This is a genomic window from Marinimicrobium sp. C6131 (assembly GCF_026153455.1).
Taxonomy (GTDB): Bacteria; Pseudomonadota; Gammaproteobacteria; order Pseudomonadales; family Cellvibrionaceae; genus Marinimicrobium.
The window spans coordinates 57,672-173,014 of record NZ_CP110629.1; the positions used below are offsets into that span (position 1 = coordinate 57,672).

The following is a 115,343-nucleotide window of genomic DNA, read 5'->3' on the forward strand; positions in this document are numbered from 1 at the left end:
CTGGCGGTGGGCTATACCCTGGATGAGCTGCAGAATGAGATTACCGGCGGTGCGACCCCGGCCTCGTTCGAGCCGACCATCGACTATGTGGTCACCAAGATCCCGCGCTTCACCTTCGAGAAATTCGGTGATGCTGACGCCCGCCTGACCACTCAGATGAAGTCCGTGGGCGAGGTGATGGCCATTGGCCGTACCTTCCAGGAATCCCTGCAGAAGGCCCTGCGCGGTCTGGAAGTGGGTTCCGCCGGGTTTGAATCCAAGGTAGACCTGAAGGATAACGATACGCCGGCGCGCCTGCGTCGAGAGCTGAACACCCCCGGGGCCGAGCGCATCTGGTATCTCGGTGATGCCTTCCGCCTGGGGATGAGTGTCGAGGAAGCGTTCGAGGCCTCTAAGATCGACCCCTGGTTCCTGGTGCAGGTCAAGGATATCATCGACAGTGAGCAGGCGCTGAGTGGCAAGACCGTGCAGGATCTCAACGCCGAACTGCTGTTCCGCCTCAAGCGCAAAGGCTTCTCGGACAAGCGCCTGGCCAAACTGCTCGGCACCAGTGAGCAGGCCGTGCGCAACCACCGCCACCAGTTGAATATCCGCCCGGCATTCAAGCGGGTGGACACCTGTGCGGCGGAATTTGCCACCTCGACCGCCTACATGTACTCCACCTATGAAGAAGAGTGTGAGGCCAACCCCAGTGATAAAGACAAGATCCTGGTGATCGGTGGCGGCCCGAACCGCATCGGTCAGGGTATCGAATTCGATTACTGCTGCGTACACGCTGCCTTCGCCATGCGCGATGAGGGCTACGAGACCATCATGGTCAACTGTAATCCGGAAACCGTGTCCACCGACTATGACACCTCCGATCGTCTGTTCTTCGAGCCGGTGACCCTGGAAGACGTGCTGGAAATCGTGCACAAGGAAAAACCCAAAGGCGTGATTGTTCAGTTCGGTGGCCAGACGCCGTTGAAACTGGCCCGTGCCCTGGAGGCCGAAGGGGTGCCGATCATCGGTACCACCCCGGATGCCATCGACCGTGCCGAAGACCGTGAGCGCTTCCAGCAGATGATCAACAAGCTGGGCCTCAAGCAGCCACCCAACGCCATTGTGCGTTCTTTTGAAGAGGCGTTGCAGGCGGCCAAAGAAGTGGGTTACCCGCTGGTGGTGCGCCCCTCTTACGTGCTCGGTGGTCGGGCCATGGAAATTGTCTATAAGGAAGACGAGCTGCGCGGCTACATGAACACCGCCGTGGAAGTCTCTGAAGATGCGCCGGTCCTGTTGGACCACTTCCTGAGCGCTGCCATTGAAGTGGACGTGGATGCGGTCTGCGATGGTGAGCAGGTGGTGATCGGTGGGATCATGCAGCACATCGAGCAGTGTGGTGTTCACTCCGGTGACTCGGCCTGCTCCCTGCCGCCGTACTCTCTGCCCAAAGACGTGCAGAACCTGATGCGCGAGCAGATCAAGGCCATGGCGCTGGAGCTGGGCGTGATCGGCCTGATGAACACCCAGTTGGCCTATCAGGACGGCGAGATTTATGTGATTGAGGTGAACCCGAGGGCCTCGCGCACCGTGCCCTTTGTGTCCAAGTGCATTGGTGTGTCCCTGGCCAAGGTGGCGGCGCGCTGTCAGGCCGGCATCAGCCTGAAAGAACAGGGGTTCACCCAGGAAATCGTGCCGGATTACTACAGCGTGAAAGAGGCGGTGTTCCCCTTCAACAAATTCCCGGCCGTCGACCCGATCCTCGGCCCGGAAATGAAATCGACCGGTGAAGTGATGGGGGTAGGCGACACCTTCGGCGAAGCCTTTGCCAAGGCCCAACTGGGTGCCGGCAGCAAACTGCCCACCACCGGTACCGCCTTTATCAGTGTGCGTGATGTGGACAAGCCCGGCGTGGTGGTGGTCGGCAAGGAACTGAACAGCCTTGGCTTCAAGCTGGTGGCCACTCGGGGGACCGCCGAGGTTCTCAAGCAGGCCGGTCTTGAGGTTGAGGTTGTGAACAAGGTCGCGGAAGGTCGCCCCCACATTGTGGATATGATCAAGAACAGTCAGATCAACCTGATTGTGAATACCACAGAAGGGCGGCAGGCGACCCGCGATTCGGCCTCGATTCGTCGCAGTGCGGAAAACCATCGGGTGTACTACACCACCACCCTGGCCGCCGGCGAGGCGGTGTGTATGGCACTGCGTTTTGGTCAATTTACACAAGTGCGGCGCCTGCAGGAGCTGCACGGGAGGATCGGTGCATGAGCAAGGTACCCATGACAGTGGAAGGCGCAGAAGCCCTGCGCGAAGAGTTAAACGACCTGAAGAAAATCCAGCGCCCGCGCATCAGCCAGGCAATTGCCGAGGCGCGCGAGCACGGCGATCTGAAAGAGAACGCCGAATATCATGCGGCGCGTGAGCAACAGAGTTTCTGCGAAGGCCGGATCCAGGAAATCGAAGGCAAGCTGGCAAACGCTCAGGTCATTGATGTGAAAGCGATTCAGCCGACCGGAAAGGTGATTTTCGGCACCACCGTGACCATTATCAACTGCGAGACCGATAAGGAAGTGACCTATCGTATCGTGGGCGATGACGAGGCGGATGTGAAAGCGAACAAAATCTCCGTCAATTCACCGATTGCCCGGGCGCTGATCGGCAAGGAAGAGGGCGATGTGGTCGAGGTAAAAACCCCCGGCGGCGATGTCGAGTACGAAATCGACAAGGTGGAGCATATTTAGGTTGTGGTAACCGGCCGGGGAGCGGCGGATAAGGGCGCAGCCCGCATCCGCCGTAACCCAACCCCGACGAGGCCACCTCACCGCAACAAATTCGACAACTTCGGATTCGGCTTCGGATTGGCCCGGTACAACAACGCTATCTTGCCCACCTGCTGCACCAGCTCCACGCCAGGCATGGCCGCCAGCTCATCGAGCAACACCTTGCGGTCTTCCCGCTCGGCCACGGCAATCTTGACCTTGATCAGTTCATGGTCATCCAGCGCCCGGTTGAGCTCGGCGCGGACCCCGTCGCTCAGGCCATTGTCGCCCAGGGTGACAATCGGCTTCAGGTTATGCCCCAGGGCACGGAATTGTTTCTTGCGGTCGGCGCTTAGCGGCATGACAATACCTTCAAATCGTTTGGGTGAAAAAGCCTCTCATTGTAACGCATCTCCCCCGGAATCATCATGGCCAGATCCAAAAGCAGCAACCGTTGGCTGGACGAGCACTTCAGCGACCCTTACGTCAAGCAGTCCCAGAAGGATGGCTATCGCTCCCGCGCCAGCTATAAGCTGATCGAGCTGGATCAGAAAGACAGGCTGTTCAAGCCCGGTATGAGTGTGGTCGACCTGGGGTCGGCGCCGGGGGGCTGGTCCCAGGTGGCGGCCGACCGGGTGGGCGATCGGGGAAGGGTGCTGGCCTCGGACATTCTGCCCATGGACAGTATCGCCGGAGTCGAGTTTATCCAGGGGGATTTTACCGAGGACGCGGTGCTGGAGCAGCTGCTGGCCGCGCTCGGCGGGCAGAAAGCGGACCTTGTAATCTCCGATATGGCCCCCAACATGAGTGGTATGAATGCCGTGGACCAGCCCGCCGCGATCTATCTGGTGGAGTTGGCGCTGGATATGGCCCGACAGGTGTTGAAACCTGGCGGGCATTTTGTTGCCAAAGTGTTCCATGGCGAGGGCTTCGACCCCCTGCTGCAGGACACGCGCAACGCCTTTTCCAAAGTGGCAGTGCGCAAACCCGATGCCTCCCGGGCCCGCTCCCGCGAGGTGTATCTGGTCGCCCGGGGTTTCAAAGGTTGATCCAAGGGCTGATCTATTGCCTCATAGGGTGCGTTTATTGGTATTGACGCGCTTATGGGCTCTATACTGTCACTGATTTGCTGTACAAAACGAGGGTACCTCCTTGAACGACATGACCAAAAATCTCATCCTGTGGCTGATCATTGCCGCCGTGCTGTTCACGGTGTTTCAGGGTTTCAATCAGCCGACCAGTAGCGAGACCCTCAGCTACTCGGACTTCGTACGCTCGGTGAAGAACGAGCAGGTCCGGGAGGTCACTCTGCAGGGCCTGAAGGTCCAGGGCACCTACTCCGACGGCAGCACCTTCCAGACGACCCTGCCACAGATTGGCGACCCCAAGCTGATGGATGATCTGCTGAACTCCAACGTGACCGTGCGCAACAAGGAGCCGGAGCGGCCCAGCCTGTGGCATCAGCTGCTAGTGGCCAGTTTCCCGATTCTGATCATCATTGCCGTGTTCCTGTTCTTCATGCGTCAGATGCAGGGCGGCATGGGGGGCGGCAAAGGTGGCCCCATGAGCTTTGGCAAAAGCAAGGCCAAGCTGCTCGGTGAAGACCAGGTCAAAACCACCTTTGCCGACGTGGCCGGCGTGGATGAAGCCAAAGAAGAGGTCAGCGAGCTGGTGGAATACCTGCGCGACCCCTCCAAGTTCCAGCGACTGGGCGGCCAGATTCCCCGCGGTGTGCTGATGGCGGGCCCGCCGGGTACCGGTAAGACCCTGCTGGCCAAGGCCATTGCCGGCGAGGCGAAAGTCCCCTTCTTCTCTATTTCAGGTTCGGATTTCGTCGAAATGTTCGTCGGTGTGGGTGCCTCCCGTGTCCGGGACATGTTCGACCAGGCCAAGAAACAGGCGCCCTGCATCATCTTTATCGATGAAATTGATGCCGTGGGGCGTCACCGTGGCGGTGGTCACGGGGGTGGTCACGACGAGCGTGAACAGACCCTGAACCAGTTGCTGGTGGAAATGGACGGTTTTGAAGGTAATGAAGGCGTGATTGTCATCGCCGCCACCAACCGTCCGGACGTGCTCGACAAGGCACTGTTGCGCCCCGGTCGCTTTGACCGTCAGGTGGTGGTTGGCCTGCCGGACATCCGCGGCCGCGAACAGATTCTGAAAGTCCACATGCGCAAGGTGCCGATTGATGAGCGAGTGGAGGCATCGGTCATTGCTCGCGGTACCCCCGGCTTCTCCGGCGCGGACCTGGCCAACCTGGTGAATGAGGCGGCCCTGTTCGCCGCGCGCGGCAACAAGCGACTGGTCACCATGGAGGAGTTTGAGAAAGCGCGAGACAAGATCATGATGGGCGCCGAGCGCCGCTCCATGGTGATGAGTGAGAAGGAAAAGGAAAACACCGCCTATCACGAGGCCGGTCACGCCATTGTGGGTAAAATCGTGCCCGAGCACGACCCGATCCACAAGGTGACCATCATTCCCCGTGGCCGGGCGCTGGGTGTCACCCAGTTCCTGCCCGAGGGCGACAAATACAGCATGAGCCGCCGGGCTATCGAGTCCAGCATCTGCACCCTGTTTGGCGGGCGGATTGCAGAGCAGATGACCCTGGGGGCGGAAGGCATTACCACCGGTGCGTCCAACGATATTGAACGGGCCACCGAACTGGCACGCAACATGGTCACCAAGTGGGGGCTGTCGGAAAAACTCGGTCCGCTGCACTACGGTGAGGACGAAGGCATGATGCCCGGTACCGGCTCCGCCAACTACTCGGGCGAGACGTCCAAGCTGATCGATCAGGAAGTACGGCGGATCATCGATGAGTGCTACAAGCGTGCTGAGCAGATCCTGCACGACAATCGGGACATTCTCGAGGCGATGAAAGATGCCCTCATGGAGTACGAGACCATCGACGCCGAGCAGGTGGAAGACCTGATGGCGCGTCGCAAGGTACGCCCGCCCCGGGATTGGCACGACGATGACTTCAATGGCCATCTCAAAGGCAAGGGCGGCGAGGCCGACGGCAAGTCAGGCGGCAAGGGCGCCGAGGGTGAAGGCAAAGACAAGCCTATCGGCGGGCCTGCCGAGGACCACTGACCGCTCATCCGGCGGCATTGAGTCTCCATTCTGTTATAATCCCCGGCCATTGTGCCGGGGATTTGTTTTTTCCCGCCCGGTTAATGCCCGATATCGCCCAACCAGTTGGAACCACCGCCCATGCGTTTTGGCGCCCACAGTCTGGACCTGTCTCGCCCCCGTTTGATGGGGGTCCTCAACACCACGCCGGACTCCTTTTCTGATGGTGGGAGTTACTATCAGAGTGGCCGTCTATCCCTGGATTTGGCCCTGAGCCGCGCACAACAGATGCTGGATGAAGGTGCTGATATCATCGACATAGGCGGGGAGTCGACCCGCCCGGGTTCGACACCGGTGAGTGAACAGGAGGAGTTGGACCGGGTGGTGCCGGTCGTGGAGGCGGTGGCCGGTGAACTGGGCGCGTTGGTGTCGGTCGATACCAGTAGCCCCGCCGTCATTCGGGAGTCGGCCCGGGCGGGTGCCGGCCTGATCAACGATGTGCGCGCATTGCAGCGCGAGGGGGCATTGTCCGCCGCCGCCGACTCCGGGCTGCCAGTGTGTCTGATGCACATGCAGGGTACACCCGAGACCATGCAGGAGCGGCCCGAGTACCGGGACCCGGTAGAAGAGGTCAAAGCGTTTCTGCTCCAGCGAGTCGCCGCCTGTAAAGCCGCCGGCATCGGCGCGGACCGGATTCTGCTCGATCCCGGTTTCGGTTTCGGGAAAACCCTGGACCACAATCTGGACCTGCTGCGCCGTCTGGGCGAATTCGAGGCGCTCGGCTACCCGGTGCTGGTGGGCATGTCCCGCAAGTCCATGCTCGGGCATCTTCTGGGTCGGAAAGTGAGCGAGCGCTTACCCGGCAGTTTGGCCCTGGCGATGGTGGCCGCTCAGCGCGGTGCCCGTATTATCCGGGTGCACGATGTGGCGCCCACCCATGATGTTCTGGCGGTCCTGGCGGCGCTCTCGGCCGATGCGCCAACCGCCGATTCACCGTCTACCCATTAAACAGCAAAGCATTTGAACGGGAGCAAGGATCCTATGGCGCGACAGTATTTTGGTACCGACGGCATTCGTGGGCAGGTCGGCGAGCCTCCCATCACGCCCGACTTCATGCTCAAACTGGGTTGGGCCGCCGGTCGGGTACTGGTGGACCGCTTCTCCGGCCCCAATATGATTCTGATTGGCAAGGACACCCGGATCTCGGGCTATATGTTTGAGTCGGCCCTGCAGGCGGGCCTGATCAATGCCGGCGTGGATGTCGGATTGCTCGGTCCCATGCCCACTCCGGGTATTGCCTACCTGACCCGAACCTTCCAGGCTCAGGCCGGTATTGTCATCAGCGCCTCCCACAACGCCTATACCGACAATGGCATCAAATTCTTCAGTGGCAACGGCACCAAGTTGCCCGACGATGTCGAGCTGGCCATCGAGGCACAGCTGAACGAGCCCATGGTCACCGCCGAGCGCCTCGGGAAAGCGCGCCGGATCGAAGATGCCGCCGGGCGCTACATCGAGTTCTGCAAGGGCACCATGCCCTGGGGCTTCAGCCTGCAAGGGCTGCAGATTGCCGTGGACTGCGCCAATGGCGCCACCTACCACATTGCCCCGAGCGTGTTCAGCGAGCTGGGGGCCAAAGTGATTCCGGTCGCCACGGACCCCAATGGTACCAACATCAATCGCGGTTGCGGCTCCACCAAAACCGACCTGCTCAAAGAGAAAGTCATGGAGCTGGGAGCGGATCTCGGTATTGCCTTTGATGGCGATGGCGACCGGGTAATGTTCGTGGATCACCGGGGCGAGATCGTCGACGGCGACGAATTGCTCTACATCATCGCCGATTACCAGCACCGCTATAGCGGTGGCTGTGACGGTGTGGCGGGCACCCTGATGAGCAACTTCGGGCTCGAGTTGGGCCTGAAGAAAATTGGCGTGCCCTTTGAGCGGGCCAAAGTGGGGGACCGTTACGTTATCGAAAAAATGCGTCAGAACGGCTGGACACTCGGGGGGGAGTCCTCGGGGCATATCGTGTGCAGCAATGTCACCACCACCGGAGACGGGATCATTTCCGCTCTGCAAGTGTTGTTAGCGCTCACTACCATGGGCGAATCGCTGAACAAAATCAAAAAAGGCATGCATAAAATGCCTCAGACCATGATCAATGTGCACCGCTCCCGGCAGATCGACCTCGATCAGGACCCCACCATCCAGGCGGCGGTTGCCAGTGTCGAGGACAAACTGGCCGGCACCGGTCGGGTGCTGCTGCGTCCGTCCGGTACCGAGCCGGTGGTGCGGGTCATGGTAGAAGGGGAAGACAAAGCAAAGGTCAAGGAGCTGTGCCAGGAACTGGCCGCTACGGTGGAAAAAGCCCTCAACTAGAAGGGCGGTAGGAGTGCCCGACAGAGGTGCCCTATACTGAAATACGAGAGATAACCAAAGACCCATCAACCAACATGAGAGAAAAGCGGGACCAGAGCACGATTTGGGATTGTATGTTATGCCCAACTTCGCTAACATTGGCGCCCGCTTTAAGGGGGACCCCTTGAGCGAGAGACACAGCCGCCAACGTCTGGTCGTTGGCAACTGGAAAATGAACGGCAGTCTGGCCAAAAACGCCACACTGCTGAACGGTATCACCGCCCAGTGGCAGGGGGCGGACGGTGTCGAAACGGCCCTGTGCCCACCCTATGTTTACCTGAGCCAGGTGGCCGACGCGCTGTCCCACAGCCCGATTGAACTGGGTGCGCAAACGGTCAGCGAGTACTCGAACGGTGCACATACCGGGGAAGTGTCGGGTGCGATGCTGGCCGATCTCGGTTGCCGCTATGTGATCGTCGGTCATAATGAACGACGTCGGATGCAGGGTGAAACCAGCCACCAGGTGGCGGAGAAGTTTTACGCTGCGCAGCAGTCGGGCCTGATCCCCATCCTCTGTGTCGGCGAGTCCGAACAGGAACGGGATGCCGGCATGGCGCTGGAAACCATTGGTCATCAATTGCTGACCGTGGTCAAGCGCGTTGGACTTGAGGCATTTGCGCGTGCGGTGGTGGCTTACGAGCCCGTATGGGCCGTGGGTACCGGAAAAACCGCCAGCCCGGAACAGGCGGAAGAAGTACACCGCTTTATTCGCGCCGAGTTGGGCGAACTGGGGCCCAGGACTCAGATTTTGTACGGAGGCAGTGTCAAACCGGGTAATGCTGAACAACTGTTCGCACTACCGGACATTGACGGAGCCTTGCTCGGAGGCGCTTCCCTGAGCGCCGACGATTTTGTCGCCATTTGCAGAGCCGCCGCCTGAGGGTGCGGCTTTGAAGCAGCGTATCGACTACGCTAGGTTTTAAAGAGTAGAGACGAACACCATGGAAACACTCGTTCTCGTTGTACACATTCTGACGGCCCTGGCCATTATCGGCCTGATCCTGCTTCAGCAGGGCAAGGGCGCGGTTGCCGGTGCCTCCTTTGGCTCCGGGGCCTCCCAGACCGTGTTTGGCAGTCAGGGCAGCGGTGGCTTTTTCACCCGCATGACCGGCATCTGCGCCGTCGTGTTCTTCGCCACCAGCTTCGGTCTGGCGATCATTGCGAAGAACAAAGCCGGCGTTGGTATCGACAGCGACATTCCGTCCGCCGTTGAACAACGCGCTCCGGCCGCTGAAGACTCCGAAGTCCCGGCCGTGGAAGAAGAAAGCAGTGCCGACGAGGTTCCAGAGGTACCGGCCGAGTAATCAGCCGTTTGAAAAACAGTGAGTTTGACCCCTTATAGGCCCAAGTGGTGGAAGGGGTAGACGACGCACAGGGATGTGCTAGTGTCGCGGGAGGCAGGAAGCCGGGAGCGACCACGCGTAGCGTGTCGGGAATCTGGCACGGACTAGGCAGAGAAAGATGCAGTTAGTTTGACCCCTTATATGCCCAAGTGGTGGAATTGGTAGACACGCTATCTTGAGGGGGTAGTGGCGCAAGCCGTGCCGGTTCAAGTCCGGCCTTGGGCACCATTTCGACATCCGATGCCGTCCGGTATCGTCCTAAAAGCCCCGCCATGCGGGGCTTTTTTGTGTCTTTTCAGTCCGTTAGCGTCCGGCAAAATCCATTGCCATCCGAGACCTCTGACGCTACTGTTGACGGTATAATGTCTAGAATGCAGTCTATTGGGACTGATAAACGCGCCTCTCGTGGGATATCAACTATATGACCGATCAGGATTATTTGGAGCGCAAGCTTAAGTCTTACGGCACTCAACTAAATATGAGTGTCCTTGATGGCATTGAGACCTTGCAGGCAGTTGCGTCATTTGATCGCCCGGTAGGTTGCCGGGAGCTGGCTAGGTTCTTGGACTTGGATACTACAAGGGTAAATCGTTTGCTGAGAACCCTGGCGTATGCCGGATTTGTTCGTAAAACTCCAGACCGAAAGTACACTGTCGGGCCTGCTATGCATGTGCTTGCTGCGCAGAGTTTGTTTGCTTCTCACATGGTTTCCTATGCGGTAAAGCCTCTTGAAGAGTTACGAACCTACGATATGGTGGTGGCGATGGGGGTGCTTTGGAGAGACAAAGTGACTTATGTTTACCATGCACTCCCGGGGTTGAGCTCTGTAGAAGCTTTGGGACGCCTTGGTTACTTTCCTGCAACTGCTTCAGGGGTTGGACTCTCTTTGCTGTCCCAAAAGGAAGAGGATGAGGTGGCTCACCTATACCAAGGTAAAGAAATTCCGGGCTTTCCTGATGGTATAGATTCATTGCATGCGAAGCTTGAAGAAATCCGAGAGCGTGGTTACGTCAGGGTTAGGACAAGTTACCAGACCCACCTGCCTGAAGGCTCTGTAACATTGGCTTTGAATATCGGAGAGCCGGCTCATAGTGCTATTGCTTTATCAGGCGACATTCCCGAAGAAAGAACTGCGGAGTTGGTGGCAGCGCTCCGAGGAAAAGCGGCAGAAATTGAAAGTCATATACAATAACCTCCCAAGCTAGCCTCCCATACTTTCCCTCTAAATACCCATTTGTGACTCAGCATATGTTGAGCGATGTTGCTTTTCGTGTGCGATGATAGCGAAAAATTATCACCGGAACTATATTAATAAGAATTTAATCTATATCTAATATAGATCTTATAATTGACAGTGTATCTATTTTAGCTACATAATGGCTTCAAGCTGCAACAATCTGTGGCTGTTCTTCTTCCCGGTGTTTAGCATTAACGGAAGCGGCGGGACTCAATATACGAATAAAGATATGAATTAGGAGAGCCTGTTATGACGGTACAATTATTTCAAAAAACAGTTCTGGCCCGGGTAATGAGCACAGTGTTACTGGCGGGGTTCGCAAGCACTTCCTTTGGACAGCAGTCAAGCAGTACCCCTGATAACGAGAGTTCCTCTACATTGCTTGAAGAGGTCGTAGTTAGAGGGATTAGGGGTAGTTTGAGTGAGAATCTGGATCAAAAAAGGGAAGCTGACACGTTCATTGACGTCATTGTGGCTGAAGATGTCGGCAAATTGCCAGATGACAATTTGGCCGAAACTCTACAGCGCGTTCCCGGGATTCAGGTGGAGCGGGAAGATGGTGAGGGCGTCAATGTCACTATCCGAGGTATCCGAAACAACCGGGTGGAAGTGAATGGTCGCACCCTTCTGAGCCCGTTTGGTCGTGGAACCAATGCCGGTATTATGAACTATTTCCCCTCAGAGATTGTCGGCTCGGTCAGAACCACAAAAGTATTGACAGCCGATATGACTGACGGGGCGCTTGGCGGTACTATCGACATCAAGACCCGTAAGCCACTGGATCGAAAAGGGTTTTGGGGTGGTGCTTCAGTCGAAGGAACACACTCCAGTCTGAATGACGATCAAGGGGTCAAGCTCTCGGCGCAGGTCAGTAACTCGTTCGCAGATGACACCATGGGCTTAATGTTTGGCGTAGTACACGAAGATCGGCCGATAACAGAAGACCGCTTTTACAGCAATGGTGACTGGCGTCAGGGGACCCCATACTCGAACCCGGATAACAACGTGCTTGGCATTACCGACCCCTACTACTACCAGTACGATTTGCGCTATCAGCGCAAGGAGGAAGATCGAGAAAAATCCGCCGTAAACGGTTCTTTCCAGTGGCAGCCATCGGACAATCTCGACTTCAATGCCGACCTTCTTTATGCCGAGTACGATTACGCACGCTCACGCGCTTGGGCGGGCATTATTCTGGATAAGACGCTCGACAACTATGATCCGGACACCATTGTGGTGGACGAAAATGATGCTCGGGTAGCCGGTACCCTAAATACCAAAGTGGAGAGCAATCACGAACGGTATCAGGGAGCCGATAGCTTCCTGACTGGCGGTTTAAATGTGTCATGGGTGGGCGAAAGCGGCTTGGAAGTGTTTGCTGAATACGCTTTCGGTGAGTCCGAAACGACTCGGGATCAGCAGTTCATCCAGTTGTACACATACGGTGAAGACGGGTCTGGAGTTCCGATAAGCTTTGATATTCGAGGTACCGATATAGCCTCGGTGGAGATCCCGGATCTATCGAATCCCGATGATTTTACTGCGTCGACTTTCTATGACTCTCGAAACATTAATGAAGCATCCGAAGATTCCTTCCGGCTTGATGCAACCTATCCGATGGAAGGATTCTTTACTTCAATTAAGGCCGGCCTGCGCTACTCTTCCATTACTGCGGTTACTGCGGAGTATGGCAAGTATGGAGTCTCACCCTATGATAATGCTGAAGTTACGAGTCTTACACGCGCGGGGCTAGGCAATACGGCAGTGCCTGATGCCGAATGGCTCCAGAATGCGGCGGTGGTGGTAAACACATCCGATGTTTTGGCTGGCTCTGGTGCTAATGTACCGAACGAGATTGTAGTGGTGGATACCGACCTCATTGGAGGCGGAGGATTTGGCTTTTCCGATGTTTTCTACGAAGCTCCTGTTTCGCGCTTTCCGAACATGGACTCTGAGGTTGAGGATACTATCCTTTCCTATTACGCGCGCGCTGACTTCGAAGCGTGGGGTTGGACAGGTAACTTCGGGGTACGCTACTCGGATACTTCCACCTCGGTCAATAACTATGCCCTCGTGGGGGCTGAGTACGAGCCTTATGAAGAAGAGGGAAGCTATCAAGATGTGTTGCCAAGTTTGATAGCCAAAAGGGATCTGACAGAAGATCTTGTGCTCCGTTTAGGCGTAAGTGAATCTATTGCGCGCCCTGATACCCGAGTGCTGGGTGCCACAGGAAGGGTTAACCTGATTGAAGATGATCCCGAAACGCCCCAGGATGAATCGGAGGGATCCTCTGCCTCACTGCCAAATCCCGACCTCAAGCCTCAGCGTGGTACGAAATACGATGCCTCGCTGGAATGGTATTTTTCCGAGAACTCGGCGTTGGCTATGGCCCTTTTCTACAATTCCCTGGACCGCCAGATACTCAATGTCACAGAGCCTGGAACCATACCCGGCTATGGAGACCAGATCTTCGCAATCCGCACGCAAGTAAATGGTACAGGCGGAGAGATCAAGGGAATGGAGTTGGCCTTTCAGCATAACTTTCGGGATCTCCCTGGTTTTCTGGGGAATACGGGAGCGTCCATTAACTACACTTATCTTGAAAATACCACCGATGAAATTGACCCTCGCACAGGTGATCCGATTGGTCTACAGGGTGTGTCTGAGAATAGCGTTAACATTCAGCTGTATTACGAGGACGACAAGCTGAGTTCACGACTGCTGTACAACTGGCGAGATGATTATTTTGATCGTCTGGGTTTTGCAGGAGCTACAGCTATTCTTAATAAGGGTGAACCATCTCTGGACGCGTCGATCAAGTATTACCTGACAGACTCAATGTCCATGGAGTTCCAGGCGGTTAACCTACTGGATTCACCGAAGTCGGAATACGCGGGCTGGGAACAGTATGTGGCGACCTACGCCGAAACGGGTCGGCGCTATTCGCTGGGCATTAGCTTCAAGTTCTGACTCACATGAGGGGCTGTGCCGGCCTAGGGTGCCGCCCCTCAGTCAACTCCTAAACTGACTGGATCGTGACGTAATGACATAGTGCAACTATGTAAGTCAGTACTCAGAGGATCGATTATGTATTTACGACACTTTTTGCTGGGCGCTCTGGGCGTCTTTACTTTTTACGGTTGTCAACTTGGCTCGGGGGCGAGTTCCTCGGATGCGGAGACTAGCGTCCGAGCGACAGTTAGCCGTGACTCGGTGACGCTTTACGCCGATGACGGTCAGCCTCAACGGTATGGGCTGGATTTTTACGTATTGTATCGGGAAGATGATCCGAAGATGGAGCTCCGTCCCGCCAACCTTGATTACACTCCCTACAATGTACCCACTTGGCTGGCGGTGGATAGCTCCAAAGCCGACCTGGAAACCGTGGAGAGAGATGCCGCGACTGCAGGCGACGGCTTCGATGCGTCGATCCTGGAAGGCTCTTCCGAAGCGCGCACCGCCAACTATTTCGCCAGTGGTCGAGTGATCGCGGTCAAACCGGATTCCGTGGAGCGCGTGGGCAACACCTTGCATCTGAGCTTTGCGGACCGCGACGAGTTCTCTCTGAAAGCCGAATTGACACTGGAGGGTGCGTATACCTCATTGTCATTCACGCTGGAACCGAAAGAAGCCGGCTTCTTCTCTGTCGGTTTTATGGGGGCGCCCGCCTTTCCCTCCGAGCGTACCGAAGAAATCTGGCAGCCATTAATCTGGCAGGAAAAATCATTTCCGGATCGCTCCTATTTGACGCTTGCTTACCGGGCACCGCTCCCCACCACGCTGGTGCGTTCAGGTGGTATGAACTATGGTTTGGTAGCCGATCCGAAAGAATTCCCATTTAATCCTTTGCCTGTCGCCGATAACAGCCGCTTTGGCGTGGCGTTGAGGAACCCCGACGGCAACGCTCAACCAATGTTGTTTTCGCCGGTTATGGGTGGCTTTGAATCGGAAATGCAACCGGGGGAGCGTTACTCTTTTACGTCACACCTGGTCTCGGAAAAGGCGGATTCCATTACGAGCACTTACGAATCGATTGCTCGTCAACTGTATGGCTTTCGCGATCACAGGAAAAATGGCATTGCCTCGTTGAACACTACTTTCCAGAACATTGTCGATTACTCGCTGACCGAATACGGGTGGTTTGAAAAGGAACTGAAAGGTTCGGCGTACTCCACGGACGTTCCTGATTCCGTTAAAAACGTCAGTAGCTTGAACGCGCTGGGACTGGCGCTGGTTACCGATAGCCGGGAGCTGTTTGAAGATCGCGCCTATCCGACGCTGGAGTATATGCTCTCACGGGAAAAATTTCTCTTCAGTCTGGATCCCGAGCAAAGAATCCAGAATCCATCGCGCAACATGTTTGGCCCCATTGCGCCGATCTCCGAGTTGGGCGCGTTGCACAATATTCTGGGCGGGGCCAATGAATTTTTTACTAGGCTGGCCAGGGATGAGTACAACAGTACACGAATTCGAAACCTGGACGTTAAAGAGAGTGGCGATACCTGGTGGAATGCACTGTGGCTGTACAAAGCCAGTGGTGACGAAACGTACCTGAATCGTGCGGTGGAAGGGGCAGATGCCTACCTGATTTCACGCGTTGAAAAGGGGGCCGGCGAACCGGCCGGCTTCTTCTGGACCCAGTTCACTCCGCGCTTTATCGAGCTTTCAGAGCTTTATGAAATTACTGGTGAACAGCGCTACCTGTCTGCGGCCCGCGAAGTCGCCCGGCATTACACCATGTTTACCTGGATGGCACCGAAAATTCCGGATCAGAAGGTTATCGTGAATGAAGGTGGCAAGGCTCCGCTTTACTGGTACCTGGAGTCTAAGGGTCACAAGCAAATGTACATCGACGAAGAGGCTGTGGACGCTTGGCTGTTGTCGGAAATTGGTCTGACACCTGAGTCGTCCGGCACGTCATCGGGGCATCGCGCAATTTTTATGGCCAACTACGCCCCGTGGCTTTTGCGTATTGGCTACTACGCGGACGACACCTTTTTGCAGGAAGTGGCCAAAGCCGCCATCATCGGACGCTATGAAAACTTTCCGGGGTATCACATCAATACCGCCCGGACCAGCATCTATATGAAAGAGTCGTATCCTATGCATCCATTCAAGGATCTGAGTGTCAACTCGTTCCACTTCAACCATATTCTCCCGATGGCCTCGATGCTGCTGGATTATCTGGTTACTGATGTGTTTGTGCGTACCCACGGTCAGGTGAACTTTCCCTCCGAGTACATTGAGGGATACGCCTATTTGCAAAACAAATTTTACGGTCACGCACCGGGCGTATTCTACGGTGAAGGGGGAGTTAACCTCTGGATGCCGAAAGGACTGCTGGATATCGATGATATTGAACTCAATTACATCAGTGGCTTTAAAGACAACGCACTGTACCTCGCCTTTACCAACCAGTCCGACAAAACAGTCTCGGCGCGGGTGCAACTGAACGATGCACTGGTGGACATAGCAGATTCGCTCTCGGTGACCCGCTGGCGGGAGAACCGCCTGGTCGGCACCGATTCGGTCGTTGGTGATACGCTGAAGGTGCAAGTAGCGCCCGACGGAATCACGGTTGTTAAAGTGGAAGGAGCTGTAGCGAAAACCGCATTCCGTCATAACTTCACTGGCCAACCCGAGGTCGTGCACAACGATTATCAGGAGCTTGACGTGGGTAACGCTCGAGCGATGTTGATTCGTCTGGGAGGTTACGGTGAGCGCGCGTATATCTACCTGAGAGATGACGACAGCAAAGTCGCTTCCGCCACCTTGCACTATACCGATACACAGGGTCGTGCGCTGTCCATGACCGATGATGAATTCCCCTATGAGTTCACGGTGGACCTGCCGTCCGAAGCGTCCGGTTTAATGTTTGAGCTGGAGACACGTGGTGTGGACGGTCGCGTGCGACAAAGTGGCCCTATAACGCTGGGTCAATAAGAGCGAGAGCTTTCCCGGGGAGCTTTGAGCTCCCCTTTTTTTGTGCGCCCGGCACGGGCGCACTCCTGGAGGTGCAAGTCCTCCCGTGAGCTGGCCACAGCGAACGAAGTGAAGCGCAACTGCGGAAGGGCGACCGACCGTGGGGAGGAAGCGTGGATCGTAAACCGTGAGCCGATGAACAAGAATCGGATACGAGGCACCGCCAAGCAGGGCGAGCGGGCAAGAAGCCGCGAAGCTCTTGTGGCCAAGGCGAGGGGGTGTATATCCGGCGGTTGTGCGGTGAAGGAGTGTGTTCTTACCCGGGGAGATCTCGCCTTATGCCTGAAAGGGCGACGTGGCAACACGGAGCGAGAAGTCAGCAGAGGCCATAGTAGCTGCTAATACAGGGCGAAGGGCCAAACGAGAAGGAGCGTCAAACGCCTTGTCGATGAATACTGTACGGCATCAGATGCCCGCGCCAGCGGGGCGGGTCGCACAACGCGAAGGTGAAGCCTTGGCGAAGGCGACCAGCGATGAAACAGGACTCCCGCGACAAGAGTCGGAGGGCGCAGGGCGAGACCTGCTTGTGCAGGCACTCGCACGCGAGAATATGCAGCGGGCATGGAAGCGCGTGAAGGCCAACAAAGGATCGGCCGGGGTGGACGGTCTGGACATTGCCCAGAGCGCTGAACACCTGCGATGGGCATGGCCGGCGCTCAAACAGCAACTGCTGGAGGGCACCTATCGGCCACAGCCCGTTCGTCGGGTAGGCCTCCCGAAACCGGATGGCAGTGAACGGGAGTTGGGAATCCCCACCGTCACCGACCGTCTGATTCAACAGGCACTGTTGCAAGTGCTGCAACCGCTGATTGATCCCACCTTCAGCGAGCACAGTCATGGCTTCCGTCCGGGCCGCCGGGCCCACGACGCCGTGTTGGCGGCGCAACGCTACGCCCAGCAAGGTCGCCACATCGTGGTGGATGTCGACCTGTCGAAGTTCTTCGACCGGGTCAACCACGACATCCTGATTGACCGCCTGAAGAAACGCGTGAACGACCCCGGTGTCATCCGGCTGGTTCGTGCGTACCTGAACGCGGGCATCATGGACGGTGGTGTGGTGATGGAGCGGCACGAAGGCACGCCGCAGGGCGGGCCACTGTCGCCGCTACTGGCCAACGTCCTGCTGGACGAGGTGGACAAAGAGCTGGAACGCCGGGGGCACTGCTTCGCCCGCTATGCGGATGACTGCAACGTCTACGTCCGCAGTTACAAAGCGGGCGAGCGGGTCATGCGCCTGCTACGCCGGTGCTACAAGAAGCTGCGTCTGGTGATTAATGAAACCAAGAGCGCGGTGACCAGTGTGTTCGGTCGCAAGTTCCTCGGTTATGCCCTATGGCAAACGAGAGAAGGAGAAGTCCGGCGCGCGGTATCGGCCAAGGCGGTGCAGGCGTTCAAGCTCAGGGTCAGGCAACTGACCCGAGGGTCAGTGGGGCGCAGCATGGAGCAGGTGGTGGAAACGCTCTGTCGTTACTTGTTGGGGTGGAAGGGCTACTTCAGGCTGGCGCAAACACCGCGTATCTGGCGATCGCTGGATAAGTGGATACGCCGACGCTTGAGAGCCCTGCAACTGAGGCAGTGGCGTCGGGGCAAGACGATCTATCGGGAGCTTCTAAGGCTTGGGGCGAAACCCGAGGTGGCGCAATCGGTGGCGGCACTGAGCCGTCGCTGGTGGCACAACAGTCTATCCGCCATCCACACAGTGCAAACCGTTGCCTACTTCGATCGGTTGGGTGTGCCGCGACTCGCGTGAAACCTCAACTTCTTGAACCGCCCGGTGCGGACCCGCATGCCGGGTGGTGTGGGAGGGGCGGAACCTGATGGTTCCCCCCTATCCCGATGCTTTTTCCGGTCCCCTGGAGGGCGGGGAGGTAATATCTCGCTTTACAAATATCTTTTATAGATACATAATTGGTGAGTGGGTGGCGTCCTCTCCGAGTGCCATTCACGGGTAATTCCACAATAACGAGTTGCGGGAGACGCGAGGGTGAACAGCTTTGATTATGGTGTAGCGCTTCTATTTTCGCTTTTGGTGCTGGCTCTGGGGATGATGTTTTCCAGAAGTGGTAAGAGCATGAAGTCCTTTTTCGCGGCGGGTGGTGCCGTGCCCTGGTGGGTAAGTGGGCTCTCACTGTTCATGAGTTTCTTTTCGGTAGGAACCTTCGTGGTGTGGGGCTCCATCGCTTACGCCGATGGCTTCGTGTCAGTCATGATTCAAACCACCATGGCGATATCCGGCCTGGTCATCGCTCTGGTGATCGCGCCGGCCTGGAACAGAACCCGTGCCCTTACTGCAGCAGAATTTATCTCCCGCCGACTGGGCGATAGCGTACAGCGAAAATTCTCGGCCATGTTTTTACTGATTAATCTATTCACAGCGGGCGCGTTTCTGTACCCGGTGGGTAAAATTATTGAAGTGACGACAGGGCTGCCGTTGGAGGTCGCCATTCTCGCACTGGGCGTTTTTATCATTGCCTACACCGCCGTGGGCGGGCTTTGGGCGGTACTGGTGACGGATGTGCTTCAGTTCACTGTGCTCAGCGCGGCAGTAGTGATCGTCGTTCCGTTGTCTCTCGGGGCGGTCGGCGGTATGTCAGGATTTCTGGACAAGGTGCCAGAGGGCTTCATGGCACTGCACAACGACGAATACAACCTGATCTTTCTCGCGGCCTTTACGGTGTACAACATCGTGTTTATCGGTGGGAACTGGGCATACGTGCAGCGCTACACCAGTGTGTCCAGCCCACGCGATGCGCGCAAAGTGGGCTGGCTTTTCGGTGGGCTCTATTTACTGGCGCCCGTGGTCTGGATGATCCCGCCAATGGTGTATCGCGTTCTGGATCCTTCTCTGGCGGGCACCCAGGCGGAGGATGCGTATTTATTGATGAGCCAGAAAGTGGTTCCAGCCGGGTTATTGGGCCTGATTCTCGGTGCCATGATTTTCGCGACCGCCAGTTCGGTGAATACCACCATCAATATTGCGGCGGGCGTTTGGACGCACGATATTTATCGCCATTTCAAGAGGCAGACCAGTGAGCGGGAAGTCATGCTGATGGCCCGTTTCTCCACTCTGGTGTTCGGTTGCATGGCCATTACCGTCGCGTTGCTGGTTCAGACCATGGGAGGCATCGTGTCGGTTGTACTGACCGTGGCGGCCTTAACCGGGGCGGCGATTTATTTGCCGCCGATCTGGGCTATTTTTTCCCGACGGCAAACGGGAGTCAGCATTCTAACCACGACGATAGGCAGCCTGGCCACCAATATCTTTCTTAAATTTGGTTGGCCGTGGATCGGTGGTGACGCGTTGACCCGGTCGGCAGAAATGCTGGTGGGTGTATCCGTTCCGGTCGTGTTTCTTCTAGGGTTTGAGTTGTGGTACGCCTGGCGGAAAACCAGTAATCCGAACTATGAGGCGTACCTCGACTATCGCGCGACGCTAAACGCGACTGCTGATGGCGATGCGGCCTCGGCGGACGCCAACCGTTACGCCGTTCGCATATTGCTCGTGGGTGTTGCCATGATTGGAATGTTGATTGCGGTGCTCGGTGTGTTGGCGGAGTCCGCCAGGCTGGCTACGCTGTTGGTCGGTGTGGTGATTTTCATACCGGCGGTCTGGGGTCTTAAGCCGCTGCGGTGGTTCGCCAAGAAAAGTAGGGTGTAGTAAAGGCGGCGCCGCGTTTGCCAGCCAATATGCTGGTCAACGCGGTGCAGCATTATGGGTTCGATCTGACTTTGTTAGGAATACAATTATGTTGTTACACGATGCTTCGCCCGAGGGGCGCCAAAATACCATCAAGCGTATTGATGCAGAGCTGGTGGTTATCGGAGGAGGACTATCTGGCTGCTGTGCGGCCATATCGGCGGCACGAGCGGGAAAAAAGGTCTGTCTGATCCAGGACCGACCTGTGTTGGGGGGTAATGCTTCCAGCGAGGTTCGCCTCTGGAGCCTGGGCGCCACCTCCCACATGGGCAACAACAACCGCTGGTCCCGGGAAGGGGGCATTATCGATGAGTTGTTGCTGGAAAACCTCTATCGAAACCCGGAAGGAAACACCGTAATCTTCGATACCGTGTTGCTCGACAAAGTTCGTTCGGAGAGCAACATTACATTGCTACTAAACACCGCCGTGTACAACACGTTAAAAGACAGCGCGCGTCATATTACTTCCGTACAGGCGTTTTGTTCGCAGAACTCGATTACGTACGACGTCCATGGACACTATTTCTGCGACGCGTCCGGCGACGGTCTTGTGGCCTTTCAGGCGGGGGCGGCGTTTCGGATTGGCGCCGAGTCCCGCGAGGAGTTCGATGAAAAACTGGCTCCGGAAAAGGCAGATACGGAGCTGCTGGGACATTCTATCTACTTCTACAGCAAGGATGTTGGCCGTCCGGTGAATTTTGAGCCTCCTTCGTTTGCCAGTATTGACAAGGTGACACTGGATCGTATCAAACGCATTCGCCGGGACGATATAGGGCCACGCCTATGGTGGCTGGAATACGGTGGAAATTGCAACACAATCGAGGAGACCGAGGAAATCAAGTGGGAACTATGGAAAATTGTCTACGGCGTGTGGGATTACATCAAGAACAGCGGCAACTTCCATGGTGTGGAAAATCTTACTCTGGAATGGGTCGGCACTATTCCTGGGAAGAGGGAAAGTCGCCGTTTCGAAGGCCTTTACATGATGACCCAGAAAGACATAGTTGAGCAGAGCCATTTCCCCGACGCAGTATCCTACGGAGGATGGTCAATTGATCACCACCCTGGTGACGGAGTTTACAGTAACAAGGCGCCGTGCCGTCAGTTTCACTCGAAAGGGGTTTACCAGATACCTTTACGTTGCATGATAAGTAAGGATATCGACAACCTTTTCTTTGCTGGACGGATCATCAGCGCCAGTCATATCGCGTTTGGATCCACGCGTGTGATGTGTACCTGTGCGCACGGTGGTCAAGCTGTCGGCCAGGCCGTGGCGTTATGCGTGGATAATGGCTTACAACCGAAGGAGCTGCTCAAAGCCACGAATCTCGAGCTGCTGCATAGCAGGCTAAATGAGATGGGGCATTACATTCCCGGCGTTCCATACGTTCAGGACGATAATCTGGCTAGTAGTGCCAGGTTGGAGGCATCCAGTGAGCTAGTACTGGAAGAAATTCCCAAAGGTAGTTCATGGGTGTCACTGGGTGTCTCCGCCGCTCAGTGGCTACCGATGAATGGTGGCACGGTTTACGCTGTTCGGAGTTATATAAGATCTACAGGGGAGAATCGCCTAAAAGTTCAACTCAGAGTTAGTTCCAAACGAGAGAACTTTACCCCGGATGTGGTGCTTGAAGAGGCAGACGTAGTGGTAGAACCGGGGGAGCAGGAGATCTTGATTAAATTCTCAAAAGCGGTGCCCGAAGACCAATACGGATTAATCTGCTTTTTGGGTAACGAGAAACTGGAAGTCGCTTGCTCCGATTATAGAATTACTGGCTTGGTGTCTGTATTCAATGGAAAGAATGAAGCAGTTTCTAATACTGGGGTGCAGGTGGCGGGGCCTGATAGTGGTATCGACGAGTTCGAGTTCTGGATTCCTGAACGAAGGCCGGACGGACGAAATCTAGCATTGTCAATGTATCCGCCAGTATCTGATTTTTCCGTACGTAATCTAATCAGCGATTATACGCGCCCCTTTTTAAGGTCTAATGCGTGGGTTGCAGCACTAGATGACGATGAGCCGGAAGTGATTCTTCGCTGGGATGAAGCACAGCTTATAAGCCGGGTTACGATCTACTTTGATACAGACCTTGACCATGCCCTGGAATCGTCGCTTTACCATCATCCTGAGCGAACGATGCCGTTCTGTGTGAGCGATTACGAAATATACTCCGATGATGACTGCTTGCTAAGAACAGTTAGCAACAACTACCTGAGCCGCAACGAAATTGTACTGGATGAGCCGGTTAGGACTAGTACTTTGTGCCTTCGGTTGAAGCGAAAAAACAACAAAGTGCCGGTATCTATCTTCGGTCTAAGCGTGAAGTAAATGGAAGGTGCATGATGGAAGACACGATCCTAGTTACCGGCGGGGCAGGTTTTGTTGGCAGTCACGCCTGTATCGCGTTGCATGAAGCCGGGTTCCGGCCCGTGATCCTGGACAATTTTTCCAACGCCAGTGAGAAGGTGCTGGATCAGTTGGAACGCATAACCGGACAGCGTTTTCCACTGGTGCGTGGCGACATCCGCGATGCCGCCACATTGCGCGACGCTTTTCAGCGCTATCGCTTTGATGCGGTGTTTCACTTTGCGGCGCTCAAGGCAGTCGGAGAGTCCGTGCGGAACCCGCTGGCTTACTATGAAAACAACGTCAGTGGCACTGTAATACTGCTTCAGGTTATGCAGGAGTGGGGCGTGCGGAGTTTGGTTTTCAGTTCGTCCGCGACCGTCTACGGTGAGCCGCGCTATGTACCCATTGATGAAACGCACCCCATCGGCTCCACGAATCCCTATGGTTGGACCAAAGTGATAGTGGAGCAGCTACTGCGTGATGCAGCCAAGGCAAATCCGAAATTCCTCGCACTAGCACTACGGTACTTCAACCCGGTAGGCGCTCATGAAAGTGGCCTGTTGGGGGAGGATCCCTTGGGGACACCCAATAATCTGGTGCCATTTGTCGCTCAGACGGCCATTGGTCGCCGCGATCATGTACCGGTCTTTGGTACGGATTACCAGACTGCCGATGGCACAGGCGTGCGTGATTATATTCACGTCATGGATCTGGCCGAGGGGCATGTCGCCGCCTTTCGAACTCACCACGAGGACTCCGGATTCAAACCCTATAACCTGGGCACCGGGCGCGGCAGTTCCGTACTCGAAGTCATCAGCGCTTTTGAAAAAAGTTGTGGCGCACGCATCCCCTGGAAATCGGCTCCCCGCCGGCCGGGAGACGTCGCAGTGAACTGGGCCGACCCGGCCCTGGCCATCAAACGATTTAACTGGCGAGCCTGGCGGGACCTGCAAACCATGACAGACGATGTCTGGCGCTGGCAGTCCGCCTACCCCAACGGCCTTCAGGAGCGGACGTTATGAGCACGCTTTCCACCGGCGTACACCGCCGCAAGAATCTACTGACCGGTGATTGGGTACTCGTATCGCCGCACCGCAACGATCGTCCCTGGAAAGGCGCAACCGAATCGACTCTGACCACCGAGACGTCCGCTTACCAACCGGATTGTGCGCTCTGCGCGGGGAATGCGCGTGCTAATGGCGAGCATAACCCTCGGTACCTTGAGACCTTTGTCTTTACCAACGACTTTTCGGCCCTGTTAGGGCCGGCAGTGACGCGCGTGTTCGAGGGTGAAGACGCGCTGTGGGTGAGTGAGGAAGTGTCCGGCGAGTGCCGCGTTGTCATTTTTTCTCCTGATCATAGTCAATCACTGCCGCGGATGGCCGAGGCGGAGATAGTCAAGGTGGTCGACACCTGGGTGTCGGAATTCAAACGTCTGAAAACGACCTTTCGTTGGGTTCAGGTGTTCGAAAATAAAGGTGACGTGATGGGGTGCTCACAGCCGCACCCGCATGGGCAGATCTGGGCGCATGACTTTGTGCCCTCGCTGGTTATGCGGGAGGATGATTGTCAGATGAACTACCATCAGTGCCATCATTCACCGCTGTTACTTGATTACGCCATGCGCGAGTCCCGCAGTGGGGAGCGCACAGTGGTGGAAAACGATGACTGGATTGCGGTGGTTCCGTACTGGGCGGCCTGGCCGTTCGAAACCTTGTTGCTGCCCAAACACCGCATCGCACGCCTCGACGATATGTCCGAGTCGTTGCAGCACACGCTGGCCGGAGCGCTTAAGGAGTTGACCGTTCGCTATGATAATTTATTTCAGTGCAGCTTCCCCTATTCCATGGGGTGGCACGGTGCGCCGAACCAATTGATCGACACGGCACACTGGCAACTACACGCACATTTTTTTCCGCCTTTGTTGCGTTCCTCCACTATCAAAAAGCACATGGTGGGCTACGAAATGCTGGCGGAGGCGCAGCGCGATCTGACGCCCGAAGCAGCCGCCAGCGCGTTGCGCGATGCCGGTTCAGTCCATTATTCAGAAAGAGGTTGATGCTTTGCAATTGTCCGATGTGACCGGTACTTCCGGCAGTTTTGAACTGGATGATGCCTTCGATATGCGAGGCGCGTTCCAGAAGGTGTATGGCGTCGCCGCGACCGGTGTGGTTTCCGCGCCGGGCCGGGTGAACCTAATCGGTGAGCATACCGATTACAACCAGGGCTTCGTCCTGCCGTGCGCGCTGGAGTTTCACACGCGCGTTGCCTTCCGTCCCCGCGTAGACAGTCGGGTTCAGGTCACCTCGTTGAACTACGGGTTCGAGACGGTTCGGTTTGATTTTGCGCAGGGGCTGCATCGCGGAGCGTGCGACTGGGCCAATTATATTGTCGGTGTTTACGATGTGCTGCTTAAGCGTGGCCATCGCCTCAGAGGGGCCGATCTTCTGATCATGGGCAATGTGCCGCAAGGCGCGGGCCTGTCCTCATCGGCCGCGTTGGAAGTGGCCGTGGGCGGGGCGTTGAACGTGATGAACGAATGCGGGCTGTCACCACAGGACATAGCCCAGGTCGGGCAGCAGACCGAAAACGATTTTCTCGACTGCCAAACCGGTATTATGGATCAGATGGTATCAGCTTGCGCGCGTCAGGGGCACGCGTTGCTGTTGGACTGTGAAGACCTGTCGACGCAACAGATTCCCATGGTGGCCGGTTACGAATTGTTGATTATTAACTCCAACGTCAAACGCTCGTTGGTCGGCAGTGAGTACAATCAGCGACGTCTGGATTGTGAAGCCGCCGCACAAGCGTTGGGCGTTACCAGCCTGCGTTACGCATCGGTCGAACGGTTGCGAGACGTACACGCTGATATGAGCGAAAACGCCTATCGTCGCGCCCTGCATGTCATCACCGAAAATGAACGCACCTGCCAGGCGGCGCAGGCGCTGGCCCGGAACGATTTCGCGACGCTGCGGGAGTTGATGTACGCCTCCCACGATTCGCTGCGCGATTATTTTGAAGTCACCGTTCCCGAGACCGATTTTCTGGTGGATTTGATTCGCGCCCACTCAGGCGACGCGGGTGCGGCCCGCATGACCGGTGGCGGATTCGGTGGCGCGGTGGTGGCGATGGTGGAACCCGCTCTGGTGGAAACCGTCAGCCAGGCGCTGCGCGAAGCGTATCCGAGAACGTTCGGATTGCAACCGGATATCTATCGCTGTCGCACAGGGAATGGTATGCGACTGGAATAAATCAGAACCATAAAGTGGCGGGGCTCCTTTCCATGACTTTCATATCGATGACGTTCATAACAATAATTTCCACCGTCTTAAAGCCGTCGTTGCGATGGTTTGCGCTGCTGTTACCGTTTCTGATGTACGCTGCCCCGGTGCTCGTTGTAGCCCAACCTGTGACCAAAGCAGGTACGGAAACAGCATTGAGCCTGCCGCCGGTATTTACAGACCATATGGTCTTGCAGCGCGATCAGGACATACCCGTCTGGGGGAAAGGTCAGCCCGGCAGGGACGTTTCGGTCAGTCTGAATAATGAGTCGGCGGTGGACACCACAGTACAGGCGAATGGCCGCTGGCAGGTGATATTGCCGGCGAAAAAAGCGGGTGGACCTTATGTACTGACGGTACAAAGCGAGGCTGAGCGAATCGAGTTCAAGGATGTCTTTCTCGGTGATGTCTGGCTGATGGCCGGTCAGTCCAACATGGCATTTCGGTTCCGTCATTCCGCGTTGGCCGAGCAGCAGGCGGCGCTCGCCGCCCTGCCCAATCCCCGGATCCGCTTGTTTGAAGTGCCCAAGGTGGTATCTGGTGGTAAACGACAGGAGCGCTCGCCCAAACCCTGGCAGGTTGCCAGTGCATCTGTTGTCAGTAACTGGTCGGCGGTCGCCCTGCATTTTGCGCTGGGGTTGCAACCGACGCTCAAGGATGAGCGTTCCTCTCCGGTGGCGGTTGGCATGATCAATTGCAGCCAGGGGGCCTCCCTAGTGGAAGCCTGGATGACCCCGGAGTCGTTGGAGTTGGCCGGCGGTGAGCCACGGCAGGTGCTCACGGATATCCGGCGTTATTATCGCAACCCGTCGGTGCTGCAAAAGACCATGCTGGCGAGCGTTCAGCCCTACGCGGTGAAAGGCGTGGTGTGGTACCAGGGAGAATCGAATGCAGCGCGAGCCGGTGATTATGAAAAACGGTTGTCAGCCATGATGACAGGTTGGCGGTCGCTGTGGCAGACACCCGATCTTCCCTTCCTGGTGGTGCAACTGCCGGTCTATCAGCCGCCCAATGACAGCAGCGGTGTTCAATGGGCTGAATTGCGCTCTGCGCAGGCGGCAGCGGTCGCCAGCACGCCGAAGGCCTGGCTGGCGGTGACCATCGACACCGGTGACAAGAATGATATTCATCCGGTGGAGAAAAAAACCATCGGTGACCGGCTGATGCAACTGGCGCGAGCAATGGTGTATGGGCACGCGGTGCCTTATCGGGGACCCGAACCCTCCGTTATCAGTTATCGGGGCAGCCGTGCTGAAGTAAGCTTTCGTTACGCTGAGGGCGGGTTAAGTGTCGTTGGTAATGAACCGCCCGCCGCCCTCTCGGTGCTGGGTTCTGACGACCATTGGCAGCCTGCCGAAGCCAGCGTAGAAGGAAACATCGTGGTCGTTCAACATCCTCAAGGTCAACCGATTTCAGGCGTTCGCCACGCCTGGTCCAACGCGCCGACGGTAAATCTTTATAACGCCCAGGGTTTTCCCGTCGAACCCTTTGAAAACCGTCAGCCGCGTCCGAACCACTGAGCGGCAATTCAAACTGTACCAAACCCGTAAACGCCCCCCGTTTACGTTGGAGACTTCCATGATAAAAAAGCAATGGCTCTTCTTTCCTTTCCATCGTTCCGAGCGCATGACGATGGGGCTGTTTACGCTGGTATTTTTGCTATTGGGAGTGGGGGGCTGCGATTCGGAGCCGGGCACCGACACCCAAACGTTGGTGGGAAAGACCTTAACGCTGCAGTGGCAAAACAGTGAACAAGGATGGCAGCTGGATCAGCTGGACATTCACGCCGGTGATCAGCAAGTGTCGTTGGCGACAACCAGTGCCGAGTACACCCTGTTGTACTCGGCGATCCCACCCGACAGCACACCGATGGAAATATCGGAAAATGGGAAAGTGTTGGAATTTCCCGAACCGATTTACCGGTATAACACGGAAGAGTGGGGCCAGATTACCCAGCCGGTGGCGATGAACCAGGCGGGGGAGGCGTTGACATTTTTTCCGGCCTTTGTCGAACGGCACCCGCAAGATGAGCAGGGTGGAAAGGATAAAAAAGGTGCGCTGGTTTTCAAAGAACATACCGAGCGCGCCGACATTGAAGCGCAGTGGCGGATGGATGAGCAGTACGATTCCGACGTCAGGGTACGGTTGACGGTGACGGCCAGGACCGACGGTTATTTTTCCGTTGCCACGCCAACGCTGGCGACGGTAGCCAAATCGGAATTGGCCTGGGGTGCCATTCCGGGGCATTTCCAGGGCGCCAACATTAACGACAGCCTGGTGCACGCTCTCGCGTACGGCCAGGGCATTCCCGATCGGCCCGTGCTGGTGCGCGAGCGCACCGCCACCACGCTCGCGCCGATGCTTAGTACGCAATCCGGTGTCACCCTGGCGGTGATTCCCGAGCCGGGAACGGGCCGCGATCCCTGGGAGCACGATCACATGACCCAGCATTCGTGGCAATTGGGACTGTCGTTGATGAATCGACAATCGCAGCTCACACCGAAAGTCTGGCATCCCGTACTGGGGGAGAAAGGTTCATTCCTGAAAAAAGGCGAGAGTGTCCAGTTTGAGTTTCGCTACAGTGTCCAAATGGCTGACTGGTTTTCGGTGTATCGCCACGCCGTGGAAGATATATACCGGTTTGATGATTTTCTGGCGTTGAAACGAACCCGGCAGTCCCTTACCGATCGTATTCTGTCCATGCACGATTATTTGCGGGATGATACGCGTTCCAAATGGCGGACCGAAATTGTGGAGGGCGTCACGCTGGGGGCGCAGGCTTACCTGGGTGGCGTGCTTAACTCGGATCGCGACGCCATGAAAAACTCCGATTACGGCGCCATGTGGATGCTGGCCCGTATTATGGATGACCCGGTGCTGAAGGAAACCCGGCTGCCGTACGCGAGAAACTTCAAACTGTTGCAGCAGCAATCCGAGCCTGGGTTCTATCACGGCGCGGCCAAAGGTCAGTATTTTCTCTCGAAAAGCAAAACCTTCACCGAAGAGTGGGGCGACTACGTTGAGCCCATCGCCATTACCTATTACACACTCGTGGATGTTGGCAATATCTTGCTCTTTGAACCCGACGATGAGGCGCTAAAACAGCGTTTGCGCGATGGTGCCGAACGGCTGTTGGCCTGGCAAAAGCCTGCGGGAAACTGGGCGGTCGCTTATGATCATACCAGCGAAGAACCGCTGTTCACCGAACTGGAAGACTTGCGTCCGACCTTTTACGGACTGGTGGTAGCGTATCGGATTCTCGGCGATGAGCGTTATCTACGTGCGGCACAGAACGGGGCGGACTGGTACATCCAGAACGCGGTCAATACGGGACATTTTCTGGGTGTGTGTGGGGACAACCGGTTTGTGCCGGACTTCGCTACCGGTCAAAGTGCGCAGGCGTTACTGGACCTCTATGAGCTGACTGACGAGACGCGCTATTTGGACGCCGCCAAGCGCGCGACACAGTTGTATACCCAGTCTATTTATACGCACCCGGTTCCGGACACGACAGGAAAAAAAGTTCATGGCGTGGGTCGGGAGGATTGGGAGATCTCCCAGGTGGGGCTCAGCAACGAACATGGCGGGGGCATTGGCTCGGCCAATGACAACGGCCCCATTTTGTTGGCCAGCCACGCCGGAATGTTTGTACGGATGTACCAGCTCACTGGCGAAACATTGTACTTGCACATGGCGCGTGCCGCCGCGCTGGGCCGTGATGCCTTCGTCGACCCGGACACCAGCACCGCGTCGTACTACTGGCAGGCGATGGACGCGGGCCCCGGTGCTTTTCCGCATCACGCCTGGTGGCAGATTGGCTGGATCACCGACTACCTGCTCGCCGAAGCCGAGCTGCGCTCGGGCGGTCAAATACAGTTTCCCCGTGGCTTTGTGACACCGAAGGTCGGGCCGCACCAAAGTTACGGCTTTGCACCCGGTGACGTCTATGGCACTCAGGCGTCTCTGATGCTTCGGCACGATAGTGTGAACAGCGATAATCCCTACGTGGATTTTTATATGGCGCTGTCCAACGACGAAAAACGCTTGTTTGTGTTTCTTCTGAACAATGACGATGAGCCGCAAACTGCGCAGGTGGAAGTAAATAGCACACCATTGTTGGGCCGTGAAGCGATTCGAACCCAGTTGCTCGATCAGGATGGTGCGCCCTTGTCAGATCCGTCAACGACCCCACCCGCTACGGTCACCATTCCCGCTTATGGACTGCGCACGCTGGAACTGTCAGCGGACGATACCGCACGCGCTAACTGAATTAGGAGAGTCTGTGATGATTTTAAAAAAGAGACAATACTGGACGTGGCTGCTGTGGCTTCCTTTCTGTGTACCGTGTCTGAGCAACGGGGAACATCCTGAAAGCACCGGGGTCTTTCTTGCCAGTCCGAGCGGGACTGTGCAGGGAGAGGTCTTTATCCAGGGTAGCCAGTTGTACTATCAGGTGGAGTTCAATCGTCACCGCGTTATTCAGCCCTCCCCGCTGGGCATTACCGTGGAGGGGCAATCGCTGGGCCGACATGCGTCGATTGAAAGCGTTGAGACAAAGCAGGTACATCATCAGTATCCAGTCCTCGGTGTTCATTCGGTGGCGCACAACCATTACCGTGAGGCTATGATGACCCTGCAATCGCCTTCACAGGCACACTGGTATTTGCAGCTGCGGGCTTATAATGACGGCTTTGCCTACCGCTACGTGATTCCTCAATCAGACGCATCAACCGTTACTGTGAACGGCGAGCAATCCAGCTGGACGCTGCCGGAGAACAGCGACGTGTGGTACTTCGAGCGTGACTCTGACTGGAAGCTGAAAACCTACGCGGGTGAATGGTTGAAAACCACCGTGAATGAACTCCCGGCGGTGTCGGCGAACGGGCCCGTGCAGGGGCCGCCACTTGTGGTAGAGCTTCCGAAACACCAAGGGTACGCGGTACTAACCGAAGCGGCGCTCTATAACTACAGTGGCATGCGGTTGCGGGCTCTCGGCCAGCGCCGGGTCCAAGCGGATTTTACCGAGGGCGAGCGTGGGTTTTCCGTGGCCACCGCGGATGGGGCGATGGATGGTGCGACGGTCACTCCGTGGCGAGTCACGATGTTAGGGGAAAACCTCGACGCACTGGTTAATTCGGATCTGATCACTAACCTCAACCAGGCACCGGATGAGTCACTGTTTGCCGAGACGGATTACATCAAACCGGGGCGTGCCATCTGGCGCTGGTGGAGCCGGGAAACCGGCACGCCGGAACAGGAGCGGCAGTTTGTCGACTACGCCAGTGAACTGGGGTTCGAGTACAGTCTGGTGGACGATGGCTGGGAGAGTTGGGAGAGCCCTTGGGCATCACTTGAGCAGCTCACTGGCTATGCCGACGGGAAGAATGTCAACGTTTTTGTGTGGAAAGACTGGAATCAGGTCAAGGATCCTTCTGGTGACTGGGACGCGTTGCGGGCGTTTCTGGATGGGGTACGCAAGGCGGGGGCTGTCGGTGTGAAACTGGATTTTATGAATGCGGAATCTATAGACCGTATCCGTTTCGAGGAAGCCGCCTTGCGATTGGCGGCGGAGCGAAAACTGATGGTAGTGTTTCACGGCATTCAAAAACCCACGGGCGAGGCACGCACCTATCCCAATGAAATTTCCCGGGAGGGAATTCGTGGTCTGGAGCTGAATCGTATGGATCAGCCCCTCCCAGCCAGTCACAATGCTGCCTTGCCTTTCACACGTTTTCTGGTTGGGCACGGTGACTATACACCGCTGGGCTACAGCCTGCCCGGCAACACCACCTACGCCCATCAATTGGCCACGGTGGTGATCTTTACCTCGCCTTTTCAAGTAATTGCCGAACATCCCGACATGTTATTGCATAACGATGACGTGTCGGCGGGGCTCGAATTGCTCAAAACCATTCCCGCCGTATGGGATGAGACGCGAGTGCTACCTTCCAGTCGTATTGGTGAGCTGGCCCTAATGGCACGACGTTCAGGAGACCACTGGTTTTTGGCGGCATTGAATGGCACTGATCAGCCGGTACGCATCGACGCGTTGGATCTGTCGTTTCTCGGTGAAGGAACGCACACCGCAGAGGTGGTGTTCAGTCCGGAACCCCGACGCTTGCAGAGAAATCAGGTGTCGACATTGAGCCGTCGCAGCGAGTATCCGCTGAAACTGCTGCCGCGAGATGGGATGGTGATGCGTTTCTCACCCACACATTAAGCGTGTTCCGGTGGTAGAAAACGGGCCGCGATGCGGCCCGTTTTTGTTGCGTCTGCTCCTTGCTGATGAGGAGTTATGGAACCACTGGCTGATACGGCTCATCCATCCAGTCCACCAGATGGCGGTCAGTGCCCGTTTGTCGATACAAGTCGGGGAAGCCCGGCTCGATTTGATCGGTGTCGTTATCCCAGCCTATGACCTGACGGGAGTGTGTAAACTGAATCGCACCCGCACCGCCGTACTCCGCGGGACCGGACGCGGTGGAGGACAGTGTGTTGGTCCGGGCCAGCGCATTGTTGCGTACCAGAACATCGCGTGCGGACTGCACGGAAATGCCGCCCCAGTTGGCGTCTTCCACAGTGTTGTTACTGATTATGAAATGACTTTGCCATTGAATGTCCAGCGGGTTGTCACCGGCGGAGATATTTTCCCGTCCACAAAAAAGGCTGTAACGATTTTGCGGTGTGTAGCGGTTGGTGAAAATACTGACGGCGGCAGGAGGCATAGTCGTCAGGGAGGTAATGGGAATCCACTGGCCGGTGTTCGCGATGACGTTATTATCGAAAATCACGTTGCGAGCCCCGGAGCCATTGTTGCCCCAGGAATTGGAGCACGCCTTTACATCAATCATCAGGGGAAATTTAACGCCTTGGTGGGAGGTGTTGAAAAACGTGTTGTGTGCGATCAACGCGTGAGGAGCAGAAAACTTCGCGCCGTTGCCGCGGTTTTCGCCAAAGGTTGAACCGATAATGACATAGTTACTGCTGAACCGGCTGCCGTTCGGATTAAAATGATGCACCATGGTATCGTGCCGATACACGGAGGGGGTATTGGTCGGAACGGGCGTAGAGAATTCCAGCAGAGCACAGGCGCGTGCGGTGGTGCTGCCGTTGCTGTAGTTCACCGTGCCATAGGTCGACCATTCCGGGTGTGTGCTGTCCACCACTTCTTTGCCGACCATCGTGCCGCGCCAAAGAAAGTTCATGTCCCGGTCACGCAACTCATAGATATCGCCCACTTCGGCCAGATCGACGGGACGAGGGTTCGAGGCATAACAAACGGACAGCGTGTGGGTGTCTACATACTTGGGGTTGAAACCCGTCAATTCCCGAATGACCATTCGATCCTCTGTGCCGCCGATGGCCTCCACGTTTTTAAACAGGTAATGCCCGCGATTGTGAAACAAAAAGATACCGTCCGCCTTGGTGGCCACCACGGCATTGGGGTCGGTCTCATTCGGGTCCAGAGTGGCTTTGAAATTCTTCACTTTCAGATATTGCACACCGCCAAAGGCCGCCAGGGCGTTTCCGGGGCTGGACGTAACGTGAATATTCTGGAGTGTCACGTGTTTTGAATGTTGCAGTGAAAAGGCCCGTTTCCCGCCGTAGTGGGCGACCAGATAATGCAGATCCGGGTCCACGGCGTCGTAAAACTCTGTACCGGCGCTGAGATCAATAATGGCGGACCCACTGGCCTGCACCTGAACGGTGTAGCTGCCGATATTGGCTTCCTCATGCGGGCCGACAATGCTGTCTGTACCGCTCGCGAGCGGGTGAAGGTTGGCAAAGGGCAGAAGCAGCGAAGACCCCGTGCCGGAATACTGACCCACTGCACTCAAGCTGTAACTCGTGTCCGGGGCGGCCCAGGTTGCCATCGCGCCCATTTCGTCAATGTAATCTCGATAGTCGCGGGCGCTGCCGGCCACGGGTGTCAGCTCCAGCTCGTAATTTCCGAGTTTTTCCACATTGACCTTGGTCTGAAACGGGTACACTTCATTGAAAAAATCCAGCGTGAAATTCCGGATTTCCACTCGCTCATTGCCGAGACCGGCGCTGTCTTTTTCCAGCCAGAACATATCCCGTCGGGCGGCGTGGATTAATTTGGAGCCGTTACCATCAATGATCAGATCCGTTTGTCCGGCCACATTAATGGTGTTGCCATAGAGGTTGCGATTGTCGCCCACGTAGAACTCGCCGTTCTCGGGAAACAGTATTTTCACGATCTTGCCATCGTAAGCGCTGTTGTTCCTGGCGTCGTTCAACGCGTCTGCGATGACTTGCTGGTTTGCCACGCCGTGGGTCATTACACCGGCTTCGCCACTGGGCGGCGTTTCATCGGCGATGTTGAATGGCATCCCGTTGGCGGGAATCAGGTCATCCAGGTATAGCGTAACGAGATCGACAGCGGCATCGCCTTCGGTGTGACCACTGGCATCCTGTGGTGGCGTAACCTCGAAGGCCCAGGGACCGCGGGTGGAATCCTCAATGTAGTCCGCCAGAAGCTCGTCCCCGCTCAGGGCGGTGGTATAGACGCGCACCTGATCGAATTGGCCTTGCAGGGCACGGGTGGGTGTGGACTCAAACGTTTGTCCCACGCGCAGTGTGCGAATCGCGGTGAGATCAATACCGGACACCGGCACTTCACCGAGTAACTCCGCGTTCAGATAAAAGCGCAGGTACTCATCGGCTTTGATCACCGCGCTGATTTGCATCCATCCTTGCGTAATGTCATTGTCGCGCTCGATGTGGTTGAACTTAGGCGAGGCCACGACACTGGTGGTGGAAAAACCGGGAATCCGGTTAAGGCCGTCGCCCTCGGAGTAAAAGCGCACGCGCTCGTTGTTGTATATCTGGAGTCCAATCCACTCGCCGGCGCTGTTTTGCAGCGAGATCAGGTAACCTTTGTCGTTGTCGACCGGGCGTACCCAAATGGACAATGTCATTTCTGTGACCGTGCTCATTTGCGTACTGGTAAAATCAGTTTCTAGTATCTGGTCATCGCTGAGTGCGTCACCCGTCAGGTTGAGTCCGCGCACAGCACCATGTCGGTCGGAGGCGGCGTTGGGGTCATCCAGAATCTCCACCGGGATGGGCGATTGATCATCTTCAAGTGTGAGGCTGCCCCACTGCACGATATCCAGCGTCTGCTGTTGTCCCGACCGGTCGCTGACCTCGGTGGATGAGGTGGAAATGTCATCAAGAGTCCAAAGTGCTATAAGGTTTGGGCGATGATCTTGTGCTAGGGCATCAGGAAGGGTTAGCAGTGTGATCGTTAAAAGAGCAACTGCACTGATGTATCGGTGCAGTCCAACACATTGGGTGCGGGTTAATGTTCCAGCGTTGATGTGCACGAGGGTGTCCTCCATCTATTATGGTTTTGATGCTAGAAGTGTCGCTAACGTCGACAAGAAGTGCAGCGGCAGAGAATATTGCCAGATGCGAGGTGTTACTATAATAGATATTTCAAGGTGCCGCTAACGTGCTTCGTTGCTGTGCGTGGTGCGAAATTGCTTTTTTCTAGAGAAATGATTTGGAGAATATATCGATAATGTTTTAAGTGGCTGACATCAAAGGGCTCTGAAGTATGTGGTCACTCCGGTCTGGACCATGAAAGGAGCAGATTTAGTGCGAAAGACTCTAGTGGGAAGCCGTAATATTCCAAAAAAGTCTTATATATTATTAATGGGAGGTTGCCCCATGAATCTTCTGAGTAACATGCGTGTATCAGAGACCGTATTGATATCATTTGAGTCAATGAATATCTCTCTGAATCAATCGGTTAGATAAGTTTCCAAGTCCGGTTATGGCGGCATTGACGAGGGCTGTCCGCTATGCGGATAGTCTTCTGTATAACAACCAGGCCGCTTTGACGCGGTTCGCGTAGGAGGATCGGTCCGATATTTTGGAGGGCTAAAGGCCCGTTATCCACCGATCCGTCCAGAACCACGCTCAAGCAACGATCAGGTATAGTAATACCCAGTCCCGCTCCATCGAAGGGATGCTATGGAAGGTTATAAAGGATAACGCTATGTCTGATTTCCTCTGGCTTGGGTTGATCCTGGCCGCTGTCCTGATCTGGGCGGTGTGGTGTTTCAACCGCCTGGTGCGTCTGCGCAACCAGGTGTGTACCGCCTGGAGCGATATTGATGTGCAGTTGGCGCGCCGCCACGATCTTATTCCTCAACTGGTGCGCACGGTCCAGGCCTACACTGATCACGAACGCAGTCTCTTGACCGCCGTGACCGAGCTGCGTGCGCGGGCTGTCGAGAACCAGCATCCAGGTCAGCTCGCCGCCCTTGAGAACGAGTTGGAGCAGTCGCTGTCTCGTCTTTTCATACTCCAGGAAAGCTATCCGGACCTGAAAGCCGATGGCAACTTCAGCCAGTTACAGCGCGATCTGGTGGAGACCGAAAATCTCCTGCAGTATGCACGGCGGTTTTACAACGGTGCGGTGCGTGCCCTCAATGATCGGGTGCTGCAGTTTCCGGACCTTCTGATTGCGCGAGTAGCGGGCTTTTCAACGGCTGAGTTTTTCAGCGCAGCAGAGGATCAGCGTGACGTGGTTTCGGTGAACAGGGAGGGAATGAAATGAAAGCGTTCTTGAAGGGTCTGTTACTCGCTTTTTTCCTGGCGCCAAGTGTACTGCCGGCGTCAGTGCAGGAGCGGATTCTGAATTTTCATTCAGACATCGTGGTCGAGGCCGATGGCACGCTCGATGTGACCGAGACTATCGAAGTGCGGGCCGAGGGCCGGAATATTCGCCGCGGCCTCTATCGGGATTTTCCAACCCGCTATCGGGACCGTCGCGGTGACCGTGTGGTCGTTGGTTTTGAAGTGGTCAGTGTCACCCGCGATGGCAAACCCGAGCCCTGGTTTACCGAAGACCGGGCGAACGGCATTCGAATCAATACCGGCGACGACAGCTTCCTGCCGACGCCGCTCACCACCACCTACCGGATTCGCTATCGCACCAACCGGCAGTTGGGGTTCTTCGAGCAGCACGATGAGCTTTACTGGAATGTGACCGGAACCGGTTGGATTTTTGACATTGAGTCGGCCTCGGCGCGGGTGCAGTTGCCCGAGCCGGTGCCGGCCAGTCAATTGCAGTTGGGTGTTTATACCGGCCCGCAGGGCAGTCGGGCCCAGCTCGCCCAAGCGGAGGTGACTGAACCGGGCGTGGTGCGGTTTGCCACCACTCAGCCGCTGGGTGTGCGAGAGGGGCTGACCATTGTGGTGGGCTTTCCAAAAGGTTTGGTGGCAGAACCCTCCGCGGGGCAGAGGGTCATCTGGTTTCTGACCGACAACCGGGCGCAGCTGCTCCTGCTGATCGGTCTGCTGGCGATACTGGGCTACTATCTGCATCACTGGCGCCGAGAGGGACGTGATCCTCAGACGGGTCCGGTGTTCGCGCGCTATTTCCCGCCCGAGGATTTCTCGCCCGGTGGTTTGCGTTACCTGGCCAAGGCACGCTACGACGATCGATGTTTCGCGGCGGAGCTGGTGCACTTGTCCGTGAAGGGGTTGCTCGCGATTTACCGTGACAAAAAGTGGCTTTCCGACAACTGGAGATTGCAAAAACTCAGTGAGGCGAATGATGTGGAACTCTCGCCAGCGGAGCGTGCCCTTTTCGCCCGACTGTTTGTGGGTGCCGACCAGATAACGCTCGAACAGGCAAATCACGCCATTTTGGGTGAGGCGAAAAGCCAACATCAGCGGGCACTCAAGCAGCGCTTCAAGCCCCGCTACTTTGTCGACAACGTGGGGATTACCGTCAAAGGCGCGCTTGCGTCTGTGGCGTTGGGAGCGGTGGCGTTTTGGTTGGTGGGTAATCTGGCCTCCATGACGTTCTGGGCGCTGATGTCGGCGTTGATTCTTCTCAATGGCGTGTTCGCCAACCTGATGCGCCGCCCCACTAAACAAGGACGTAAACTGCTGGATCATATCGAGGGCCTGAAACTGTACCTGTCGGTGGCCTCCAGAGATGAAATCGCCGGACTGGAACACCGTAACGCCGATGAGCCTCCGCTCAACGCCGAGCGTTATGAGAGTCTCTTGCCCTTCGCCCTGGCCCTGGGGGTCGAAGAGGCTTGGACCGGCCAGTTCATCAAGGCGGTGGGAACGGAGGCCGCCACCAGTGCGGCCCATGCCATGCATTGGTACCACGGTCCGCTTGGTCGCGGTGGGCTGGCTAGCCTGGGCAGTGACCTGGGCAAAACGCTCAGCTCACAGATCGCCTCCGCGTCTGCCGCTCCCGGTACCAGCTCGGGGGGCGGTGGTGGCGGTTTCTCCGGTGGCGGTGGCGGAGGCGGCGGTGGAGGCGGTCGCTAGCCGTTAGCGCCCGAGACCGCTAAGATCAGGTTTTAGGTCGACCGGAGCCCCCATGAGTCTCAAGCAGATCGATCAGTTGCTGAACCCGCGCTCGGTGGTGGTCATCGGTGCTTCCAACAAGCCGAATCGCCCCGGTAATGCCGTGATGCGCAATCTGCTGCAAGGCAACTTTGCCGGGCCGATCATGCCGGTGACACCCAAGTATCAGGCGGTCAATGGGGTGCTGGCCTACGGCTCGATCGAGGCGCTGCCGGAGGTGCCGGATCTGGCGATCATCTGCACCCGGGCGGCTCGGGTACCGGCCTTGATTCAACAGTTGGGCAAGAAGGGCACACGCAGCGTCATTGTGATTGCGGCCGGACTGGATGAGGTGCACACCGCCCAGGGCACCAGTCTGCAGGAGCAGATGCTGGCGATTGCCCGGCACTGGGGTGTGCGCCTGCTGGGGCCCAACTGTCTGGGGTTGTTTGTGCCCGCCATCGGGCTGAACGCCAGCTATGCCCACACCCATGCGTTGCCGGGCAAGGTGGCGTTTGTGTCCCAGTCGTCGGGTGTGTGCGTCACCATTCTCGATTGGGCGAAACGGCGGCGCATCGGTTTTTCTCATTTCATCGCCCTCGGTGACGGGGCCGATATCGACTTTGATGAGTTGATTGATTACCTCGGTCGCGACCCCAAAACCCGGGCAATTCTCCTGTATATCGACTCCATTCGCGACGGGCGGGCTTTCCTGTCGGCGGCCCGGGCTGCAGCTGCGGGCAAGCCGATTCTTTTGATCAAGGCCGGGAATGCCCGGGAGGTGTCGGATGCGGTCAGCCGGGTGCCCGCCGAGCAGCGCGGCTCGGATCGGGTGTACGATGCGGCTTTCCGGCGTGCGGGGATGCTGCGGGTGCAGGACCTGAGGGATCTGTTTGCAGCGGTGGAAACTCTGGCATACGGTCGGGAGCTGACCAGTGAGCGGCTGGTCATCCTGGCCAACGGCAATGGACCGGCGGCAATGGCGGCGGATGCGCTGGTACAGCGTGGTGGGCATCTGGTGACGCTCAGCGAGCAAACCGAAGAGGCGCTCGGCCGCCTGGTGCCCAGCGGTGGTCGGGCCCGCAATCCGGTAAACCTTCTGGGGGATGCACCCCCGGAGCTGTACCGGCAGGCATTGGCAACGATTTTGGCCAGCGGCGAAGCGGATAACGTTCTGGTCATGCACGCCCCTTCCGCGCTGCATGTCGGCGAGGTCTATGCCGAAGCCGTACTCCAGGCCTATGAGGCGCACGTCGGGCGCAAACCCAATCTGCTGGTGAACTGGATGGGGGAAGATGCGGCCTATTCGGCCCGGGAGCGTTTTGCCCAGGCGGGTATCGCCTCGTTTCGCACTCCGGAGGGTGCGGTGGCGGCCTTTATGTACCGGGTTCAATATCGGCGCAACCAGAAGCTGCTGTCGGAGACGCCGGACTCGGTCAGTGAGCTGATTCCTCACCACCCGGTATCGGTGCGCGAGATCATCGAGCGGGCACTGGCGTCGGAGCAGTTTGAGCTGCCTGCTCCGGAGGTGGCCGAGATGGTGAGTGCCTACGGAATCCGTACCCGACTCCCTGATGTGGGCGACAGTGCGCAACAGGTGTATCCGGATGGCATTGCCCTGCGAATTCAGGTGCGGGTCGACCCGGTGTTCGGGCCGGTGATTGTTCTGGGGGAAGCGGGCGGGTCGGCCGATTGGCAGCACAACGCGGTGGTGGCCTTGCCACCATTGAATATGGCGCTGGCCCGCTACCTGGTGATTCAGGCACTCGCCGAGGGCAAAATCCGCGAGCGCCACCAGCCCCTGGAGCGTCACTCGCTCTGTCTGCTGCTGAGCCAGGTGAGTCAACTGGTGGTGGACAATCCGGAGTTGGCCAGCCTGGATCTGCAGCCGGTGGTGATGTGCCAGGGCGTCTACACTGCGCTGGAGGTCTCGGCCCGTCTTGCACCGGCCGAGCAGGCGCGCCCCTTGGCTATCCGGCCTTATCCCAAAGAGCTGGAGCAACGAGTCACACTGAAGGATGGCCGCTCCGTGCTCCTGAGACCAATTCGCCCGGAGGACGAGGCTCGTCAGCAGGCATTCGACCATGCCCTCAGCCGGGAGGATCGCTACAACCGTTATTTTGGCGAGGTGTCGGAGTTTTCTCACGAACAGATGGCGCGAGTGACCCAGATCGACTACGACCGGGAGATGGTGTTTATCGCCACCGAGCGGGAGGAACGGGGCGAGGAGGTCACGCTGGGAATAGTCCAGGCCCAGATGGACCCGGATAACCACGAGGGGGAGTTCAGCATCGCCATTCGCAGTGATCTCAAAGGCCAGGGGTTGGGACGGTTGTTGCTGGGCAAAATGTTGGACCACTGCCGCGCCCAGGGCGCCCGGCGCCTGATCGGGTGGACCCTGCCACAAAACCGGGGCATGGCCAGCCTGGCGCGAAGCCTCGGTTTTCAGGTGAAGTATGACCCGGAGGAGGAAGTGGTCGAGATGCAGATTGAGTTGAGGGTGCCTGACTGAGCCTCCGGGGGTTGAATCAATCCTCAGGGCGCTCATTCACTTCAGTACTATAATCAGAGAACCCATTCAGAGTTCATTGCCGTTAAGGGAGATTGCTATGAATGAACACCAGCACAGCCAGCAGGGTCACCCGCACGCCGTAAAGGATCCCGTTTGCGGAATGACCGTTGACCCCCACACCGCGGAGCACCGCAGCCAACACGGGGGGAAAACCTGGTACTTCTGTTCGTCACGCTGTCAGTCCCGGTTTGATGAAAATCCAGAGCAATACCTTGGAGAGCAACCACCGAGGGAGGCGTCGATATCTCCGGGCACGATGTACACCTGCCCGATGCATCCGGAAATTCGCCAACCGGGCCCGGGGGACTGCCCCATCTGCGGCATGGCGCTGGAGCCCGAACAGGTGAGCCTGAATGAGGGGCCCTCTGAAGAACTCAAGGACATGACCCGCCGGTTCTGGGTTGGCCTGGTGTTGACACTGCCGGTGCTGGTGCTCGAAATGGGGGGGCACCTGACCGGGCTTGACCATATTGTGCCGGCGCAGATGTCCAACTGGATACAGGGGGTACTGGCCACGCCTGTGGTGCTCTGGTGTGGCTGGCCCTTCTTTGTCCGGGGCTGGAAATCCGTCGTCAGCCGCAACCTGAACATGTTTACCCTCATCGCCATCGGCACCGGTGTGGCGTTGATTTACAGTCTGGTGGCCACGTTGGTACCTCAGGTGTTTCCGGAGGCGTTTCGCCAGGACGATGGATCGGTTGCCGTTTATTTCGAGGCCGCGGCGGTCATCGTCGTGCTGGTCTTGCTCGGGCAGGTGCTGGAGCTGCGCGCGAGGGAGAAAACCTCTGGAGCCATCAAGGCCCTGTTGGATCTGGCCCCCGCAACGGCACGAAAGCTGGACGGTGATGGCAGCGAGGCGGATGTGCCGCTCGACCAGGTCAAGGTGGGCGATCGCCTGAGAGTGCGCCCCGGTGACAAGGTGCCGTTGGATGGCGAGGTGCTGGAGGGGCGCTCAAACGTGGATGAGTCCATGGTGACCGGCGAACCTCTGGCGGTCAGTAAAGAGGCGGGTGACCAGGTCATTGGCGGGAGCATCAATCAGCAGGGCAGCTTTATCATGCGAGCCGATAAAGTCGGCCGTGACACTATGCTGTCCCAGATTGTGCAGATGGTCGCCAGTGCTCAGCGCAGTCGCGCTCCCATTCAGGGTCTGGCGGACAAAGTGTCCAGTTGGTTTGTGCCCGCTGTCATTGTGATCGCGCTCATTGCGTTCCTCGCATGGTCCCTTTTCGGCCCGTCGCCCTCCATGGCGTACGGACTGATCGCGGCCGTCAGCGTGTTGATCATTGCCTGTCCTTGTGCCTTGGGGTTGGCCACGCCCATGTCGATCATGGTGGGTGTCGGACGGGGCGCTCAAAGCGGTGTTTTGATCCGCGATGCGGAAGCTCTGGAGCGTATGGAAAAAGTCGACACGGTAGTGGTGGACAAAACCGGCACCTTGACGGAAGGCAAACCGCAGGTGACCCGGCTCGTTCCCGCCGAGGGGTTTACCGAGGAGGACCTGATGCGCTTCGCCGGTGGTCTGGAAAAAGGCAGTGAGCATCCATTGGCCCACGCCGTTCTCGATAAAGCCAATGACATGGGCCTGAAACTGCCGGACGCAGACGATTTCCATTCTCCCAATGGCAAGGGGGTCACCGGCACTATTGAGGGTCAACGGGTATTGCTGGGTAATCGCCTGTTGATGGAATCGGAAACGGTCGATACCGCTGACTTTGATCAGGAGGCCGAACGGCTGCGCAAAGATGGCGCGACGGTGATCTTTGCCGCCGTTGATGGAAAAGTCTGTGGCTTACTGGCGATTGCCGATCCGATCAAGGAAACCACCGAAGCGGCCATCGCCGCGCTTCAGAAAGACGGCATCCGGGTCGTCATGCTGACCGGGGATAATCGCACCTCGGCTGAAGCCGTTGCCCGAAAGCTGCATATTGATGAGGTGGAGGCGGAGGTGCTGCCCGAAGACAAGGGCAAGGTGGTGCAGCGCCTGAAAGACGAAGGTCGCGTGGTGTTGATGGCGGGCGATGGTGTGAATGATGCACCGGCCCTCGCAACGGCTGATGTCGGTGTGGCCATGGGCACAGGAACCGATGTCGCCATTGAAAGTGCCGGTATTACCTTGCTGCGGGGTGACCTGATGGGGATTGTAGAAGCCCATCGGTTGTCCCTGGCGACCATGCGCAATATCCGGCAGAACCTGTTTTTTGCTTTTATCTACAACTCGGCCGGTGTGCCCATTGCAGCGGGGGTTTTGTACCCGTTTGCGGGAATCCTGCTCTCGCCGATTTTTGCGGCGGCGGCCATGTCGCTGTCTTCGGTAAGTGTCATTGTCAATGCCCTGCGTTTAAGGGTGGTCAAATTGAGGGGCGACCACGAAAAGATCGCGTGATCTATGGCGACGTCGATCATGCAAGGCTTCTAAAGCAGATACATTTTGATGGGCATCCACAGCCCCATCAGAATCATGATCAGATTCTCGGTCAGTGACACGAAGCCCAGCGGTACGTTGGAATCGCCGCCCGCGCAGGCGCATTTGAGTTCGCGCTTGTCGATATACACTGCCTTGAACACCGACGCCGCCCCGACCGTGCCGACAAACAGGGCCGCAGGTGCGGCCAGCCAGATCAGCACGCCGGCCAGCATGAGAATGCCCGCCAGGGTTTCGGCAAAGGGGTAGATGTAGCTGTAGCGCACCTGGCGCTGGGCCAGCAGATCGTAGTTGAGGAACATGGTGCTGAAGCTTTCCAGATCCTTGAGCTTCTGCAAGCCCAGCAGACACATGGCAATGGCCACAAACCACTCCAGTGTGCGAATCGACCACAGTGTGTCGAGCGCTGCCCAGGCCACCGCCAGTGCCATCAGGAACGCGGTGGAGAAGATTGCAATGATGGGTTTGTAACTGACGTCTTTTTCCCCGGCAACCTCCAGACCGAGGTGCTCTCGCAACTCCTCGTAGCCGCCGATACCGTTACAGCCTGGCCAGCGCCTTGATGTGCGCCACGGCACTGCGTCCCAGGGCCGATAGCGCATAGCCTCCCTCCAGTGTAGAGACAATGCCCCGGCAGTGATCGTTCGGATTATCGGCCTCGCGGCTCTGGTCCACCAGGGTACGCAGTTGTTCACTGACCCACTGATAGTCACGGTCCGTCAGACTGATAGAGGACATATCGTCCTCCTCGTGGGCATCAAAACCGGCGGAGACCAGCAGCAGTTGTGGGCGGAAGCGTTTCAGGGCGGGTAGCCATTGCTCGGAAATGGCCGCCTGAAACTCCTCGCTGCGACAGGTGGCGGGCAGAGGCACATTGACGATATGGTCCCGCTTCACGTCAATGGGGGTGCCCGGGTAAAAAGGATGTTGAAAGCTTGAGCAGAACAGCACCCGGGGATCGTCGTAGAACATGGTCTGGGTGCCGTTGCCGTGATGGACATCGAAATCGGCGATGGCCACCCGCTGCAGTCCGTGGTGCGTGAGCGCGTGAGCGGCGGCGATGGCGACGTTGTTGTACAGGCAAAAGCCCATGGCCCGGTCCGGCTCCGCGTGGTGGCCCGGGGGGCGGACGTTACAGAAGACCGCATCGGTCTCTCCTGCCATCACCAGATCCACACCATAGGCAGCGGCTCCGGCCGCATGGCGGGCAGCCTCCAGGGTGCCCTCGCTCAAATACACATCCGTATCAAATAGCAGAATCTGATCGCCGGCAACGGTCCCGGCCGCCTCCGCCAGGCTGTCCAGGTACCCGGCGTCATGGACACGGCGCAACTGCTCCCGCGTGACCGCCGGTGCCTGCCTGTGCATCAGCAGCCCGTCCAGACCGCTGGCTAACAGTTGATTGTTGATGGCGTCCAGACGCTCGGGACACTCCGGGTGGCCCGCGGGCATCCGGTGGCGGTGGCAGCTCGGATGGGAGAGGATGGTCGCCAGCATGGATTGCCTCCGGGGTTGGGCACCCATGCGGTGCCGAAACGATGACCGCGAGCGATCCGGGAGTGAGCGATACCGCGCGGTCCAGCGGCTTTGATCCTAAAGCAGTTGATCTCACCGAGTCCAGCTCGGGCTTGATCAAAGTCACAAAAGTTGAAATCGACGACACCGTTGGGGAGCAATTTCCGATGAAACCCGCTACCCTGTAGGTGTCAAAAAACTGCTTGTAAAGCAGTCAACAAAACGGCTATGGTTGTAGTGACTATATGAGTCCGGTCCTAAAATAACATGGAAAACCGCTCGAATATGACGTCAACAGCGCTGAAACCAACAAAAAGAAGCCTTTTTCGGACAGAAGCCGTTCTGTTTTTGTTGGTAGTATTCACGATTATTGCGATTGTCGCCGAACGCCCTCTCCTGCAAACCAGCATCACCCTGGATGCCAACGACGGCTTTGTGGCGAAATACGATGACTCTGGTAATGGTGGTTTGTCCACCTCCGAAATTACCGATCCGAACGGTATGAGCTGGGTGTGTAATCTGGTTGAAAGCGACACCTACATGTATTGCGGCTTCGAGTTGGTGCTGGATGAAGAGCGGGAAAGTGGCTTGAACCTGAGCAACTTCGATCAGGTCCGCTTCTGGATGGATTACCAAGGCCCAACCCAGTCAATCCGGCTTTATCTGCGCAACTACGACCCGCGTTACAGTAAGCCGCACGTCAATGACAGCACAAAGTACAATCAGGTCGAGTTCAATGCCGACTTGGCCGAGGGTGGACAGTGGATCGAGCTGTCCATGTCGGACTTTTTTGTCGCCAACTGGTGGTTTCAGGCCAACCGCCTGCCGCCAAATCTGGCCCTGCCCCAGTTTGATAATATCGTCGTGATTGATGTGCAGACCGGTACCCGCGGTCGGGAAGGCAGGCACGAATTCACGCTGTCTGAAATAGAGTTTACCGGCCAGGTGATTTCCAGCGAGCGTTGGTACCAGGGTATAGTCGGCACCTGGTTGGGCCTTGCCATGCTGTTTTTGATCGTGCGCACCTGGCGTCTCAAGCAGGAACTGAATCAGCGTCAGGCACGCGAACGTGAGCTGATGCAGGTCAATCAACTACTCGACAGTCGCAGCCGGACTCTGGAAGAGAAGTCAAAGACGGACCCCCTGACGGGGGCGTTTAACCGCAAGGGGATCGAAGATGCCATTGCGTTGGGGCTCATCGAGCGTCGCGAAGGAAAGCCTTTGTCGCTGGTAATGGTGGATGTGGACCATTTCAAACCCATTAACGATCACTACGGTCACGCTGTGGGCGATCAGGTGCTGACCGGGTTGTCGGCTCTGGTGAAAAATAATATCCGTGGAACCGATCTCTTTGCCCGTTGGGGCGGAGAAGAGTTTGTGCTGGTATGCCGAGATACGGATCTGCGCGAGGCCGCGGGGCTGGCGGAAAAACTACGCGGCTTGCTGGAAGAGAAAGAGTTTGACCAGGTCGGCCGAATTACCGCCAGTTTCGGTGTTGCCACCCTACGCCAGGGCGAAACGCTGGATGAGATTTTCAACCGGGTGGATCAGGCGCTGTATAAAGCCAAAGAGTTTGGCCGCAACCGGGTAGAAGTGTCCTGGTAGGGGAGCTACCACCAGGCCTTACCCCACATTTCCGGGTTGGCCCAGAAGCGGGGATTGTTCCAGTCCCGCTTGTGGTTGTAGTTGCTGATGTTATAGGTGTAGAGCGTCAGGGCGTTCCCGTCTTCGTCAACACGCGCCTGGCGACGGAACCCCAGGCCGATGAAGTCGGTGAGGGTCCAGCCCGCGTCATCCGCGACCAGAACGCCAATCTGTCGGGTACCATAGTTGCGTAACTGGCCGATGAGGGTCTGGCCGGCCGTGTGGCTCAGGTGTTCGAGGCAGCCGGTCACCAGGGCCAGGTCCTGGGTACGAGGCAGGCTGAGGCCCTGTTCGGTATCGGCGGCATCCAGATAGGTCAGTTGACACTGGCCGTGGGTATCGTGCCAGCGTTGGGCAATGGCCTGAGCCTGCTCGCCAATGGCGACGATGGAGTCGGGCTCGCAGGCGTCAACGAGGGCGGCAATGGCTTGCGTGCTGGTCTTCATACGATCCGACCTATTTGAGTTCGTCCTGCAACTTTTCCATAAACAGCTCGATGCGTCGGGCATTGGCGCCCACATCGCTGCGGCCCAGGCGGGATTTACTGCGGACATCGACCCGGCTGCCGTTCTCATGGGGCTGGATGCGGACTACCACATCATCTTTGAAGCCGAACCAGAGGGTTGTGTCAGTGGCTTCAACCCGGGCACTGCCATCGTCGAGTCGCTCGGCGCCGGCCAGATCCCAGGCCTGGCCTTCCACGACCGCTTTGGCGGCTTCGAACACGTCATCCACAGGTTGCTCGACAATCAGCGGCTGGAGATCGGGGTAGGCTTCTCGTTGCTGTTTGGCTGTGTCCTCACCGGCATACTCGGGCGGATTGGGAGCGCCTTCGCGCAAGGGCAATATCGCCACAAACGCCGGCGGGTTATCGAGGTCGGTGGTAATGTCGTGAATCGGGGGCACTGACTGCGCGGTCTGCCACTGGCTGAAGGGCAGGTAAAAACTGAACAGCCCCACCACGGCGGAAATCGCCAGCGCTGAGGTGAATCGTCCTTCCGGTTTCCGCCAGATAGCGTAGCCGATGATCAGCGGCACGCTGGCGATGCCCACATAGGCCCCCCAGCGCAACAGGGTAAACGCCTGCCCGAGATCCAGCCAGCCATTGCGGAAGCTCGGGCCGGCGATAAACACCAGAAACAGCGCCGCAAAGCCGCTGAGCAGAGCAATGATGCCGAGTAGTTTTTTCATAAAACCGCCTTGTCGTTGTGAAAGCTGTTGTCAGGATGAAAGACCACGTAAACTGTTCCGTTAATTACGGATAGCTCCTATTTTCGATCACAAAGCGGGTGGCGTCTATGACTGTATCCCAGGAACTCTCAGTACAGTTTAACCCCGGAGCGCGGGTCAGCGTGAACGAGGTGGGTGTCGAGCGTCAACCTGTGGTCTGTATCGACGACTTCCTGCTGGGCGCGGAAGCTCTTCGCGCAGACGCCATTGCCAGGAAGGGCTTTGATGATAATACCGGTTTTTATCCCGGTCTGCGCTCAGCGGCGCCTCCCGCCTATTATCAGGCGCTGCAAGACTGCCTGCCCGGGCTGGTCGAACGGGTGTTCGGGATCCGCTCCGGGCAGATTGCCAGCGTCGAGTGCTCCTACTCGCTGGTGACCACCCGGCCGGATGATCTGCACCCGGTACAACGCATTCCGCACTTTGATTCTAACCGGCCCACCGAGCTGGCGATGGTTCACTTCCTGTGTGGCCCGGAATTGGGCGGTACGTCGTTTTACCGGCACCGCGACACCGGTTTCGAGTATGTGGATGCCGGCCGTCGGGAGCGCTTTCTGGGGGCACTTGAAGCGGATGCCAATGCCGGACGTTTACCGCCACCGGGCTACATCAATGGCGATACCGATCAGTTTGAGCGTATTGCGTCCTATGAGGCGGCGTTCAACCGGTTATTGTTGTACCGGTGCACGAGTCTGCATTCGGGGAATATTGCGGAGGGGTTCGATTTTGACACCGACCCCGCAAAGGGCCGATTGTCGATCAATACGTTTTTGTTGAATGGGTAACGGCGGATAAGCCGAAGGCGCATCCGCCGTTACTTAAAGCTGATATTACAACTCCAACGTCACCAACGACTTCGCCGGCATTTCCACGATCAACTTACCTTTCTCGACCCGGGCGCCGTCAAAGCTGACCGGTACCAGGTTGTTCGGATTGTCGAAGGTGTTGTGGGCGTTCATCGCTTCGGCGGTCAGAATCCGACCGGACTTCACGGCGCTCACATCCATCCCTCTCAGATCGATCTCAACGGTGCGAGCCTGGTTCGGATCGATGTTGGTCAGGCTGATATGGGTACGGCCGTCTTTGTCCCGAGAGGCCGTGGCGCTCAACGCTGGCAGGCTGTCGCCCTCGTAGCGGTACTTGCCTTTGTTCAGCTTGATCGGCAGCGCCGCCGCATCCCGATGCACCTTGTACATGTCGAATACATGGTAGGTCGGGGTCAGCAGCATTTTCTCACCATCGGTCAGAATCATCGCCTGAAGGACATTCACGGTCTGGGCGATGTTGGCCATTTTCACCCGGTCCAGATGCTGGTGGAAAATGTCCAGTGTCACCGAGGCGGTCAGGGCATCGCGCAGGGTGTTCTGCTGGTACAGGAAGCCCGGGATGGAGCCTTCTTCCTGCTCGTGCCAGGTGCCCCATTCGCCCACGATCAGCCATACACGCTTCTCGGGGTCGTGCTTGTCCATCATCTTTTTGTGGCCAGTGATGATTTCGTCCATCTCGATGGCACGATCCATCAACTCGAACCAGTCGCTTTCGTCAAAGTTGACCGCTTCGCCTTTCTTGGTGGTCCAGGAGCCCTGGATGGTGTAGTGGTGCAGATCGAGCCCGTCGATCATGTCACCGGCGCGTTCCATGACCACATCCGTCCAGTTGTAGTCGGCCCCGGCGGCGCCAGCGGCGATGCGGAAGGGCTTCACGTTCTCATAGGGGTGCAGGAAGGTGGCAAAGCGCCGGTAGAGGTCGGCGTAGTACTCGGGGCGCATGTTGCCGCCGCAACCCCAGCTTTCATTGCCCACGCCCCAGTATTCGACGTTCCAGGGCTCGGCGCGGCCATTCTCGGCGCGCAGCTTGGACATGGGACTCTCGCCCGGGTGGTTGACGTACTGCCACCAGTTGGCCATGTCTTCCACGGTGCCGCTGCCGACATTACCCACGACAATGGGGTCGGTTTCCAGCTCGGCCACCAGGTCCATGAATTCGTGGGTGCCCACGGAGTTATCTTCGGTTACCCCGCCCCAGAGGTTGTTGACTACCGAGGGACGCTGGTCTTTCGGGCCGATGCCGTCCTCCCAGAAATAGTAGTCGGCAAAGCAGCCGCCCGGCCAGCGCAGGTTGGGAATGCCGAGGTCCTTCAGGGCGTCGATGACGTCGTCACGGATGATGTAATCGCCATTTTCATCCTGCTTCCAGAGACCATCATAGATGCCCCGGCCCAGGTGTTCGGCGAAATGGCCGTATATGTGCTTGCTGATGATGCCCGTGCTTTCGTCGGTATCTACGGACATTTTATGGGTGCTGGCGGCTACCGCTGGCATGGCCAGGGTGGCGGACAGCAGAAAGGAGCTCAGGAGTTTCATAGGCTATCCCTTGGGCTATTGCTTATTGATGGTTTGGTTATAGTCAATCCGTAATAAAGTATCATACGACAAAAGGTGTTGGCGAGCCTTTACGGTCCTTTACACCTCTGATTACGGCCGGTATGGATTTTGTGGTTTACTGAAGCTGAATCTGATGGCCGATGCATTCCAGCGGCTCGACGCGTCCTCCGGGAATCAGTTTGTAGAAGTGGGTGGAGGCATCCTGGGCCCGGTGTTGCTTCAGCGCCAGTGACAGGCAGTAATCATCGTCGAGCTCATAATGATGGAACTGCCAGTCATGGGGGTCATCGTTCAGACTGTCGTCAAATTCCGCCGTAATCAGACCGTTGTTGTCAATGTGGAAGCGGGCCTTGTCCAGACCGTTGGCAATGCCCAGGCCGCGGGCCTTCAGGTAGGCCTCCTTCAGGGTCCAGAGCCGAAAGAAGTGCTCGCTCTGACGACTTTCCGGGAGGTTGGCCAGTTCATTGGCTTCCGCCCCGGAAAAAAACCGCTCCGCGAGCTCGGTCAGAGGCTTCTGGTGGTGGCGATGCTGCAGGTCCACGCCAATCGGCTTGTTGACGGTGATGCCTATGGCCAGCCAGTCCCTGCTGTGGCTGAGGTTGAAGCTCAACTCGGACATGGGGGAATCGTCGCTCAGTCGGGGCTTGCCGCGCTCACTGCGCTCGAAGTGCCAGCGTTTGGGCGGAATGCTGTCCGAGTACTGGGAGAGACTGCTGCGCAGTCCCGCGCGGGTAATCAGTTGCTCGTCCCGGAGCTCGGGACGGGAGTAGTGATCGAGGCCCTGACGCTCTTCATCGCTGAGCCACTGCTCGAAGGTGTCTCGCTGTTCATCCAGGTGAACGCTGCGCTGGTCGATCAGCCAAAGGTGAACGATGTTGTGGGGCTGCAGAATCATAGACTCAATCCGTGGGTGGTTTACCTGTTAGTGTTATAGGAGCCTAACACGCCAATATCAACCGTTACCCGGGTTTCCATGGACTCTCGGGGTCAAATTATCGTTACATGACTATTTTGGAGGGTGGAATGATCAAATCGCGCGCAGCGGTGGCCTGGGGCCCCGGAAAACCTTTGACGATAGAAGAAGTGGACGTCATGCCGCCCAGGGCCGGCGAGGTGCTGGTGCGGGTGGTCGCCTCGGGGGTGTGTCACACGGACGCCTTTACCCTGTCGGGGGACGATCCGGAAGGCAATTGGCCGGCGATTCTGGGGCACGAAGGCGGTGGCATTGTGGAGCAGGTCGGTGAGGGTGTCACCGGGATCGAGGTGGGGGATCATGTGATCCCCCTATATACCCCGGAGTGTGGAGAATGTAAGTTCTGCAAATCCGGCAAAACCAACCTGTGTGGCAAAATTCGCGCGACCCAGGGCAAAGGGGTGATGCCGGATGGCACCTCGCGTTTTTATAAAGACGGCCAACCGATTCATCACTACATGGGTTGCTCTACCTTTTCCGAGTACACCGTGCTGCCGGAGATTTCCCTGGCCAAGGTCAACAAGGCGGCCCCGCTGGAAGAAGTGTGCCTGCTCGGCTGTGGTGTCACCACTGGCATGGGAGCCGTGTTGAACACCGCCAAGGTGGAGCCGGGTGCGACCGTGGCTATTTTTGGTTTGGGGGGCATCGGTCTGTCGGCCATTATCGGTTCGACCATGGCCAGGGCCGGGCGCATTATCGCCATCGACATCAACGAGCGGAAGTTCGAGTTGGCAAAAAAACTCGGTGCCACCGACTGTATCAACCCGAAAGATTACGATAAGCCCATTCAGGAAGTGATTATTGATTTGACCGATGGCGGTGTGGACTACTCGTTCGAGTGCATCGGAAACGTGAACGTCATGCGCTCCGCACTGGAATGCTGCCACAAAGGGTGGGGTGAGTCGGTCATTATTGGTGTCGCCGGCGCCGGCCAGGAAATCAGCACCCGGCCGTTCCAACTGGTGACGGGTCGAGTTTGGCGCGGGTCCGCTTTTGGTGGCGTCAAAGGTCGCAGTGAGTTGCCGGGGATTGTCGAGCAGTATATGCGCGGCGATTTCAAACTGGATGACTTCATCACCCACACCATGCCGCTGGAAAAGATCAACGACGCCTTTGATCTGATGCACAGGGGCGAAAGCATCCGCAGCGTCATTCACTTTTAAGGAGCTTGATATGACATTGGAGCGGCTCAGTAGCAACAAGAGTTTCGGCGGTTGGAACCAGCAGTACCGCCATGCCTCCGAGGTGCTCAGCTGCACCATGCGCTTTGCGATCTTTCTGCCGCCTCAGGCCGAGGAGCGCAAGGTGCCGGTGGTTTACTGGCTGTCGGGCTTGACCTGTACCGATGAAAACTTTATGCACAAAGCCGGCGCCCAGCGGGTCGCGGCCGAGCTGGGGGTGGCGATCGTCGCCCCTGATACCAGCCCTCGTGGCGAGGACGTGCCGGACGACCCCGAGGGCAGTTATGACTTTGGTCTGGGCGCGGGCTTTTATGTCAACGCCACCCAGGCCCCCTGGAAGACGCACTATCAGATGTACGATTATGTACTGCATGAGCTGCCTCAGTTGATCGAGCGTGAGTTTCCGGTCACGGACCAACGCGCCATCAGCGGTCACTCCATGGGTGGTCACGGCGCGCTGGTGGTGGGGCTGCGCAACCCGCAGCGGTACACGTCGATTTCGGCGTTCGCACCCATCAGCAATCCGATTCACTGCCCCTGGGGGCAGAAGGCCCTGAGCCGGTATCTGGGCGACGATGAGGCGGCCTGGCGCGAGTACGACGCCAGCGAACTGCTCAAAGCCAGGGGCTGTGCGTTGCCCCTGTTGGTCGATCAGGGCGAGGCGGACAACTTTCTGGAGGAGCAGTTGAATCCCGAGGCCCTGGAGGCGGCGGCTGAAGCGGTGGGGGCGCCGCTGACGCTCCGAGTGCAACCGGGCTACGATCATAGCTACTTCTTCATTGCCAGCTTTATCGAAGACCATCTGCGCTTCCATGCACAGCTGTTTGATTAAGGTGTCAGGCCATTGGGGGATGTGATCTATATGGTTGGCCAACTGCTGGGGTTGGTCAGCTACGGTTTGGGCGTCTACTGCTTTTTTCAGAAAGATGATCGCAAACTGAAAATGTTCATGTTTGTGCTGCAGTTCAATAACTGTTTGCACTTCGCCCTGCTGGGTGCGCCAACGGCGGTACTGAGTTCGCTGCTGGCGGTGGTGCGCACCGGACTGTCACTGAAAACCAGCTCCCGACTGGTTGCCTGGTTTTTTATCGCCTTCAGTGTGGCGCTGGGGGCGTGGCTGGTTGAGAAACCACTGGACTGGCTGCCGGTGATTGGGGCCTGTATCGGAACCTACGCGCTGTTCTGCCTGACCGGTATTCAGATGCGCCTGGCCTTCCTGGTGGGCGCATGTTTCTGGTTGGCCAATAACATCGCGGTCGGCTCGATTGGGGGCACCCTGCTGGAAGTGACGCTGATCAGTGTCAATTCCAGCACCATCATCCGCTTGTGGTTGGCGAAACGTCGGTAGCTCAGGAGGCTTGGCTCAAGGATAAAACCGGGACTGCTCCTTCAGCGCGCGTTTGATCAGCTCCATCGGTAAGGGAGCATCGTCTATCGGCTCCAACTGAGTGCTCAGCATTTCCATTCCGCCCGACGGGTAACTCACCAGCTGGAGATCCTCGGTCAGAAAGGCCGCGTTCATGTAACTGTGCGCGATACTCCACTTTTTGTCGTGAGGGGTATAGAGGTGTTCACCGCTCGAATAGCTCTCGGTCGCACTTTGGGAACACCCGAGCACGTCGGTCAGTAGGGTGGGCGCGAGGTCGAAATGCTCGGTCCGGTGTTCAACGACACTGGGCGCCTTGCCGGGCCAATGGATGACCAGTGGAACCTGGAGCTGATAGCGTGAGAAATTGCTGCCGTGACCCCAATAGTTCATCCCGTTGTCGTTAAATTCCTGGCCATGATCCGAGGTGATGATAACGAGGGTGTCTTCCATCAGCTGGCGTTTTGACAGGTCGGCCAGAACCCGATGAATCTGGTCGTCGACAAAACGTACCGTGGTTTTGTAGACATTGAAATAGGGCTCGGGGTCGAACTCATCGTCCAGCGCCAATTGATTTACGGACTCCCAGTAGGGTTCGATACGCGGGTAATCGGGCGGGACCTGATAGGAGTGCGGCGCATCGTAGAACAGGAACCCGAAAAAGGGCGAGGTGCCGTCATGGGACGAGCGCCTGTCGAGAAAATCCAGCCAGTCTTGAGTGATCTGTTGGTCGCGCTGCCAGGAGGTGTCCCCCGGTGTTTTCAGACGGAGTTCTTTAATGGATGAAAACACATTGCGGTCGAAGGCCGGGCTCACCAGCGTGGCCGAGCTCAGTATTTGGGATTGGTACCCGAGGGACTGCATGCGTTGAATCAATACCGGCGGCACCTGGTGGGCGGAAAACGCGTCCCAATAGCTGGCCGGTAACCCGTAAAACAGGGTGAATATGCCCGGTTTGGTGGCGTTGCCATTGCTGTAGTGATCAGTGAATACCTGTGCCGACTCCGCAAAGCGGGTGGTGTTGGGCATCCAGCGCGGATCCAGCATATCCCAGCGCAGGGAGTCCACGGCGATCACCAGGATGTTGGGGAGCTGCTCGGGTGTCGTGCACTGGAGCGCTGCCGTTGGATAGTTCAGAGCACCCTGGCCATCGGGTGCACTCATTTGCTCGACCACCGAGGCTTCCCGCACGGCCTGAGGGTCAACCCAACCGTGGCGGGCAAAAAAGCGCTTGGCGGTCGCCGCGTGATAAAGCGGCAAGTGGCGCGCGACTCGGGTGATGCGATGATCGTAGTGGGCATCCGCCCAGGCATTCCAGCCGTGAGCCAGCAGCTGGCTGGTTATCAGTATGGCGAGAGGCACCCATAGATAGCGACGTGGCGTCAAAATCCAAAAGCGTCGAGCCAGACTCCATTGCGATAAAGCGAGCGCGACAATGGCGATGCCGCCCACCGCCCAGGTCTGCCAGGAAAATGAAAATATTTCGGTGCCACCGCCAACAATCAGTTCGAACACAAAACCCGACAGGTGAAAACGGAATTGGTGGTAAACCACGGTGTCGAGCAGCAGCAAAGCAACGCCAGCGGTGCCGATGACGATGGCTGTCGGACGCAATAATGACTGCGGCAGAATCAGTGTCAGCAGGAGCAGCGGCAGACCAAACAGCCAGGCCAACAGGGAAAACTGGGCAATCATCGCCAGGGCTACGTAGAGTCCGGTGGCGGTGTCCGCCACGGTCATCCAGGGCAGATAACGAAAACCGATCAGCAACGCAATCAGGCTGTTGGCGACAATAAACCAGCCCGCCCATCGGACGCGTTCGCGCAACGGACGGCGGTATCGGAAGAGGGATGGCACGTAAAGCTCCTTGCAGTATGCGGCGGTTTTCTTCAGGTGGGTCGTTTACAATTCAATCTAACAGAAAGCGCAGAGTGCGATCGTAAAAAAGTGTATGGGGTTACGGCGGATGCACTGCGCCAACTGCGGTTCTAACCGTAGGGCGGATAAGTGCGAAGCACGCATCCGCCGTTACCCAAACTTCGTTACGACCGCGGCATACTCCAACCGCCCCCCATCGCTTTGAACAACGTCGCCGTCGCCGCCAACCGGTCACTCATTGCCTGACTCAACGCCAACTCCGCGTCGAGCAAACCGCGCTGTGCGTCCAGTAACTCATAAAAGCCGATACTCCCGGCGTCGTATTGCAACTCCGCCAGTTCGAGTGTTTCCTCAATCGCTTCGGCCTGGCGACGCACCGCCTCTACACGACGGTCGGAGGTTTGATAAATGACCAGGGCATCCCGGGCGTCACGAAAGCCATTGGTAATCGCCAATTGGTATTGCGCTTCGGCCTGGGCAAGTTGCGCCTCGGCGCTTTCGATCCGCGAACGGGTGCGACCAAAATCAAACAGCGGGCCGGCCAGGTTGGCACCCACGCTCCACATTTCCGCGGGCGCGGTGAACAGGTTGTCGCTATCGAGCGCCACGCTGCCGCCCAGCGCCTGGAGGTTCAGGCTTGGGAAGCGCTGTGCCTTGGCGACCCCCACGCGGGCATTGGCCGCCACCAGAGCCTCTTCCGCCGCGCGAATATCCGGGCGACGTTGCAGCAACTCTGAGGGCAGAACCGCCGGTACGCTGTCGGGCAACTCGATCTCGGTCAGCTTGGCGTCACCGAAATCCAGTTCACTCAACAACTCCCTGGGACTGTAGCCCACCAGCATGGCCAGGGCGCTGCGTAACTCGTGTACGCGCTGCTCCTGTTGTGGCAGGCGGGCGCGGGTACGTTCCAGCGAGGCGCGCGCCTGGCGAATGCTCAGTGGGTTGCTCGCGCCACTTTCGTAGCGCACTTCTTCCAAGGCCAGCGTTTCCTCGCGTGTTCCCAGAGTTTCCCGGGTGATCGCCAGTTGCTGCTCGGCGGCGCGCAGGTTGAAGTAGGTGGTGACCACGTCGGTGATCAGGTTCAGGCGTACCGCTTCGGTGCCAAACACCGATTGCGCCAGCAGTGCGCTGGCCGCTTCGCGTTCGCGCGCCAGACGGCCCCAGAGATCCAGCTCATAACTTAGCACACCGTTTACCGAGAATTGGTTGCGGATTTGGCCGCCGCCCAATTCGGGCGGCATGACGGCTGCTGAGCCTTGCTCCCGAGTGGCGTCTGCCTGGGCGTTGAGTGACGGCCAGCGATTGGCTTTGCTGAAACCAAGTTCCGCGCGGGCCTGTTCGATCCGTTGGAGCTGCACTTGCAGCTCCAGGTTATCGTCCAAAGCGCGCTCGACCAGCGCATTCAGCGTGGCGTCGTCGAAGCGGGTCCACCACTGTTGCCAGTCGCCGGTGTCTTGCCCGAGCAGTTCGTGCTCGGGCCACTGATCGGGCAGGTCCGGTGTCTGAGCCTGATAATCCGGGCCCAGGGCGCAGCCGCTGAGCAGAGCGATGGCGGCGGCCAATGAGGTGAATTTACGCATTGTGCTCACCTCCGTTACGTTGTTTGCGGTTTTCATTCCAGGTCACCAGATCTTCCAATACTTTGTACGTCAGCGGTACGAACAGCAGTGCCAGAGAGCTGGCCAGTACCATCCCGCCGACCACGACGGTACCGATCTCCTGGCGACTCGCGGCACCGGCACCGGTGGCGAAGACCAGGGGCAGCGAACCGATGATAAAGGTCGCGGCGGTCATGATGATGGCGCGGAAACGCTGCCGGGCGGCGGTCATGGCCGCTTCGGTGGAGCTCATGCCTTCACGGCGGTTCTGCGCGGCGAACTCGACAATCAGAATGGCGTTCTTCGCCGCCAGACCGATCAGCACCAGCAGGCCCACCTGGAAGTAAATGTCATTCGGGTAGCCGCGCAGCAGCGATGACAGTGCCGCCCCAAGAACCCCAAAGGGAATGGCGGTGGCCACGGCAATCGGCAGCGTCAGACGCTCGTACTGTGCGGCGAGAATCAGAAACACCATCAGCAGCGCCATACCGAAGGCGGCGGTACCGGAACCGGCGGCGGCATCCAACTGGTAGGCCTCGCCGGTCCAGCCGATCTGAATGTTGGCGGTCTGACCGATGTCGTTCACCACCGCTTCCAGAGCGGTCTTGGCCTGGCCGGTGGTAAAGCCCGGCGCCGGGTCGGCCATCAGTTTGGCCGCCGGATAGATGTTGAATCGGTTGATGATGTCCGCCCCGGCGGTGCGCTCCAGTGTGACCAGTGAGCTCAGCGGAATCCGCTCGCCACTGTTAGAGCGCACGTAAATATGACGCAGGTCGTCGGCCTGGTTGCGGTACTCGCCCTCGGCCTGCATGTTCACTCGCCACAGGCGACCCTGGTAGGAGAAGTCGTTGATGTAGGAGGAGCCCATGGTCGCCTGCAGGGTGCTGAACACTTCGTTTACCGGCACGCCCATGGCCCGGGCTTTTTCCCGGTCCACTTCGGCGTGGAAGCGCGGAATGCTGGTATCGAGTGTGCTGCGGGCGTTGGTCAGCTCCGGGCGTTCGTTCGCGGCGGCGATCACCTGCTGGGCCAGCTCGTTGATACGCTTGGGGTCAGAGCTGTCGCGCACCTGCAGGTAGCCCTCGACACCACCGGTGAGCGACAGCCCCTGGATCGGCGGTGGGGTAAAGGCAATCACATTGGCCTCCTGAATGCCCATGCCCATGCCGATCACCTTGCCGGCGATATCGGAAGCGGCCTGGCCTTCCCCTTCCCGTTCGTCCCAGGGGGCCAGGTTGATAAAGCCCGCCATGGCATTGCTGCGCAGGGAACCCGCGACAATATCGAAGCCGGCAAAGGCGGTGAAATCCTGTACTTCATCCAGGGAGAGCACCTGTTGCACCAAACGGTCGCGTGCTTCTTCTGAGCGTCCCAGCGCGGAGGCCGGAGGCAGGTGAGCCACTGCGAGCGCCACGCCCTGATCTTCCTGGGGTACCAGGCCGGAAGGCATGCGGCTGAAGGAGAACACAGTGACGACGCAGAAGAAGGCCAACAGACCCAGGCCAATGACCCAGTGCTTGAGCAGCTTGCCCACCAGATTGACGAAACCGTTGGTCAGGCGCTCAAAGGCGTTGTTGAACAGCTGGAAAGGTTTGCTGACATCGTGGGCTTCTTTATCCAGCAGCAGGGCACACATGGCCGGCGTCAGGGTCAGTGCCACTACGCCGGACACCACCACCGAGACCGCAATGGTCACCGCAAACTGTCGATACAGCTCACCACTGAGGCCGCCCAGGAAAGCCACCGGCGCGAACACCGCCACCAGTACCAGCGTGGAGGAGATTACCGCTCCGGAAACCTGCTTCATGGTTTCGATGGAGGCATCGCGGGCTTTCATGCCCTGCTCGACAATCAAGCGTTCGACGTTTTCCATCACGATAATGGCGTTGTCCACCACGATCCCGATGGCCAGCACCAACCCGAACAGGGTCAACATATTTACCGAGAATCCCATCGCCTGCATGCCGGCGAAGGTGCCGATCAGCGAGACCGGAATGGCCGCCACGGGAATCAGGGTGGCGCGAATGTGCTGCAGGAACAGGAAGGTCACCAGGACAACCAGCACCACCGCGATCAGCAGCGTCAGGATCACCTCGTTGACCGATACCTGGACAAACTCCGTGGTGTCGTAGGGCACCTTGTAGGCCATACCGGCCGGGAAATCTTTGGCGATTTCATCCAGTGCGTCATAGAGCCGCTCGGAAGTTTCCAGAGCATTGGCGCCGGGCTGAAGGTAAACCCCCATCGGCACCGCCGACTCACCGTTGTAGGTGGCGGAGAAGTCGTAGCGCTCGGATCCAAGCTCCACGCGCGCCACATCTTTCAGGCGCAGGCTGGCGCCCTGGCTGTCGGTGCGCAGTGCAATCTGTTCAAACTCCTCCGGTTCTACCAACTGGCCACGGGTTGAAACACTGAAGGTAAAGGCCTGATCCTCCGGGGAGGGTTCCGCCCCGATTCGACCCGCCGCATACTGCGCGTTCTGATCCCGAATGGCAGCGCCCACTTCGGCCGTGGTCAGGTCGTATTCCGCCAGCTTGGCCGGGTCCAGCCAGATGCGCATGGAATAATCCTGCGCACCGAACAGCGATGCATCACCGACGCCTTCCAGACGCACCAGTTCGTCCAGCACGTTGAGCAAAGCGTAGTTGCTGATATCCAGGGTGCTCTGAGTACCATCTGGCGAGTAGAGCACCGGCACCATCAGGATGTTGGTTGAGCGAGATTCCACTCGCACACCCAAGTCTCGGACAATCTGCGGTAGTCGCGGAGTGGCCGCCTGAACCCGGTTGTTGACGTTAATGGCGGCCTGATCCGGATCCGTGCCCATGGCAAAGGAGATGGATACCTGCAGGGTACCGGCATCGGTGCTGGTGGACTCCATGTAGATCATGTCATCCACACCGTTGATTTCCTGCTCCAGTGGGGCCGCGACCGATTCGGCCAAGACCTCGGCGCTGGCGCCGGGGTAGGTGGCGCTCACCACGACCTGGGGCGGTACCACGTTCGGGTACTGCTCAACCGGGAGCACCCGCAGGGACACAATCCCCGCGATGATAATGATGATCGAAATGACCGACGCGAAAATCGGCCGGTCAATAAAGAAGCGCAACATCAATTAACCCTCCTGGTCGCTGGCATTTTGGTCGGCGTTGGTGACTTGCACGGCGGCGCCGTCTCTCAGCGCCACCTGACCATTGATCACCAACTGGCTGCCGGCCTCGAGCCCTTCAAGAATGAGCTGGCGACCGTCGATCACCGGGCCGAGCTTCACGGCCTGGGCGGAGGCGGTGTTGTCTTCACCGATGGTGAACACTTGAGGGCCTTCCGGGCCCTGGCCCACGGCGGTGGGGTCCACCAGGATGGCGTTGTCGTAGTCCGCCAGAGCCAGGCGAATGCGCACAAACTGGCCGGGAATCAGCTCGCTGTCCGGGTTGGGGAAAACCGCACGCATCTGCACGCTACCGGTCATCGGGTCGATGCGACGATCGGCAAAATCCACCTGGCCGGCGCGGGCATACTCACTGCCGTCGGGCAGCACCAGGCGGGCCTCTCGCTCGGAATCGTCGTTCCGGAGCGCTTCACGAGCGACGCGCTGGGCGGTGGCGTCTTCCTCGGGCAGGGCGAAATAAATGTGCACCGGATCGTGCTGAACGATATGGGTCAGAACGGTGCCGGCCTCTACCAGGTTGCCCTCGGTGAGCGCCTCCATACTGGTCAGCCCTGACACCGGCGCTTCTACCCGCGAGTAGCGCAACTGGCGACGGGCATTGCTCAGGGCGGACTCGGCCGCCTCCAGGCGGGCATCGGCGGCGCGGCTGTCGGCGCGGGCCTGATCGCGCTCGCGCTCACTGACCGCATTGCGCTCGAACAGACCTTTCACCCGCTCCCATTCGCGCTCGGCACGCAGTTGCTGAGCCTCGGCACTGGCCAGCTCGGCTTCGGCGGCTTTTACCGCGTCCTGGTAGGTGTCGGGCTCGATCTGAAACAGCGTCTGCCCGGCTTCCACCGCCGTGCCTTCTTCATAATTGCGCGACTCCAGAATACCGGACACCCGGGCGCGCACACTCACTTCGGTGGCGCCGCGTACCCGGCCCGGGTACTCCACCTGATGTTGCGCGGCTTGCGCCTGCACTTCGGTGGTGGTCACCGGTGACGGTGGCCGCTCTTGCTGGCCGCCCTGTTCGGAGCTACAGGCACTGACCAGCAGGGCAAGCGCGGACAGGGCCAGGCCCCGGCGCAGTAATCCGGCGGATGGACGGGAAGTGGGGTACATCATGGTAATAAGCTCCGTTTGATAACAGCGTTAAAAACAAAAAGGTAAAGAGAGTGGCGCCAGTAACGGCGGTCAGTGCTTGAGAATGCCGTGCAGGTAGATATCGAAAATCCGGTCAAAGCGCTCACTGAGCGGTCGACGGGGCAGGGGCGTGTGGCTGAGCACCACCGCTCCGTGCATCATGTCCCCGCACACCTCCATCCACTCCTGGGCGTCGATATCGCGCACCGGGTGGCGCTCGGCGATGCGCCCGAACATGGCGACCCAGTCCTCGCGCCCGGCGAGCATGTAGGAGAAGTACAGGGAGTTCTGGCATTCGCTGCGAAATTCCGCCCGCTCCTGAATGAACAGCTCAATCAGGTCCGGATTTTTCTCGAAGTACAGCAGGTAGGCGCGCATGCCTTCGCGCAGCTGCTCCAGCGGGTCCTCGGGTTGCTCGCGAGCATGCTCAATGGAGGCCTTGAGAGTCTCCAGATTAAAGCGCAGGGCCTCGGTAAACAGCGCCTCCTTGGTGGGGAAGTAACGGTAGACCGTACCTTTCCCGACCCCGGCGGCATCCGCCACGGCCTGCATATCCGCCACCTGATAGCCCCGCTCGGCAAAAATATGGGTGGCCACGGTCAGAATTTCTTCGCGCCGCTGCTCGGCGGATTTGTGCACGCGTTTGGGCTTTTCCGGTTCGGTCATGGGTCTCTCGATAATAAGACGGACTGGTCAGTCCGTTAATGATACGAGCCAGGACGACTTTGGATCAATCAAAGGAGTGTCAATAAACGTTAAGTCTGGGGGAGTGGTGGGCCCTGCTGGGTGTAGCCAAGCGTTTGCGAAGCATTGCTTCGCGCGCCGGCGGAACGACGCAAGGCTATACCTTGCGGCAGGATTAGTCCGCAGAGGTTCAGCACGACCGAAGGGAGTGGTGGGCCCTGCTGGACTTGAACCAGCGACCAATCGATTATGAGTCGACTGCTCTGACCAACTGAGCTAAGGGCCCTTATGGGGAGCCGGGCATTATAAAGACAAGGGACGAGCCTGACCAGCCCATAGCGGGTCGTTCGATCTACTTGTAGAGCCGGGGCGGATACTGTGCTACAAATAAAGAAGGTAAGTGAACTGGCGGCGGTATCCTCCAGTCCAAGAACGGACCACGCAGGCCCTGCTTGCGGGTATTAACCAGAAAGGTGGGAATATGGCGAACGAAGAGCATTCAACCCCGGAGTCACAACCGGCCAACCGAAGGCCCACCGCGACGATTGCCCTGGTCGTTATTGTCGTGGTGGTGATTGTGGCACTGAGCCTATACCTGTTTGGTCGGGACGATGAGCCGGAGCCGGCGCCGGAGCCCACACCGCCGGTACAGCAACCCGAGCCGGAACCTGAGCCTGAGCCCGAACCCGCGCCAGAGCCCGAGCCGGAACCGGAACCCGAGCCAGAACCCCAGCCCGAACCACTGCCGGAGCTGGACCAGAGCGATGAGCCAGCGCTCAATGAGCTGGAGGAGGCAACCGGCAATGACGATGTCGAGCGCCTGCTGGTCAACGAAGAGCTGATTCGTAAGGTGGTGCGCGCGGCGGCCGCCGCCCGTGATGGTAAAGTGGTCCATGAATATCGGCCGGTCGTGTCGCCGCCGCCACCACTGGCCGTGGCGAAGGTCGGCGAAGCCCGAACCGATGCTGAGCAGGAGTATCGGCTACTGGATGAGAACTTCCGGCGCTATGATCCCTACGTCGCCCTGTTGACCGAGAGCGATCCCGAGCAGTTGGCGGGTTGGTACCAGCGCTACCGTCCCCTGCTGGAGGAGGCTTTTGATGAACATGGCGTCAACAATGGGTCCTTCCACGAGGTGGTGCTCGATACCATCGATGAGCTGCTTGAGGCGCCGGAACCACCCAGTGACATTCGCCTGCACCGACCCAAAGTGTTTTACGAGTACCGGGATCCAGAACTGGAAGCCTTATCGGACTTGCAGAAGCTGATGATTCGCATGGGGCCCGAGCACCACCGTGCCGTCAAACAGGCCCTGAGGGCGCTGCGCGACGAGCTGGAGGCGCTGCCGGAGGCTGAATGACCGGCGTATGGTTGCCGGGAGAAATGGCCGGGCCGATGACACATCGGCCCGGTTTTTTGTTTGCCCGGCGAAGCCGGCAAACCCGGTCGTCTGAAAGAAGATGACATCACCCCGACTGAGGGGAAGATAATCCGACTGGCAAGGGCGTCACTGGCCAACGGTGGGGTCTGAAGGAAGCCATAGGAGGTCAACGGTACACAACGACAGTGAACCTGCTTCGGCAGCACAGGTGGGTAAGCGTGCAAGATAGCGCGAAGCCCGATACTCAGTCAGACCTGTGTTGTGATTGAGGGTGGCATCGTTGACGGGGAGCCGGTGCAGTAACCGGGGAAGCCTGACACCGAATCCGGCCGTGCCGGATGCTGGGGCGCAAGGCGAGAGCCGAGGTCACAGTGGGTGCGAGGTGGCAGATGAAGCCGTAGTAGTGAAGAAGTTCCGACCGAAGAAGCCTGGTAACAGTGCGGAGGACAAAGCCGGAACGACCGCTGGCGGAGGTTCAGCGGGCCGAGCGGAGCCAAAAGCCCCGCTGGGATGCGAAGGGCGGAAGTCATTAGCGAGTATGACGGACGACGAGCGAGCGGTGGACGCTGTGTTCACAAGCAGCCCGACGGGGCTGGCACGTGCATTGAGGCGCTGCGGGAACGTGGTGGCTTCGGTGTTCTGCGAACCAGGCAGTAGGGCGATACCGTGGCGGACGATTGCCACAGCGCTAGCACCCGGGCGGATCGCTTGAACCAGGCCGGCAGCCAGACCGACCCTCGAAGCCGTCATCACGGAGATGCGCAGGCATGAGGAGATACTACAGTCTGTACGGGCACCTGCTGTCAAAGCAGCGTCTGTATGAAGCCTTCAGACACGTCAAACGCAACAAAGGTGCGGCCGGAATCGATGGGCAGAGCCTGAGTGCGTTCGAGGCGAATCTGGAGGTGGAGCTGTCGTGCCTGCTACTCGAGCTGAAGGAGAAGCGCTATCGGGCGCGACCGGTCAGACGTGTGGTCATTGCCAAGGAGGATGGCGGTGAGCGTCTGCTGGGCATTCCGACGGTTCGGGACCGGGTAGTGCAACAGGCGTTGCGCGGCATCATAGAACCGATCTTCGAGCCGGACTTCCACCCGTCGAGTTACGGGTATCGTCCGGGACGCCGTGCTCACCACGCCATTGGCAAGGCGGAGTTGTTCGTCCGCCGCTATCGGCGCGAATGGGTCGTGGACATGGACCTGTCGAAATGCTTCGACACCCTCAATCACGACCTGATCATCCGCCGGTTCCGCCGACGGATCACGGACGGCAGTGTTCTGTCACTGCTGCGCCAGTTTCTGGAAAGCGGAGTCATGGTGGGGCACCACCTCGAAGAGACGACGTTGGGCAGCCCGCAGGGCGGCGTGATCAGTCCATTGATTGCAAACGTCTATCTGGACGCCTTCGACCAGTTCATGAAAGCGCGGGGTCACCGCATCGTCCGCTACGCGGACGACATCTTGATCCTGTGCGGCTCACGAGCGGGTGCGGAGAATGCGTTACGGGTGGCCCAAGGGTATCTGGAAGGAGAGCTGAAGCTGAGGGTGAATGCCACCAAGACCCACATCGCCCACAGCGATGAGGGGGTGAAGTTCCTGGGTGTGGTGATCCACACTAAGTACACCCGCATCCAGGACAAGAAGGTGGTGAAACTCAAGCAGACGCTCAAAGCGCTGACCAAGCGAAACCGTGGAATCGGACTTATGCAGATCATCCGCGAGTTGAATCCGGTGCTGCGGGGCTTTGCCGGCTACTTCCGGGTAGCGAACTGCGCTCGGGTTCTGAAGCAGGTGATGAGATGGCTGAGGCGTCGTCTACGCTGCATCCAGCTCACCCAGTGGAAGAAACCGAGCCGGCTACATCGGAGGCTGAAACAGCTGGGCTACCGCCCGCCGTTCAAGTCCATCAAGATGCGTAGCTGGCGCAACGCGGCGTCGCCGCTGGCGCATCATGCGATCCCCAATGCCTACCTGCACGATGAACTGAGGTTGGTAGACCTGACCAAGGTTCGAACCGGCATCACTGTCCCCGAGCTCGGGGTAAGTTAATGGCATGAGCCGTATACGTGGCCCGTATGTACGGTTCTGTGAGAGGGCTGAGGCGGAGACGCCTCACCCTACTCGATTGTGGCCGAGGGGGACAAAAATTTGTTTGACAACGTTGTCCCGAGCAATTACAGTGACCCTTCCAGTATCGTTTGCTGGAGCTCTCTCTCACCTGTTGCGGGGTCGGTGGCAGTGCCCGTCCCCGCTTTTTTGAGCGGGGAGAACCACAGGCGGACAATCAACTAGTATGGCGGCCTCCGGGGCGCCGCGTGTAGAGCCGAACAAGGGCCCGGGTTACTGGGTTGTGATGCAGAATAAGAGGTTGTTTATGGTCAGTGCCCCAACCAATGAGCACTACTATCTGGGAATTGATGGTGGCGGGAGTAAATGCAAAGCCAGCATTGCCGATGCCAGTGGGCGCGTGCTCGGCAGCGCTCTGGCGGGGCCGGCCAACCCCTTGCACGGTGTTGAGCAGACACTGCAGTCTATTGAAAGTGCGGCGCGCCGCGCATTGAAAGAGGCCGGGTTACCGGCACAAACACTCGGCCGGCTGGTGGCGGGAGCGGGGCTGGCGGGAGTGAATCTGCCCAGCCTGTATCGGGTCATCAGTGACTGGCCCCATCCGTTTGCGGAACTGCATCTGACCACGGATTTGCGCATTGCGCTTCTCGGTGCCCATCAGCAAGACGAGGGGGCGGTTATTGTCACCGGGACCGGCTCCTGCGGTTATGTCCGGACCGCGGGTGTGGATCATCTGCTGGGGGGGCACGGGTTTCCCTATGGCGATCAGGGTAGCGGCGCCTGGATGGGACTGGAAGCGATCAAGACGGTCCTGCTGGCCTCGGATGATCTCGGACCAAAAACCCGGTTGATCGAGAGTGTGGCTGAGCTACTGCAGGCGCGTGGCCTGGCGATTGTCGAACGGATGTCGGGCAAGCCGTCGAGTGATTACGCTCGCCTGGCACCGCTGGTATTTGACGCCGCCGAGGCCGGCGATCCGGTGGCGCTGGACATTCTTCGCGACGGAGCACGCTACATCAGTGCCATGGCGCGCAAGCTGCTGGCTTACCAGCCACCGCGGCTGTCACTGATCGGGGGAATGGCCGAGCGCCTGGAGACCTGGCTGGATCGGGATGTGGCCGAGCGGTTGTCCCGGCCTCTCGGGCCACCGGAAGCCGGAGCGCTGTTGTTCGCGCGCCAGCAGAGCGCATTGGCCAATACCGCCTGAACGCTATCAACACAATACGATAACAATTCTGAACGTCGATTCGCGAGGCTGCTATGACCACCGACACCACTGCCCGGGCTCCGGCCACTTCCAGCGCACTCATTCCGATGACCATTATCGGTGTGCTGTTTTTTGTGTTTGGCTTTGTGACCTGGCTGAACGGCGCACTGATTCCCTTTCTGAAAATCGTCTGTGAGCTCAATGAGTTTCAGGCGCTGTTCGTCACCTTCGCGTTTTACATCGCCTATACCGTCATGGCACTGCCTGCAGCGCTGGTGTTGCGCCGCACCGGGTACAAGACCGGGATGGTCATTGGCCTGGCGGTGATGGCGGTGGGGTCGCTGGTGTTCATTCCCGCTGCCCAGTCCAGTCACTATGTCGTGTTTCTATTGGCGCTGTTTATTCTCGGTACCGGGTTGACCTTATTGCAGACCGCCGCCAATCCCTACATCGTGTGTATTGGTCCGCGCGAGAGTGCCGCCATGCGGATGAGCATCATGGGGCTGTTGAACAAGGCCGCCGGGGTGGTGGCTCCCGTGGTGTTTACGCTCTGGGTGCTGACCGGCATGGACCAGTTCGACGAGGATGTGCTGTTGGCGCTGAGCGCCGAGGCGCGCGCGGAGCGGTTGGCGGAGCTGTCCAATCGCCTCGTGGTGCCCTATCTGTACATGGCCGGGGCGCTACTGGCCCTGATGCTGTTTGTACAGTTCTCATCCCTGCCGGAGTTGAACGTCGACGCCGAAAGTGACGACGAAGCGGGGGATAAGCTGGGCATCCTCAATCATCCCCAGGCAATTCTGGGAGCGATCGCGCTGTTCATGTACGTCGGGGTGGAAGTGATCGCCGGCGATACGATCGGGCTCTATGGGCGGCGAATGGATGTGGCCCACTTCGGTTCACTGACGGCCTACACCATGACGTTTATGGTCATCGGGTATGTGGTCGGCGTGCTGTGCATTCCCCGTTTTCTCAGCCAGGCGAGGGCGCTGGCCGGGTCTGCCATTTTCGGTGTGCTGTTCACGGTGGGGGTATTGACCGGGTCCGGCGATAGCGACTGGATTGCTTCTGTTCTGTTTGGCTGGCTGGGCATTCCCACGGTGCCCAACACGGTCATGTTCCTGGCGCTGCTGGGGTTGGCCAATGCCTTGTGCTGGCCGGCGATCTGGCCCCTGTCGCTGGCGGATCTGGGTAAATACACCAGTGTCGGCTCGGCGCTGCTGATCATGGGAATTGCCGGCGGGGCGGTGATCCCGCTGTTGTATGGCCACTTTGCGGAAACCACCAGTAATCAGGCGGCCTACTGGGTGATGCTCCCCTGCTACGCCTACATTCTGTTTTATGCCCTGAAAGGGCACAAGCTGCGCCACTGGAAATCCTGAGCGGCGCTTCCCCCTCTCCTCTGCCTGGCCGGTTCGCACTGCGGCGACCGGTCACTTTTTTGAGGTGTCTCTATGTCTGAAGCTTCCGTCAATCGACGTTTTCTGGCTCTGGATGTCATGCGAGGTCTGACCCTCGCACTGATGATTCTGGTCAATACGCCCGGTTCCTGGAATGCGGTGTATGCACCGCTACTACATGCCGACTGGCACGGTGCCACACCCACGGATTATATTTTCCCTTTTTTTCTGTTTATCGTCGGCTCCGCGCTGTTTTTCTCGAGTCGTTCGCGCACCACACAGCCGGTTCCGACCCGGCTGCTGAATATCGTGCGCCGCAGTGCCTTGATCTTTCTGATCGGTGTGCTGCTCAATGCATTTCCGTTTACGGACGGTCTGGCGACGCTGCGCATTCCGGGCGTTCTGCAACGAATCGCGCTCGCATACCTGTTGGCGGCACCGATTGCTCTGTTTGTGCCGGGGTTGTGGCGGGGGGTGATCATGGTCGGCCTGTTGCTTGGTTACTGGGCATTGTTGCAGTTGGGGGAAGACCCTTACAGCCTGCAGGGCTCGGTGGTGCGTCAGTTTGATCTGTGGGTATTCGGGGCGGAGCATATCTGGCAGGGCAAGGGGCTGGCGTTTGATCCGGAAGGATTGTTGTCGACGCTGCCCTCGGTGGTGACGGCGCTGCTCGGTTTTGAGGCGACGCGCATTCTGGTGCTGGGCGCATCGCGCCGGCGCAGCCTCGGGCTGCTCGCTCTGGGCGGTGTGGCTCTGGTGGCGCTGGGATTACTCTGGCACCCATGGTTTCCGATCAACAAATATCTGTGGACCAGCTCATTCGTGTTGCTGACCGGAGGTGCCGCGCTGCTGGTGTTGGTCGGCCTGGTGTTGCTGGAGTCCTGGTCAGCGGTAAAGCCCGTGTATCGCGGGTTCGCCATGCTGGGTAAAAACCCGCTGTTTATCTATGTGCTGTCGATTATCCTGGCGAAAACCCTGTACCTGATTCCGGTGGGGGAGGGGACGGCCTATCAGTGGTTGTATGCCTCCCTGGCGCAATGGTTCAGCCCCACCAATGCGTCGCTGTTGTTTGCCCTCCTGTTTGTCGCCGTGCACTGGCTGGTCGCCTGGTGGCTTGAGCGCAAGCGCATCGTCATTGCCATTTAAAACCTGCACGCAAAAAAAAAGCCGCGAACCCCCAGAGTGTGGTTCGCGGCGCAAGCGGCGCGTCAGGCCAAAAAAACGTCAGGCGTCAGTCTGTTCTTCGGTGGTTTCCTCTTCGGCCTGGTCAATGGTGAAGTTCACCTCGGTGGTGGTGTCGGCTTCAACGGTGGCGTTGGCGGTACCGAAGAACACCAGTTCATCGACGGCTTCCGGGTCGTCATCCAGGGCACCGCAGGTGTAGGCCAGGGTGTAATCACCCTCGGACACAAAGCCGACTTCATAGCGGTACTCGCCGTCCACATCAGACACCAGAGCGGTCGTCAGTGGGTCGGTTTCCGCACCGGACACATCGGTGGGTGTGACATCGGCACCGGAGTACACGTAGACCGAGCCGGTCTGGTTGGCGGGATCCGCGCACTGGTCCACCAGTACTTCGGCATCCACGCGTCCGGCGATGGTGCCCACGGATGTGTTGTCAATCAGGCGCAGTGCCGGCTTGAGGAAAGCGCCCGCCTGGCCGCCCGGCATGACCACCGACTTGCGCAGGTCAAAGTCGATGGTGAAGTTGGCGGTACCACCGGCAACCACGGTGAAGCCGCTGACCAGCTTCAGGCCGGTCTGGCTGCCACTGGGTACGCGCAGTTCCGGCATGGTGCCGTCATCCAGCTCGATGAAGGAGTCCAGGACGCCGTCGTGCTCGGCATTCACCGCCAGGCGGATCCACTCGTACTCGCCAGCGGGTACGGTTTCATCGGTCAGCAGCGACTCGGAGGCGGAGCCCTGAAGCGCCAGCAGATCGATGCTCTTGGGTTCGTCGAAGGTGAATTCCAGCGCTTCGCCGTCGGCGGGTTTCAGGGAGACGCCGGAGAATTCCACCACCACCTGGGCGGCGCTGTCGATGGGGGCGTCGGTCACGCTCAGACTCAGACGGCCCTCGTTGCTGCCAGGGCCATCATCGCTGGAGCTGCCGCCGCAAGCCACTAACGTGGCCAGGGAGGCGGCCAGAGCCAATTGCAGCGGGCGTTTTTTGAACTGTGTCATCAGTATCACCTCGTTATGGTCTATGGAATCAACGTGTCAATGGTGACCCGAGCCGGAGAATTAACGGGCTCGAGAGGTCAACATGAGTTGCTGTAAGTCGTTTTTTGACACTATAGTCCCAAAAACGGATTTTGCAATGTGATTTTAGTCACATTTACTGAATGTTTTTTGACGCTATAATCCCAACATGAGCGATAGAACCCAAAAAGCCCTGATTCGGGCGCTTTATCGAATGCTGCGTCCGATGGTGCGGTTGCTGTTGCGCCATGGGGTGTCTTATCGCCTGTTCGCCGATATCGCTCGCCATGTTTATGTCGATACGGCCCGGGAAGACTTCGCGATCCCGGGGCGCAAACAGAGCCTGTCACGCATGGCGGTGTTGACGGGCATCAACCGCAAAGACATCGCAAAGCTGCAAGAGCGTTCCCACCCCCTGTCCGATGCCCCCGCCGAACAACCCACACCCGCCGCCCGGGTTATCACCGGCTGGCTGAATGACGTACGCTTCCACACTTCGGCCGGGGAGCCGGCCATGTTGCCAGTGGAGCGCGAAGACAACGGCCCGAGCTTTACCCTGCTGGTGCGTGAATACAGCCGCGACGTGCCGGTACGGGCCCTGCTGGATGAGCTGGAGCGTATCAAGGCGGTTCGGCGCAATGGAGAGGGGGTATCGTTACTGGCCCGGGGCTACATTCCCCTGGAGGACATGCAGGAAAATATCCGGATTTTTGGGACTGCGGCGGCAGATTTGATGGGTACCATGGATCACAATATCGCGAAACAAGCGCCGGGTCCGTTTATTCAGCGAACGGTCTCCTACGCCAACATACCGGAGGAGCTCCTTGAACGTATTCGAGAGCGCAGTGCCCGGGAGGGGCAGGCCTTCCTGCTCCAGGTGAATGACTGGCTGGCCGAGTGTGATCGAGAACAGTCCCCGGAGCTTGCGGGTTCCGGCCAGGTGCGGGCCGGCATCGGCCTTTACTATTTTGAGCAACGAAATGACGAGCGTTCATTTCCGGGTACCGGAGTCATCTCCGGCGAGGAAAATGCGACGCCCAAAGAGGATGATTCATGAAGCGGCTTGGTGTGGTCAGTGCAACGCTGGGAGCCCTGATGATAGCGGGGTGTCTGAGCGATAGTTCGTCAGTGGCGGGGATTGAGGGCACCGGCAGTCCGACCACCGTCAGCGGCAGTGTGACCGCCTATGGCAGCGTCTATGTCAACGGTCTGCATATCGAGATCGATACGGCCGATATCTTTGTTGAGGGTGAACCGGCCGATGTTGATGACATCACGTTGGGAATGGTGGTGGATGTCGACCTCGATCAGCTTGAGGGACAAGACGCGGTCGCAGGCGCGGTCCGTTACAACCGTAGCCTGCGCGGCCCGGTGGATGCCCTGGTTTCGGTCAGTGATGTTCGCCGGGAAATCCGGATTCTGGGGCAGACCGTGGTGGTGTATGACGATGTGAGGTTCGATGGGATCGCTTTTGAATCACTCGAACCGGGGGCGTACCTTGAAGTGAGCGGGTTGGAGGCTGCCCGGGGACAGTGGCGGGCGACGAAGGTCGCCATCGCCGATCGGGGCCCGTTGACCGCTCAGGGGCGTGTCAATGACTGGCGTGGGGATCAGCAGCGCTTCCAGCTCGGCGAGCAGTTGGTAGACACTTCGCAGGCCCGGGTGAGTGGCGAGTTGGCTGACGGTGTCACCGTGGTCGTGCGCGGCGGGGAGCGACGCGGCGAATTCTGGTATCCGGATCGTATCGAATTGATCGATCGGGCCAGCCCCCAAGAGGGAGGCCGGTGGATCAAGGAAGGGGTGATTGAGCAATATACTTCGCTGGAAGCCTTCGAAGTGAACGGCGTTACCGTTGATGCGAGTGGTGTCCAGGGATTGTCGACCGACTCGGGTCTGGCGGAAGGCGTTCGGGTGATGGTGACCGGCACGCAGCGTAATGGGACAGTGGTCGCCGATCGGGTCGAGGTGTTGCGCCCCGGCGTCAATCGGATTCGCGCCCCGGTGGATGACATCGACCCGGAAACCGGTGAGGTCGTTTTGCTCGGCGACACCTATCAGATAACGGACCTGACCGCGTTTGAAAATCCCGCCGGCCGGGGTAACCCGCGCGAGCGAGTCAACCTGAACAGCGTCCGGGTAGGCGAATGGCTGGAGCTTTATGCCTATTACCGAGACGAGTCCCAGGTGGTGACGCGGGTCCGGCGGCAGACGGGGAACGTTGACACCGTCGCCCTGTCGGGCCCGGTTACCGGGATTGACCGTGACAACCGGTGGCTGTCGGTAATGGGGGTGACGGTGGTCGTTGAGGGTGCCACTGGCGAGTCGCTGTTCGACGAGTTGGCGCCGGGGGATTCGGTGTCGGTGACCGGGGTAGCGTCCGGCGCCCATGTGACGGCGGCGTCGCTGAGCCGTCGCGATGTACCGGAGGATGTTCGGGGCTGTCCACCGCCACTGCCGGGGCAGTGTGCAGCGGCGGCGGAACCGTCTGCGACGGCGCCAACGGAGGAGGGGTTGCTACGCTTCCGGTTCTGATCAGAACCGTTGCGTCGCTCCGTCAATCCAGCTTTGCCGCACTTGCAACTGGTCGTCCACGGCCACCAGGTTGGCCCGGTACCCCGGGGCCAGTCGTCCCAGTTCCCGCTCCAGTCCGAGCATTTGCGCCGGATAGAGGCTCGCCATACGCAGGGCTTCCTCCAGCGGCAGCCCGAGCTGCGTTACCGTGTTGCGCACGGCACTGAGCATGTCCAGATCCGAGCCCGCGAGCGTGCCGTCTGCCGTGGCGCAGCGCCCGTTTTCGGCGTGAATGACCTCGCCTTTCAGGGTGAACTGCTTGAGTTCGGCACCGACCGTTGGCATGGCATCGGTAACCAGAACCATCTTGCCCCGCGGTTTGGCGGCGACCGCCACTTTCAGGGTGGCGGCGTGCACATGATGGCCGTCGACGATCAGGCCGCACCAACTGTCCGGGTCCTCCAGCGCGGCACCGACGACACCGGGTTCCCGACTGGTCATGGGAGTCATGGCATTGAACAGGTGAGTGAAGCTGCGCACCCCGGCGGCCAGTGCGGTACGGGTCTGTTCGTAGTCGGCGGCGGTATGCCCGGCCGCCACCATTACCCCGCGCCGGGTCAATTCGCGGATCAGTTCCGGGGTGGTGCGTTCCGGCGCCAGGGTGACCAGGGTAAATCCGTTATCCAGTGAGCTCAGTAAATCGACAGCTTCGGGCGTCAGGCGGCGGAACTTGCTCTCATCGTGAACCCCTTTGCGGGCCGGATTCAGGAACGGGCCCTCCAGGTGAATGCCCAGTATGCCGGGTACTCCATCGGAGATCGCTTGGCGGACCGCACCAATGGCCCGGGCCACGATGTCCAGGTCGTCGCTGATCAGGGTGGGGAGCAGTCCGGTGGTGCCGTAGCGCCGGTGCGCTGCACCGAGCGTTCGCAGGGTATCCACAGTGGGGGCATCATTGAACAGCACCCCACCTCCGCCGTTGACCTGAGTATCAATCAGGCCGGGAATCAGTCGCATTCCGGGCATACTGTCTACGAGGTAGTCGGCCGGGATCTGGTCTTCTGGCACCAACGCCCTGATGCGACCCTCGTCGATCAATAAAGCCCGATGTTCCAGCCACTCATCGCCGGTGAATATCGGAGCCTGGATCAATGCCTGTTTCATAGTCGGGATGCTCTCTGCGGTCAATCCGCGTTAAACGGTTTCCGTCACTTTGTTCAGGTGCGGTGGTTCATCGGGATGATACCCGCGTGCGATTGCCAGTGCATTGGCCATGCGGTAGAAACTCTGGATGGCCAGGATGGGCGCAATGACCGGGTGGGCGTCCGGGACCACGGGCAGCGTGTCGGCAACGTCCGCCTGGCCAGCCACCAGGACCCGGGCACCCCGCTGGCGAAACTCCTGAACCAGCGACTCGGTGCTCTCGCGGGTCTCATCCTGTTGGGCGAAGACCAGCACCGGGAAGTTTTTCCCGACGATCGCCATGGGACCGTGCCGGACTTCGGCGGCGCTGAACGCCTCGGCATGCAGGCCACAGGTTTCCTTGAGTTTCAGCGCGGCTTCCTGGGCAATGCCAAAACCGAGCCCCCGACCGATCACGAACAGATTGTGTACCGGAGTCAGAGCCGTCACGGCATCGGACCAGTCAAATGCCCAGGCCTGGGCCAGCGCCTCGGGCAGACGGCGCAGCGCCGCGCGCAGCGATTCGCTGTCGGCCCACTCGGTCACCAGGTGCAACAGGGCTGACAGACTGGCGATATAGGACTTGGTGGCGGCTACACTCACCTCCTGACCGGCCTGCAGGGGCAGTACCAGATCGGCCATTTCTGCCAGCGGAGAGTCGGCGACGTTGACCAGCGCCAGGGTCAGTGCTCCGGCCGCCTTGGCGCGCTCGACATTGGCGAGCAGGTCCGGGCTCTTCCCGGACTGGGAGATGGCAATATACAACACACCGTCGAGCTGCTGCGGACGTTGGTACACCGAGCCGACCGATGGGGCGGCGGAGCAGGTGATCAGACCGAGTTGGGTTTCGATCAGGTATTTGGCATAGGTGGCGGCATGGTCCGAACTGCCCCGGGCGCAGGTCACCACGGCGCGGGGCCGGTAGGCGCGCAGACGCTCGGCGACCGCTTTGACCCGGGCGGCATTGTCGATGAGTTGGTGGCTGACCACAGCTGCGGCGTCGTGGGCCTCGCGGTGCATCAGCGTCTGTTCCGGAGAAGGGAGTGGGGCGGTGTTCATGGAAGCTCCTGTCTTGGCTCCCGGCGACAAGTCCGGGAATCCGGTAAGAAATCATGGTCTGAACAATATCGTTTAGACAACGTTGTCTTTTGGGCTATTCTGCACTTGTCGAGGTGGAAAGTAAAGGGGGCCACTCGAGGTGGCTGGCGTCAGGAGGACTCCGGGGTGCGGGACGGAGGTGGGCAGGTTGAGTCGCGCACCACCAACTGGGGATAAAACCCTTCGCTGGTGGTGGGTTTATCGCCCTTCCGGTGGCGGATCTGATGGATCAACAGTTCCGTCGCCGTGCGGGCGATGTCCGCATTGGGCTGGCGGGCGGTGGTCAGGTTGGGCCAGGCCTGGCGGGAAAAGGGGCTGTCTTCGAAACCCACGATGGACAGATCCCGCGGCACATCCACGCCCGCCAGGCGGGCCGCGAACAGGGTGCCCGCCGCGATTTCATCGTTACAGGCAAATACGGCGGTGGGTCTTGGCGTCAGGGAGAGCAGTTGCCGGGTGCGTTTGACCCCGGATTCGAAGGCGTACTCCCCCTCAATGATCAGGCGGGGGTCCGGGTCAATCTGGTTGTCCGCCAGGGCCTGTTGGTAACCGGCCAGACGCTCCATGCTGGATTTGTGCGCTTCCTCCCCGCCCAGAAACGCAATGTCCCGGTGCCCGAGATCAATCAGGTACTGGGTGATCTTGTATGCGGCCGTTCGGTCATCCACGAATACGCAGGGTGAGCGGGTGTCCGGTGGCTGGCTCCCGGACAGAATCCGCACAAAGCGGATGTTGCGCTCGGTCAGCGCCTCCAGTACCTCGGGCATTTCCGACATGGGGGGCGTGAGTACCAGCCCGCCGACGCGGCTGCGGTCCACCATGCCGAAGATTTCATCCAGCAGCTCTGGGGATTTGGCGTCGCAGGGGTGAATCACCAACTCGTAGTCCTGGCGGCGGCACTCGTCGAGAATGCCGCGCTGCATTTCGATCACGTAGTTGCTGTTGGGGTTGTCGTAGATGAAACCGATGGAGGAAGCGGCGCCGCGCAGTACCCTGGCCGACAGATTGGGCTGGTAGTTCAGCTCTTTGATGGCTTTCCAGACCTTGTCCTGCAGTTCCTGGCCGACTGTACTCTCCCGGTTGATCACCCGGGAGACGGTTTTGAAGGACACGCCGGCGCGCTTGGCAACGTCTTTGATGGTTGGCTTCATTGCAGCTGAAATCCGCTTGGCTGGGTGGAGACGTCCGTCGTTCACGGTCAAGGCCGGGCACTATACCATAGTCCGTTACCGGCATAATCACTGTCCGGTATGCGGTTCGGAAGGCCAGCGCAGCGTGAAACGGGCGCCGCCGGTGGTGGCGGTGTCCACCCGCACAGTGCCGTGGTGCCATTGCATCACCCGGTGCACAATGGCGAGTCCCAACCCGAACCCGGCACTGTGCAGTTCCGGGGCCTCACGCAGGCGGACAAAAGACTCAAAGATCCGCTCCCGTTCCTCTTCGGGAATGCCCGGACCGTCGTCTTCGATCTGGACCTGGGTCTCATCCGCCGCCGTGGTGAGTGTGATGTCGACCCGCCTGCGAGCGTAACGCAGGGCGTTCTGTAACAGGTTGTGCAGGGCGCGCTCCATCAGTGGCCAGTCGCAGACCACCGGTGGCGGATGGGCCGCCGTGTGCAGATAGAGGCGCGGGGGATGATCCAGATGTCCGCTGAGGCGATGCCAAAGGTCCTGTAACAGGCCGGGCATGTCTCCGGGTGTCAGGTGCAGGGAGGGTTGTTGCTCGAAGCGGGCATAGTGCAGCAACTGGTTGACCAGTTGATCCATCTCCGCGACATCGGCTCTCAGACTCTGCAGCCGGGTGCGCAGGGTCTGTGGATCGCTATTGGCATCGGCCATCTCCAGGGCAAATTTCATGCGAGCCAGGGGGGTGCGCAGCTCATGGGATACGGCATGGGTCATTTCCCGTTGGGAGCGCAGCAGGTCGCGAATGCGCCGGGCCATCTGGTTGAATGCCTGGGCCAGACGCTGGGCCGCGGAGTGCCCCTGGAGCTCCATGACGGCGGTTTCCGGGTTGCGCCCCAGCGCCTCGGCCTGTTGTTCCAGGCGGTTCAGGTCCCGGGTCAGAGGCCAGAGCCAGAAAAATACAACGGCCGCCAGGGCGCCGTAAAAGAGCACCGCCAACAAGGCCTCAAAGCGCCGCGATGCGTCGGGCGTCACTTCGCCGATGATGATGACCTGGGGATGATCCGCGAGCTTACCGTAGTGGTAGAGGTTGCCATTGGCGTCTTCGAACGACAGTGACTCACCGGCCTCCAGACGTGCTTTGATGGACTCCCCGGAAATGTCCGACAGGGGTGCCAGGCGAACATCCGCCTGGCCCTCACTCGCCAATCGGTGAATCAGGGCGCGGGTCTGGTCAAGCGGACGACCGGCACTGCTGTGTTGAAGCACACTGGTGAGTACGGCACCGGGCGCCTGAGTCGGGTGCTCGGCCTGGTAGGCGCTCCAGAGCTGATCCAGTGCCCACCCCAGGCCCAGGGTCGCCAGGACGATGAGCAGGTACAGGGAGAGGAAGGCTCTTTTCATGGCCGATGCCGGATCAGGCCGTTCACTCGGCATCCCAGGCGTCGGCGATAAAGAGATAGCCTCGGCCCCAGATGGTTTTGATGCGGGAGGGGTTGTCCGGATTGTCCCCCAGTTTCTTCCGCAGTTGGGATACGCGCACATCGATGGTCCGGTCCATACCATCATAGGGGCGACCGTAAAGCTCCCGGAACAGAAAATCCCGACCCACCACGTCGCCGGCGCGCTGGGCCAACAACCACAGCAGGTCGAACTCGTGACTGGACAGTTTGATGGGAGCACCGTCCAGCTCGACACTGCGGGAGCCGCTGTGCACCTCCAGCGTCCCGAAGTTGAGCGTCTGCGGGGCGCTCGGAACGCCGGGCTCGATGCGGCGCAGCAGGGCCCGTATGCGAGCCAGCAGAATCCGGGGTTCCGCGGGCTTGATGACGTAGTCGTCGGCGCCGAATTCCAGCCCCAGAATCTGATCAGCGTCTTCGTTGCGCGCGGTGAGCATCATGATCGGTCCGGTGAACGCCGGGCGCAGCTCCCGACACAGGGTCAGGCCGTCTTTGCCGGGCAGCATGATGTCCAGAATCAGCAGATCCGGCTGAAGCTGACGGACGCGTTCCGGGACCCGGTCGCCGCGGTCTTCCACCGCAACTTCAAAACCATTGTCGGTCAGGTAGTCCCGAACCAGTGCGGCAAGGCGGTGGTCATCTTCGGCCAGGAGAATCTGTTGCATGGGCGTCCGGTCTGTCGGTTGGTGATCGGTCAGAAAAAATTCCAGGGTTTGCGCCGGCGAGAGCGGAACTCGGTGTACTCGCGGATGACTTCAAACAACCGGCTGGCGAGCAGTCGGTTGTCCTGTTCGGCCCGTAACTGGAACGTCAGGCTCTGTTCGGTTCGAGCCTCGTACTGAAACTCCCCCTGGTCTTCTTCTCGCCAGCAGGCCAGGGGCTGGTCGTCCTGATCGACGAACAGGCACAGGGCGTCGGGGTAATCACTATGCCAGCGGATATCGACCCGTTCTTCGCACAGAACCTGATTTTCGGCCAGGGCACAGATGCTGGGTTTAAGCTCCAGTTCGGTGTCTGCCGCGCTGGCGCTGGCCGCAAACCAGCCCGCCAGGATCCACAGGGACTGGCGCGCTGATCGACTATGTGTACCGCCATACCTCAGTTGCCCGAGTCTAAAAATGGTAAACGCCCCCGACGAAGATTTGCATCACCTTATTCTGGTCAGTCAGGGGGCTATGGCGTACCGATTCGCTCAGGTATTCGTACTGAACGCTGGCCAACCAGCGCCATTGTTCACTGACGGGTTGATTCCAGCTCAGGCGCACAAAGGGTGCCGTGCCGCTACCGGGGCGGTAGGCCGCTCGGTTGCCGCCTGATTCCCCCTGGGTGACGCCGTAATAGTATTCCATCACCTCGGCGCTTTTCCAGCTGAATCCGAGGCTGAGGCCCAAATGATGGGGTCGCGGGTGGATTCCCGTGCTGACCGCAAACCGGAGCTCCTCCCCATTGTGTACGCCACTGACATCGGACAGTGCCTGGAATTGCCACTGAAATCGACCGAAATCACCGGAGGTTTCCACCCCGGCCAGGGCGGCGACATTCCGGTCCCGGAGCGGGGGCGGGGATACCTGGGCCGGCTCGGGGTTGGTGGGGGCGGGGCTTTCCTGGTCCCGCTGATCCTCCTGGGGCCCCTCAAAAGCATCCTCGTCTTCTATGGCTGGGGCCTCATCGGGCGCCGGGCTGAAGTTTGCCCCCAGGGTATTCAACCCTCCCTGGAGAAAAAACCGGCCCCAATCGTCTTCAAAGAAGTACAGGCCGTCGCCGCTGGGGGTGATCAACAGGTTTACCATCCAGTCACGTCGGTCAATCAGGGTATAACCCAGGTCCAGGTTGTCAAAGAAAAACCGCTTGCCGTAATAAGTCACCTGAGGAACCAGAACCAGCGGCACATCATCGGCACCGGCGATCGGGTTGGTGCGCAGCCCGGCGCCGACGGCCAGCCTGATGTCCCAGGTACCCGCCGCCACACACCCGGGCCCGCTGTGGTCGCAGTGCGATGGGCGATCGCTCGCCAGCCCCGGGGCCGTCAGGCCCAGTGCCAGCATCAATGCCGCCAGACGGTATACGCGAGCCGGGGAATCGGTTAACCACGTCATGAAATGGGTACTTACTCTCGCTAATGGGTTCTATGGTCACCGCTGCGGGTGCCTCTTTCCGCGTCCGTCGGGGCGGATCGGTTGAGCCTTCAGTGTGCCTGCTGCGACGGAAAAAAGCCGTCATGCCTTTGTGAGAGTGTGTAAAAACCTGTAAATCTCGGTGCCTTTTGACCAATGTGTGGCGCTGGACACCGGTTACACAAAGTTACACTCTTTCGCAGTTGCACTACAGAAACCGGGCGCCCGTGGGGCTACAGTGAGGGGATGATGCCATAAACCCCCACTATTTTCTCAGGAGGATGGATTCGAATGAACGTTCGTTCAGTGACCTTGTGCGCGCTGGCAGCCAGCGCGATGCTACTGGCAGCTTGTGGTGGCTCCAGCGGTGACGGGCCCGGTCCGGGTCGCTACGACACCGATTATCGCCAGCTTCGTTGGGCAGACCCCGCGCTGGAGCCCCTGACCAATGAGCATCCGCCTGAAGCCGTGTCACAGTATTTGCGCAACGGGCTGCGTTTGCAGGTGAGCGCCGTTGACAACGGCATGGTCGAGGAAGACGGTGTGGCAATGCCGGACGCTCAGGAGAATGCGGCTGGCGATTTCTCCCGTACCAATGTTCATGTCGAAGGGGTGGATGAGGCCGACCGGCTGAAATATGACGGTCGCTACCTCTTCGTCGCCGAGTCCCCCCAGTACAGTTATCACCGGTTTGCCGAGAGTGTTGCACTGGACGATGCCGCCGGTGATGATGGATCAGTGCCGGAGCCTGCAGCCGTTCAGGCGTTGCGTATTTTTGAAACCGACCCCGCGCAGGCCAGTGCAACCGGAGTCATGCGTTACACCCTCGACCGGGAGGCTGATTCGCCTCTGGTGCTGTCCCAGCTCTACACCCTGGAGCAGGGCGGCACCACCGAGGCGGTGGTGGCGCTCAGTGACAGCCGTTATTACTACGGAGGCTGGGGATGGATGGGCATGCCGGAGATCGCCCTTCAGGCTGGCCATACCCGGATCGAGCTGGTGGACGTCCAGTCACCGGAGAATCCCGCAATCCGCTGGTCCCTGGAGGTGGAGGGAACACTGCTCAACAGCCGGAAAATCGGCGATGTGCTTTATCTTGTTTCCCGCACCCGCCCCCACATTGAAGGCCTGGAACCCTATGCCGGTACCGACGAGGCGCGACAGAACAATGAACGTTTGATCAGCTCCACCCCGATGTCTGAGTTGTTGCCTGGCTATCGCATGGATGAGTCGCCAGAGCAACCGCTGGTACGCGAAGGAGACTGCTATCTGCCGGAAACATTGAACCCCGATGAAGGTTTCGCCGACATAGTGACCGTGAGCGCCTTCAATCTTCGGGAGCAGCGACTGGTGAGTGCGATCTGTGTCAATGCGTATTTGAGCGGCCTGTACCTGTCGCTGGACAGTCTGTATCTGGGAACCCATGCCGGCAATTGGCTCGACCAGAAGACCGGGCTGCACAAGTTTGCTATTGCCGGGGGCGAGATTGATTACCGAGGCACGGGGTTGGTGCCGGGAGCACTGAACTGGTCAGACCCGTCCTTCAGCATGGATGAGGCACAGGGTTACTTGCGGGTGGTGACCACCCTTCGGGAAGACTGGAGCAACCCAGAGCACTTTTTGCATGTGCTTCGGGAGGCCGCCGATCCCGACAGCCGCACCCTGGAGGTGGTTGCACGGCTGCCCAACGAGGCACAACCGGAGCCGATCGGCAAGCCGGGCGAGGATATCTACGCCGTCCGTTTCCTGGGGGACCGGGCCTATATCGTCACCTTTGAACGCATCGACCCGTTGTATGTGCTGGATGTCTCAGATAATGAAAACCCCTCTGTGCTCGGGGAACTGGAGATTCCCGGTGTGTCCAATTACCTGCACCCCGTAGGAGAGGGATACCTGGTGTCCGTGGGCCAGGAAGCCGATGAAAACGGCGGTTTTGGCGGGGTGAAAGTCGAACTGTTTGATGTGCGCGATGACCTGAACCCGGTCAGCGTCGAGGCCGTTGTGCTGGGCGGATCCGGGAGTTGGAGCGAGGCGTTGACCGACCTGCGGGCGTTCAATTTCCTGCCGGTCGGCACGGATCAGTTGCGCTTTACCGTTCCGGTGACTCGTCGCGACGATTATCGTTGGCTGGATACCGGGTTGTTCCTGTTTGAGGTGAACGGGCTGACCGGAGAGCAGGCAACGCTGGAAACTCAGGCGCCGCTGATCGTGGCTTCGGCGAATAGCTCCGGCTTTGAGTACCCCGTAGGCGGCGGAAGTGACCGCAGCCGGTTGCACGGGGATACGGTGTACTACCTGCACGGCAATGACATTTGGGCTCGCGATTGGGATGACCCCGAATCGCTTAATGGGCCATTCGGTTTCAACACAGGGGAGTGACGCAAGATGCACAAACTGATGATCTCGATGAATATCGCTTCCAACGGTCAGGCCCGGGAGCCAGAGGCTCTGTTGGAACTCCGACGTCGAGTCCGGGATGTGAATACGAGCCCGGAGGAGGCGCTCTATGTCCACTGGCAACTCTGGCAGATGAGTGGCTTTGATTCCTATCAGTTCACGCTCAGCCGGTGCGGTTCGGTAGGGTGCAACGACATCCGGGTAAAAGTGTCGGGCGGGGCCGTGATTTCTGCCCATGAACTCGGCTCTGGCAGGCTTTGCTCGGCGGCCGAAGTGGGCACGGTGGATGACTACTTCCGTTGGATAGAGGCGGAGTTATACGGTAAACCGCGAACCCCTCAAACGGTTTACCACCCTCTGTACGGATACCCCCTGAGCTTTGCTCTTGAGGTGGCCCATACCCGCCAGGAACAGGAGCGCCAGCTCGCGTAGCGTGCCGCCCCTGTCCTGTTTTTGCACGGACGGAGAGCCCGTACAAACATCGATCATCGGGCGAACACTTTATCCGCTAAACTGTCATAGTGTAGGTATGATCAAGTTGCAGATCCGGCCTTCCTCCGAATCTGACGGTGATTGCGAGAGGTGTCCTGATGCGCATGTCCTGGGCCCCAGTGGCCTTCGTCCTGCTGCTCGGCGCCTGCAGCCACATGGAGCCCCTGCCTGAGTGGGTGCAGGCGCCTTCCTCCCGGGACCTTGAGCAGGTCCTTTCCGGCGAGCTGTTGTTTGATGAACCGCCCGCCGACGCCGAATTGCCTCCCTATGATCTGATGACGTTATCCCCCATGATGCGAGTGGTGGCGGAGGAGATTGCGCTGCAATACCGTCACCCGGCTCAGCGTGCAGAGGCTCTGCACCGGGCGTTGCTCTCCTCCCAGATGGCCGGCGGGCTGGGTATGCGGTATACCGCGCTGAACACCACGACGGCGGCTCGCGCGTTTGAACGGCGCGAAGTGAACTGCCTCAGTTTTACGTTGATGTATGTGGCGATGGCCCGGCACATTGGCCTGAAGGCCGAAGTCAACGATGTGCAGGTACCACCGATGTGGGACTTGCGGGACGGCGAATCCTTCCTGCTGTTCCGTCATGTGAATGCCAAGGTGCTGTTGCCCCGAGGCGAGGAACTGGTGGTGGATCTGGAGATGGAGCGCTACAGTCCGGTGTACGAACAGTCGGTGATTGGTGACCGGCTGGTGGCCGCGCAATTCTACAATAATCTGGGAATGGAGCGGGCGGCCGCTGGCGATCGGCGCCAGGGTTTTCTGCACCTGCGCAGAGCCTTACAACTTGATGACCGGCAAAGCTACCTCTGGAACAACCTGGGAACCCTGTATAAACGTATGGGCGTGCCTGGCGCAGCCGAGGTGGCTTATCGACAAGGGCTGGCGCTGTCACCGGCGGATCTGTCACTGATGAGCAATCTCGCCAGCCTGTATGAAGCCGAGGGCGAATCGGAAAAAGCGACCTACTTCTTGCAGCGGGTCCGGGAGCACCGCAACAGTAATCCCTACTACCTGTACTCATTGGCCCGTGAGCGGCTGGAAAAAGGGGATCTCGCCCAGGCCGAGCGGTACCTGGAGCAGGCCATGGCGCGCCAGACCGAGGAGCCGAGGTTTTACAGGTTGGCAGCGGAGATTTATGATCAGCGGGCCCTGCCTGAAAAGGCGGAAGTCATGCGCCGCAAGGCGGAAAATCGGCGGGAAGAAATGTATCTGTAGGGTGCAAGGCCGATCGCGCTGTGTAAAAAAAGGGGACTGGCGCGAAGCGCACAGTCCCCGAAGCGATAGACACTGGCTAAGGTCTATACAGGAGGTTTCCTGTCAGAACTGATAGCCGATGGAGAACTTCACGTTGCGCGGCAGGATGTAACGGCCGTTGGCCGATACCCCGGCGGCACGTGGGTCACCCTCGGTCAGAGCTTCCTCGTCGGTGAGGTTATCCACGGCAAGCTGGAACTCCAGGTTCTCGACATTCACAATCACACCCAGGTCGAACTTCTCGTAGCTGGACAGCTTGTTGATGTTTCCGTTGTCACTGTAACGATCACCGATGATACTGGCGGTACCGTAAACGACGGCATCCACACCGTTGGCGAAGGACAGGTTGTAGCTCGGTGACAGGCGGATCTGGGAGTCCGGCTGGCGCTGGACGCTGTTGCCGGCATCATCACCGCTCTTGATCTCGGTGTCCTGCAGGGTGGCGTTCAGAGTCAGTTCGAACTCGCCCCAGTAGAGATTACCGTCCAGTTCCACACCCATGGCTTCGGTTTCCAGTCGGTCGAAATCGTTCAACGCGACGTTGCCAAACGGTTGCCCTTTGGTTTCATTCATGAAGCCGGTGGCGTACAGGGAGTAGTTGGCCTGGGAGAGCTTGTAGCCCAGTTCGTACTGCTGTACGTCAATGATCAGGTCGGATCCGTTCAGGAAGTCGCCGCGGAAGTCACGGTAAGCGTCGAAGTCCGGAAATTTCACCCCGTCATTGATCCGCACAAAGACGCCCGAGTCTTCGGTCAGCGCCCAGTTCGCCGCGGCGGTGTAGGTTACCTTGTCTTCTTCGGTATCCAGTGTCAGGTCCGCGATACCATCGCGGGCACCGTCGTCCACCGAGTAGGTGGTCTCGCGGGTCACGACACGTATACCAGCATCAAGGGTGAGGTCGCCCAGGTAGGTTTCCCCCGCCATGTAGAAGGCGTTTTCACGGGCATCACCGATGGCGTCGACATCGTATTTGAACCCGCAGGTGGTCTGATCAAAGTCCTGACAGGCATCGTCCACGCTGTCCGGGCTGATCATCTGACCATTTTGACCCAGCTCGTAGTATTTGGAGTTCCCGATGGACCAGATTTCATCGACTTCCCAGGTAGAGGCGTAATAGCCCACGGTCAACTTGTAGTCGTCCCATTGCTTGGCAAGACTCAAATCGTTGCTGAAAGCTTCGATGTCTTTTTCAACCACCCAGGGGCCGAACCGCTGGACCAGTGCGTTGGCGGCTACTTCGTCGCCGGTGATGGTGGTGCCAGCCAGTCCGCCATTGAGGCTGCCCATGGTCACCGCCGCACCGTCCGGTACGAATCCGTAGGTATCGGCGTCACCCTTGGTGAGCCCGAATCGGTCGGTAAAGGTCCAGCCATTGGCCAGGTCCAATTCGATGGAGCCGCCGGTCACGCTGCCGTCCCAGCCGCGACCCTTGCCCATGTCACGCATCTCAAAGGTGGTTTCGGTACCGCCCATACCATCGCTGCCCGAGTAGGGAACCAGCACATTGCGGTTGGCGGCGCCGACCTGGGTGTAGCTGGCGTCGATCCCGGTGGGGTTGCCGTCGCTGTCCTGCAATGCGACCGGCAGGTACCAGGTACCGTGATCATCGGTCGCGCGATGGAACAGGTTGATCTTGCCGTTATCGAGCCGTTTGGTGAGGTTGATCGTAAACTGATTGCCTTCCTCGGCATCGAAACCGGCTTCACGCACGCCCTCGGAGGAACTGACATAGCCGCCGATCATGTAGTAGAGGTCATCGCTCAGCTCGCCGCTGACCATGCCGTCTACCCGCTGCAACCCGAAATCGGAAGTGGAATATTTGAGGACCCCTTCAGTATCCGGGCCGCCTTCTTTCAGAATGAAGTTGGTGGTCAGGCCCACTTGGCCGTTGGAGTAAACCGGGTTGGGACCACCGCGCAGGCCTTCCATGCGCTCGATGGTTTCATCCACGCGGAAAATGGTGGAGTTTTCCAGAAATGACAGAGTGGGCGGTGGGTAGACCGCCAGTCCGTTGACGGCGACGGTGACAAAGTCGGCGTCACCGCCACTCGGGAAACCACGGACGAAAATGTTTGCACCGGACACACCGCCGGAACTCTCAACCCAGACACCGGGAACCGTTTTCAGCAGGTCGGCGGTACTGGAAGGGGCCTTGCGTTTGATGTCTTCCGCACTGACGGTGGAAATGGCGAAACTGGCGTCCAGCTTGCGCATGGCGGCACCACCGGGTGTACCGGTTACCACCACTTCCTCAATGGCTTGCATGTTGGGCTGCTGATCGGTTTCCTGAGCCTGTACCGGTGCGTTCAGCGCCAGGGCGGCCACTGAGCCAAGCCACAGTGCTGACTGGCGTGAGTGCTTCAGGGCGTTGAGTGTTCGGGCCAGAGGTTTCTGGGTCATCATGGCATTTCTCCTCCCCGCAATGCGGGTCATTATTGTTGGACGTTGGTGAGCACAGCTGGACCGGCCACTGGCGGGTCGGTCCGGTATTTTTGTCTCTCTCGGTGTTACCTGTTCTGTTCTCTCCATGGGGCACCTCTATGTGGACGCCTGAGGGGTGTTCCACCGCGCTCGATTTTTAGCTTAGTTCAGCTAACTCCGTATTGCAATCGATTGCAAATTATTTTTACAAACGATTTCATAATAAATAATCAATCTTTATATAACGTATGATTCTGATACCGGTTACGGCTTTCCCGTCATCGGGTTCTGTTCCACAGCGCTCAGATGCGGCGCCGGAAGCAGGATTCCGGGCGGAAGTCAGCCAGCGTCGGCACGCACAGGTCAGCTTCTTCCAGTACCCTGCTGTCTCCTATACCAACCGCGTACATGCCCGCTCGTTTAATGGCGGTGACACCCGCGGCCGCATCCTCAATCCCCACACATAGCGCCGGCTCAACACCCAGGCCCCGGGCTGCCAGAGTGAAAATCTCCGGGTCGGGCTTGGGGTACTTGACCCGGGCGGCATCGGCAATGTAGTCAAAGCGGTGGGCGATACCGAGTCCGTCAATCACCGCCCGGGCGTTTTTGCTGGCGGAGGCCAGCGCCATCGGAATCTGCCAGTCGGCCAATTGTTCCAGCAATTCGGCGGCACCAGGCAACAGGTCCTCCGGGGTCAGTTGAGTGACCAGTTGCTGGTAGCGCTGATTCTTCCGGTCCGCCAGCGCGAGCTTTTCGTCCTCCCGATACTGGCGAGAGGTGCCCTCCAGGACGATTTCGAGCGACGCCATCCGGTCTACACCTTTGAGTCGCTCATCCGCGTCGGCGGGCAAACGAAACCCTTCTTCTTCGGCCAGTTGTTGCCACGCGGCCAGATGAAGGCGGGCGGTATCGGCAATCACACCATCCAGATCAAATATAGCAGCTCGGTAAGCCGTCATCGGTTCGGACTCCTGAGAGGGGCGGCAATGGGCGCCTGGCCTTCCGTCAGGGCAATGGATTGCTCGCCGTGTTGAAGGGTGATGGGCGCTCCCGTGATCAGTTGATAGTGCGCTTCGCTGGCATCGACGCTGACCCCAATCAGTCGGCCCTGCACGCGCACCTTGAAGCGGTAGTGGCTCAGGCCCTTGGGCAGGGTGGGGTTGAACGCCAACTGGTGGTGGTGCAGGCGCATGCCGCCAAAACCCTGCACCATGCACAGCCAGGTCCCGCCCATACAGGCAGTATGGATGCCGTGCTGGGTGTTGTGGTGGTGGTTGTCCAGGTCCATGCGCGCGACCTGTTCGAAATAGTGCCGCGCTTTATCCGGGTACCCAACCTCATTGGCCAGAATGCTGTGCATACAGGCGGACAGGGTGGAGTCGTGGGTGGTGATGGGTTCGTAAAAGTCGAAATCCCGTTTTTTCTGCTCCCGGCTGAATTGGTCGCTGAGCAGGAACAGCGCGAGCACCGTGTCCGCCTGTTTGCAGACCTGGTGACGGTAGATGGTCAGCGGGTGGTAGTGCAGCAGCAGCGGGTAGTGGTCCGCGGGCGTGTGCTCAAAGTCCCAGCGGGGTTTGTCGAGAAAACTGTCGTCCTGCAGGTGGATGCCCTGGTTTTCGTCATAGGGCAGATACATGCGCTCCGCCGCCTGCGCCCAGTCGGCCACCTCCCGGTCATCCAGTGCCATGGCCCGGTACAGTTCCCTGGCTTTTGCGGGCGCCCGCTCCTTCAGCCACTGGTACAGCTCGACTGCATAGCGCAGATGGGCCTGCGCCATGGCGTTGGTGAAGAAGTTGTTGTTCACCAGGGCGGTGTATTCGTCCGGCCCAGTGACTTCGTTGATGCAGAACTGATCGCCCCGATGGGCGTTGTAGTGCCCGATGGCGGGCCACAACCGGGCGCTTTCCAGGACCACTTCGGCACCGGCCTGGATCAGAAAATCATCGTCGCCAGTGGCCTCGTGATACTGCTTGACCGCATAGGCAACGTCGGCGTTGATGTGAAACTGGGCGGTGCCCGCCGGGTAGTAGGCGGAGCACTCCTCGCCCCCGATGGTGCGCCAGGGGAACAGCGCGCCTTTGGGAATGGCCAGTTCCCGGGCCCGGGCCCGGGCGGCATCCAGAATGCTGTGCCGATAGAGAAGCAGGTTGCGCGCCAGCTCCGGTTGGGTATAGAGGAAAAACGGCAGAATGTAGATTTCGCTGTCCCAGAAGTAATGACCGTCATAGCCGTGGCCGGTGAGGCCTTTGGCGGCAATATTGGTGCCGGGGTCCCGCCCCAGGGACTGGAATAAATGAAACAGGTTGAATCGCAGCCCCTGTTGCAGGGCCGGGTCGCCGCCCACCTCAATATCCGAGGTGGCCCAGAAGGCATCCATGGCTTCGCGCTGATCCCGTGCATAGTCATCAAAACGCTTCTGCTCGCAGCGCCTGAGGACCTCATCGAGGTTTGGCGTGTCGGTAACGCTGTGCCCGTAGACAGCGTATTTGGTCAGTATCAGTGGCGTTTCCGGCGTCAGTGTCACCACGTATTGACAGGCGGCCCGGAAATCATCGGTATCGTGGGTCTGAGCGCTCACGCTCGCCCCGTCCAGGCGATGGCTGGCGGCACTGCTCAACGTGAAACCACTGCTTTTCAGGTGATGGCTCAGGGTCAGCCGTCCGTTCCGGGCCTTCTGGATACGGGGCTCCAGATCTTCGATGTTGACCCCGGCGCCGACCCGCGGATCATCGCTGTCGGTGGCGGCGGCGGGGGTGGCATCCAGGCTCGAGGTCACGCTCAGCTTGCCGGTACCGGACTCCACCGACAGCCGGTATTCCATGACGATCAATTGCCGCTCAGTCAGTGACACCAGGCGGCGACTGGCCAACCGGAGTATCTGGCCGTTCGGCGCACGCCAGCGCCACTGGCGGCTGACCAGGCCGTTGTCCAGTTCCAGCTCGCGTCGGTGCTCCAGGAGCTCACCCTCACTGAGGTCGACGGCGACACCATCCAGAGTCAGGCTCAGCTCGTGTGGAAGGGCGGCGGACGCAATGCGCTGGTTGTTTTTCGCGTAGCCATAAGCCTGCTCGCCATAGGTAATGGGCTCAGAGTAATAGACGCCGTTCAGGTAGCAGCCGGACTCCGCAGTGCCGGCGGCGAAGCCTTCATCGAACGTGCCTCGCAGGCCAATGTACCCGTTACCCAGGGCGAACAGGGTGGCATTGAGGCCGTAGTCGCCGGCTTGAAAGCCGGACTCGGTGATGCGCCAGGGGTTGAGGCCGTAGCGATCCGATGCGCGAGAGCTGTGTTGCATGGCTGACGTTACCCGTTATCGATAGAGTGATTCGAAGAGGCCTGTCAGACTGCCACAGCGTCGGCGGTGGTCTCGACAGTGACCTGTAAGGCAAGTTTAGCATTCTTGCAATCGATTGCAATTGGTTATTTTGCTGCTATTATTGGGTAAGCGCGGCAGCAGGTGCCACTTTGGGCGCCGGGTATGCTGCTTTCGGGGGTCGACGACCGACGGTCTCGGCTTAGGTCCACGCAGGCGTCTTGCGGGGCGCATCTGAAGGTTGATAACAATGAATAAACGCCTGATTGTTCTGGTATTAATGCTCAACTACTTCCTGTTCGGTCTGTTGCTGAACAGTGTCGGGGTGGTGATCCTGCAATCCATCAACAGCTTTGGTGTCACCAAGGAAAGCGCCGCACTGCTGGAGGGATTCAAGGATATCCCCATTGCCGTGGTGTCGTTTCTGGTAGCCTCATTCCTGCCCCGGTTGGGGTACCGACGGGCCATGATGATCGGCCTGGGCGTTGTGCTGTTGGCCTGTCTGTCCATGCCGATTCTCAGTAGCTTCTGGGCCACCAAGATGCTGTTCCTGGCCATCGGGTCCTCCTTTGCGCTGATCAAGGTGTCGGTTTACGCCAGCATCGGCATCCTGGCTCCGGAAAAGCAGGCTCACGCGAGCCTGATGAATGCCATTGAAGGGGTGTTCATGCTGGGGGTGCTGTCCGGTTACTGGGTGTTCAGTTTCTTCATCGATTCGGATCGGCCGGAGAGTATGAACTGGTTGAATACCTATTGGTGGCTGGCGGGAATCTGTGCGTTCAACCTGGTGGTGATGGCCTTTATCCGCTTCGGCGAGGAAAAGGTGCAACCGGCCACCGCCAATTTTGGTCAGGACTTCCTGGCCATGCTCAAGCTGACCGCCCGCCCGTTGGTTTACATCTTTGTCGCCTCGGTGTTCCTGTACGTGTTGATTGAGCAGGGCATTGGCACCTGGTTGCCGACATTCAACAATCAGGTGCTCAACCTCCCCAGCGCCATCAGTGTTCAGGTGACCAGTATCTTTGCGCTGTGCCTGGCAATCGGGCGTTTGGGGGCCGGTGTCTTACTGCGTGGCATCAACTGGTATGTGTTGCTCAGTGTCTGTGTGATTGCCATGGGGTTGTTGGTGATTCTGACACTGCCGCTATCGTATAATGTGAAGGTTGAGCCGGACGTTGGCTGGCTCAACCTTCCTCTGGCAGCGTACATATTCCCGTTGATTGGCCTGTTTATGGCCCCGATCTACCCGGCGTTGAGTTCGGTGGTACTGAGCTCCTTGCCGCTGCATCAGCAATCGTCCATGGCGGGTTTGATCATCATATTCTCGGCGTTGGGTGGTACCACGGGGTCCATGCTGACCGGCATCGTGTTTGGCCAGTTTACCGGGCAAGTTGCGTTTTACATGGCGCTGGTCCCCATGGCCCTGATATTGATACTGCTGAGAGGACTGAAACGTGAAACAGAGCGTGCCGACGTCCGTGAAGGATAGCCGTGGCTATACAAGCATCAGACGGGTCCTTTAAGATGGTCCAGATGACAACTGTGAGGGGTGAGTCCGCCGGGCTCCCTGTCGCTTGACCGGAAAGCAACCATGTCCCGACGAAAACTTCAGGAACCCGTATCTATCGCTGACATCGCCCGCCGGGCGGGGGTGTCGGAGTCGACGGTATCCCGTGCCCTGAATAACAACCCGGCGGTGAATATCAAAACCCGGGAAAAGGTGCAGTCTCTCGCCCGCGAGATGAATTATAAAGTGAATACCGGGGCCCGCAACTTGCGTCTTCAGCGCAGCCATACGATAGCGCTGGTAATCAATGCCGAAAGCGTGGATGGGCAAACTTTCTCCGATCCATTCATGATGGATATGATCGGGGCGATCGCGGATGAGCTGAATGAGCATCAGTACAGCCTGCTGTTTTCGAGCAATGCGGTATCTCCGCAGGACTGGCATGCACACCTGCTGGGCTCCCGCCGCGCGGACGGCATTATCGTGATTGGCCAGGGGCGGGATGACGCGCCCTTACGTCAACTGCAAAAGGAAGGCGACGCGATAGTGGTCTGGGGGGCGCGCGAACCCGAGGCCAATTATTGCATTGTGGGCAGTGACAATTATATGGGGGGGCAGTTGGCCAGTCGGCATCTGATCGGGCGTGGCTGCCAGCGGATGCTTTTTCTGGGGGACGTGGCACATCCGGAAATTCAGGGCCGCTTTCAGGGGTATTTTGACGCCTTGACCGAAGCCGGGCTGTCCTCACAGGAGCACCATGTGCAAGCGGCTTTTTCCATTGAGTCCGGGTATCAGCATGTCCTCGAGCTGCTGGAAGAGGGCCTCGACTTCGACGGCATTTTTGCAGCCAGTGACAATATCGCGATGGGAGCGATCAAAGCGCTGCAGGAAAAAGGCTTTCGGGTGCCCGACGATGTGGCCGTGGTGGGCTTCGATGATATTCCTATCGCACCGTACTTCAACCCACCGTTGACGACGGTTCGACAGGATATTCACCGGGGGGGGAAGCTGTTGGTCCAGAAAGTGATGGCTCTGGTAAAGGGGCAGCCGGTGACTTCAGAGGTATTAAAGACCGAGCTGGTGGTGAGGGCGTCGTCCTGACCGACAGTGGATTGGCTGTGCTACCACCCAAAAAAAACGGCGCCGTGAAGGCGCCGTTTCGGGATCGCTGGCCGAGTTGCTTTATTTCAGCTCGACACGGCGATTTTTCGCCCAGGCACTTTCATTGCTGCCCTGTACGGCGGGACGCTCTTCACCGTAGCTGACGGTTTCGATGCGGCTGGCCGGTACACCCTGAAGGACGAGGAAGTCACGAACGGCTTTGGCGCGACGCTCGCCAAGACCCATGTTGTACTCGCGTGAACCACGCTCGTCTGCATGACCTTCCAGACGAACACGATCGCCACTTTCTTTCAGGCGCTCAGCATGAGCAACCAGGGTGGCACGTGCTTCGGGTTTCAGAGTGGACTTGTCGAAGTCAAAGTAAAAGGTGGTGTCCAGCTCGGGCTCGGGCTCCGGTTGGGGCTCCGGTTCCGGCTCCGGCTCGGCGACGGTGGGTTCTTCAACAGGCTCTTCCTGGGTGGAAGTGGAGCTACACCCCACGAGCAAGCCTGTGGTGGCGATCAGAATCAGAAAGCTTTTCAAAAGATTGTTCATCATTTTCTCCCGATTTGGTGAACAGAGTAACATTCCGTAAAAGGTGTCTGAGAAACGAATAGAGTCCGTGTCAACACGTTCGTTCCTTACATCGATTCCTGAAACAGCGAGCAGGCCAATCGCACGAAGCCCAGTGCCACAAGGATTGAGGAACCTGCGTCAAGATTAAGCGCTACGCGCGCCTTAGGCAAGTCCTGGCACCAAAAATTGTGGCACGGTTAACTGTTAATGCCGTCTGCCTGTGACTTTTCCCCTCACAGACGGGCAAAAACCCTGCGTGCGGCGCTGAGTGTTTGCTCAATATCAGCCTCGGTGTGGGCGGCGGACATGAAACCAGCCTCATAAGAAGCGGGTGCCAGGTAGACCCCTTCATCCAGCATGCCGTGATAGAAGCGATTGAACCGCTCGGTGTTGCAACTCATGACCTGATCATAGCGGGTAACCTCTGGCGCATCGGTGAAGAAGAAGCCGAACATGCTGCCTCTGTGGTTGGTCGTAAAGGGTATGCCTGCTTCGTCGGCAACCGTCTGCATGCCGTGCGTCAGTTGCTGCGTGCGCCGCGAGATCTGCTCGTAAAGTCCATTGCGTTCCAGCGCTCGCAGTGTCGCCACACCGGCAGCGGTCGCCAGCGGGTTGCCCGATAAGGTGCCCGCCTGGTAGACCGGACCCGTGGGCGCCACCATCTCCATGATCTCCCGACGACCGCCGAAAGCACCGACGGGCAGGCCGCCGCCAATCACTTTTCCGAGGGTGATCAGGTCTGCTTTGACGTTGAAAAGCCCCTGGGCCCCCTGGGGGCCGACTCGAAACCCGGTCATGACTTCATCAAAGATCAACACCGCGCCCGAGTCATCGCAGACTTCTCGAAGGGTTTCCAGAAATCCCGGTACCGGCGGGATGCAGTTCATGTTGCCGGCCACCGGCTCGACGATGATGCAGGCGATGTCACGGCCCAGCTCACGGAACACGTCACGGACCTGTTCCGCATCGTTGTACGTCAACGTCATGGTGTGTTCAGCCAGTGCGGTCGGTACGCCGGGAGAGCTCGGAACCCCGAAAGTCAGGGCGCCGGAGCCGGCTTTGATCAACAGGGAGTCGGAATGGCCGTGATAGCAGCCCTCGAACTTGACGATCTTGTCGCGACCGGTGAAGGCGCGGGCCAGACGAATGGCGCTCATGGTCGCCTCGGTCCCCGAGTTGACCAGGCGCACCATATCCATATTGGGAATCCGCTCGCACAGCAGGTCGGCCAGTTCCGTCTCCCGGGCCGTCGGTGCACCAAAGCTGAGGCCGTGGCGAGCGGCCTCAATGACGGCGTCGGTCACGGGGGGGTAGCTGTGCCCCAGAATCATGGGGCCCCACGACTGCACATAGTCAATATAGCGCTGGCCGTCCGCATCCCAGAAGTAGGCGCCCTCGGCCCGCTCGACGAATCGGGGAGTGCCTCCGACGGCCTTGAAGGCGCGTACCGGTGAGTTGACGCCCCCGGGGATGTGCTTCTGGGCCAGTCTGAACAGCTCTTCGGATCGACTCATAATCGGTTTTCCTCTCGACAGCGGGGTAGGGTTTGATAGGCGCGCGCCCGGTGTTCAATATCCGGGGCGCTGAACAGGTCATGGCTGACCGCCAGCCAGTCGGCACCGGCCTCCAGCAGCGGTGCACCGCTTTTCAGTGTGATGCCCCCGATGGCGACGATGGGTAGGCCGACGGTGGTGCGTGCGCGATTCAGCAGATCGAGTGTCGCGGGTGGCGCATCTGGCTTGGTTCGGGACGGGAAAAATCGCCCAAACGCCACATAGCTGGCACCGGCGTGTCTGGCTTGCTGAGCCAGCGCCAGGGAGTCGTGACAGGTGACGCCAATGATCGCCCCGGATCCTAAACGTTGCCGGGCTCGTGCTGGATCACCGTCGGTCTGACCGAGATGCACACCGTCAGCCTGCACCGCCAGAGCCAGATCAGGATCGTCATTGATGATCAGATTGGCGCCATGGTCCTGACACAACGTCCGCAGGGCGGCCGCCTCGCGGTGGCGCCGGGGGTGATCTGTGGACTTGTCCCGATACTGCAGCCACCGGACACCCCCCCGCAGTGCCGCTTCGACGGCAGGGAGCAGTCGCTCCGCCAGTGTGGCGGTATCGGCAATGGCATAAAGGGGATGCAAGGGCATAGTGGCTCCACAGCTTGAGCGGAGCAGTTTACCGGCAAACGGCGCCGGATCAAAACCCGTAAACCTTAGGGTTGGGGCGTTATCGGGTGAGCCGCACCGTCCTCCAGGGCTCAGCAGCCACCGCCGGGCCCGCGGTTACCGCTCTGGTTGCGATCGGCCCAGAACAGCCGATTGGGAATGCTGTGGCCCATGCCGAGCCGTCGGCTGGCCGCGAGGGTGTGCCAAGTGAAATTCTGGCCCTGTTCCACGGCATCCAGCAAGCGCAGGCCGTGAGCAAGGTAAGCACTGATACTGGCGGAGAGTGTGGCGCCTCCGCCGTGGCTGAATACGCTCAAACGTTCCCAGCGATATTCCCGAACGAGACCTTTCTTGTTGTACAACCGGTTTTCATGGTGGGTTTGGGTACGGCGGGATCCGGTAATCAGGGTGTACTCCCCCCCGTACTCCAGAATTTCCTGCGCACAGGCATCCAGAGTGTCGCCCTGCTGGGCGAGCTCATAGGCTTCTACCAGATCCGGAGTGGCCAGTGTGCTCAAGGGTAAAAGCAGGTTTTTGGTGGCCTCCCTGAGAGCGTCGGCTTCGCTGGCCGGGCTTTCGGTCAATTGTGTGACCGGCTCCAGAACGACCGGGAGGTGGGGGTAATCTCGCAGGATGGTATGGATGGCTTCGACATGGCTGACCTGTCCAAGGAAGCCCAGTTTGACCGCCTTCACCGGCAGATCCTCCAGAACAGCTCTGACCTGTTCTATCAGAAAGCTGGTGGGAATGGCCCTGATGTCTTTCACATCCCGGGTGTCTCGCGCACACAGGGCGGTTATGACGGAGGTGCAGTGGCAGCCCAGGCTGGCGCAGGTTTCAATGTCCGCCTGGATTCCGGTACAGCCGGAGGGGTCGTGACTGGCCAGCGCCAGTACAATGGGCACCTGTTCATCAATCGGCGTCATACGGGTCCTCCTGGTACAGGCCCCCGCCGGACATTCAGTGCAGTGGCTTGACCACGGCGAGGATCACAATGCCGATCAGCAGGAGCACGGGAAACTCATTGAACCAGCGAAAGAACACGTGGCTTCGCTGGCAGCGGTCATTCCGGAACTGCTTGATAAAGTGACCGCAGATGAAATGATAGACCACCAGAGCTGCGACGAGTGTCATTTTTACCCAATACCAGAGACTTTGCGCATAATAGTCCCAGTTGCCGCTGCTGAGCCATAGGCCCAACGCCACGGTAGCGACCAGGCTGGGAGTGCCAATGCCCCGATAGAGCTTACGCTCCATCACTTTGAACCTGTCCCGACTGATGTCATCAGTGCTCATGGCATGATAGACGAATAGCCGCGGCAGATAGAACAGTGCGGCAAACCAGCAGATGATGGCGATCAGGTGAAAGGCTTTGACCCAAAGCATAGTGTGTTCCGTTGTCGGTTGGTGATCGGTTGGTCGACGTTTGGCCGTTACAGCCGATAATAGGATTCCAGTTGATCCCGGGTGACGAGTCCGGCAATACCGCCGCCCGGCGCGGGTATATACAGCGCGTCGACTTGTGACTGGTTGAGTGCCTGCCAGGCTTCGTAGAGATTCGCCCGGGGCGAGATAGCGATCATTTCCACTCGCCTGGCGGGAATGGCCAGCAGGTCAAGGTACTCGCCCGCTTCCGCATCTTCCGGCGGTGGCGCCGTGTCGGTGTCCGCCTCCAGCGCTTCCAGGTGCTGAGCCAGCGAGGCCGGCTCAATCAACAGGTTTTTGTCCTGAAGGATGATCCACTCCGGCTTGAGTTTTAACAGCTCGCGCGCCTGGCTGCGGGTCAGCTCTCTCGGGGCCTGGCTGAAACGCCGGTGCATCAGGCTGCGAACGCCGGTGCGGCTCAGTAACTGCTGCATCAGTTTGGGACGATTGCTTTTGCCCTCCTGCTCCAGCAGGGTGGCAAAAAGCCCGTCGCAGCGAAACAGCCACCGGGTGGACAGGCTCGCAACGACGACTACCAGCATGCCGGGAAACAGTATTCCGGGGTTGTAGGTGAGCTCCAATATGGCAATGATGGCCGCCAGTGGGGCATTGATCACTGCCGCCATCATGGCGCTCATACCGACAATAGCGTAGACCCCGGGTTCACTGACAGTGAAAGGCAGCAAGGCAGCAAAGTACCCCGCGGCCCCGCCGAGACAGGCACCCATGACCAGCGTGGGCCCAATGACACCGCCGGGAACCCCGAGTCCGAGCACCAGTGCGGTGACCAACAGCTTGGCGATCAGCATCAGGGCCAGCGAGGGGCCGATCAGTGCCCCGGTGAGCGCTCCGTCGATGGTGTCGTAACCCATTCCCATTACCTCCGGCACCCACAGGCCGCCCAGCCCGGCAATGAATCCGGCGAGCGGAATCCGAAGCCACAGGGGCCAGAGACGGGTGTGGCGGACACAACCGCTGTGTAGCTTGATGTAGCCGGCTGCGGCCAGTGCGATAATGACCCCCATGGCGGCCATGATGGGCAGTTCACTGAGGTGTCCGGTCAGCCGTTGGCCATCCATGAAGACAATATCCGGCCCGAAGACCAACTGGGTCAGCGTGGTCCCGGCTACCGCTGCGAGAATCACGGGGATGAAGCCGGCGATGGTGTATTCCATGAGCACCACTTCCATGGCGAATATGACCCCGGCCATCGGTGTGTTGAATGAGGCGGCAATGGCGGCGGCGACGCCACAGGCCACCAGAGGGCGCAGGCTGTTATTGGGCAGGTGCAACCACTGGCCGAGCTTGCTGGCGCTGGCCGCTCCCAAGTGCACGGCGGGCCCCTCCCGTCCGGCGGAGTGACCACTCAGCAGCGCCAGGGCGCCGCCGACGAACTGGACCCCAGCGTTGCGAAACGACAGGTACCCCTGATGATTGTGCAGCCGGTCGAGGACATGGCCCACCCCGGTGGGTCTTGAGGGAGGTTTGACGGCATAGAGCAGTACCAGCAGTCCCAGTGCGCCGCCGAGGGGGATCAGGAAGCGGAAAAGGGCTGGGAGACCCTCGAAATTTTCCCCGTGTCCGGGAAGCAGATGCCCGAGGCTACCCTCCACCAGAAGCCGGAAACCGATGATCACCGAGCCGGCAAAGAGGCCGCTGGCCAGTCCCAGCAGCGTCAGTTGAGGCAGAGCGTCGACGTGAGCTAGGCGGTTGCGCCAGCGCTCGGCCGCCTGTCGGCGGCGTTGACGTAGGCGCTCAATGGGCGGTGGCTCGGTCGGCATCGGGCTCCTCAAATGTCGGGCGACTTTCGATTTGGCGTTAAGGTCCGTATTATAGGCCGTTTAAACCCCGGGGAGCCAAAGGTATCCTTATCGGGTGTACGGGCAGAAGAGAGGTTAACGAGTGATTAACGTAGGTATTGTGGGCGGCACCGGTTATACCGGAGTGGAACTGCTGCGCTTGCTGGTCAAGCATCCTGAGGTGACGGTAACGGTCATTACCTCCCGTGCCGAGGCCGGGATCGCGGTGGCCGATCTCTATCCGAACTTGCGCGGGCATACGGATTTGCGTTTCTCCGAGCCGGATATCAAGCGTCTGGGCGAGTGCGATGTGGTCTTTTTCGCCACTCCGCACGGTGTGGCACAGAACCTCATGCCGGCACTGCTGGAGACCAATGCCCGGGTCGTGGATCTGTCGGCCGATTTCCGTTTGCGGGATACGGAGCGCTGGGGCCAGTGGTACGGCCAGGCCCATGGTTGCCCGGAGTTGGTGAATGAGGCGGTGTATGGACTGCCGGAAGTAAACCGAGATGCCATCCGCCAGGCTCGCCTGGTGGCCTGTCCGGGCTGTTACCCTACGGCGGCTCAATTGGGCTTTCTCCCCCTCCTGGAGCAGGGGCTGGTGGCCACCGACAGTCTGATTGTCAGCGCCGCCAGCGGGGCTACCGGGGCCGGCCGTCAGGCGAAGGTGGATACGCTGTTGACGGAGGTCAGCGACAGCTTCAAGGCTTACGCTGCTGGAGGTCACCGCCACCTGCCGGAAATCGAGCAGGGGCTTCACGACATTCAGGGTTCCCGTGGTGAACCGGCCCGGGTGACCTTTGTGCCGCACTTGCTGCCGATGATCCGGGGCATTCACGCAACCCTCTACAGCCGCGCCCTGGCGCCGGATCAACTGCCGGATCTGCAGGCCCTGTACGAGCAGCGTTTTGCCCGCGAGCCCTTTGTCGACGTGATGCCCGCCGGCGAGCACCCGCAAACCCGGTCAGTGAAAGGGTCCAATGTATGCCGTATTTCCGTTTTTCGCCCCCAGGATCGTGATACCCTCGTCGTCCTTTCAGTGATCGATAACCTGACCAAAGGGGCATCCGGGCAGGCGGTCCAGAACATGAATATTATGTTTGGCTTTGAGGAAACATTGGGGCTGGATCTGGTAGCGTTGCTGCCGTGATCGCCCGCTATTCCGACGAGTGTTCTCCAGAGTGGATTGACGTTCTATGGCGCAAGTGAAAGGCAGCAAACAGTATCGCATGGTCGTCGTTCCCTACCGGCCGGTGAGGCGGGTGCTGCTGGTACTGGTAATGTTGCTGCTCGTGGGGGTGGCGGTAGCCGGGAGTTTTTACGGGGGCCACCATCTGGGGGTGACCCAGCAGGCTGACGCGGTCGCTGAGCGTAACCGGCTGCGGACGGAAGTCGCCAGTCTGACCAGTGAGGTCGAACAGCTGCGCCAACAGGTGGCCAACCTTCGCCTGGGGTCGGAAGTGGATCAGCAGGCCAGCGAAGAAATGCGCAATCAGGTCATTGCGCTGAAAGAAGAGATAACGGCGCTGGAGGAGGACATCACCTTCTACCGTGGGTTGATGTCTCCCAGTGCCAACAACAGCGGGCTGACCATCGGGTCGCTCAATGTGCTGGCGACGGGAATGCCAAGGCAGTTCGAGTACAAGTTGGTGGTTCAGCAACTGGCGACGGACCACCAGGTGCTCAGTGGCTACCTGAATTTCAATATTGTCGGGCGGCGAAACGAGGCCGTGGAGACTCTGTCTCTGCACCTGCTCTCCGACCAGGTGGAGTCCGAGGATATTCGCCTCCGGTTCCGTTATTTCCAGAACATTGAAGGCCGATTGACGTTGCCGGACGGGTTTGAGCCGGAACGAATCGAATTGGTTGCACGATCGACCGGGCGTAACCCGGAAACCGTTGAAAAGAAATTCGGCTGGTTGGTGCAGGAGCTTTAACTTAATAGGTCGTTTATGTGGGGTAAAAAAGGCAACGCTATGGCATTTTCAAACAATCACACTCTGATCTCGCGCGGTACCAAGGTTGTCGGCGACCTGCACTTTACGGGCGATCTGCAGATCGAAGGTACGGTCGAGGGCAACATCATTGCCGACAGTGGCAATGACGCCAAACTGGTGGTCGCCGAAAAGGGCTCGGTCGAAGGAGAAATTCGGGTCCCCATGGTCATCATCAATGGCAATGTGACCGGCAATGTATTCTCCAGCAAGCACGTGGAGCTTGCGGCCAAGGCAGTTGTGGAGGGCAATGTCCACTACCAGTTGATCGAAATGATCAAGGGCGCCCAAGTGAACGGCAGCCTGGTTTACAGCGGAGCGGGAAGCACCAAGAAGCTGTCGAGCCCCGAGTCGGCGGAAGAGAGCGGAGCTGATGTGAAGGCGGTCGCCAATACTTGACTAAATCGCTCAGGTAAAGCGTATAATGCGGTCATGAGTCACGATTGGAGTCTTTGATGTCTGCGCCAGAAGTGTTTGTTCCGGGTGCTGTGCTGGAAGTGAGCCCCAGTGCTGTCGCCAAAGTGCGAAGCCTCGTGGAGGAGGAGGGTAACCCTGACCTCAAGCTCCGCGTCTACATAACCGGGGGCGGTTGCTCCGGCTTTCAGTACGGCTTTGCCTTTGATGAAGTGGCCGCTGAGGACGATGCGGTCGTTGAGCAGGAAGGGGTCAGGGTGTTGGTCGATGCCATGAGCTACCCTTATCTGATGGGTGCCAAGGTGGATTACCGGGAAGATCTGCAGGGGGCGAAGTTTGTGGTTGAAAACCCCAATGCGGCCAGTACCTGTGGTTGTGGCTCTTCGTTCTCCATCTAGATCCGGCGGCCGCTGACGGCCGGTCTCATTCAGTCCGGGAGCGCTTGGGCCGTCCCGGATACACGGCTCCCAGGACCTGGGAGCTGTCCGCACCAGTCACCGAGGGAAGATTGCCGCTGAGTCCTTTGAGGTTCTGTCGGGCGAGCCAGGCAAACGCCACCGCCTCTACCCAGTCCGGCGAGAGGCCCAATGCACCGGTATCGGTTATGACACAATCGGGCATCAGTGCCGTCAGGGCTTCTATCAGGCGCCGGTTATGAGCACCACCACCGCAAAGAAAGACCTCTCGATGGCGACCTTCGACGGATAGCCCGTCAATACTGGCGGCAATCCCCTGAGCCGTGAGCATCAGCAGCGTTGCCTGGACATCTTCGGCGCCGACTGGGCCCGGCAGGGCATCAAGGCACTCGTTCAGCCATCCAAGGTGGAAGCTTTCCGGTCCCGTGCTTTTGGGTGGGGGCAGGCGAAAGTAGGGGTGCTCCAGCAGCCGCTTGAGCAGGGCTCCCTGAATCTGTCCCTGGGCGGCCCACTGCCCTCCTTCATCATAAGGTTTGCCAAGACTCCGTTGGATCCAGGCGTCCATCAGGTTGTTTCCCGGTCCGGTGTCAAACCCGAGCACGGCCCCACGGGCTGGCAGCCAGGTCAGGTTGGCAACGCCACCCACGTTAACAATGGCTCGGTCCGCCTTTGGGCTGTGAAACAGCGTCTGATGCAACGCCGGTACCAGCGGGGCGCCCTGGCCCCCGGCGGCCATATCCCGTCGCCGGAAGTCGGCAACCGTGGTGATGCCGGTCAGGTGGGCGATGAGATTAGGGTCAGCCACTTGAAGTGTGAAGCCGTTTGCTGGGCCTGCGCCCTCTGGTGGGCGGTGTCGCAAGGTCTGGCCATGGCTGCCAATCGCGGAGACTTCAGCGGGATCAAGGCCAGCCAGGGAGAGCAGCTCTAGAGCCGCGTCTGCAAATGCCCGGCCCAGTTGACGATCCAGGGCACCCATGCGATCGATCTCATTGGCGCCGGAATGGGCCAGGTTGTGGACGGCGGCCCGGGTGTCGGGATCGAGCGGCACGCTATGGTGGGCCAGAAGCTTTAGTGGAGGTTGACCGAAGTCCACCAGCACCGCGTCAATGGCGTCGGCGCTGGTGCCGGACATCAAACCGATGTAGAGCTCGGCATTGGCCATCAGTTTACGCGCAGTTCGTTGCCGACGCTGGCCAGTTGGGTTTCGCGATGATATTGCTCCAGTTCGGCCATGATCGGCTGGACCTGGGACTTGAAGCGTGCAAGCTCTGATGAGGGGACCGACTCGGCTTGGGGCAACTCTACTGTCACAGGGTTGCGAACCGAACCGTTCACGTAGAACTCGTAATGCAGGTGTGGTCCGGTTGCCAGCCCTGTGGAGCCAACGTACCCGATGATCTGCCCCTGTTTTACGCGTACCCCCGAGCGGATGCCACGGTGAAAGGCATTCAGGTGGGCATAAAGGGTTTCGTAAGTCTGTCCGTGTTGAATGATGACGGTGTTTCCGTAGCCACCTTTGCGGCCGGCCAGTTTTACCCGGCCGTCTCCGGATGCTTTGACCGGCGTACCCCGCGGGGCCGCGTAGTCAGTGCCTTTGTGAGCCCGAATGGTGTTCAGCACAGGGTGCCGTCGGTTCGGATTGAACGGGGAGCTGATGCGGGTAAACTCGACCGGCGTTCGCAAAAACGCGCGACGCATGCTCCGTCCTTCGGGCGTGAAGTAGTTTGCATCCCCCTCTGCGCTGACATAGCGTACGGCGCGAAAGGTTTTTCCCCGGTTGGTGAACTCTGCGGCGAGAATCGGGCCATTACCGATCTTTTCTCCGTCAAGGAAGTGCTCTTCAAACAGGACGCTGAAGGTGTCGCCACGACGAATATCCAGAATAAAGTCAATGTCCCAACCAAAGATACCGGCCAGCTCCATGGTCAGATTGTCCGTCATGCCCGCTCGCTGGCCAGCGAGAAACAGGGAGCTGTCAATGGTGGCGCGCCGGTAGGCAATCTGTACATCAGGCGTGCGTTCCAGCTCTTCGGAGGCAAAAACATCGTCCTCCTGGCGGGAAAAGCGCAAACTCCTCAGTTGGTCGCGCTGGTAAACCAGCTCTTCCAGCTCACCGTCGGGGTTCAGGCCGAAGGTGATTTCGTTGCCCGGCATGATACGACGCAGTGCCCGGGCTTCGGGCGCCTGATCAATCAGTTCGTAGAGGTCCCGGTCGGTCAGGCCGGCCCGCTTGAACAATACAGAGAGGCTGTCGCCGGACTTAACGGTAAAGGTGGTGTAAGTCAGCGCCGCGGGCTCCGGTTCCTGCGTCTGGGGCTGGGGCGTGGTTTCCGATGCCAAAAACGGTGGCTGACTCTCCACGGCGGGTGACTCAAGCTCAGGGAACGCGTCGACCTCCGGCAGATTCAGCGCAATGGACTGGCTTTGCCGGGGTGTGTTGGTGCCCTCCGATGAGGAGAAGGCCAAAAGCAGGGATAGCCCCAACACCAGTGAGCCGGCGGCAATCACGTGCCCCCGTGGGTATTGGCGCAACAAGGCCGCTATCGGCTTTTTGTTCGTGTTTTCAGAGGGTTCCATGGAAAACTTAAACCCGTTATGCAAGTGTGGCTGTTAGCATCAGTTATAACAGAAAACCGCTGTAATAGCACCCTGTAAAGTGATGAGTGAGTCCCGGTTCGTTCAAAAAGCCGCCAGCGCCCTTGTTTTTGTGCGCGGATTCGGTATCTTGACAGCCCTTTTTCGGTGGCCCTAGGGGCCTTTCCTCTTTCAACCAGTCAGAGATGGTAGCAATGGCAGCAGTCGATCCCGGTTTGCTTCAAGACCTCCAGAGTCGCGGTTTAGTTTCCCAGACCTCAGGAGGAGATGCCCTGCAGGAGTATCTGGCGAGCGGCAGTCGGACGCTGTACAGCGGTTTTGATCCGACCGCGGACAGCCTGCACATTGGCCACCTGGTGCCCCTGTTGGCGCTGAAGCGGTTTCAGCGGGCGGGGCATAAACCGATTGCCCTGGTCGGCGGTGCGACCGGCCTGGTGGGCGACCCCAGCTTCAAGGCCCAGGAGCGCAAGCTGAATACGCCGGATGTGGTGGCGCAGTGGGCGGACAAGCTCAAAGGTCAGGTCAGCCGATTCATCGACTTTGACTGTGGCGAGACCTCCGCCGAAGTGGTGAATAACCTCGACTGGGTTGGCCAGATGAGTGTGCTCGATTTCCTTCGGGATGTGGGTAAGCACTTCGCGGTCAACAATATGATTTCTAAAGAGTCGGTGCGCCAGCGCATCGAGCGGGAGGGGGAGGGGATCTCCTTTACCGAGTTCACCTATATGTTGCTTCAGTCGCTGGACTTCGCGGAGCTCTACCATCGGTACAACTGCACGCTACAGATTGGGGGTAGTGATCAGTGGGGTAACATCACCGGTGGGATCGACCTCACGCGTCGTCTATATGGGGGGCAGGTTTATGGCTTGACCATGCCCCTTGTCACCAAGGCGGACGGGACCAAGTTTGGGAAGACTGAAAGTGGCACGATATGGCTGGATCCCGCCAAGACCTCTCCCTATGCCTTCTATCAGTTCTGGCTGGGTACTGCGGATGCGGATGTCTACAAATTCTTGCGCTACTTCACTTTCCTGTCTCTGGAAGAGATCGAGAAAATCGAAAGTGAGGATCGGGAGCGCCAGGGGCGTCCGGAAGCGCAGCGCGTTCTCGCTGAGGAAATGACCGCACTCATTCATGGCACGGAGGGATTGGATGCCGCGCGCCGGATCACACAGGCGCTTTTCAGTCACGATCTCGGGTCGCTGGGCGAAGCCGACCTGGAGCAGCTCAAGCTCGATGGTCTGCCGTTCTCCGTATTGAGTCGCGAAGCGTTGGCGGATGAGCCGCTGACCCAGTTGCTGGTTGACGCGGGCATGGCCGCCTCGGGCAAGCAGGTGAAGGATGCTCTTGGGCGCAATGCAGTGGTCATCAATGGCCGGGAGTGCGGTGCCGAAGACAATCTCAACACATCGCTGTGCTTCGCGGGGGAGGCTTCGCTGTTTGGCCGCTTCTATATGTGCCGTCTGGGCAAGAAAAAGTACCATCTGTTCGAGGTCCGTTAAGAGCCGTTTTCGGGGGCGTTAAAAAACTTTCAAAAAGTACTTGCGCGCCCCGGATCATATCCGTATAGTTCGCGCCTCTTCCGGAGTGAAGGGCAAGCCAAAAGGACGAGGCGCTGCTTGAAAAACTTTTTGAAAATTAAGGGTTTACAAGCAAAAGTTAAAGTGTATAATGCGCGGCTCCTGACGGATGAGGAGCGAATCACGAAGGCCGCGAAGCGGTGTTTGGGTTCGGCGTTTTGAGAAGGTTTTTGAGGCGCTTCGGGGCCGGCAAAAAAGTTTCAAAAAACGCTTGCAGAAACGGATTTGATGCGTATAATTCGCATCCCACGGTTGAGGCGCTGCCCTCGCCGAGAGTTCTTTAAAAGTGAGATCAAGCAATGCGTGTGGGCGCTTGCGAGGCAATCGGCGACACAAGATTGTCAGACGCAAGTGACTCATCAATTCATCAGTAATGATGTTTTAAGGTTAACGAGCGTCTGAGCCAAAATTAAGGTTCTTGAGGTATCCGGTCAGTAGTTTGTAGTTGTCCGGAATAAGAACCGCAGTGATTTAAACTGAAGAGTTTGATCATGGCTCAGATTGAACGCTGGCGGCAGGCCTAACACATGCAAGTCGAGCGAGAAAGCCCTTCGGGGTGAGTACAGCGGCGGACGGGTGAGTAACGCGTGGGAATCTGCCCAGTAGTGGGGGACAACAGCCGGAAACGGCTGCTAATACCGCATACGCCCTACGGGGGAAAGCAGGGGATCTTCGGACCTTGCGCTATTGGATGAGCCCGCGTCAGATTAGCTTGTTGGTGGGGTAATGGCCTACCAAGGCGACGATCTGTAGCTGGTCTGAGAGGATGATCAGCCACATCGGGACTGAGACACGGCCCGAACTCCTACGGGAGGCAGCAGTGGGGAATATTGGACAATGGGGGCAACCCTGATCCAGCCATGCCGCGTGTGTGAAGAAGGCCTTCGGGTTGTAAAGCACTTTCAGCGAGGAGGAAAGCCTGATGGCTAATACCCATCGGGGGTGACGTTACTCGCAGAAGAAGCACCGGCTAACTCCGTGCCAGCAGCCGCGGTAATACGGAGGGTGCAAGCGTTAATCGGAATTACTGGGCGTAAAGCGCACGTAGGCGGCGAGTTAAGCTAGCTGTGAAAGCCCCGGGCTCAACCTGGGAACTGCAGTTAGAACTGGCTGGCTAGAGTACGGTAGAGGAGTGTGGAATTTCCTGTGTAGCGGTGAAATGCGTAGATATAGGAAGGAACATCAGTGGCGAAGGCGACACTCTGGACTGATACTGACGCTGAGGTGCGAAAGCGTGGGGAGCAAACAGGATTAGATACCCTGGTAGTCCACGCCGTAAACGATGTCTACTAGCCGTTGGGAGCCTTGAGCTCTTAGTGGCGCAGCTAACGCACTAAGTAGACCGCCTGGGGAGTACGGCCGCAAGGTTAAAACTCAAATGAATTGACGGGGGCCCGCACAAGCGGTGGAGCATGTGGTTTAATTCGACGCAACGCGAAGAACCTTACCAGGCCTTGACATCCTTGGAACTTAGCAGAGATGCTTTGGTGCCTTCGGGAGCCAAGTGACAGGTGCTGCATGGCTGTCGTCAGCTCGTGTCGTGAGATGTTGGGTTAAGTCCCGTAACGAGCGCAACCCTTGTCCTTAGTTGCCAGCACGTAATGGTGGGAACTCTAAGGAGACTGCCGGTGACAAACCGGAGGAAGGTGGGGACGACGTCAAGTCATCATGGCCCTTACGGCCTGGGCTACACACGTGCTACAATGGGCGGTACAAAGGGTTGCCAATCCGCGAGGTGGAGCTAATCCCGAAAAACCGTTCGTAGTCCGGATTGGAGTCTGCAACTCGACTCCATGAAGTCGGAATCGCTAGTAATCGTGAATCAGAATGTCACGGTGAATACGTTCCCGGGCCTTGTACACACCGCCCGTCACACCATGGGAGTGGGTTGCACCAGAAGTGGCTAGTCTAACCTCGGAGGACGGTCACCACGGTGTGATTCATGACTGGGGTGAAGTCGTAACAAGGTAGCCCTAGGGGAACCTGGGGCTGGATCACCTCCTTAAACGATACGCCGTTTCGCTTCGTAAGCGTCCACACGCATTGCTTGATCGACTGGATTAGCAGTAAGACTCTGCAAGCTACACGCCTCGCTGCAAGTACCAAGGTTTCATGTTGCTTGCAGTATTAAGTTCTAGGCCTGTAGCTCAGCTGGTTAGAGCGCACCCCTGATAAGGGTGAGGTCGGCAGTTCAAGTCTGCCCAGGCCTACCACTTTTCCGCCAGGCGGCGCTGCGCAAAAGCTCACGTGTTGTTAACACGCTACGCTTTCACGCACCACCACCTGACGAAAAAGCCATTTCCTTGCCTGGAAATATTTTGGGGCTATAGCTCAGCTGGGAGAGCGCCTGCCTTGCACGCAGGAGGTCAGCGGTTCGATCCCGCTTAGCTCCACCATTTACAGAGTTGTTTAGGTGGAAAGGTCAGCTGGGAGAGCGCCTGCCTTGCACGCAGGAGGTCAGCCCGGGGTCGCGCACGACTTCGATCCCGCTTAGCTCCACCACTTATTTTTCTTACTGCTAATTGATAGAAGTCAGTCAATTGACTTTTTGTCTGAGCCCGCCAGGGCTTGTTCAAAGAAGTTAACTGACTGGTTTTTACGCCAGATGCTCTTTAACAAGGTGATACAGTAAGTTGTACATTGCTGATTAATTTGACGATTGTGTATCTCTACACAAAAGTCCGGCGATCGCAACGACTTGCATTGAAACGTGACAGTTTACTGTGACGGTTTGATTGAGCGTTGTGATGAATCGTAAAGCAGTCGTTTGTGTTATATGGTCAAGCGACTAAGCGCACACGGTGGATGCCTAGGCAGTTGGAGGCGATGAAGGACGTAGGAGCCTGCGATAAGCGCGGGGGAGCTGGCAAACACGCTATGATCCCGCGATTTCCGAATGGGGAAACCCACCCGTCGTAAGTCGGGTATCCCATACTGAATACATAGGTATGGGAGGCGAACCCGGGGAACTGAAACATCTAAGTACCCGGAGGAAAAGAAATCAACCGAGATTCCCCTAGTAGCGGCGAGCGAACGGGGACCAGCCCTTAAGCAACTTATGTCTTAGTGGAACCTTCTGGAAAGTTGGGCGATACAGGGTGATAGCCCCGTACACGAAAAGGCATTTGTTGTGAAATCGAGTAGGTCGGGACACGTGTTATCCTGACTGAATATGGGGGGACCATCCTCCAAGGCTAAATACTCCCAACTGACCGATAGTGAACCAGTACCGTGAGGGAAAGGCGAAAAGAACCCCTGTGAGGGGAGTGAAATAGATCCTGAAACCGTGTGCGTACAAGCAGTCGGAGCGGACTTGTTCCGTGACGGCGTACCTTTTGTATAATGGGTCAGCGACTTATTGTCTGTGGCAAGGTTAACCGTATAGGGGAGCCGTAGGGAAACCGAGTCTTAATAGGGCGTCCAGTCGCAGGCAATAGACCCGAAACCCGGCGATCTATCCATGGGCAGGTTGAAGGTGCCGTAACAGGCACTGGAGGACCGAACTCACGTATGTTGAAAAATGCGGAGATGACCTGTGGATCGGAGTGAAAGGCTAATCAAGCCGGGAGATAGCTGGTTCTCCCCGAAAGCTATTTAGGTAGCGCGTCATATCTCACCCACGGGGGTAGAGCACTGTTTGGGCTAGGGGGTCATCCCGACTTACCAACCCCATGCAAACTCCGAATACCGTGGAGTGCAATTATGGCAGACAGACGGCGGGTGCTAACGTTCGTCGTCAAGAGGGCAACAACCCAGACCGCCAGCTAAGGTCCCCAATACCAGTTAAGTGGGAAACGATGTGGGAAGGCACAGACAGCTAGGAGGTTGGCTTAGAAGCAGCCATCCTTTAAAGAAAGCGTAATAGCTCACTAGTCGAGTCGGCCTGCGCGGAAGATGTAACGGGGCTCAAACTGGTAACCGAAGCTGCGGATGCAACTTGTTGCATGGTAGGGGAGCGTTCTGTACGCCTGCGAAGGTGAGTCGAGAGGCTTGCTGGAGGTATCAGAAGTGCGAATGCTGACATGAGTAACGATAATGGGAGTGAAAAACTCCCACGCCGGAAGACCAAGGGTTCCTGTCCAACGCTAATCGGGACAGGGTTAGTCGGCCCCTAAGGCGAGGCCGAAAGGCGTAGTCGATGGGAAACAGGTTAACATTCCTGTACTTCTCTTTACTGCGATGGAGGGACGGAGAAGGCTAGGCCAGCACGGCGTTGGTTGTCCGTGTTTAAGGTGGTAGGCTGAGATCTTAGGTAAATCCGGGATCTCAAGGCCGAGAACTGATGACGAGTGCTCTTTTTAGAGCGCGAAGTGGTTGATGCCATGCTTCCAAGAAAAGCTTCTAAGCTTCAGGTAAAGAGGAACCGTACTCGAAACCGACACAGGTGGTCAGGTAGAGAATACCAAGGCGCTTGAGAGAACTCGGGTGAAGGAACTAGGCAAAATGGTACCGTAACTTCGGGAGAAGGTACGCTGCTGATGGTGATGGGACTTGCTCCCTAAGCTGTTGGCAGCCGAAGTGACCAGGTGGCTGCGACTGTTTATTAAAAACATAGCACTCTGCAAACACGTAAGTGGACGTATAGGGTGTGACGCCTGCCCGGTGCCGGAAGGTTAAATGATGGGGTTAGCTTCGGCGAAGCTCTTGATTGAAGCCCCGGTAAACGGCGGCCGTAACTATAACGGTCCTAAGGTAGCGAAATTCCTTGTCGGGTAAGTTCCGACCTGCACGAATGGCGTAACGATGGCCACGCTGTCTCCACCCGAGACTCAGTGAAATTGAAATCGCTGTTAAGATGCAGTGTACCCGCGGCTAGACGGAAAGACCCCGTGAACCTTTACTATAGCTTTACACTGAACTCTGAGCCTATTTGTGTAGGATAGGTGGGAGGCTTTGAAGCGCTAACGCCAGTTAGCGTGGAGCCAACCTTGAAATACCACCCTGGTATGTTTGGGGTTCTAACGCCGGTCCCTTATCGGGATCGCGGACAGTGTATGGTGGGTAGTTTGACTGGGGCGGTCTCCTCCCAAAGAGTAACGGAGGAGCACGAAGGTTGGCTAATCCTGGTCGGAAATCAGGAGGTTAGTGTAATGGCACAAGCCAGCTTAACTGCGAGACTGACACGTCGAGCAGGTACGAAAGTAGGTCATAGTGATCCGGTGGTTCTGTATGGAAGGGCCATCGCTCAACGGATAAAAGGTACTCCGGGGATAACAGGCTGATACCGCCCAAGAGTTCACATCGACGGCGGTGTTTGGCACCTCGATGTCGGCTCATCACATCCTGGGGCTGAAGCCGGTCCCAAGGGTATGGCTGTTCGCCATTTAAAGTGGTACGCGAGCTGGGTTTAGAACGTCGTGAGACAGTTCGGTCCCTATCTGCCGTGGGCGTTGGAGAATTGAGAAGAGCTGCTCCTAGTACGAGAGGACCGGAGTGGACGAACCTCTGGTGTTCGGGTTGTGATGCCAATCGCATTGCCCGGTAGCTACGTTCGGACGGGATAACCGCTGAAAGCATCTAAGCGGGAAGCCTCCTTCAAGATAAGTTCTCCCTGGAGCTTCGAGCTCCCTAAAGGGCCGTGGAAGACTACCACGTTGATAGGCTGGGTGTGGAAGCGCTGCGAGGCGTTGAGCTAACCAGTACTAATTGCCCGTGAGGCTTGACCATATAACAGAGACGACTGAATACGACAGCCGGACTTCTGTGCAGAGACAGACACAATCGACACAGCCTTGTACAACTTACTGTATCACCCCCCTATTTGAGAATGGCGGCGCTCCACCAGTGAGTTAATACTGGCATCGTTCCAGACGATGCTCAGCATACACTCCATCCCTGGAGATAAGACCAACCCGGACTCAAACCAGTTTGCTTGACGATCATAGCGAGTTGGAACCACCTGATCCCATTCCGAACTCAGAAGTGAAACGACTTAGCGCCGATGGTAGTGTGGGGTTTCCCCATGTGAGAGTAGGTCATCGTCAAGCTCTTAAATTAAAACGCCCTGTCGGTAACCCGGCAGGGCGTTTTTCTTGTGTGCCAGAAAATCTCCCGGTGGGGCTTGCCGATGCCCTGCGGTCATGGTGATGGGCGCCTTCCCTGGCGCCCCCCCTTCTGGGCGACCTGAAGGTCGTCCCAATCCGTTCCCGACGGATTGGTCAAGCTCCTCTCCAGGGCGTTTGCGATGCTGCTCGGCTCGTCCTTCGGGCCTCGCCGGTCGCTCGGCCTGGCGGCCATCGCAGTAGGTCGGTTTAGGCCGAAGGCCGTAAACCGATAAACTCTCCCCGTTCCTGCCAACTGACAAACTCTCCCGTTTCGCTTTCCTAACACTGGTTACTTTTCGCAGAGTTGGTACACTACCGAGGCCTGAATATGCGGGTGTTTTTACTAGATAAAACAGTTTTTATATGTTATAAAATTAACCTCCGGTCTGATCGGCTGTTCGCTCCAATGTGAGGTATTCGGTCAACTTGGTGCAGTGCTGAATGACAGGCCCGGAGCTCAATAAAAGAGAGTCATAGAGATGCAACAATTACCCCATTCTTTGAAAACCCTGAGCGCGCTGGTATTTGGCAGTATTGTGACCCTGTCCTGCAGCGCAGAGAACAACGAAGCTGCGGCTGAGGAAAAGCTGGAGCCGTGGCAACAGGCCCAGAAAACCGAAGTCTGGGAGCCCGTTCCTCCGATGGTGGAAGTGCCTGAGGATGGCGTGCCTTCCGATGCAATTGTTCTGTTTGATGGCAGCGATCTGAGCGAGTGGGTCGGGGAGGACGGTGGAGAGCCGAAGTGGACTCTCGAAGGTAATGCCATGACGGTGGCCCGTCGTCAGGGCGGAATTCGAACCAAGCGTGAGTTTTGTGATGTTCAGCTCCATATCGAGTGGCGTGCACCGACTGATATTGAGGGAATGGACGGGCAGGATCGGGGTAACAGCGGCGTGTTCCTGCAGGAGCGCTATGAAATCCAGGTGTTGGACTCTCATGACAACGAAACCTATCCGAACGGCCAGGCTGCGTCGGTTTACAAGCAATCCATTCCTCTGGTGAATGCGACCCGCCCGCGGGGGCAGTGGCAGGAGTACGATATTATCTATCAAGCGCCCCGCTTTGATGAAAGTGGTGCTTTGGAAGAGCCCGCATACGTCACGGTCCTTCATAATGGTGTAGTGGTGCAGAACCACTTCGAGATTCAGGGGAAGACCGAGTGGATCGGTGAACCAAGCTACGATGAAGCCCACGGTTGTGCTCCGATCTTCCTTCAGGACCATGATGCGGCGGTCAGTTTCCGAAATATTTGGGTGCGCGAGCTGTAATGTTTTCGGGGGGCAGATAAGGCTGCCCCCCCGGTCTGTCCGCGAAGGAACGCGACGCAATACCCGGCTGCGACTGACGGCCGGGTTTTTTATATCCAAGCCAACACAAAATGATAAAACCCAGTCAGGCACTGTGCCATTCTGTTCAGAGGTAAAGCTATGCTGAAAATAAAAAAGAGGTTCGGTCAATCTTTCTTGATGGCGCTGGCATGCGTGCTGTCTCAGGTTTCGAGTGGAGCACAGCCGCCTGTATTGGCACATGAGGCACCTTGGAAGCAAGTTCACGACGTCGTATATGATGCCGGACAAATCAGGCCCGTCTCGGGTGATGATGAGCCCGGAGTGCTGTTACTGGAGGGAGTGGCTGAGGATATAAGACTCCTGTCTGACGAATCTCTGGGAGACGCCGTTGTGACGTTTGACGTGTTACTTGCCGACCAGACTCGTGCCGGTGTTTACTTGCAGGGTCGCTACGAAGTGGTAATGGCAGCTCCAACAAAGAAAGATCGTTTGACGACTGACAGCGTAGGCGCGCTAGGGCCCCGCTGGGATGAAGACCGGGAACCGGCTGAGTATGGCGGAGTACCTCCTCTGCGAGCTGTGGATGGTGTCGTAGGACAATGGTGGCCTGTAGAAATACGTTTCCGTGCCCCCCGATATAATGACGCCGGGCAAAAAACTGAGCCCGCCATGTTTCTGGAAGTCCGTATCAACAATGAAATTGTGCAGAAAAACACCGTGGCCACCGGGTTTACCCGCGGGGCCATCAACCCTTGGGAGACAACATCGGGACCCTTGATGGTGCAAGTGCACCAGGGACCCATTGCGTTGCGTAATGTGTCGCTGGGGCATGCCGACTTCAGCGCGGTAGACCTGCCCTCGGAAAGCGGTGGCGGCTCCAACCAGGCAAACCTGGAAGATTTTGTCGCAAAAGGAAAAGCGGCATTCAAAGCTTTGGGGTGTACCTCATGTCATGCTGTCAATCAGGGAGAAAAGTCGGTTCGTGCCGGCCCTAATCTGTATGGCCTGTTTCAGCGGGCCCCACGGGATCGGGAGGTCAAACAGGGTGAGGCCGAAACCCGATTTACTCTGAAAGCTGATCGGAGTTATCTGCATCGCAGTATCCGTGAGCCGGATACCGAGTTGGCGATTGCCGAGAGCGGTTCAAACAAAGGCGAGGTGTATCAACCCATTATGCCGGCCTACTCCACCGATACGCTGAGTGACAGTGAGCTGGATGCAATAGGCGCTTACCTTAAAACACTCAATCCGCTGGAGACCCAGGGGCCCATCATTCAGTTGGTCGAAGAAGGTGGGCCTGAGGTGTATGACCCTCTCACTGATGGCCTTCAACGCCTGGTTCTGGAGGAAGTTCAGATTCAGCGAGGACCCATGCCGGGCACCTCTGGACGAGCCATTCACGTGGGGCTGCCCAATGGTGTCAATTACAGCTTCGATCCCAGGGTGTTGGGCGTAGTCAAGTTGTGGCAGGGCGGCTTTCTGGATATGGGCGGTGAGTTGCGCAATCGTGGTGGAGACGGTTTGCGTATGGGCTACGATAGTCGGGAAATTGATTTGGGAGCCGCGCGGCGTCTGTTTGCGCCCATTTTACCCGACGGCTCGCCGGTCGATTTTTCATTCAAAGAGTCGGTGTTTCAGGACCAGGATAGCGTAGAGGCGGCGCTCTACGGAGAACGGGACCATTTTGACCTGCTGGCGGATGTCGATGCCCGTTTCCACGGGTACGAACGGGACTCCCGCCGCAAGCAAGCGGCGCCAACGTTTGAGGTATCCATCGGTGACAACCGTTTTGGGATGACGATGGATATCACAGCCGAAGGCGCATTGACGTTGACGATCGATGGAAAACTGAACGCCGAGCAGCGCTTTCAATTGGCCTCAGGACTCATCGACAATGTATCGGTATCAGAAGGCTCAGTCTCCGAGGGGCAATGGGTTATCCCCAAAGGGGCGTCATCACCGATCCGCTTGCGAGGGCAGTTGGCGTTGTCTGATAACCCCTGGCGCCCAACTCCCAAAGCGTTCGAGTATGCACGCCAACCGCTCAAGGTGGTACCTTCTCAGGCCGATCTCCTGGCGGGTTATCGCATCGAAGATTATTTGCCCCCCAAAGACAATTATGGTCGGGACCTCTTGTTCGAGCCATTGGGGATCGCCGTTGCGGAAGACGGCACAGTTGTTGTGGCTACCCGTAACGCCGGCATCTGGCGACTGATTGATGGCGAATGGCATCTATTTGCCGAGGGCCTTTTCGATAGTCTCGGGGTCGTGATTGAAGACAAGGCGGGTCTGGATCTGGTTGTAGGGCAGAAAGCGGAACTGACGAGAATCCGAGACACCAATGGCGACGGCCGGGCCGATCGTTATGAAACACTGTTTGACGGATTCGGGTACCACAGCAATTACCACACGTACCTGCACGGACCTGTGAAGGGCGCTGACGGTGCATATTACCTGGGCTTGAATCTGGCCCATGCCGACAAGGCAGTTTACAAGGCGGGCGGTCTGTATATGGGGTCCCAGGGAGGGTTCAGCGGCTGGGCTTTCCGGGTGACGCCCGATGGCGAAGCGACACCCTGGGCCAGTGGTCTGCGCAGCGCGGCGG

General features: G+C 58.5%; 81 protein-coding genes, 4 tRNA genes and 3 rRNA genes (2 of these 88 cut by a window edge). 55 read left to right on the forward strand and 33 right to left on the reverse strand.

The window, feature by feature from the left end; genetic code table 11:
• Both carB and greA read left to right on the forward strand, forming a co-directional pair.
• A protein-coding gene (carB, locus tag OOT55_RS00235; protein ID WP_265367196.1) for a carbamoyl-phosphate synthase large subunit crosses the window boundary here: on the forward strand, window positions 1-2,247 show its 3' portion. 975 nt of this gene lie to the left of the window's left edge; the window shows 2,247 of its 3,222 coding nt (coding positions 976-3,222); its start codon lies off the left edge, out of view; its stop codon occupies window positions 2,245-2,247.
• Window positions 2,244-2,720, forward strand: a complete 477-nt coding sequence (greA, locus tag OOT55_RS00240) for a transcription elongation factor GreA (protein ID WP_265367197.1) — start codon at window positions 2,244-2,246, stop codon at window positions 2,718-2,720. Before carB ends, greA begins: the two co-directional genes overlap by 4 nt.
• Before the next feature lie 77 nt (window positions 2,721-2,797).
• Here greA and OOT55_RS00245 read toward each other — a convergent pair whose 3' ends face one another.
• Window positions 2,798-3,100: a YhbY family RNA-binding protein gene (locus tag OOT55_RS00245; protein ID WP_265367198.1), complete on the reverse strand. Its 303-nt coding sequence runs from the start codon at window positions 3,098-3,100 to the stop codon at window positions 2,798-2,800.
• 66 nt (window positions 3,101-3,166) lie between these two features.
• On the opposite strand from OOT55_RS00245, the gene rlmE reads away from it, so the two are divergent.
• The 19 genes from rlmE to OOT55_RS00340 all read left to right on the forward strand — a co-directional run bounded on the left by rlmE (window position 3,167) and on the right by OOT55_RS00340 (window position 32,341).
• The gene (rlmE, locus tag OOT55_RS00250) at window positions 3,167-3,787 is read left to right on the forward strand and encodes a 23S rRNA (uridine(2552)-2'-O)-methyltransferase RlmE (RefSeq protein WP_265367199.1); all 621 of its coding nucleotides are present in this window, start codon (window positions 3,167-3,169) and stop codon (window positions 3,785-3,787) included.
• Between the two features lie 112 nt (window positions 3,788-3,899).
• Window positions 3,900-5,834: an ATP-dependent zinc metalloprotease FtsH gene (gene ftsH, locus OOT55_RS00255; RefSeq protein ID WP_265368859.1), complete on the forward strand. Its 1,935-nt coding sequence runs from the start codon at window positions 3,900-3,902 to the stop codon at window positions 5,832-5,834.
• Window positions 5,835-5,954: 120 nt separating this feature from the next.
• The gene (gene folP / locus OOT55_RS00260; RefSeq protein ID WP_265367200.1) at window positions 5,955-6,821 is read left to right on the forward strand and encodes a dihydropteroate synthase; all 867 of its coding nucleotides are present in this window, start codon (window positions 5,955-5,957) and stop codon (window positions 6,819-6,821) included.
• A 33-nt stretch (window positions 6,822-6,854) separates the two neighbouring features.
• Window positions 6,855-8,192, forward strand: a complete 1,338-nt coding sequence (glmM, locus tag OOT55_RS00265; protein WP_265367201.1) for a phosphoglucosamine mutase — start codon at window positions 6,855-6,857, stop codon at window positions 8,190-8,192.
• A gap of 118 nt (window positions 8,193-8,310) precedes the next feature.
• The gene (tpiA, locus tag OOT55_RS00270; protein ID WP_265367202.1) at window positions 8,311-9,111 is read left to right on the forward strand and encodes a triose-phosphate isomerase; all 801 of its coding nucleotides are present in this window, start codon (window positions 8,311-8,313) and stop codon (window positions 9,109-9,111) included.
• Between the two features lie 61 nt (window positions 9,112-9,172).
• Complete coding sequence (gene secG / locus OOT55_RS00275) at window positions 9,173-9,535, forward strand: preprotein translocase subunit SecG (RefSeq protein WP_265367203.1); 363 nt, start codon at window positions 9,173-9,175, stop codon at window positions 9,533-9,535.
• A 182-nt stretch (window positions 9,536-9,717) separates the two neighbouring features.
• Window positions 9,718-9,802 (forward strand) — tRNA-Leu (locus tag OOT55_RS00280).
• A gap of 193 nt (window positions 9,803-9,995) precedes the next feature.
• Window positions 9,996-10,766 (forward strand): IclR family transcriptional regulator, encoded by a 771-nt coding sequence (locus OOT55_RS00285; RefSeq protein WP_265367204.1) that lies wholly within the window; start codon window positions 9,996-9,998, stop codon window positions 10,764-10,766.
• Window positions 10,767-11,060: 294 nt separating this feature from the next.
• A complete protein-coding gene (locus tag OOT55_RS00290) occupies window positions 11,061-13,781 on the forward strand; it encodes a TonB-dependent receptor (protein WP_265367205.1) in 2,721 nt (906 codons plus the stop codon).
• Window positions 13,782-13,916: 135 nt separating this feature from the next.
• The gene (locus tag OOT55_RS00295; RefSeq protein WP_265367206.1) at window positions 13,917-16,754 is read left to right on the forward strand and encodes a hypothetical protein; all 2,838 of its coding nucleotides are present in this window, start codon (window positions 13,917-13,919) and stop codon (window positions 16,752-16,754) included.
• 427 nt (window positions 16,755-17,181) lie between these two features.
• A complete protein-coding gene (ltrA, locus tag OOT55_RS00300) occupies window positions 17,182-18,543 on the forward strand; it encodes a group II intron reverse transcriptase/maturase (protein WP_265368832.1) in 1,362 nt (453 codons plus the stop codon).
• Window positions 18,544-18,864: 321 nt separating this feature from the next.
• Window positions 18,865-20,451, forward strand: a complete 1,587-nt coding sequence (locus OOT55_RS00305) for a sodium:solute symporter family protein (protein ID WP_265367207.1) — start codon at window positions 18,865-18,867, stop codon at window positions 20,449-20,451.
• An 88-nt stretch (window positions 20,452-20,539) separates the two neighbouring features.
• A complete protein-coding gene (locus OOT55_RS00310) occupies window positions 20,540-22,819 on the forward strand; it encodes an FAD-dependent oxidoreductase (RefSeq protein WP_265367208.1) in 2,280 nt (759 codons plus the stop codon).
• An 11-nt stretch (window positions 22,820-22,830) separates the two neighbouring features.
• Entirely contained in the window at window positions 22,831-23,862 is a 1,032-nt protein-coding gene (gene galE / locus OOT55_RS00315; protein ID WP_265367209.1) for a UDP-glucose 4-epimerase GalE, read from the forward strand.
• Window positions 23,859-24,899, forward strand: coding sequence for a UDP-glucose--hexose-1-phosphate uridylyltransferase (locus OOT55_RS00320; RefSeq protein WP_265367210.1), 1,041 nt, complete (start codon window positions 23,859-23,861; stop codon window positions 24,897-24,899). The genes galE and OOT55_RS00320 overlap by 4 nt, the downstream gene beginning before the upstream one ends.
• 4 nt (window positions 24,900-24,903) lie before the next feature.
• A complete protein-coding gene (galK, locus tag OOT55_RS00325) occupies window positions 24,904-26,091 on the forward strand; it encodes a galactokinase (protein ID WP_265367211.1) in 1,188 nt (395 codons plus the stop codon).
• A gap of 158 nt (window positions 26,092-26,249) precedes the next feature.
• Entirely contained in the window at window positions 26,250-27,641 is a 1,392-nt protein-coding gene (locus OOT55_RS00330; RefSeq protein WP_265367212.1) for a sialate O-acetylesterase, read from the forward strand.
• A 58-nt stretch (window positions 27,642-27,699) separates the two neighbouring features.
• Window positions 27,700-30,390 carry a beta-L-arabinofuranosidase domain-containing protein gene (locus OOT55_RS00335; RefSeq protein ID WP_265367213.1) on the forward strand — a complete coding sequence of 897 codons (2,691 nt, stop codon included), beginning with the start codon at window positions 27,700-27,702 and terminating at the stop codon, window positions 30,388-30,390.
• Between the two features lie 16 nt (window positions 30,391-30,406).
• On the forward strand, window positions 30,407-32,341 hold the full coding sequence (locus OOT55_RS00340; protein WP_265368860.1) for a glycoside hydrolase family 97 protein: 1,935 nt from the start codon (window positions 30,407-30,409) through the stop codon (window positions 32,339-32,341).
• A 73-nt stretch (window positions 32,342-32,414) separates the two neighbouring features.
• Here the strand turns inward: OOT55_RS00340 and OOT55_RS00345 are convergent, their stop codons facing one another.
• A complete protein-coding gene (locus tag OOT55_RS00345) occupies window positions 32,415-35,252 on the reverse strand; it encodes a LamG-like jellyroll fold domain-containing protein (RefSeq protein ID WP_265367214.1) in 2,838 nt (945 codons plus the stop codon).
• A gap of 896 nt (window positions 35,253-36,148) precedes the next feature.
• Between OOT55_RS00345 and OOT55_RS00350 the strand changes: the two genes are divergently transcribed.
• From OOT55_RS00350 to OOT55_RS00365, 4 genes are all read left to right on the forward strand, one after another.
• Complete coding sequence (locus tag OOT55_RS00350) at window positions 36,149-36,712, forward strand: LemA family protein (RefSeq protein WP_265367215.1); 564 nt, start codon at window positions 36,149-36,151, stop codon at window positions 36,710-36,712.
• A complete protein-coding gene (locus OOT55_RS00355; protein WP_265367216.1) occupies window positions 36,709-38,448 on the forward strand; it encodes a DUF2207 domain-containing protein in 1,740 nt (579 codons plus the stop codon). The genes OOT55_RS00350 and OOT55_RS00355 overlap by 4 nt, the downstream gene beginning before the upstream one ends.
• A 52-nt stretch (window positions 38,449-38,500) precedes the next feature.
• Complete coding sequence (locus OOT55_RS00360; protein WP_265367217.1) at window positions 38,501-40,978, forward strand: bifunctional acetate--CoA ligase family protein/GNAT family N-acetyltransferase; 2,478 nt, start codon at window positions 38,501-38,503, stop codon at window positions 40,976-40,978.
• 97 nt (window positions 40,979-41,075) lie between these two features.
• Window positions 41,076-43,424 carry a heavy metal translocating P-type ATPase gene (locus OOT55_RS00365; protein ID WP_265367218.1) on the forward strand — a complete coding sequence of 783 codons (2,349 nt, stop codon included), beginning with the start codon at window positions 41,076-41,078 and terminating at the stop codon, window positions 43,422-43,424.
• 29 nt (window positions 43,425-43,453) lie between these two features.
• On the opposite strand, the gene OOT55_RS00370 is transcribed toward OOT55_RS00365, so the two are convergent.
• Both OOT55_RS00370 and OOT55_RS00375 read right to left on the reverse strand, forming a co-directional pair.
• Entirely contained in the window at window positions 43,454-44,065 is a 612-nt protein-coding gene (locus OOT55_RS00370) for a MauE/DoxX family redox-associated membrane protein (RefSeq protein ID WP_265367219.1), read from the reverse strand.
• Window positions 44,004-44,960 carry a histone deacetylase family protein gene (locus OOT55_RS00375; protein WP_265367220.1) on the reverse strand — a complete coding sequence of 319 codons (957 nt, stop codon included), beginning with the start codon at window positions 44,958-44,960 and terminating at the stop codon, window positions 44,004-44,006. Before OOT55_RS00375 ends, OOT55_RS00370 begins: the two co-directional genes overlap by 62 nt.
• A 41-nt stretch (window positions 44,961-45,001) precedes the next feature.
• Between OOT55_RS00375 and OOT55_RS00380 the strand changes: the two genes are divergently transcribed.
• Both OOT55_RS00380 and OOT55_RS00385 read left to right on the forward strand, forming a co-directional pair.
• Window positions 45,002-45,166 carry a hypothetical protein gene (locus OOT55_RS00380; protein ID WP_265367221.1) on the forward strand — a complete coding sequence of 55 codons (165 nt, stop codon included), beginning with the start codon at window positions 45,002-45,004 and terminating at the stop codon, window positions 45,164-45,166.
• Between the two features lie 160 nt (window positions 45,167-45,326).
• Window positions 45,327-46,583, forward strand: a complete 1,257-nt coding sequence (locus tag OOT55_RS00385; protein ID WP_265367222.1) for a GGDEF domain-containing protein — start codon at window positions 45,327-45,329, stop codon at window positions 46,581-46,583.
• A 5-nt stretch (window positions 46,584-46,588) separates the two neighbouring features.
• Here OOT55_RS00385 and OOT55_RS00390 read toward each other — a convergent pair whose 3' ends face one another.
• Together OOT55_RS00390 and OOT55_RS00395 are read right to left on the reverse strand one after the other, a co-directional pair.
• A complete protein-coding gene (locus OOT55_RS00390; RefSeq protein WP_265367223.1) occupies window positions 46,589-47,068 on the reverse strand; it encodes a DUF6231 family protein in 480 nt (159 codons plus the stop codon).
• 10 nt (window positions 47,069-47,078) lie between these two features.
• Complete coding sequence (locus OOT55_RS00395; protein ID WP_265367224.1) at window positions 47,079-47,813, reverse strand: DUF1499 domain-containing protein; 735 nt, start codon at window positions 47,811-47,813, stop codon at window positions 47,079-47,081.
• Between the two features lie 107 nt (window positions 47,814-47,920).
• On the opposite strand from OOT55_RS00395, the gene OOT55_RS00400 reads away from it, so the two are divergent.
• Complete coding sequence (locus OOT55_RS00400) at window positions 47,921-48,637, forward strand: DUF6445 family protein (RefSeq protein WP_265367225.1); 717 nt, start codon at window positions 47,921-47,923, stop codon at window positions 48,635-48,637.
• Between the two features lie 45 nt (window positions 48,638-48,682).
• Here the strand turns inward: OOT55_RS00400 and OOT55_RS00405 are convergent, their stop codons facing one another.
• Window positions 48,683-50,215: an alpha-N-arabinofuranosidase gene (locus OOT55_RS00405; RefSeq protein WP_265367226.1), complete on the reverse strand. Its 1,533-nt coding sequence runs from the start codon at window positions 50,213-50,215 to the stop codon at window positions 48,683-48,685.
• Window positions 50,216-50,351: 136 nt separating this feature from the next.
• Complete coding sequence (locus tag OOT55_RS00410) at window positions 50,352-51,131, reverse strand: 4'-phosphopantetheinyl transferase family protein (RefSeq protein ID WP_265367227.1); 780 nt, start codon at window positions 51,129-51,131, stop codon at window positions 50,352-50,354.
• 128 nt (window positions 51,132-51,259) lie between these two features.
• On the opposite strand from OOT55_RS00410, the gene OOT55_RS00415 reads away from it, so the two are divergent.
• The 3 genes from OOT55_RS00415 to OOT55_RS00425 are packed head-to-tail and all read left to right on the forward strand — an operon-like array spanning window position 51,260 to window position 53,738.
• Window positions 51,260-52,372, forward strand: a complete 1,113-nt coding sequence (locus OOT55_RS00415; RefSeq protein WP_265367228.1) for an S-(hydroxymethyl)glutathione dehydrogenase/class III alcohol dehydrogenase — start codon at window positions 51,260-51,262, stop codon at window positions 52,370-52,372.
• A 10-nt stretch (window positions 52,373-52,382) separates the two neighbouring features.
• Entirely contained in the window at window positions 52,383-53,222 is an 840-nt protein-coding gene (gene fghA / locus OOT55_RS00420) for an S-formylglutathione hydrolase (RefSeq protein WP_322113821.1), read from the forward strand.
• Between the two features lie 30 nt (window positions 53,223-53,252).
• The gene (locus tag OOT55_RS00425) at window positions 53,253-53,738 is read left to right on the forward strand and encodes a YgjV family protein (protein WP_265367229.1); all 486 of its coding nucleotides are present in this window, start codon (window positions 53,253-53,255) and stop codon (window positions 53,736-53,738) included.
• 15 nt (window positions 53,739-53,753) lie between these two features.
• On the opposite strand, the gene OOT55_RS00430 is transcribed toward OOT55_RS00425, so the two are convergent.
• The 6 genes from OOT55_RS00430 to OOT55_RS00455 form a co-directional block, all read right to left on the reverse strand.
• Entirely contained in the window at window positions 53,754-55,613 is a 1,860-nt protein-coding gene (locus OOT55_RS00430) for a DUF3413 domain-containing protein (protein ID WP_265367230.1), read from the reverse strand.
• Window positions 55,614-55,798: 185 nt separating this feature from the next.
• A complete protein-coding gene (locus OOT55_RS00435; protein WP_265367231.1) occupies window positions 55,799-57,214 on the reverse strand; it encodes an efflux transporter outer membrane subunit in 1,416 nt (471 codons plus the stop codon).
• The gene (locus OOT55_RS00440; RefSeq protein ID WP_265367232.1) at window positions 57,207-60,344 is read right to left on the reverse strand and encodes an efflux RND transporter permease subunit; all 3,138 of its coding nucleotides are present in this window, start codon (window positions 60,342-60,344) and stop codon (window positions 57,207-57,209) included. The genes OOT55_RS00435 and OOT55_RS00440 overlap by 8 nt, the downstream gene beginning before the upstream one ends.
• A 3-nt stretch (window positions 60,345-60,347) precedes the next feature.
• A complete protein-coding gene (locus tag OOT55_RS00445) occupies window positions 60,348-61,508 on the reverse strand; it encodes an efflux RND transporter periplasmic adaptor subunit (protein WP_265367233.1) in 1,161 nt (386 codons plus the stop codon).
• A 69-nt stretch (window positions 61,509-61,577) separates the two neighbouring features.
• Window positions 61,578-62,192: a TetR/AcrR family transcriptional regulator gene (locus OOT55_RS00450; RefSeq protein WP_265367234.1), complete on the reverse strand. Its 615-nt coding sequence runs from the start codon at window positions 62,190-62,192 to the stop codon at window positions 61,578-61,580.
• Window positions 62,193-62,419: 227 nt separating this feature from the next.
• Window positions 62,420-62,496 (reverse strand) — tRNA-Ile (locus tag OOT55_RS00455).
• Between the two features lie 195 nt (window positions 62,497-62,691).
• On the opposite strand from OOT55_RS00455, the gene OOT55_RS00460 reads away from it, so the two are divergent.
• The 5 genes from OOT55_RS00460 to OOT55_RS00480 all read left to right on the forward strand — a co-directional run bounded on the left by OOT55_RS00460 (window position 62,692) and on the right by OOT55_RS00480 (window position 69,404).
• Window positions 62,692-63,570 (forward strand): DUF3014 domain-containing protein, encoded by an 879-nt coding sequence (locus OOT55_RS00460; RefSeq protein WP_265367235.1) that lies wholly within the window; start codon window positions 62,692-62,694, stop codon window positions 63,568-63,570.
• Window positions 63,571-64,358: 788 nt separating this feature from the next.
• Window positions 64,359-65,636: a group II intron reverse transcriptase/maturase gene (ltrA, locus tag OOT55_RS00465; protein ID WP_265367236.1), complete on the forward strand. Its 1,278-nt coding sequence runs from the start codon at window positions 64,359-64,361 to the stop codon at window positions 65,634-65,636.
• Between the two features lie 325 nt (window positions 65,637-65,961).
• Window positions 65,962-66,861, forward strand: coding sequence for an N-acetylglucosamine kinase (gene nagK, locus OOT55_RS00470; protein ID WP_265367237.1), 900 nt, complete (start codon window positions 65,962-65,964; stop codon window positions 66,859-66,861).
• A gap of 38 nt (window positions 66,862-66,899) precedes the next feature.
• Window positions 66,900-68,240: a sugar MFS transporter gene (locus tag OOT55_RS00475; protein ID WP_416141010.1), complete on the forward strand. Its 1,341-nt coding sequence runs from the start codon at window positions 66,900-66,902 to the stop codon at window positions 68,238-68,240.
• Between the two features lie 72 nt (window positions 68,241-68,312).
• Complete coding sequence (locus tag OOT55_RS00480) at window positions 68,313-69,404, forward strand: acyltransferase family protein (protein WP_265367239.1); 1,092 nt, start codon at window positions 68,313-68,315, stop codon at window positions 69,402-69,404.
• A gap of 78 nt (window positions 69,405-69,482) precedes the next feature.
• Here the strand turns inward: OOT55_RS00480 and OOT55_RS00485 are convergent, their stop codons facing one another.
• Complete coding sequence (locus OOT55_RS00485; protein ID WP_265367240.1) at window positions 69,483-70,442, reverse strand: DUF4382 domain-containing protein; 960 nt, start codon at window positions 70,440-70,442, stop codon at window positions 69,483-69,485.
• A gap of 187 nt (window positions 70,443-70,629) precedes the next feature.
• Here OOT55_RS00485 and OOT55_RS00490 point away from each other — a divergent pair, with 187 nt between their 5' ends.
• Window positions 70,630-71,517, forward strand: a complete 888-nt coding sequence (locus tag OOT55_RS00490; RefSeq protein ID WP_265367241.1) for a DUF6502 family protein — start codon at window positions 70,630-70,632, stop codon at window positions 71,515-71,517.
• Entirely contained in the window at window positions 71,514-72,992 is a 1,479-nt protein-coding gene (locus OOT55_RS00495) for a DUF5666 domain-containing protein (RefSeq protein ID WP_265367242.1), read from the forward strand. The genes OOT55_RS00490 and OOT55_RS00495 overlap by 4 nt, the downstream gene beginning before the upstream one ends.
• On the opposite strand, the gene nagA is transcribed toward OOT55_RS00495, so the two are convergent.
• The 7 genes from nagA to OOT55_RS00525 form a co-directional block, all read right to left on the reverse strand.
• Window positions 72,993-74,135, reverse strand: a complete 1,143-nt coding sequence (nagA, locus tag OOT55_RS00500; protein WP_265367243.1) for an N-acetylglucosamine-6-phosphate deacetylase — start codon at window positions 74,133-74,135, stop codon at window positions 72,993-72,995.
• A gap of 30 nt (window positions 74,136-74,165) precedes the next feature.
• Window positions 74,166-75,212, reverse strand: coding sequence for an SIS domain-containing protein (locus OOT55_RS00505; protein WP_265367244.1), 1,047 nt, complete (start codon window positions 75,210-75,212; stop codon window positions 74,166-74,168).
• A gap of 149 nt (window positions 75,213-75,361) precedes the next feature.
• Window positions 75,362-76,402 carry a LacI family DNA-binding transcriptional regulator gene (locus OOT55_RS00510; RefSeq protein ID WP_265367245.1) on the reverse strand — a complete coding sequence of 347 codons (1,041 nt, stop codon included), beginning with the start codon at window positions 76,400-76,402 and terminating at the stop codon, window positions 75,362-75,364.
• Window positions 76,403-76,489: 87 nt separating this feature from the next.
• The gene (locus OOT55_RS00515) at window positions 76,490-77,779 is read right to left on the reverse strand and encodes an ATP-binding protein (RefSeq protein WP_265367246.1); all 1,290 of its coding nucleotides are present in this window, start codon (window positions 77,777-77,779) and stop codon (window positions 76,490-76,492) included.
• Between the two features lie 22 nt (window positions 77,780-77,801).
• Complete coding sequence (locus OOT55_RS00520) at window positions 77,802-78,500, reverse strand: winged helix-turn-helix domain-containing protein (protein WP_265367247.1); 699 nt, start codon at window positions 78,498-78,500, stop codon at window positions 77,802-77,804.
• A gap of 29 nt (window positions 78,501-78,529) precedes the next feature.
• Window positions 78,530-78,955, reverse strand: a complete 426-nt coding sequence (locus tag OOT55_RS17805; RefSeq protein ID WP_416141011.1) for a DUF3019 domain-containing protein — start codon at window positions 78,953-78,955, stop codon at window positions 78,530-78,532.
• Window positions 78,948-79,931 carry a MipA/OmpV family protein gene (locus tag OOT55_RS00525; protein WP_265367248.1) on the reverse strand — a complete coding sequence of 328 codons (984 nt, stop codon included), beginning with the start codon at window positions 79,929-79,931 and terminating at the stop codon, window positions 78,948-78,950. The genes OOT55_RS17805 and OOT55_RS00525 overlap by 8 nt, the downstream gene beginning before the upstream one ends.
• A 309-nt stretch (window positions 79,932-80,240) precedes the next feature.
• Here OOT55_RS00525 and OOT55_RS00530 point away from each other — a divergent pair, with 309 nt between their 5' ends.
• The 3 genes from OOT55_RS00530 (at window position 80,241) to OOT55_RS00540 (ending at window position 84,061) form a co-directional block, all read left to right on the forward strand.
• Window positions 80,241-82,328 carry a beta-propeller domain-containing protein gene (locus OOT55_RS00530; protein WP_265367249.1) on the forward strand — a complete coding sequence of 696 codons (2,088 nt, stop codon included), beginning with the start codon at window positions 80,241-80,243 and terminating at the stop codon, window positions 82,326-82,328.
• A 6-nt stretch (window positions 82,329-82,334) separates the two neighbouring features.
• A complete protein-coding gene (locus OOT55_RS00535; RefSeq protein WP_265367250.1) occupies window positions 82,335-82,778 on the forward strand; it encodes a DUF6174 domain-containing protein in 444 nt (147 codons plus the stop codon).
• Between the two features lie 164 nt (window positions 82,779-82,942).
• On the forward strand, window positions 82,943-84,061 hold the full coding sequence (locus OOT55_RS00540) for a hypothetical protein (RefSeq protein ID WP_265367251.1): 1,119 nt from the start codon (window positions 82,943-82,945) through the stop codon (window positions 84,059-84,061).
• A 102-nt stretch (window positions 84,062-84,163) separates the two neighbouring features.
• Here OOT55_RS00540 and OOT55_RS00545 read toward each other — a convergent pair whose 3' ends face one another.
• The 3 genes from OOT55_RS00545 to OOT55_RS00555 form a co-directional block, all read right to left on the reverse strand.
• On the reverse strand, window positions 84,164-86,503 hold the full coding sequence (locus tag OOT55_RS00545) for a TonB-dependent receptor (RefSeq protein WP_265367252.1): 2,340 nt from the start codon (window positions 86,501-86,503) through the stop codon (window positions 84,164-84,166).
• Between the two features lie 320 nt (window positions 86,504-86,823).
• Window positions 86,824-87,480 carry a beta-phosphoglucomutase gene (pgmB, locus tag OOT55_RS00550; protein ID WP_265367253.1) on the reverse strand — a complete coding sequence of 219 codons (657 nt, stop codon included), beginning with the start codon at window positions 87,478-87,480 and terminating at the stop codon, window positions 86,824-86,826.
• A complete protein-coding gene (locus OOT55_RS00555) occupies window positions 87,477-89,816 on the reverse strand; it encodes a glycoside hydrolase family 65 protein (RefSeq protein WP_265367254.1) in 2,340 nt (779 codons plus the stop codon). The genes pgmB and OOT55_RS00555 overlap by 4 nt, the downstream gene beginning before the upstream one ends.
• Window positions 89,817-90,084: 268 nt before the next feature.
• On the opposite strand from OOT55_RS00555, the gene OOT55_RS00560 reads away from it, so the two are divergent.
• Both OOT55_RS00560 and OOT55_RS00565 read left to right on the forward strand, forming a co-directional pair.
• Complete coding sequence (locus OOT55_RS00560; RefSeq protein ID WP_265367255.1) at window positions 90,085-91,323, forward strand: MFS transporter; 1,239 nt, start codon at window positions 90,085-90,087, stop codon at window positions 91,321-91,323.
• Between the two features lie 102 nt (window positions 91,324-91,425).
• The gene (locus OOT55_RS00565; RefSeq protein WP_265367256.1) at window positions 91,426-92,442 is read left to right on the forward strand and encodes a LacI family DNA-binding transcriptional regulator; all 1,017 of its coding nucleotides are present in this window, start codon (window positions 91,426-91,428) and stop codon (window positions 92,440-92,442) included.
• A gap of 81 nt (window positions 92,443-92,523) precedes the next feature.
• Here OOT55_RS00565 and pal read toward each other — a convergent pair whose 3' ends face one another.
• The 6 genes from pal to OOT55_RS00595 form a co-directional block, all read right to left on the reverse strand.
• A complete protein-coding gene (pal, locus tag OOT55_RS00570) occupies window positions 92,524-93,000 on the reverse strand; it encodes a peptidoglycan-associated lipoprotein Pal (RefSeq protein ID WP_416140966.1) in 477 nt (158 codons plus the stop codon).
• A 251-nt stretch (window positions 93,001-93,251) separates the two neighbouring features.
• Window positions 93,252-94,532 carry a glutamate-1-semialdehyde 2,1-aminomutase gene (hemL, locus tag OOT55_RS00575; protein WP_265367258.1) on the reverse strand — a complete coding sequence of 427 codons (1,281 nt, stop codon included), beginning with the start codon at window positions 94,530-94,532 and terminating at the stop codon, window positions 93,252-93,254.
• Window positions 94,529-95,164: a thiamine phosphate synthase gene (thiE, locus tag OOT55_RS00580; RefSeq protein WP_265367259.1), complete on the reverse strand. Its 636-nt coding sequence runs from the start codon at window positions 95,162-95,164 to the stop codon at window positions 94,529-94,531. The genes hemL and thiE overlap by 4 nt, the downstream gene beginning before the upstream one ends.
• 110 nt (window positions 95,165-95,274) lie before the next feature.
• On the reverse strand, window positions 95,275-96,108 hold the full coding sequence (gene thiD, locus OOT55_RS00585) for a bifunctional hydroxymethylpyrimidine kinase/phosphomethylpyrimidine kinase (protein ID WP_265367260.1): 834 nt from the start codon (window positions 96,106-96,108) through the stop codon (window positions 95,275-95,277).
• Window positions 96,109-96,142: 34 nt separating this feature from the next.
• Window positions 96,143-96,568 carry a protoporphyrinogen oxidase HemJ gene (hemJ, locus tag OOT55_RS00590; protein ID WP_265367261.1) on the reverse strand — a complete coding sequence of 142 codons (426 nt, stop codon included), beginning with the start codon at window positions 96,566-96,568 and terminating at the stop codon, window positions 96,143-96,145.
• Between the two features lie 47 nt (window positions 96,569-96,615).
• A complete protein-coding gene (locus OOT55_RS00595) occupies window positions 96,616-98,388 on the reverse strand; it encodes a chloride channel protein (protein WP_265367262.1) in 1,773 nt (590 codons plus the stop codon).
• 121 nt (window positions 98,389-98,509) lie between these two features.
• On the opposite strand from OOT55_RS00595, the gene argC reads away from it, so the two are divergent.
• The 4 genes from argC to erpA are packed head-to-tail and all read left to right on the forward strand — an operon-like array spanning window position 98,510 to window position 101,212.
• Complete coding sequence (gene argC, locus OOT55_RS00600) at window positions 98,510-99,556, forward strand: N-acetyl-gamma-glutamyl-phosphate reductase (RefSeq protein ID WP_265367263.1); 1,047 nt, start codon at window positions 98,510-98,512, stop codon at window positions 99,554-99,556.
• 46 nt (window positions 99,557-99,602) lie between these two features.
• Entirely contained in the window at window positions 99,603-100,343 is a 741-nt protein-coding gene (locus OOT55_RS00605; protein WP_265367264.1) for a DUF6776 family protein, read from the forward strand.
• A 39-nt stretch (window positions 100,344-100,382) separates the two neighbouring features.
• Window positions 100,383-100,799 carry a bactofilin family protein gene (locus OOT55_RS00610; RefSeq protein ID WP_265367265.1) on the forward strand — a complete coding sequence of 139 codons (417 nt, stop codon included), beginning with the start codon at window positions 100,383-100,385 and terminating at the stop codon, window positions 100,797-100,799.
• A gap of 56 nt (window positions 100,800-100,855) precedes the next feature.
• A complete protein-coding gene (gene erpA / locus OOT55_RS00615) occupies window positions 100,856-101,212 on the forward strand; it encodes an iron-sulfur cluster insertion protein ErpA (protein ID WP_265367266.1) in 357 nt (118 codons plus the stop codon).
• Window positions 101,213-101,237: 25 nt separating this feature from the next.
• Here the strand turns inward: erpA and OOT55_RS00620 are convergent, their stop codons facing one another.
• Both OOT55_RS00620 and OOT55_RS00625 read right to left on the reverse strand, forming a co-directional pair.
• Window positions 101,238-102,392 carry an anhydro-N-acetylmuramic acid kinase gene (locus OOT55_RS00620; protein ID WP_265367267.1) on the reverse strand — a complete coding sequence of 385 codons (1,155 nt, stop codon included), beginning with the start codon at window positions 102,390-102,392 and terminating at the stop codon, window positions 101,238-101,240.
• Window positions 102,392-103,807: a peptidoglycan DD-metalloendopeptidase family protein gene (locus OOT55_RS00625; protein ID WP_265367268.1), complete on the reverse strand. Its 1,416-nt coding sequence runs from the start codon at window positions 103,805-103,807 to the stop codon at window positions 102,392-102,394. The genes OOT55_RS00620 and OOT55_RS00625 overlap by 1 nt, the downstream gene beginning before the upstream one ends.
• A 212-nt stretch (window positions 103,808-104,019) precedes the next feature.
• Here OOT55_RS00625 and tyrS point away from each other — a divergent pair, with 212 nt between their 5' ends.
• The 8 genes from tyrS to OOT55_RS00665 form a co-directional block, all read left to right on the forward strand.
• A complete protein-coding gene (gene tyrS, locus OOT55_RS00630; protein WP_265367269.1) occupies window positions 104,020-105,327 on the forward strand; it encodes a tyrosine--tRNA ligase in 1,308 nt (435 codons plus the stop codon).
• A 551-nt stretch (window positions 105,328-105,878) separates the two neighbouring features.
• Window positions 105,879-107,410, forward strand: a 16S ribosomal RNA gene (locus tag OOT55_RS00635).
• Window positions 107,411-107,541: 131 nt separating this feature from the next.
• Window positions 107,542-107,618: transfer RNA gene (locus OOT55_RS00640), tRNA-Ile, on the forward strand.
• A gap of 107 nt (window positions 107,619-107,725) precedes the next feature.
• Window positions 107,726-107,801 (forward strand) — tRNA-Ala (locus OOT55_RS00645).
• A gap of 382 nt (window positions 107,802-108,183) precedes the next feature.
• Window positions 108,184-111,072, forward strand: a 23S ribosomal RNA gene (locus OOT55_RS00650).
• A gap of 204 nt (window positions 111,073-111,276) precedes the next feature.
• Window positions 111,277-111,392 (forward strand): 5S ribosomal RNA (gene rrf / locus OOT55_RS00655).
• Together the 16S, 23S and 5S rRNA genes with 2 tRNA genes alongside form the textbook arrangement of a ribosomal RNA operon.
• A 536-nt stretch (window positions 111,393-111,928) precedes the next feature.
• Complete coding sequence (locus tag OOT55_RS00660) at window positions 111,929-112,717, forward strand: 3-keto-disaccharide hydrolase (protein ID WP_265367270.1); 789 nt, start codon at window positions 111,929-111,931, stop codon at window positions 112,715-112,717.
• 198 nt (window positions 112,718-112,915) lie between these two features.
• Window positions 112,916-115,343, forward strand: partial view of a family 16 glycoside hydrolase gene (locus OOT55_RS00665; RefSeq protein ID WP_265368768.1) — the 5' portion only. 893 nt of this gene lie beyond the right edge of the window; the window shows 2,428 of its 3,321 coding nt (coding positions 1-2,428); the start codon lies at window positions 112,916-112,918; its stop codon lies off the right edge, out of view.

Coding starts and splice junctions, on each gene's coding strand:
- greA (WP_265367197.1), top strand. CDS start 2,244: ATGAGCAAGGTACCCATGACAGTGGAAGGCGCAGAAGCCCTGCGCGAA.
- OOT55_RS00245 (WP_265367198.1), bottom strand. CDS start 3,100: ATGCCGCTAAGCGCCGACCGCAAGAAACAATTCCGTGCCCTGGGGCAT.
- rlmE (WP_265367199.1), top strand. CDS start 3,167: ATGGCCAGATCCAAAAGCAGCAACCGTTGGCTGGACGAGCACTTCAGC.
- ftsH (WP_265368859.1), top strand. CDS start 3,900: ATGACCAAAAATCTCATCCTGTGGCTGATCATTGCCGCCGTGCTGTTC.
- folP (WP_265367200.1), top strand. CDS start 5,955: ATGCGTTTTGGCGCCCACAGTCTGGACCTGTCTCGCCCCCGTTTGATG.
- glmM (WP_265367201.1), top strand. CDS start 6,855: ATGGCGCGACAGTATTTTGGTACCGACGGCATTCGTGGGCAGGTCGGC.
- tpiA (WP_265367202.1), top strand. CDS start 8,311: ATGCCCAACTTCGCTAACATTGGCGCCCGCTTTAAGGGGGACCCCTTG.
- secG (WP_265367203.1), top strand. CDS start 9,173: ATGGAAACACTCGTTCTCGTTGTACACATTCTGACGGCCCTGGCCATT.
- OOT55_RS00285 (WP_265367204.1), top strand. CDS start 9,996: ATGACCGATCAGGATTATTTGGAGCGCAAGCTTAAGTCTTACGGCACT.
- OOT55_RS00290 (WP_265367205.1), top strand. CDS start 11,061: ATGACGGTACAATTATTTCAAAAAACAGTTCTGGCCCGGGTAATGAGC.
- ltrA (WP_265368832.1), top strand. CDS start 17,182: ATGAATACTGTACGGCATCAGATGCCCGCGCCAGCGGGGCGGGTCGCA.
- OOT55_RS00305 (WP_265367207.1), top strand. CDS start 18,865: ATGAAGTCCTTTTTCGCGGCGGGTGGTGCCGTGCCCTGGTGGGTAAGT.
- OOT55_RS00310 (WP_265367208.1), top strand. CDS start 20,540: ATGTTGTTACACGATGCTTCGCCCGAGGGGCGCCAAAATACCATCAAG.
- galE (WP_265367209.1), top strand. CDS start 22,831: ATGATGGAAGACACGATCCTAGTTACCGGCGGGGCAGGTTTTGTTGGC.
- OOT55_RS00320 (WP_265367210.1), top strand. CDS start 23,859: ATGAGCACGCTTTCCACCGGCGTACACCGCCGCAAGAATCTACTGACC.
- OOT55_RS00335 (WP_265367213.1), top strand. CDS start 27,700: ATGATAAAAAAGCAATGGCTCTTCTTTCCTTTCCATCGTTCCGAGCGC.
- OOT55_RS00340 (WP_265368860.1), top strand. CDS start 30,407: ATGATTTTAAAAAAGAGACAATACTGGACGTGGCTGCTGTGGCTTCCT.
- OOT55_RS00350 (WP_265367215.1), top strand. CDS start 36,149: ATGTCTGATTTCCTCTGGCTTGGGTTGATCCTGGCCGCTGTCCTGATC.
- OOT55_RS00355 (WP_265367216.1), top strand. CDS start 36,709: ATGAAAGCGTTCTTGAAGGGTCTGTTACTCGCTTTTTTCCTGGCGCCA.
- OOT55_RS00360 (WP_265367217.1), top strand. CDS start 38,501: ATGAGTCTCAAGCAGATCGATCAGTTGCTGAACCCGCGCTCGGTGGTG.
- OOT55_RS00365 (WP_265367218.1), top strand. CDS start 41,076: ATGAATGAACACCAGCACAGCCAGCAGGGTCACCCGCACGCCGTAAAG.
- OOT55_RS00370 (WP_265367219.1), bottom strand. CDS start 44,065: ATGCGCTATCGGCCCTGGGACGCAGTGCCGTGGCGCACATCAAGGCGC.
- OOT55_RS00375 (WP_265367220.1), bottom strand. CDS start 44,960: ATGCTGGCGACCATCCTCTCCCATCCGAGCTGCCACCGCCACCGGATG.
- OOT55_RS00380 (WP_265367221.1), top strand. CDS start 45,002: ATGACCGCGAGCGATCCGGGAGTGAGCGATACCGCGCGGTCCAGCGGC.
- OOT55_RS00390 (WP_265367223.1), bottom strand. CDS start 47,068: ATGAAGACCAGCACGCAAGCCATTGCCGCCCTCGTTGACGCCTGCGAG.
- OOT55_RS00395 (WP_265367224.1), bottom strand. CDS start 47,813: ATGAAAAAACTACTCGGCATCATTGCTCTGCTCAGCGGCTTTGCGGCG.
- OOT55_RS00400 (WP_265367225.1), top strand. CDS start 47,921: ATGACTGTATCCCAGGAACTCTCAGTACAGTTTAACCCCGGAGCGCGG.
- OOT55_RS00405 (WP_265367226.1), bottom strand. CDS start 50,215: ATGAAACTCCTGAGCTCCTTTCTGCTGTCCGCCACCCTGGCCATGCCA.
- OOT55_RS00410 (WP_265367227.1), bottom strand. CDS start 51,131: ATGATTCTGCAGCCCCACAACATCGTTCACCTTTGGCTGATCGACCAG.
- OOT55_RS00415 (WP_265367228.1), top strand. CDS start 51,260: ATGATCAAATCGCGCGCAGCGGTGGCCTGGGGCCCCGGAAAACCTTTG.
- fghA (WP_322113821.1), top strand. CDS start 52,383: ATGACATTGGAGCGGCTCAGTAGCAACAAGAGTTTCGGCGGTTGGAAC.
- OOT55_RS00425 (WP_265367229.1), top strand. CDS start 53,253: ATGGTTGGCCAACTGCTGGGGTTGGTCAGCTACGGTTTGGGCGTCTAC.
- OOT55_RS00435 (WP_265367231.1), bottom strand. CDS start 57,214: ATGCGTAAATTCACCTCATTGGCCGCCGCCATCGCTCTGCTCAGCGGC.
- OOT55_RS00440 (WP_265367232.1), bottom strand. CDS start 60,344: ATGTTGCGCTTCTTTATTGACCGGCCGATTTTCGCGTCGGTCATTTCG.
- OOT55_RS00445 (WP_265367233.1), bottom strand. CDS start 61,508: ATGATGTACCCCACTTCCCGTCCATCCGCCGGATTACTGCGCCGGGGC.
- OOT55_RS00450 (WP_265367234.1), bottom strand. CDS start 62,192: ATGACCGAACCGGAAAAGCCCAAACGCGTGCACAAATCCGCCGAGCAG.
- OOT55_RS00460 (WP_265367235.1), top strand. CDS start 62,692: ATGGCGAACGAAGAGCATTCAACCCCGGAGTCACAACCGGCCAACCGA.
- ltrA (WP_265367236.1), top strand. CDS start 64,359: ATGAGGAGATACTACAGTCTGTACGGGCACCTGCTGTCAAAGCAGCGT.
- nagK (WP_265367237.1), top strand. CDS start 65,962: ATGGTCAGTGCCCCAACCAATGAGCACTACTATCTGGGAATTGATGGT.
- OOT55_RS00480 (WP_265367239.1), top strand. CDS start 68,313: ATGTCTGAAGCTTCCGTCAATCGACGTTTTCTGGCTCTGGATGTCATG.
- OOT55_RS00485 (WP_265367240.1), bottom strand. CDS start 70,442: ATGACACAGTTCAAAAAACGCCCGCTGCAATTGGCTCTGGCCGCCTCC.
- OOT55_RS00490 (WP_265367241.1), top strand. CDS start 70,630: ATGAGCGATAGAACCCAAAAAGCCCTGATTCGGGCGCTTTATCGAATG.
- OOT55_RS00495 (WP_265367242.1), top strand. CDS start 71,514: ATGAAGCGGCTTGGTGTGGTCAGTGCAACGCTGGGAGCCCTGATGATA.
- nagA (WP_265367243.1), bottom strand. CDS start 74,135: ATGAAACAGGCATTGATCCAGGCTCCGATATTCACCGGCGATGAGTGG.
- OOT55_RS00505 (WP_265367244.1), bottom strand. CDS start 75,212: ATGAACACCGCCCCACTCCCTTCTCCGGAACAGACGCTGATGCACCGC.
- OOT55_RS00510 (WP_265367245.1), bottom strand. CDS start 76,402: ATGAAGCCAACCATCAAAGACGTTGCCAAGCGCGCCGGCGTGTCCTTC.
- OOT55_RS00515 (WP_265367246.1), bottom strand. CDS start 77,779: ATGAAAAGAGCCTTCCTCTCCCTGTACCTGCTCATCGTCCTGGCGACC.
- OOT55_RS00520 (WP_265367247.1), bottom strand. CDS start 78,500: ATGCAACAGATTCTCCTGGCCGAAGATGACCACCGCCTTGCCGCACTG.
- OOT55_RS00525 (WP_265367248.1), bottom strand. CDS start 79,931: ATGACGTGGTTAACCGATTCCCCGGCTCGCGTATACCGTCTGGCGGCA.
- OOT55_RS00530 (WP_265367249.1), top strand. CDS start 80,241: ATGAACGTTCGTTCAGTGACCTTGTGCGCGCTGGCAGCCAGCGCGATG.
- OOT55_RS00535 (WP_265367250.1), top strand. CDS start 82,335: ATGCACAAACTGATGATCTCGATGAATATCGCTTCCAACGGTCAGGCC.
- OOT55_RS00540 (WP_265367251.1), top strand. CDS start 82,943: ATGTCCTGGGCCCCAGTGGCCTTCGTCCTGCTGCTCGGCGCCTGCAGC.
- OOT55_RS00545 (WP_265367252.1), bottom strand. CDS start 86,503: ATGATGACCCAGAAACCTCTGGCCCGAACACTCAACGCCCTGAAGCAC.
- pgmB (WP_265367253.1), bottom strand. CDS start 87,480: ATGACGGCTTACCGAGCTGCTATATTTGATCTGGATGGTGTGATTGCC.
- OOT55_RS00555 (WP_265367254.1), bottom strand. CDS start 89,816: ATGCAACACAGCTCTCGCGCATCGGATCGCTACGGCCTCAACCCCTGG.
- OOT55_RS00560 (WP_265367255.1), top strand. CDS start 90,085: ATGAATAAACGCCTGATTGTTCTGGTATTAATGCTCAACTACTTCCTG.
- OOT55_RS00565 (WP_265367256.1), top strand. CDS start 91,426: ATGTCCCGACGAAAACTTCAGGAACCCGTATCTATCGCTGACATCGCC.
- pal (WP_416140966.1), bottom strand. CDS start 93,000: ATGATGAACAATCTTTTGAAAAGCTTTCTGATTCTGATCGCCACCACA.
- hemL (WP_265367258.1), bottom strand. CDS start 94,532: ATGAGTCGATCCGAAGAGCTGTTCAGACTGGCCCAGAAGCACATCCCC.
- thiE (WP_265367259.1), bottom strand. CDS start 95,164: ATGCCCTTGCATCCCCTTTATGCCATTGCCGATACCGCCACACTGGCG.
- thiD (WP_265367260.1), bottom strand. CDS start 96,108: ATGACGCCGATTGATGAACAGGTGCCCATTGTACTGGCGCTGGCCAGT.
- hemJ (WP_265367261.1), bottom strand. CDS start 96,568: ATGCTTTGGGTCAAAGCCTTTCACCTGATCGCCATCATCTGCTGGTTT.
- OOT55_RS00595 (WP_265367262.1), bottom strand. CDS start 98,388: ATGCCGACCGAGCCACCGCCCATTGAGCGCCTACGTCAACGCCGCCGA.
- OOT55_RS00605 (WP_265367264.1), top strand. CDS start 99,603: ATGGCGCAAGTGAAAGGCAGCAAACAGTATCGCATGGTCGTCGTTCCC.
- OOT55_RS00610 (WP_265367265.1), top strand. CDS start 100,383: ATGGCATTTTCAAACAATCACACTCTGATCTCGCGCGGTACCAAGGTT.
- erpA (WP_265367266.1), top strand. CDS start 100,856: ATGTCTGCGCCAGAAGTGTTTGTTCCGGGTGCTGTGCTGGAAGTGAGC.
- OOT55_RS00620 (WP_265367267.1), bottom strand. CDS start 102,392: ATGGCCAATGCCGAGCTCTACATCGGTTTGATGTCCGGCACCAGCGCC.
- OOT55_RS00625 (WP_265367268.1), bottom strand. CDS start 103,807: ATGGAACCCTCTGAAAACACGAACAAAAAGCCGATAGCGGCCTTGTTG.
- tyrS (WP_265367269.1), top strand. CDS start 104,020: ATGGCAGCAGTCGATCCCGGTTTGCTTCAAGACCTCCAGAGTCGCGGT.
- OOT55_RS00660 (WP_265367270.1), top strand. CDS start 111,929: ATGCAACAATTACCCCATTCTTTGAAAACCCTGAGCGCGCTGGTATTT.